The organism is bacterium, assembly GCA_021108215.1.
Lineage (GTDB): Bacteria > Oederibacteriota > JAAXVQ01 > JAAXVQ01 > JAUVAV01 > JAIORK01.
Window position 1 is genome coordinate 57,672 of sequence record JAIORK010000018.1, and the last position, 84,791, is coordinate 142,462.

At 46.0% G+C, this 84,791-nt stretch carries 82 protein-coding genes and 6 tRNA genes (1 of these 88 only partly in view); 63 read left to right on the plus strand and 25 right to left on the minus strand.

Features of this window, described 5'->3' with window-relative positions:
• The 3 genes from K8S19_03460 to K8S19_03470 form a co-directional block, all read right to left on the minus strand.
• Nucleotides 1–1,320: the 5' portion of a T9SS type A sorting domain-containing protein gene (locus tag K8S19_03460; GenBank protein ID MCD4812735.1), read on the minus strand. Its footprint begins 546 nt before the window's first position; 1,320 of the gene's 1,866 nt are visible here — the first part of the coding sequence; the start codon lies at nucleotides 1,318–1,320; its stop codon lies beyond the left edge, outside the window.
• Nucleotides 1,321–1,392: 72 nt separating this feature from the next.
• Entirely contained in the window at nucleotides 1,393–2,043 is a 651-nt protein-coding gene (locus K8S19_03465; protein ID MCD4812736.1) for a hypothetical protein, read from the minus strand.
• Between the two features lie 150 nt (nucleotides 2,044–2,193).
• Entirely contained in the window at nucleotides 2,194–3,417 is a 1,224-nt protein-coding gene (locus K8S19_03470) for a hypothetical protein (protein MCD4812737.1), read from the minus strand.
• 48 nt (nucleotides 3,418–3,465) lie between these two features.
• Here K8S19_03470 and K8S19_03475 point away from each other — a divergent pair, with 48 nt between their 5' ends.
• Nucleotides 3,466–4,764 carry a CapA family protein gene (locus tag K8S19_03475; GenBank protein ID MCD4812738.1) on the plus strand — a complete coding sequence of 433 codons (1,299 nt, stop codon included), beginning with the start codon at nucleotides 3,466–3,468 and terminating at the stop codon, nucleotides 4,762–4,764.
• 17 nt (nucleotides 4,765–4,781) lie between these two features.
• On the opposite strand, the gene K8S19_03480 is transcribed toward K8S19_03475, so the two are convergent.
• From K8S19_03480 to dnaA, 4 genes are all read right to left on the minus strand, one after another.
• On the minus strand, nucleotides 4,782–7,187 hold the full coding sequence (locus K8S19_03480) for a hypothetical protein (GenBank protein MCD4812739.1): 2,406 nt from the start codon (nucleotides 7,185–7,187) through the stop codon (nucleotides 4,782–4,784).
• A 163-nt stretch (nucleotides 7,188–7,350) separates the two neighbouring features.
• Nucleotides 7,351–9,786, minus strand: a complete 2,436-nt coding sequence (gene gyrA, locus K8S19_03485; GenBank protein MCD4812740.1) for a DNA gyrase subunit A — start codon at nucleotides 9,784–9,786, stop codon at nucleotides 7,351–7,353.
• A gap of 36 nt (nucleotides 9,787–9,822) precedes the next feature.
• Complete coding sequence (gene dnaN / locus K8S19_03490; GenBank protein MCD4812741.1) at nucleotides 9,823–10,923, minus strand: DNA polymerase III subunit beta; 1,101 nt, start codon at nucleotides 10,921–10,923, stop codon at nucleotides 9,823–9,825.
• Nucleotides 10,924–11,162: 239 nt separating this feature from the next.
• On the minus strand, nucleotides 11,163–12,548 hold the full coding sequence (dnaA, locus tag K8S19_03495; GenBank protein MCD4812742.1) for a chromosomal replication initiator protein DnaA: 1,386 nt from the start codon (nucleotides 12,546–12,548) through the stop codon (nucleotides 11,163–11,165).
• A 339-nt stretch (nucleotides 12,549–12,887) separates the two neighbouring features.
• On the opposite strand from dnaA, the gene rpmH reads away from it, so the two are divergent.
• The 17 genes from rpmH to K8S19_03580 all read left to right on the plus strand — a co-directional run bounded on the left by rpmH (nucleotide 12,888) and on the right by K8S19_03580 (nucleotide 27,851).
• Nucleotides 12,888–13,025 carry a 50S ribosomal protein L34 gene (gene rpmH, locus K8S19_03500; GenBank protein ID MCD4812743.1) on the plus strand — a complete coding sequence of 46 codons (138 nt, stop codon included), beginning with the start codon at nucleotides 12,888–12,890 and terminating at the stop codon, nucleotides 13,023–13,025.
• Nucleotides 13,026–13,030: 5 nt separating this feature from the next.
• Nucleotides 13,031–13,378, plus strand: a complete 348-nt coding sequence (gene rnpA, locus K8S19_03505) for a ribonuclease P protein component (protein ID MCD4812744.1) — start codon at nucleotides 13,031–13,033, stop codon at nucleotides 13,376–13,378.
• Nucleotides 13,375–13,584 (plus strand): membrane protein insertion efficiency factor YidD, encoded by a 210-nt coding sequence (gene yidD, locus K8S19_03510; protein MCD4812745.1) that lies wholly within the window; start codon nucleotides 13,375–13,377, stop codon nucleotides 13,582–13,584. The genes rnpA and yidD overlap by 4 nt, the downstream gene beginning before the upstream one ends.
• Before the next feature lie 27 nt (nucleotides 13,585–13,611).
• Nucleotides 13,612–15,198 (plus strand): membrane protein insertase YidC, encoded by a 1,587-nt coding sequence (gene yidC, locus K8S19_03515; GenBank protein ID MCD4812746.1) that lies wholly within the window; start codon nucleotides 13,612–13,614, stop codon nucleotides 15,196–15,198.
• A 286-nt stretch (nucleotides 15,199–15,484) separates the two neighbouring features.
• Nucleotides 15,485–16,174, plus strand: coding sequence for a protein jag (locus tag K8S19_03520; protein MCD4812747.1), 690 nt, complete (start codon nucleotides 15,485–15,487; stop codon nucleotides 16,172–16,174).
• 23 nt (nucleotides 16,175–16,197) lie between these two features.
• A complete protein-coding gene (mnmE, locus tag K8S19_03525; protein ID MCD4812748.1) occupies nucleotides 16,198–17,571 on the plus strand; it encodes a tRNA uridine-5-carboxymethylaminomethyl(34) synthesis GTPase MnmE in 1,374 nt (457 codons plus the stop codon).
• A gap of 53 nt (nucleotides 17,572–17,624) precedes the next feature.
• A complete protein-coding gene (rsmG, locus tag K8S19_03530) occupies nucleotides 17,625–18,344 on the plus strand; it encodes a 16S rRNA (guanine(527)-N(7))-methyltransferase RsmG (protein MCD4812749.1) in 720 nt (239 codons plus the stop codon).
• A gap of 38 nt (nucleotides 18,345–18,382) precedes the next feature.
• Nucleotides 18,383–19,504, plus strand: coding sequence for a DNA replication/repair protein RecF (gene recF / locus K8S19_03535; protein ID MCD4812750.1), 1,122 nt, complete (start codon nucleotides 18,383–18,385; stop codon nucleotides 19,502–19,504).
• 52 nt (nucleotides 19,505–19,556) lie between these two features.
• Entirely contained in the window at nucleotides 19,557–19,817 is a 261-nt protein-coding gene (locus K8S19_03540; GenBank protein ID MCD4812751.1) for a DUF721 domain-containing protein, read from the plus strand.
• Nucleotides 19,818–19,845: 28 nt separating this feature from the next.
• Entirely contained in the window at nucleotides 19,846–20,187 is a 342-nt protein-coding gene (locus K8S19_03545; protein ID MCD4812752.1) for a hypothetical protein, read from the plus strand.
• A 112-nt stretch (nucleotides 20,188–20,299) separates the two neighbouring features.
• The gene (gyrB, locus tag K8S19_03550) at nucleotides 20,300–22,885 is read left to right on the plus strand and encodes a DNA topoisomerase (ATP-hydrolyzing) subunit B (GenBank protein ID MCD4812753.1); all 2,586 of its coding nucleotides are present in this window, start codon (nucleotides 20,300–20,302) and stop codon (nucleotides 22,883–22,885) included.
• 191 nt (nucleotides 22,886–23,076) lie between these two features.
• Nucleotides 23,077–24,363, plus strand: coding sequence for a serine--tRNA ligase (gene serS / locus K8S19_03555; GenBank protein MCD4812754.1), 1,287 nt, complete (start codon nucleotides 23,077–23,079; stop codon nucleotides 24,361–24,363).
• A 55-nt stretch (nucleotides 24,364–24,418) separates the two neighbouring features.
• A tRNA-Ser gene (locus tag K8S19_03560) sits at nucleotides 24,419–24,504 on the plus strand.
• 172 nt (nucleotides 24,505–24,676) lie between these two features.
• Nucleotides 24,677–24,768: transfer RNA gene (locus K8S19_03565), tRNA-Ser, on the plus strand.
• A 325-nt stretch (nucleotides 24,769–25,093) separates the two neighbouring features.
• Nucleotides 25,094–25,576, plus strand: a complete 483-nt coding sequence (locus tag K8S19_03570; GenBank protein MCD4812755.1) for a metallophosphatase family protein — start codon at nucleotides 25,094–25,096, stop codon at nucleotides 25,574–25,576.
• Nucleotides 25,573–27,447 carry a HAMP domain-containing protein gene (locus tag K8S19_03575; protein MCD4812756.1) on the plus strand — a complete coding sequence of 625 codons (1,875 nt, stop codon included), beginning with the start codon at nucleotides 25,573–25,575 and terminating at the stop codon, nucleotides 27,445–27,447. Before K8S19_03570 ends, K8S19_03575 begins: the two co-directional genes overlap by 4 nt.
• Nucleotides 27,444–27,851 (plus strand): response regulator, encoded by a 408-nt coding sequence (locus K8S19_03580; GenBank protein ID MCD4812757.1) that lies wholly within the window; start codon nucleotides 27,444–27,446, stop codon nucleotides 27,849–27,851. The genes K8S19_03575 and K8S19_03580 overlap by 4 nt, the downstream gene beginning before the upstream one ends.
• On the opposite strand, the gene K8S19_03585 is transcribed toward K8S19_03580, so the two are convergent.
• From K8S19_03585 to K8S19_03605, 5 genes are all read right to left on the minus strand, one after another.
• On the minus strand, nucleotides 27,796–28,395 hold the full coding sequence (locus K8S19_03585) for a 5-formyltetrahydrofolate cyclo-ligase (GenBank protein ID MCD4812758.1): 600 nt from the start codon (nucleotides 28,393–28,395) through the stop codon (nucleotides 27,796–27,798). The genes K8S19_03580 and K8S19_03585 overlap by 56 nt on opposite strands.
• Nucleotides 28,396–28,445: 50 nt before the next feature.
• Nucleotides 28,446–28,724 carry a 4Fe-4S dicluster domain-containing protein gene (locus K8S19_03590; protein MCD4812759.1) on the minus strand — a complete coding sequence of 93 codons (279 nt, stop codon included), beginning with the start codon at nucleotides 28,722–28,724 and terminating at the stop codon, nucleotides 28,446–28,448.
• On the minus strand, nucleotides 28,721–30,019 hold the full coding sequence (locus K8S19_03595; GenBank protein ID MCD4812760.1) for an FAD-dependent oxidoreductase: 1,299 nt from the start codon (nucleotides 30,017–30,019) through the stop codon (nucleotides 28,721–28,723). The genes K8S19_03590 and K8S19_03595 overlap by 4 nt, the downstream gene beginning before the upstream one ends.
• Before the next feature lie 227 nt (nucleotides 30,020–30,246).
• A complete protein-coding gene (locus K8S19_03600; GenBank protein ID MCD4812761.1) occupies nucleotides 30,247–30,564 on the minus strand; it encodes a cupin domain-containing protein in 318 nt (105 codons plus the stop codon).
• Nucleotides 30,565–30,583: 19 nt separating this feature from the next.
• The gene (locus tag K8S19_03605) at nucleotides 30,584–31,360 is read right to left on the minus strand and encodes a hypothetical protein (GenBank protein ID MCD4812762.1); all 777 of its coding nucleotides are present in this window, start codon (nucleotides 31,358–31,360) and stop codon (nucleotides 30,584–30,586) included.
• A gap of 396 nt (nucleotides 31,361–31,756) precedes the next feature.
• On the opposite strand from K8S19_03605, the gene K8S19_03610 reads away from it, so the two are divergent.
• The 8 genes from K8S19_03610 (at nucleotide 31,757) to typA (ending at nucleotide 38,915) form a co-directional block, all read left to right on the plus strand.
• Nucleotides 31,757–31,833 (plus strand) — tRNA-Arg (locus K8S19_03610).
• 64 nt (nucleotides 31,834–31,897) lie between these two features.
• Complete coding sequence (gene tadA, locus K8S19_03615; protein ID MCD4812763.1) at nucleotides 31,898–32,392, plus strand: tRNA adenosine(34) deaminase TadA; 495 nt, start codon at nucleotides 31,898–31,900, stop codon at nucleotides 32,390–32,392.
• 130 nt (nucleotides 32,393–32,522) lie between these two features.
• Nucleotides 32,523–32,786: a GIY-YIG nuclease family protein gene (locus K8S19_03620; protein MCD4812764.1), complete on the plus strand. Its 264-nt coding sequence runs from the start codon at nucleotides 32,523–32,525 to the stop codon at nucleotides 32,784–32,786.
• A 38-nt stretch (nucleotides 32,787–32,824) separates the two neighbouring features.
• Nucleotides 32,825–32,914 (plus strand) — tRNA-Ser (locus K8S19_03625).
• A gap of 182 nt (nucleotides 32,915–33,096) precedes the next feature.
• Nucleotides 33,097–33,173 (plus strand) — tRNA-Ala (locus tag K8S19_03630).
• An 80-nt stretch (nucleotides 33,174–33,253) separates the two neighbouring features.
• Nucleotides 33,254–33,345 (plus strand) — tRNA-Ser (locus K8S19_03635).
• Between the two features lie 279 nt (nucleotides 33,346–33,624).
• Nucleotides 33,625–36,858, plus strand: coding sequence for an efflux RND transporter permease subunit (locus K8S19_03640; protein ID MCD4812765.1), 3,234 nt, complete (start codon nucleotides 33,625–33,627; stop codon nucleotides 36,856–36,858).
• A gap of 185 nt (nucleotides 36,859–37,043) precedes the next feature.
• Nucleotides 37,044–38,915, plus strand: coding sequence for a translational GTPase TypA (typA, locus tag K8S19_03645; GenBank protein MCD4812766.1), 1,872 nt, complete (start codon nucleotides 37,044–37,046; stop codon nucleotides 38,913–38,915).
• 195 nt (nucleotides 38,916–39,110) lie between these two features.
• Here the strand turns inward: typA and K8S19_03650 are convergent, their stop codons facing one another.
• Entirely contained in the window at nucleotides 39,111–39,569 is a 459-nt protein-coding gene (locus K8S19_03650) for a hypothetical protein (protein ID MCD4812767.1), read from the minus strand.
• A gap of 311 nt (nucleotides 39,570–39,880) precedes the next feature.
• Between K8S19_03650 and K8S19_03655 the strand changes: the two genes are divergently transcribed.
• The 5 genes from K8S19_03655 (at nucleotide 39,881) to K8S19_03675 (ending at nucleotide 42,690) form a co-directional block, all read left to right on the plus strand.
• The gene (locus K8S19_03655; GenBank protein ID MCD4812768.1) at nucleotides 39,881–40,753 is read left to right on the plus strand and encodes a nitroreductase family protein; all 873 of its coding nucleotides are present in this window, start codon (nucleotides 39,881–39,883) and stop codon (nucleotides 40,751–40,753) included.
• Nucleotides 40,754–40,904: 151 nt separating this feature from the next.
• Complete coding sequence (locus K8S19_03660) at nucleotides 40,905–41,126, plus strand: cold shock domain-containing protein (GenBank protein MCD4812769.1); 222 nt, start codon at nucleotides 40,905–40,907, stop codon at nucleotides 41,124–41,126.
• 59 nt (nucleotides 41,127–41,185) lie between these two features.
• The gene (locus K8S19_03665; GenBank protein MCD4812770.1) at nucleotides 41,186–41,920 is read left to right on the plus strand and encodes an NAD-dependent deacylase; all 735 of its coding nucleotides are present in this window, start codon (nucleotides 41,186–41,188) and stop codon (nucleotides 41,918–41,920) included.
• 36 nt (nucleotides 41,921–41,956) lie between these two features.
• Entirely contained in the window at nucleotides 41,957–42,421 is a 465-nt protein-coding gene (locus tag K8S19_03670) for a DUF296 domain-containing protein (GenBank protein ID MCD4812771.1), read from the plus strand.
• Nucleotides 42,422–42,513: 92 nt separating this feature from the next.
• A complete protein-coding gene (locus K8S19_03675) occupies nucleotides 42,514–42,690 on the plus strand; it encodes a hypothetical protein (GenBank protein ID MCD4812772.1) in 177 nt (58 codons plus the stop codon).
• A gap of 75 nt (nucleotides 42,691–42,765) precedes the next feature.
• On the opposite strand, the gene K8S19_03680 is transcribed toward K8S19_03675, so the two are convergent.
• The 4 genes from K8S19_03680 to K8S19_03695 all read right to left on the minus strand — a co-directional run bounded on the left by K8S19_03680 (nucleotide 42,766) and on the right by K8S19_03695 (nucleotide 47,701).
• Nucleotides 42,766–43,125 (minus strand): DUF1667 domain-containing protein, encoded by a 360-nt coding sequence (locus tag K8S19_03680; GenBank protein MCD4812773.1) that lies wholly within the window; start codon nucleotides 43,123–43,125, stop codon nucleotides 42,766–42,768.
• Nucleotides 43,122–45,620 (minus strand): FAD-dependent oxidoreductase, encoded by a 2,499-nt coding sequence (locus K8S19_03685; protein MCD4812774.1) that lies wholly within the window; start codon nucleotides 45,618–45,620, stop codon nucleotides 43,122–43,124. Before K8S19_03685 ends, K8S19_03680 begins: the two co-directional genes overlap by 4 nt.
• Entirely contained in the window at nucleotides 45,617–47,101 is a 1,485-nt protein-coding gene (gene glpK, locus K8S19_03690) for a glycerol kinase GlpK (protein MCD4812775.1), read from the minus strand. The genes K8S19_03685 and glpK overlap by 4 nt, the downstream gene beginning before the upstream one ends.
• Before the next feature lie 213 nt (nucleotides 47,102–47,314).
• The gene (locus tag K8S19_03695) at nucleotides 47,315–47,701 is read right to left on the minus strand and encodes a PilZ domain-containing protein (GenBank protein ID MCD4812776.1); all 387 of its coding nucleotides are present in this window, start codon (nucleotides 47,699–47,701) and stop codon (nucleotides 47,315–47,317) included.
• Nucleotides 47,702–47,943: 242 nt separating this feature from the next.
• Here K8S19_03695 and K8S19_03700 point away from each other — a divergent pair, with 242 nt between their 5' ends.
• Entirely contained in the window at nucleotides 47,944–49,083 is a 1,140-nt protein-coding gene (locus K8S19_03700; protein MCD4812777.1) for an HD domain-containing protein, read from the plus strand.
• A 96-nt stretch (nucleotides 49,084–49,179) separates the two neighbouring features.
• On the opposite strand, the gene K8S19_03705 is transcribed toward K8S19_03700, so the two are convergent.
• The gene (locus K8S19_03705) at nucleotides 49,180–50,163 is read right to left on the minus strand and encodes a GGDEF domain-containing protein (GenBank protein ID MCD4812778.1); all 984 of its coding nucleotides are present in this window, start codon (nucleotides 50,161–50,163) and stop codon (nucleotides 49,180–49,182) included.
• A gap of 268 nt (nucleotides 50,164–50,431) precedes the next feature.
• On the opposite strand from K8S19_03705, the gene K8S19_03710 reads away from it, so the two are divergent.
• The 9 genes from K8S19_03710 (at nucleotide 50,432) to K8S19_03750 (ending at nucleotide 58,751) form a co-directional block, all read left to right on the plus strand.
• Complete coding sequence (locus K8S19_03710) at nucleotides 50,432–50,872, plus strand: hypothetical protein (protein ID MCD4812779.1); 441 nt, start codon at nucleotides 50,432–50,434, stop codon at nucleotides 50,870–50,872.
• A 489-nt stretch (nucleotides 50,873–51,361) separates the two neighbouring features.
• Nucleotides 51,362–52,087, plus strand: coding sequence for a TetR family transcriptional regulator (locus K8S19_03715; GenBank protein ID MCD4812780.1), 726 nt, complete (start codon nucleotides 51,362–51,364; stop codon nucleotides 52,085–52,087).
• A gap of 47 nt (nucleotides 52,088–52,134) precedes the next feature.
• Nucleotides 52,135–53,532, plus strand: coding sequence for a TolC family protein (locus K8S19_03720; protein ID MCD4812781.1), 1,398 nt, complete (start codon nucleotides 52,135–52,137; stop codon nucleotides 53,530–53,532).
• On the plus strand, nucleotides 53,516–54,256 hold the full coding sequence (locus tag K8S19_03725; GenBank protein ID MCD4812782.1) for an efflux RND transporter periplasmic adaptor subunit: 741 nt from the start codon (nucleotides 53,516–53,518) through the stop codon (nucleotides 54,254–54,256). Before K8S19_03720 ends, K8S19_03725 begins: the two co-directional genes overlap by 17 nt.
• 65 nt (nucleotides 54,257–54,321) lie before the next feature.
• Nucleotides 54,322–55,053 carry an ABC transporter ATP-binding protein gene (locus tag K8S19_03730; protein ID MCD4812783.1) on the plus strand — a complete coding sequence of 244 codons (732 nt, stop codon included), beginning with the start codon at nucleotides 54,322–54,324 and terminating at the stop codon, nucleotides 55,051–55,053.
• On the plus strand, nucleotides 55,053–55,985 hold the full coding sequence (locus K8S19_03735) for an ABC transporter ATP-binding protein (GenBank protein MCD4812784.1): 933 nt from the start codon (nucleotides 55,053–55,055) through the stop codon (nucleotides 55,983–55,985). Before K8S19_03730 ends, K8S19_03735 begins: the two co-directional genes overlap by 1 nt.
• Nucleotides 55,982–57,103, plus strand: coding sequence for an ABC transporter permease (locus tag K8S19_03740; GenBank protein MCD4812785.1), 1,122 nt, complete (start codon nucleotides 55,982–55,984; stop codon nucleotides 57,101–57,103). Before K8S19_03735 ends, K8S19_03740 begins: the two co-directional genes overlap by 4 nt.
• Nucleotides 57,104–57,162: 59 nt before the next feature.
• Nucleotides 57,163–58,197, plus strand: a complete 1,035-nt coding sequence (locus tag K8S19_03745; GenBank protein ID MCD4812786.1) for an ABC transporter permease — start codon at nucleotides 57,163–57,165, stop codon at nucleotides 58,195–58,197.
• Between the two features lie 347 nt (nucleotides 58,198–58,544).
• On the plus strand, nucleotides 58,545–58,751 hold the full coding sequence (locus K8S19_03750) for a cold-shock protein (protein ID MCD4812787.1): 207 nt from the start codon (nucleotides 58,545–58,547) through the stop codon (nucleotides 58,749–58,751).
• Nucleotides 58,752–58,902: 151 nt separating this feature from the next.
• On the opposite strand, the gene K8S19_03755 is transcribed toward K8S19_03750, so the two are convergent.
• Nucleotides 58,903–60,942: a DUF2341 domain-containing protein gene (locus K8S19_03755; GenBank protein ID MCD4812788.1), complete on the minus strand. Its 2,040-nt coding sequence runs from the start codon at nucleotides 60,940–60,942 to the stop codon at nucleotides 58,903–58,905.
• Nucleotides 60,943–60,996: 54 nt separating this feature from the next.
• Entirely contained in the window at nucleotides 60,997–62,700 is a 1,704-nt protein-coding gene (locus K8S19_03760; protein MCD4812789.1) for a DUF2341 domain-containing protein, read from the minus strand.
• 267 nt (nucleotides 62,701–62,967) lie between these two features.
• On the opposite strand from K8S19_03760, the gene K8S19_03765 reads away from it, so the two are divergent.
• The 12 genes from K8S19_03765 to hcp all read left to right on the plus strand — a co-directional run bounded on the left by K8S19_03765 (nucleotide 62,968) and on the right by hcp (nucleotide 73,397).
• Complete coding sequence (locus tag K8S19_03765) at nucleotides 62,968–63,300, plus strand: transcriptional repressor (protein MCD4812790.1); 333 nt, start codon at nucleotides 62,968–62,970, stop codon at nucleotides 63,298–63,300.
• A gap of 11 nt (nucleotides 63,301–63,311) precedes the next feature.
• The gene (locus K8S19_03770) at nucleotides 63,312–63,887 is read left to right on the plus strand and encodes a rubrerythrin family protein (GenBank protein MCD4812791.1); all 576 of its coding nucleotides are present in this window, start codon (nucleotides 63,312–63,314) and stop codon (nucleotides 63,885–63,887) included.
• Between the two features lie 41 nt (nucleotides 63,888–63,928).
• Nucleotides 63,929–64,309, plus strand: a complete 381-nt coding sequence (locus K8S19_03775) for a desulfoferrodoxin (protein MCD4812792.1) — start codon at nucleotides 63,929–63,931, stop codon at nucleotides 64,307–64,309.
• A 110-nt stretch (nucleotides 64,310–64,419) separates the two neighbouring features.
• Entirely contained in the window at nucleotides 64,420–65,592 is a 1,173-nt protein-coding gene (locus K8S19_03780) for an FprA family A-type flavoprotein (GenBank protein ID MCD4812793.1), read from the plus strand.
• Between the two features lie 22 nt (nucleotides 65,593–65,614).
• Nucleotides 65,615–66,130 (plus strand): ferritin, encoded by a 516-nt coding sequence (locus K8S19_03785; GenBank protein MCD4812794.1) that lies wholly within the window; start codon nucleotides 65,615–65,617, stop codon nucleotides 66,128–66,130.
• Nucleotides 66,131–66,145: 15 nt separating this feature from the next.
• Nucleotides 66,146–66,685, plus strand: coding sequence for a flavin reductase family protein (locus K8S19_03790; protein ID MCD4812795.1), 540 nt, complete (start codon nucleotides 66,146–66,148; stop codon nucleotides 66,683–66,685).
• A 306-nt stretch (nucleotides 66,686–66,991) separates the two neighbouring features.
• A complete protein-coding gene (locus tag K8S19_03795; protein MCD4812796.1) occupies nucleotides 66,992–67,153 on the plus strand; it encodes a rubredoxin in 162 nt (53 codons plus the stop codon).
• 295 nt (nucleotides 67,154–67,448) lie between these two features.
• Entirely contained in the window at nucleotides 67,449–68,402 is a 954-nt protein-coding gene (locus K8S19_03800) for an L-lactate dehydrogenase (protein MCD4812797.1), read from the plus strand.
• 13 nt (nucleotides 68,403–68,415) lie between these two features.
• Complete coding sequence (gene ptsP / locus K8S19_03805; protein MCD4812798.1) at nucleotides 68,416–70,152, plus strand: phosphoenolpyruvate--protein phosphotransferase; 1,737 nt, start codon at nucleotides 68,416–68,418, stop codon at nucleotides 70,150–70,152.
• 178 nt (nucleotides 70,153–70,330) lie between these two features.
• Nucleotides 70,331–70,750 (plus strand): Rrf2 family transcriptional regulator, encoded by a 420-nt coding sequence (locus tag K8S19_03810; GenBank protein ID MCD4812799.1) that lies wholly within the window; start codon nucleotides 70,331–70,333, stop codon nucleotides 70,748–70,750.
• 118 nt (nucleotides 70,751–70,868) lie between these two features.
• Nucleotides 70,869–71,720, plus strand: coding sequence for a 4Fe-4S binding protein (locus K8S19_03815; GenBank protein MCD4812800.1), 852 nt, complete (start codon nucleotides 70,869–70,871; stop codon nucleotides 71,718–71,720).
• A gap of 18 nt (nucleotides 71,721–71,738) precedes the next feature.
• Nucleotides 71,739–73,397, plus strand: coding sequence for a hydroxylamine reductase (gene hcp, locus K8S19_03820; GenBank protein MCD4812801.1), 1,659 nt, complete (start codon nucleotides 71,739–71,741; stop codon nucleotides 73,395–73,397).
• A 219-nt stretch (nucleotides 73,398–73,616) separates the two neighbouring features.
• Here hcp and K8S19_03825 read toward each other — a convergent pair whose 3' ends face one another.
• The gene (locus tag K8S19_03825) at nucleotides 73,617–74,306 is read right to left on the minus strand and encodes a DUF3592 domain-containing protein (protein MCD4812802.1); all 690 of its coding nucleotides are present in this window, start codon (nucleotides 74,304–74,306) and stop codon (nucleotides 73,617–73,619) included.
• A 459-nt stretch (nucleotides 74,307–74,765) separates the two neighbouring features.
• On the opposite strand from K8S19_03825, the gene K8S19_03830 reads away from it, so the two are divergent.
• Nucleotides 74,766–75,317, plus strand: coding sequence for a nucleotidyltransferase domain-containing protein (locus tag K8S19_03830; GenBank protein MCD4812803.1), 552 nt, complete (start codon nucleotides 74,766–74,768; stop codon nucleotides 75,315–75,317).
• A 23-nt stretch (nucleotides 75,318–75,340) separates the two neighbouring features.
• Here the strand turns inward: K8S19_03830 and K8S19_03835 are convergent, their stop codons facing one another.
• Nucleotides 75,341–75,676: a putative addiction module antidote protein gene (locus tag K8S19_03835; protein ID MCD4812804.1), complete on the minus strand. Its 336-nt coding sequence runs from the start codon at nucleotides 75,674–75,676 to the stop codon at nucleotides 75,341–75,343.
• A complete protein-coding gene (locus tag K8S19_03840) occupies nucleotides 75,669–75,983 on the minus strand; it encodes a type II toxin-antitoxin system RelE/ParE family toxin (protein MCD4812805.1) in 315 nt (104 codons plus the stop codon). Before K8S19_03840 ends, K8S19_03835 begins: the two co-directional genes overlap by 8 nt.
• Nucleotides 75,984–76,269: 286 nt before the next feature.
• On the opposite strand from K8S19_03840, the gene K8S19_03845 reads away from it, so the two are divergent.
• Nucleotides 76,270–77,433 (plus strand): hypothetical protein, encoded by a 1,164-nt coding sequence (locus K8S19_03845; GenBank protein ID MCD4812806.1) that lies wholly within the window; start codon nucleotides 76,270–76,272, stop codon nucleotides 77,431–77,433.
• A gap of 74 nt (nucleotides 77,434–77,507) precedes the next feature.
• Here K8S19_03845 and K8S19_03850 read toward each other — a convergent pair whose 3' ends face one another.
• Nucleotides 77,508–77,714 (minus strand): helix-turn-helix domain-containing protein, encoded by a 207-nt coding sequence (locus K8S19_03850; protein MCD4812807.1) that lies wholly within the window; start codon nucleotides 77,712–77,714, stop codon nucleotides 77,508–77,510.
• Nucleotides 77,715–77,803: 89 nt separating this feature from the next.
• On the opposite strand from K8S19_03850, the gene K8S19_03855 reads away from it, so the two are divergent.
• From K8S19_03855 to K8S19_03885, 7 genes are all read left to right on the plus strand, one after another.
• On the plus strand, nucleotides 77,804–78,262 hold the full coding sequence (locus K8S19_03855; GenBank protein ID MCD4812808.1) for a response regulator: 459 nt from the start codon (nucleotides 77,804–77,806) through the stop codon (nucleotides 78,260–78,262).
• Between the two features lie 333 nt (nucleotides 78,263–78,595).
• Nucleotides 78,596–78,802 carry a hypothetical protein gene (locus K8S19_03860; GenBank protein ID MCD4812809.1) on the plus strand — a complete coding sequence of 69 codons (207 nt, stop codon included), beginning with the start codon at nucleotides 78,596–78,598 and terminating at the stop codon, nucleotides 78,800–78,802.
• 158 nt (nucleotides 78,803–78,960) lie between these two features.
• The gene (locus K8S19_03865) at nucleotides 78,961–79,287 is read left to right on the plus strand and encodes a metalloregulator ArsR/SmtB family transcription factor (protein ID MCD4812810.1); all 327 of its coding nucleotides are present in this window, start codon (nucleotides 78,961–78,963) and stop codon (nucleotides 79,285–79,287) included.
• 2 nt (nucleotides 79,288–79,289) lie between these two features.
• The gene (gene trxA, locus K8S19_03870) at nucleotides 79,290–79,610 is read left to right on the plus strand and encodes a thioredoxin (GenBank protein MCD4812811.1); all 321 of its coding nucleotides are present in this window, start codon (nucleotides 79,290–79,292) and stop codon (nucleotides 79,608–79,610) included.
• A gap of 47 nt (nucleotides 79,611–79,657) precedes the next feature.
• Nucleotides 79,658–79,792 carry a DUF6132 family protein gene (locus K8S19_03875; protein ID MCD4812812.1) on the plus strand — a complete coding sequence of 45 codons (135 nt, stop codon included), beginning with the start codon at nucleotides 79,658–79,660 and terminating at the stop codon, nucleotides 79,790–79,792.
• A 35-nt stretch (nucleotides 79,793–79,827) separates the two neighbouring features.
• A complete protein-coding gene (locus K8S19_03880; protein MCD4812813.1) occupies nucleotides 79,828–80,394 on the plus strand; it encodes a TlpA family protein disulfide reductase in 567 nt (188 codons plus the stop codon).
• Complete coding sequence (locus K8S19_03885; protein ID MCD4812814.1) at nucleotides 80,387–80,812, plus strand: CoA-binding protein; 426 nt, start codon at nucleotides 80,387–80,389, stop codon at nucleotides 80,810–80,812. The genes K8S19_03880 and K8S19_03885 overlap by 8 nt, the downstream gene beginning before the upstream one ends.
• A gap of 265 nt (nucleotides 80,813–81,077) precedes the next feature.
• Here the strand turns inward: K8S19_03885 and K8S19_03890 are convergent, their stop codons facing one another.
• On the minus strand, nucleotides 81,078–81,509 hold the full coding sequence (locus tag K8S19_03890; GenBank protein MCD4812815.1) for an Hsp20/alpha crystallin family protein: 432 nt from the start codon (nucleotides 81,507–81,509) through the stop codon (nucleotides 81,078–81,080).
• Between the two features lie 343 nt (nucleotides 81,510–81,852).
• Here K8S19_03890 and K8S19_03895 point away from each other — a divergent pair, with 343 nt between their 5' ends.
• A complete protein-coding gene (locus tag K8S19_03895) occupies nucleotides 81,853–84,738 on the plus strand; it encodes a T9SS type A sorting domain-containing protein (protein MCD4812816.1) in 2,886 nt (961 codons plus the stop codon).
• The last annotated feature ends 53 nt before the right edge of the window (nucleotides 84,739–84,791 follow it).

The window sequence follows — 84,791 nt, forward strand, 5'->3', positions numbered from 1 at the left end:
CGGCTCCACCAACACGTTGATTGCAAACTCCGAGCTGTTGTTATCTGGGTCTGTGGAAATAGCGGTAATCACTTCCCCGCCCACCAAGCCCGAGGGCGTGAAACTCCAGGTGCCACTGCTCGCTGTGGCTGAACCGACATAGGACAAAGCGCCGCCTTGTTCGCCTACTCCCCGGTCGGAAATAAAAACCTCAATCGTGTCCAGAGTCAAATCCGTACCCTGAATCAGCCCGGGATTGGCTGAGGTAATCACCGGCGGGACTTGGCCGTCATTGGCCGTGGGCATGACCATAATCACTTCCGCGCCCGGGCCCGTGGCGGTCAGGGTATTGCCGTAGATGGCATTGTTGGCTGCTGTGTCGGAAATAGCAATATAAGCGCCATAAATAAAATTACCTGCAATACCCGAACTGCCTGACGTGCCTATAAAATTTCCGTTTGCTCCGTCCTCCACTAAAATGTCAATACCGAAATTGTTAGCCGGGGTTCCGTCCGCGTACAAGTTCATCCACACTGCATTAATGGAATTGCCGAAAGAATCAGCGCCTTCGATGCTGATGCCCCTAGTAGTGCCACAAATGAGATTTCGCGACCGAGGCCATGAACTCCCGCCGATCCTGGCCTGTACACTTCCATTTGACAGCCTAATCCCGGAGGTGCTCACCATCGTCGTATCACCGGCGCTGTTCAGGCCGATAATATTGCTCTGTATCCTCAATTGGTAGGTGTAGATGGCGTAAATCGCCAAACCGTTTCCACTGATGACGCAGCCTTCACCGTCTGATCCGAAACGATAGCCAATCCCTGCATAGCTGACCGGAGTCCCGGCGCTTCCATATACACCGATGCCTCTGGAAAAACCCACACCGGTTGTATCATCCCAATCGGTGCCAATGCGGCACTTGATTACTCTCACCGAATAGCCATTAATTTCAATTCCCGCACCTCCCATGGTCGGGGAGGTGCGGATAAACGCGAGATTTTGGACCACCACCGTACCGCCGTTTATAATCAAGGCCGTAAAGCTGGCGCCGTTCGTGTCGATGACGACTTTATCAGTATCTGTCGACTCGCCTAAAAATAAATTACTCCCGGTCACGACCAAGCTGCTTGAAATGGTAATGGCAGTGTAAGTATTACCGAGGTTGAAAGTGATATTGTCCGATCCCGGCGCATCAGCATCCAGGATGGCCTGGCGCAAAGAACCCGCCCCGCTGTCATTGGTATTCGTCACCGTGTAATAGAGCGCCCAGCCGGATAATGCCGTTGTTCCTATCAAAAACATCACGCTAAGTCCTATTTGTAACATACGCTTCACCATGATTATTCCTTCCGGATTCCATTTTTCTTCAACCAACCGGCCTTGCCTTTTCCAAAAAAATGCCGACCGCACTTAATAATAAGTTATATCATCAATATAGACGGTTCCTTGTGTACGAACAATAACTTCAACATACATGATTTCGGAAAGCGTGAGGAACGCCGCAGAGGACAGCGGCCAGGAAATTAACGTCCATTGGTTTGGGGTTGTGGTGGTATACACGCCATCATCGGTAGACTGCACCATAGCAGAACCTTCATTGTTATCCCAAATAAGCAAATTCACCGTGTTACTCCCTGTGGTATCATAAATCCAGGCATAGACTTTGTCGGCATTGGATAAATCGATATTCCCGACTGATTGCGGATTGACCGCCACTGCCCCACCGGCAGCTCCCGGCGGATTTATCTCGAGTCCGCGGGTTCCGGTATGGACAAACGGTAACCCGACAAAAGCCGGAGCAGATGAGGGCATTCCATCCCAAAAATAATCTCCGGGGGTTCCGTTGCTTATTTCAAAATTTTGATAATCAAACGGGGTCGGGGTCGGGGTAAACGTGGGTGTGGTGGGAGGCGGCGTGCCCGGCACGGGTGTGCTGGTCGCTGCAGCTTCCGCTGTAGCCGTAGGGACCGGGTCTTCCGGTTCAGTCGGATTTTCCGGGCAGCTGCTCCCCATCAGAGCGATACTGAAAATTGACAGAAACAGAATAATTTTTTTATTCATGTCCGCCCTCCTGTATTATTTAACTGTGTATGAAGTTGGTATAGAAAGAATAAAGTAGGTGATTAGCAGCGTTAAATATATTCTGCTTTTGCTATTAAAACAAGCCTGAAAATTCGTCCCGATTCATTCCGGCCCTTTTCGATTACAAACTTATTTAATCAGCTCCATTTTATCACGTACTTTATTAATTGATTCCTGGGCTTTGGCATACTTGGGATCAATATCCAGCACCAATTCCCAAGCTTGCAGCGCTGTTTGATAATCACCTTTGGCATAGGCTTTCACACCTTTGCGGTAGATCTCGTTAATGATGCCCTTGTTCTCCCGCTTGGTGCGCTCCCAGGTCTCCATGGCTTCAGCATTGTTGGGATCAATGTTGACAATATCGCGCAACGCGGTCAAGGCACCCATGGTATCGCCTTTGGACTTAGCCATTTCCGCCTTCCGTTTGGCGGTCTTAATCTCCAGTGCCTGCTTCTTCTTGGACTGGTTTAACTTGTACTGGGCATCCCGGTGCTGCGGGTCAAACTCAAGGATCAAATCAAATTCCTTGATCGCCAGTGCATAATCCCCCCGGTTCAATGCCTGCGCCCCGATAAGGTAATGCTTCCGGATTGCGCCACGGATTGATTTTTGCTCTTTGGTTCTACGCTTGGAACGCGGACTGGAAATTTTATAGGAAGCTGCCGCACGCGGTTTGGTAATGGTCTTCTTCTCGTCAGCACTCGGTCGGCGAAGTTGCGATGCTTTGGCCCGAATTTTCATATCCTTAAGTGTTCCCGTATTCGAACTCATATCCAACGGCATGTGTGCCTGCGGTGCTTTACCGCTCGCGGATGTCGCGGAATAAGGTAAGGGCGCCAGATTTCGTTGCGCCCGGGACTGGACGCGCCGCAGACCTTCTTTGGCTTCCGGATATCCGGGAATTAAACGAATGGCATCTTTGTAGGCGGCTGCCGCTTCTAAGGGTTTGTTTTCCCGCTCATACCGTCGGCCGCGTTTGTAATGACCCTTGGTTTCCCGGACCAGCGCATCCAAAGAATATTCGCTGGCTTCCTGAGATTCATTTTTCCGGCGCTGATCCCGCTTGGCCCACGCAAGCGCACGCCGGGCTTTGCTCAACTCCGGATCACGTTCCAGCGCTTTTTCATAAGCATTGATCGCATCGGGATAGCTCTGATCCATATGAAATTTCTTGCCCTGCGAAAAATATTTTTTTGCCGCCTTACGGTCTTCCTCGGTTACCGCAAAGGTCTCCTCATTGCTCAAGGTTTCCCAGTCTTCCTCCTGGGCCGTGACCGTACTGTGTATAAAAAAAGTGCCTGAAAAGACAATTATCAGAAGACTACAAACCAACAAATATCGTTTTTTCATCGCGTACTCCGGATCGTGATCATGCTGTCCTTTGACAGGCTTTCTTACATGAACCGCATTTCAAAGTTTAACACCCCCATTGCAAGGCGTCAATGTTCTATTCATCCCGTCCGGGATGAAGCCTTGCGGAGAGATTACTTTCTGCTTTGGTCGCGCTCCTTTTTGCGATACAATACCGCTATGTTTCGAGCAACCAAAACTTTTTTCATTTCTACCGGTTTTTTACCTGTTCTGCTGCTGCTAAGCCATTGCGCTTCTGTCAGTCCCAAAATCGAATCGCAATTTTCTTTGCCGATCCGAATCAAAATTGTGCGCTCCCAGACTATCTCGGTCCCCTGCCGGCATGTAACCATGATTGCCGGCGGAGATGTCCTGCCCGGCTGTTTTCTTGATCCCTATCTCAAGAAATCGGGATATGCTTATCCCTATGAAAAAATTGCCCCTCTTTTTAAGGCTGCTCAAATTGGGCTGGTCAATCTGGAATGTCCTCTGTCTAACCGTGGAAAACGGTATACCCCAAAAAAATTCACCTTTCGCGCGAATCCACAAAATGCCCCGGCCTTGCGTGATGCGGGTATTAATGCCGTCTGCTTGGGAAACAATCATATTATGGATTATGGTGCAGAGGCGCTGGAAGATACGCTGGCTGCCTTGGATGCTGCCGGCGTCGCCTATGCCGGTGCAGGTAAAACTCTGGCTGACGCGCGCAGACCGGCCATACTTACCTTGGCCAATCAGGTTCGGGTCGCTATTTTATCCTATTCCCTGACCTATCCCGCTGACTTCTGGGCATCGACCTCCCGCCCGGGAACTGCTTTTGCCCGTCTTCCGCAGGTTGCGAAGGATGTCCGGCTGGCTGCACATGCGGCAGATTGGGTGGTGGTCTGTTTTCACTGGGGGGGTGAGCTAAAACATTTTCCAAAAAGTTATCAGAAACAATTTGGCAGAGCTGCGATTGATGCCGGTGCCCATGTGGTTGTCGGCTCGCATCCCCATGTCCTGCAAGGTGTGGAGTGGTATCAACAGGGCTTGATTCTTTATTCCCTCGGCAACCTGGCCTTTGGCGGCGGACGCAGTAAGCGCGCGGTGGAAAGTGCCTTGATTAAAGTGGAAATGGATTTAGACTGCGGACGCCTTGCGGCATGGGCAATGCCTTTAAATGTGAACAATACCGCCACCGCTTTTATCCCCACGCCGCTACCCGGTAAGCAAGGAACAAAAATTTTCAATGCATTGCAGGAATACTCGAAAAAATGGGGAACCCGCGTTGAAGTGGATGCTTCCGGTTGGGGTCAATTACTCCCGCCGTTGCCCGAACCCGGGCCTATTGAAAAAACAATCGAGTAATACCGTTCACAGCAGCATCAGGTGTTCTCGTCAATACTTTCAATATCACTCAACAACTTATTTAAATCTTCGTCACCACCCGGTATTGAGGGTTCCGGAGCTGTTCCCGCCGTCTCAGCGGCAGGCTCCGCCGCCGGCTGAGAATCAAATTCATCCAATTTCCCCATAAACGAGGTTAAATCATACGGTGACTCTTCCGAGACTTCCTCCGTCTCCGGGGCGTTTGTGCCGCCGGTTTCTTCCGAATCGGGCTTAACCTCATGCTGATGATTTACAAACATCGTTGCATCCGCAGGTTCTGCGGGTGTTTCTTCCGCCATAAGCCCTTCCGTCTTTTTAAAAGATACAATAATTTCGTTGCCCTGATCCGGCAACCCCCGGTGTTCAATACTGCCGTCATGTGCATCCAGTATCTTTTTTATTATTGAAAAACGCAAACCGGTTCCGGAAATATCCAAACCCGCTTCAGAATCGCTCCCGTGGAAAATCCCAAACACCTGCTCGCTTTGTGCGTCGCTCAAAGATGTGCCGCCGTCACGAATCTTGACCACCATATCGCTTAGAGTCTCCAGTGCGGTTATTTGAATCTCACCGCCAACCGCAGTAATCTTGATGGCATGTTGCACCAGATTGATGAATACCTGGCCCAGGCGATCGCTATCGATCATAACCTGAGGAAGCGGTGACTGAATTTCCTGAATAATTTTAATCTGTTTGGTGTCTGCCTGCGGCTGGCTATTAAGCACCACATCCTGGAGCATGGAAACCAGATCCGTCTTGGAGGGATATAGCTGAGTCACACCACTCTCCATATGTGAGATGTCCAGCAAATCCGTAATCTGTCTTTCCAAACGTGCGCTTTTATTAATGACCACACCCAAAAACTCCTGTTGGGCATCTGTAATTTTTCCATCTTCCGAAGACAAGATTGAGGAAATATAATTTTTAATCACAGTCAACGTGGCCTTGAAGTCCTCAGACATACTGATAATTGCGTCAATACGCAGTGCGCCATCTGCTCTAATTTTTTCCAATAAGCCGTCTATTTGTGATGTGTCCGAGCCTGCCGAAGACACCTCGGCTTCCCCGGCCTGTTCACCGGCTGCGCTCAATTCTTGGTTGTGCTGCTGGAGCGATTCGATCTGCTGGCTGTAATCCTGATTCACCACCATGGTCTGATCGTATTGCTGGCGTAGTTCGTCCAGTTCAGAGCGTGCCTGCATCAGGGCCTGATTGATACGCTCTATTTCGGCCGTATCAGCGGTGTCTGTTTCCGGGGTTGGCGCGTGTACCGGTTGACCGGTCAACCGTTCAATCAGGTCATTGATCTGATCCGTTAATTTTTCCCATTCACCTTTTCCCGGAGAATCCACCGGTGTAAGCTGGCTGCCGGGCTCAAGAATTTCCATAAGTTGACGATTAATTTTCTTCGCACCTGCTGCTGCTGTTCCGCTCACCAGGGACATGAAAAAAAGCCCCAGCAACGCGATTAAACCCAATCCACCCAAAACAACCGGATCGCGAAACATAGATTCATTGGCAAAATTCGGGCCTACCACCCGATCCAATCCCGGCACTTCTAATAAAGTAACCGCATACACCTTTGGAATCACTGTAGGCAGATATGTCATCAAATAGCGGTTCTTTTTCCAATCCGCCTTAAGATAACCGGCGCTTGGCTTGCGCATCATATTCTTCATCGCCTTGGGTTCTTGCTTGAGCAGCTCGCCCAGCGTCTGAGGAAATTCAGCTCTCGGCCCGGGCGTCAGACGGCGCCCGCCCTCAGTGGTAAGCAGTACCGTAAAACCGTTTTTACCAACCAACTTACGCAAAACATTCAAACCAAGTGAAATTTCTACTTGTAAAACGCCCAAATAAGCTCCGCTCCCGTTTAAACACGGCGTTGTAATCTGCAAAACAGAAAAGGTCTTGTCTTTTGAAAGAATGCGAATCGCGGTCACTCTTTGTTTGGAAGCTTCTTGATAGGCGGGTGTCGGCGCGATTGATGTCGGCGGTTTTTCTTTGCCGGTCCAGGCCAACACCTTTCCGTTTTGATCGGTAATCAACGAGGCGTGCCAGCTTTTCTGCTTCAGCGCGGTTTGCTTAAAAATCTGTTTTTTCCGGCTGCGATCTCCCGGTCGGGTGTGCGGTCTGCGAAAACCCCGTGTATCCGCGATTTTTTCCAGCCCGGTACGATGGCGGTTAACCATGACATTAAAGCGTTCCACAGTCTGACGGCCGCTTTGTATCACCAAAGTGCCTTTCTCTTCCTCAAAGCGCTGCAATTCCATATGATTAAGACGGTCTTGCAGCATTTGAACTGACTGGACCTTCATCTGATCCCAATAGTGAAACAAGACCACGGTGCCTGAAAGCGCAAGCATCAACACCAGGCTGGAACCAAACCACGCCCTAAATTTCATGTTGCACGCTCCCCGGGCAAACCGTTGCCGATTTGCCCTGCTTCGTTGTTTTTTTTGTCCCCGCCTTATGCGGTTTCGAACAGATCAAAAAAGCTGCGCGGATCATCCTGTACTGCGTCATCCTGTGAGTGGTGTCAGCGACATGACTTCCACCCAACAACGTCTATGCTTCTTCTTTAATCGCAATTCTCGCCACAGCACTGACGTAATCATTTTGAGACATTTTGATGACACGCACACCCTGGGCATTGCGCCCCACCATGTTAATATGCTTTAACGGGGTGCGAATCAATGTTCCGTTGGAGGCAATCATCATCAATTCATCCTGATCGGAAACCGACATGATGGTCACCACCTGTCCATTTCGTTCTGTGGTCTTGATGTTGATCATACCCTGCCCGCCGCGACTCTGCGCGCGATAAGCATTTTGTTTTGTTCTTTTTCCAAAACCCTTGGTGGTCACCGTCAACAAACTTTGTTTTTCTGTTACGATCTGCATTCCCACCAAAATGTCCTTGGGTTTAAGCGAGATGCCGCGGACACCTTTACCCGTTCGTCCGATTTCACGAATCTTCGAAACATTAAACCGGATGGCTTTACCCAGACGGGTTGCCAGCACCACATCATTTTCATCTGATGTTTCTAAAACCTGAATAAGATTATCGCCTTCCGTGAGGGTTAGTGCAATGATTCCGCCGGCGCGTGGATTGGCGTACGCCGTAAGCCGGGTTTTTTTAATCAAGCCTTTTTCCGTCGCCATAACCAAAAAGCGATCTTCGCTGAACTCTTTTACCGGGATCATGGCCTCCACGGATTCTCCCTGTTGAAGGCGGACCAAATTAATAATCGCTTTGCCCCGCGAAGCACGCGCTGCTTCGGGAATTTCATAAACCTTAAGCCAATAGACCCTGCCTTGGTTCGTGAAAAATAAAATGTAATGGTGTGTGGATGCCACAAAAAGGTGCTCCACAAAATCGCCGTCTTTAGAACCCATGCCCATGACACCGCGTCCACCCCGCCGTTGGGCGCGGTAGGTTGATACCGGCAGTCGTTTAATATAGCCCTTGTGGGATATGGTGATAACCATATCCTCTTCTTCAATCAGGTCCTCCACCGAGAAATCCTGGAGTGCGCCAATTATTTCTGTGCGCCGATCATCACCATATTTTTTCTTAATTTCTGCAAGCTCTTCTACGACAATCCCGAGAACCCTTTTAATACTGGCAAGAATCGAGCGCAACCGTTCGATGGTTTTGAGGAGCTCGAGATATTCATCCTCTATTTTTTTGCTTTCCAGACTGGTCAGCTGATGAAGCCGCATATCTAAAATCGCCTGTGCCTGAACATCCGACAATTTAAAATTATGAATCAACGCTTCTTTGGCAATCGGAACCGTCGCGGAAGCGCGGATAATTTTAATTACCTTATCCAAAAATTTAAGCGCAATTTTCAGACCTTCCAAAATATGAGCGCGGCGCTCTGCTTTATCAAGTTCAAACCGGGTACGCCGAAAAATAACTTCTTTGCGGTGCTCAATAAAATGCTCTAATATTTCTTTTAAATTTAAATGCTGCGGACGACGATTCACCAGCGCAACGGTATTGACGCCAAAACTTGTACGTAATGAAGTATATTTAAAAAGATTGTTCAATACGATCTGGGAATTATCATTTCGCCCGACTTCAATAACAATCCGAATGCCGTCGCGGTCAGACTCATCACGCAGATCTGTAATACCATCTATTTTCTTACTTCGCACCAGGTTAGCAATATTTTCAATTAACATGGATTTATTTACCTGGTAAGGCAGTTCGGTGACAATTAAACGCTCCTTGCCGTTTTTCAACTGTTCAACCTTGACCTTGGCTTGCATTTTGATTGATCCCCGGCCGGTTTTAAAAGCACTTATAATTCCGTCACGTCCCAGGATATAGGCACCGGTCGGAAAATCCGGACCAAAAATATGTTTTTTAACCAACTGCTCAATTTTTATTTCCGGATCTTCAATGACGGCAATAATCGCATCAATCACTTCTCTCAAATTGTGCGGCGGAATATTTGTGGCCATGCCAACAGCGATGCCGGTGGTGCCATTGACGAGCAATGCGGGGATTTTTACCGGCAGCAAACCGGGTTCGGTCAACGAGTCATCATAGTTGGGTACAAAAGGAACCGTATCTTTATCAATATCCGCCAACATTTCCCCGGCAATTGATGCCAAGCGGGCTTCCGTATACCGCATGGCAGCTGCCGGATCTCCATCAACCGATCCAAAATTACCCTGCCCATCCACCAGCATATAACGCATATTAAAATTCTGTGCCATGCGTACCAAAGATTCATAAATTGCAGAATCGCCATGCGGATGGTAATTACCCATCACTTCACCAACGATCTTGGCGGATTTACGATAGGGCTTGCTGTGATGCAGTCCCATGTCATACATCCCGTACAAAATACGGCGATGAACAGGTTTAAGCCCATCACGGACATCCGGGAGCGCACGACCGACAATAACGCTCATGGAATAATCGAGATAAGAATTTTTCATTTCTTCTTCGATCAATATTGGATACTGCTTTTGACCTTCGTTCTCCATAGAAAAAAACTCCTATTAAAACAAATTCATTTTTATTTAAATACGCATGGGCATCACAACACAAAGATAACCCGCATCACTTTTTTCCGGTTTAAATATTCCCGGATTTAAACTGGTGGAAAGCTCCATACAACATTTTCCATCATCCAAATTTTTTAAAACATCTAAAACATATTTTGCATTAAATGCAACCGAAAGATTTTCACCCTGATAATCAATATCCATTTCTTCCTGAGCTTCCCCCACCTCAGGTGTATTGGCGGTAATCAATAGTTTATTATTACTAATTGTATATTTAACCGAACTGGATTTATCAGATGCCATCAAGGATACACGCCTGGTTGCTGCAAGCAATTCAGCTGTTTGACTTATAATATTTTTATCGGACTCTTTTGGAATAACTTGATTGTAATTTGGAAATTGTCCATCAATTAAACGCGACATCAAAACAACTTCTTTATCAGAAAAAATAATTTGATTATCATTTAATTGAATATTAATTTCACCTTCATCATCCATAATTTTACTTAATTCCTGCAGTGCTTTGGCTGGAACAATATAATTAAATTTTTGTGTCGGTGGTTTTTCCAGTTTTTCTTCTATAATGGCAAGACGGTGGCCGTCTGTGGATACCATGAGCATTTTATCCTTATCCACCATAAATAAAACACCATTTAAAACATAACGGGTTTCATCTGTGGAAACTGAAAAAATGGTTTTTCTTATTTTGGCATGTAACTCTTTTTTTGAAAGATTAAATCCTTTTTCAGTTTTAACTTTTGGCAATACAGGGTAATCATCTTTGGGCAGACCATTTAATTTAAAAAGTGATTTATCACATGAAAGAGTTATCATGGAATTATCACTGACTGACAAAGTCACATCACTATCAGGTAATTCTCTTACAATTTCCGATAACCGTTTGGCAGGTATGGTAATACTTCCGGGTGATGTTATTTGAGCACTTATTTGACATTTAATGGAAACTTCAAGGTCTGTTGTTGTAAGTAGTAGTGTGTTTTCATCTGCTTCAAAAAGAATATTGGAAAGGATGGGTAGGGTGTTCCGACTTGAAACGGCGTTGAGGACGGTTTGAACACCGTGAGAAAGATCTGTGCGTTTACATATGAATTTCATACTATAACCTCCTATTAGATAAGTAAGTAGTACTAGTAATAGAGCCTGTTAATTTGTTAGTAACTCTAAAAAGCATTATGAAAAAAACATAAAGCTTAAGAAAAAAATGTTTAAAAAAAAAAATAACCCAGGTAGAAATCAACACTATTAACAAAAAACACATAAAAAGAAAATAATTAACAAATAAAAAAAATTATTAACATAAATATCCAAGTATTCAACAAAAAATTATAAAATTATTAACTGCTATTGTCTTTTAATTGTGTCATTAACCGGTTAACTAAATTGCGAAGTTTCTCATCACTGACAAGTTTATCCTTAATTTTATCAAAACCATAAATAACAGTGGTATGGTCTTTGCCACCGAAAAAGCGGCCTATTTCAGGTAAAGAAAAATCAGTCATTTCTCTGGCAAGATACATCGCAATCTGTCGTGGATAAACAATGGTTGCGGTCCTTTTTTTAGCTTTAAGATCGGAAACTTTTAAATTAAATTCCTTGGCAACGTTTTCGGTAATGCGTTCAATTGTTATTGGACGATAATCATCTGAAAAAAGATCGCGTAAAACCTCTTTGGTTAAATCAAGGGAGATGTCACTTTTGGTTAAAGAAGAATAAGCCATAACCCGAATGAGCGATCCTTCTAATTCCCGGATATTGGATTTAACCTGATTGGCAATATACGCCAACACATCGTTGGGAATAAATACTTTTTCAGATGCAGCTTTTTTGCTTAAAATAGCGACCCGGGTTTCAAAATCGGGTAATTGGATATCGGAAACCAACCCCCACTCAAAACGTGAACGGAGCCTTTCTTCCAGTTTTATTTCCTTGGGATGAGAATCAGAGGTGGCGACAATCTGTTTATGAACATTATAAAGATCATTAAACGTATGAAAAAATTCTTCCTGCGTACTTTCTTTGCCAACCAAAAATTGAATATCATCAATCAACAAAACATCCACCGTTCTGAATTTGTCACGAAAATCCCGCATTTTTCCGGATCCGATTGAAGAAATCATTTCATTCATAAAGGTTTCAGAAGAAACATAGAGGACGCGTTTTTCGGAATTGGACTGTTTTATATAATTGCCAATAGCCTGCAGGAGGTGGGTTTTTCCCAGACCCACGCCGCCATAAATAAAAAGAGGATTATAAGATTTTGCGGGAGATTCGGCAACGGCCATGGAAGCGGCCTGGGCAAAACGGTTGCTGTTTCCAACAACAAAACTGTCAAAGGTATATTTTGTATTAAGCGGTGTACCCAAATTTGCAATATTTTGTGTTTCATGAGCATGGAAATAAGCAGAAGGATTCATTTGCGAGGAAGTTGCCTCGGAAGAGATGGCAGTGGATTGTTGTTGCGCTTGTAATTCAGTAGAAATATTGAATAAGACAGAAACATCCTGTTGCGCTATCTTGGAAGTAATTTCTTTGAGTAATGAAAGATAATGTTCATTGAGCCAATCACAAAAAAAACGGGAAGGAACTTCAATCACGAGTTTGTTTTCAGAAAAAAGAATGGCTCGTGTTGGTGTGAACCATGTTTCAAAACTTTGTTTATTTAAATTATTTTCAAGCTCGGATAAAACGCTTGACCACAATTCATCTGCCGAAAATGACATACAAAACCTCATGAAAAAATAAAAAATTTAATATGTGAAAGAAGATAGCATAAATACGAGATTATGGGAATACAAAAAAAAGTATTCCACAAAATTATTAACAATTGTGGAAAACCGCAAAAACAATTAAAAACTAAAGGTAAAAATGAATAACAAGAGGTAAGACTGGAGATATATGCTTGAAAAATCAATAAAAAAACGGAAAATAGTTTTTAGACTGTGGAAAAAAAAAATTGCGGTATATATTAATAATGTAGCCCCATTAAACTTGACAATAAAATAATGATTCAGTAATATGCCACATTGTAGAATTGTCTCAATAAAAGAAAGGAAATCATAATGTCGAAAAGAACGTTTCAGCCGAACAATGATAAAAAGAAAAAGGATTCCGGGTTCCGGGGAAGAATGAAGACCAAACCCGGCCAAAAGACGATCAACGCAAGAAGAAAAAAGGGAAGAAAGCGAGTGAGTGCATAAGGTGAATGCCTAAAGAAGCTTCTTTTTCAAAAGTCGAACGTATAACAACCAAGAAAGAATATCAGGCTGTTTTTGAGAAGGGACGAAGAATTAACGGACCCTTTATGAAAATCCTTTGTTCTTCGGGAGAAAAAGATAGAAAAATAGGCATTATTATCAGCCGGCGCATTAAGGGTTCGGTAAAGAGAGCTCGCTACAAACGGCTTTTACGCGAGGCCTATCGCAGAAATAAAAATATGATTCCATTTGATATGAAAATTGTTGTCGTGGTTTTTAAAGATATCCGGGATGATAATTATGCGTGTGTGACGCAAGCGTTGTTGGCGATGATTAAAAGAGCAGGCGTAGAATGAAAAAAATAGTCATAGGTCTGCTGGGAATTTATAAAAAATATTTTTCACCGATTTTACCACTCGGCTGTCGCTTCACACCAACGTGTTCAGAATATATGATGATCGCGGTAGAAAAATACGGTGTCATTAAGGGCATGACGCTTGGAACTAAAAGACTATTAAGATGCAATCCGTTTTTTAAGGGCGGCTATGATCCGGTTCCTTAAAGAACAGGATTACCATTGGAGATAATTATGGACAGAAAATTTGTTATATTTATTGTGATTTCGATTGGAATAATTGCGTTTTCTAACTATTTTATGATGAAAAATACTAAAAACCGTATAAAAAGCGCACAAATTGAATCAACCAAAGTGGTTAAAACGCCACAGGAAACGCGAAGAGATATTGTTGAAATCGCGCCTAAAGTAGAAAAAAGAGAAGAAAAAAGTATAGAAATACTTAAAAAAGAGGAATTAAACACAAAATATGTTCAAATAAGCGCTGTTTCAATGGGTGGTAGAATTTCTAACATTAGAATTGAGCGTCAAAAAAATAAAAAAGAGGTATCGGAACTAATTACCCAGCTTGACGAGCGCAATCATTTTGCAATGCGTGCAAAAGTAAATGGTACAGACCTGGAATTAGATCAAAAGAGTTGGGATATTAGGAAATCGGGGAGTACTCTGATTTTTTCCATTCAGCCGGCAGAGGGACTGCTTATGGAAAAGCGGCTGCAATGGGATGGTGATGCCTATACCGGCACAATGATTTTTTCTATTCAAAACAATACCGGCTATATGATTGATGTTGAGGAGATTGCTCTATTGTGGGGACCTGGCAAGACAATTGGCAAGGGACGCTATAACATACGGCAAGCAGTTGCGTTTAACGATGGCAAGATAACACGCATTAAACCTAAGAAAAAAGCGGAAGTTATTCCGGTTGAACTGAAAAATGGATGGATCGGCATGAGCGACCAATATTTTTGTGCGCTCTTTTATGGTGATCCAGGTACATTTAAAAACGCAGTGGTTAATCGCCGGGAGGATCAGTCGATTATCATGAGCGTTTTTTTACCAGAGAAAAAAATAGCACCGCAGGCAAAGACGGAGTATGTCGTCAAAGTCTATTTTGGGCCGCAAAACTATCAAGACATGAAAGCCGTGGGTTACCAAATTAATAAGATTGTCAATTTTGGTATGTTTACTTTTTTGAGTGTACCGATGTATTATCTGCTGAAATTTTTCTTCAAACTAACCAGTAATTACGGGTTGGCAATTATTCTATTAACCCTGCTTATCCGTATTATTCTGTGGTGGCCTACTCAGAAAAGCTATACCTCCATGAAAAAAATGCAGACATCAATGAATTCAATGCAACCTCGCGTAAAGACCTTAAAGGAAATTTATCGCGATAATCCTTCAAAGCTGAACGAAGAAACAATGAAACTGTATAAGGAGTACAAAATTAATCCAATGGGCGGATGTCTGCCAATGCTGCTGCAGATGCCGGTCTTTTTTGCATTGTTTGCTACATTGTCATCTGCCGTGGAATTGAAAGGTGCTGAATTTTTCTGGGTATGGACCGATCTTTCGGCAAAGGATCCGGTTTATATTCTTCCAATTCTGATGGGTCTTTCAATGTTTATACAGCAAAAAATATCAACACCGCCGGCGGCAACGCCTGAATCCGCCGCGCAACAAAAAATGATGCTTTATATGATGCCGGCCATGCTGACATTTTTCTCATTTATTTGGCCGTCCGGATTGCTGTTGTACTGGGTTATTTCAAATATCCTGTCAATTGGGCAGCAAGCATTTATTAATCGCAAGACGTAAAATTTATTTGAGCTTATCAGGACAAAAATACCACAGGCTGCGACGTGTCCCGGTGATATATTATTCATCAGGTTGGGGCAGCCTGCCCGGAGTACTGCGTCCGGCGGACCGTGTCCAGCGGACTTGCCCAGCTTGCCCTGCGTATGCGGGGGCGAATGCCGGGTGCCGGGAGCTATATGCCGGGTAAGTCCGTGAATTTTTATTGATCGTGATTGCCATAAGCTGCTAGGATTGTTAATGACGCGATAACATGGCTTATGGATTTTTATTGGGGAGGTATTCTATTATGGCGGAAAGTATTCAGGAAGCAAAAACAGTTGATGCTGCTATTGAGGCGGCAATTAAGGAGTTGGGTTGCTCGAAAGAGAGTGCACAGATCGAAATTATCCAGGAACCGACAAAAGGGATTTTTGGATTGGCTAAAATGGCGAAGGTGCGTGTTATTTATAATGATACCACTGAAAAAAGAGACAGCGACTTTCCTGAGGTAGACCAGGAAACATTGCGCGAGGCTACCTCTCAGAGCCAGGATATTTTAAAAAAGGTCCTAACCCTCATGGGAATTTCGAATGCAAAAATAAAGGCCAGTGAAGTTGAAAATTCAGTCTATTTAGACATCCATTGTGACGCTGAGGGCCTGCTCATCGGCCGGCATGGCCAAACACTCTCTTCTTTGCAATATTTGATCAATCGCATGGTACACAATCACGCGACCCATCGAGCCCGCGTGGTTGTTGATGTTGGTGGGTACAGAATTCGGCATAAAGTAATTCTTGAGAAGATGGCAAAGCGAATTGGCCAGAAGGTTGCCGAGACAAAAGAGGAAGAGGAACTTCAGGCGATGAGTCCCTATGACCGGCGCATTATCCATCTCTACATGAAAGAAAATCCAGAGGTAGTTACATACAGTACAGGTGAGGGTAATTATCGGCGCGTGGTGATTGCCCCAAGGAAAAATGAAGCAGCGAGTGAATAGCAAGTCACATAAAGAGAAAAATAATGGTTGATGGGCAGGACACAATTGCAGCGATTAGCTCTCCGCCCGGGAGAGGTGGGATCGGAATTATACGGATATCAGGTCCGGACGCCCTTACCATTGCAAGCCGGATCGTTTTTTCAAAAAAAGATATTCTTCAGATGGCATCCAGTCATACGCGAAGGTTTTTTCATGCAGTTCTCAAAAATTTAAATAAAGAAAAAATTGATGAAGTTTTAGTTGCATATCTACCGAAAAGCAAGTCTTATACTGGCGAATGTACCGTTGAATTGAATTGCCATGGTGGTAAGGCGATTATGGCATATGCGCTTGAAACAGTTATTCAGGCAGGTGCCAGAATGGCGGAGCCAGGCGAATTTACCAGAAGGGCCATGGAAAGCGGGCGCATAAACCTTATACAGGCAGAAGCGGTTAATGAAATTATCCATGCCAGGACCAAGAAGGCGGTCCATGCGTCCTGGCAGCAAATGGATGGCGCTTTGACAGATAAATGCAATGATTTGAAGTTAAAAATTACAGGTATTATATCGGAAATGCAGGCTGTAATTGATTTTGAGGTTGATTCAAAAGGGAAAGATTGGGAAAATAGAATCACACAGGTCATTAATATTATTATGGAAATGCTTAGCAGTGCGGAAAAAGGACGCTATCTTACACATGGTTGCTGGGTGGTATTGACCGGACCGCCAAATGCCGGTAAGTCAAGTTTATTTAACAGCATACTTAATATTGAAAGGGCCTTGGTTACTAATATTCCCGGAACAACGCGGGATCATATTTCAGAAGTAATAGAGATTGAAGGTATTGAGGTCCGCCTGTCGGATACTGCAGGAATACGCGATGTAGAGGATGTAATTGAGAAAATAGCGGTAGAAAGGAGCAAAACGCAGCTTAAGGCAGCGGATATTGTTGTCTATGTCCTTGACCAGAACACGATATTGGATAGTGTACAGGAGGAGATGGCGTCACAGATACTCAATACCGGCGGCTTTGTACTGCTCAATAAGTGTGACTTAGAGCGACACCCAACAGTGGATGGATTCTACCTACAGAACAAGGGAAAAAATGTCATCCCAGTATCCATGATTTCAAAGCAGGGTCTTGATGAGTTTCTTAACAGAATGGCAGAAGTTATTAATGATAAGGCATTTGGTCAGGGAAACCCTATCATTACCAGCTTGAGACAATCAAAATTGCTTAAGTCTGCCGGTATTAGCCTAGAACATGCGAGATTAAGTATTTTGAAGGATAAAGCATATGATATTTCTATGTTTGAAATACACAGCGCACTAAAAAGCCTGGCTGAAATTATTGGTGAAGTGTCAGATGAGGATATTTTAAATAGTATATTTTCGAAATTCTGTATTGGGAAGTAGCAGATGAAGGGAAGGTATGTTTCACGTGCAACATTTCCCTCAAGGATAATAAAATGAGAATTGAAAAATTGTTTTTAGAGAGCCTCAATAGTCTTGGAATTGAATTATCAAAGGACAAAGTAAAAAAATTCAATATCTATTACAACCAAATAATATTTTGGAATGAAAAAATAAATATTACTGCACTGAAGGACAAAGAAGACATCTATATTAAGCACTTTGTTGACTCCCTAAGTATTGTAAAGGCGATAAATTTTTCAAAGCAGAGTGTTGTAGACATTGGGACGGGTGCTGGATTGCCAGGACTACCACTTAGAATAGTATATCCTGAGTTAAGCGTTACATTCATTGATTCGTCAAAAAAAAAAATAATGGTATTGAACAGTATTCTGGAGGAGTTAGATATTAAGGATTGCTGCTTGATTGATAATAATGTTGAGAATGTGGGGAGAGACCCAAAGCATAGAGAAAGGTATGATATTGTCCTTTCAAGAGCTTTGGGAGAGTTCAATTTAGTCTCGGAGCTGGGAATTCCGCTTTTAAAGACATCAGGTATGCTGGTTCAGTATAAGGGACCAAATGTGGATAAAGAAGTGGAAAACTCTTTAAAAGCACTACATGTTTTAAGCTCAAAAATCAAGAATAGCATTGAGTTTAAACTGCCTTTCTCGAATATAAAGCGAGCAATTGTGGTTGTGGAAAAAACACAACAAACCGAGGATAAATATCCCAGAAAAGTTGGGATTCCTAAAAAAAAGCCACTACAGGGCTAATTATTGTTTGTGTTGCACGTGAAACACCGGGGATGTATATGAACATAACTCATTTAATTACAAACAATTTTAGAAACATAGAGAATGGATCAGTGTCATTTTCTGATGGTATCAATGTGCTGTATGGGAGCAATGCCCAGGGAAAAACCAATATTATCGAGGCAATCTATCTTGTGGGTACCACAAAATCCTTTAGAAAAGCAGAGGATGAACAGTTTATCCGGTTTTCTGAGGATGTGTCTAAAATAGAAGCGCGGATAAGTAAGCAGGGGATTGAAAAAGATGTAAAATATCTATTTGACAGGACTAAAAGTAAAAAACTTTTTGTAAATGATAAGCAAGTTTACAAGCATGCGGACTATCTTGGCAGCTTGAATGTTACGCTATTCTGTCCTGAAGATTTGATGCTGCTAAAAGGTGATGCTTCCTACCGAAGGCGCTTTATGGATATCCTATTTTGCCAGATCGATAAGTCATATTTGTTTGATTTAATGAATTATCAAAAAATTTTGAAGCACAGAAATAATGCGCTAAAGGAAATTCGTGACAATCAAGCCAATCCATCAATAAAAGAGCCATGGGATATACAAATTGCACAGTATGCAACCAAAATATCGCAAAAAAGAAGTAAAAACATATGTGAAATTAACAAAATAGCAGAGAAAAAGCACTTTTTTCTCAATAAAAGTGAACAATTAAAGGTTTCATACAGTGATTCAATATGTGGTAGTCATGAGATAAGCCCTGCGGATTACGAAAAAGCCTTTGTAGATAAGCAAAAGAGAGTACATCACGAAGAGCTACGGAAAGGGTGGACAATGATCGGGCCACATCGCGATGACCTGGAAATAAGTATTAACGGCATAAATACAAGGATTTTTGGGTCACAGGGGCAGAAAAGGTCGGTTGCGATCAGTATCCGCATGGCAGAAGTAGATTTTATTTATCAAGTCGCCGAGGAGTATCCGGTGCTGCTTTTGGATGACATTTTCTCGGAACTGGACGACTATCGAAAAAAAAAATTGATGGACATACTGGATAAAAGGATGCAAATATTTATCACAGGTACAGAGAAAACACAATTCCTTCCGCTGGAAAGCAGGGCTCGGAGTTTTAATATTTTGAATGGAAAGGCAGTAAACGAGGGACATGCATCATAATAAGAAAAGACCCAAAGTTAAGCCGAAAAAAATAGACGGCCTGGTAGGCGACTTGCTTGCCAAATGGGAGAATCAGTCAAAGAAGCAGGAAATTATTATGGGCGCAATTTGGAAAAAAATTGTTGGGGACAGGATTGCGAAAAACACCCGGGTTGACCAAATTCGTGGAAAAAGACTCATTGTTTTAACAAAAAGCGCCGCATGGATGAATGAGTTGACTTTTCTAAAGGAAAAGATTAAAATTGAAGCCAAAAATATATTTTCTACATATAATATAGAAGTAGAGGATATTATTTTCAAAATTGGGCAATAATCAGTATATTTAGGAAGCGGTTGATTCCATGTTCCTACATTTGGGCAATGATGTAACACTCTCCTATGGGGAACTGATGGGGATTATCGCGATTTCTAAAATAGAAAAAGGATCTTTGTTGGATGGGTTGCTGGAACGACTGATTAAAACCGAGAAGCCGTATTATATCGGTCAGGGTCCTTTTCGTTCATTTGTCATCGCCGTCGATAATAGAATTTATTGTTCGCCAATTGATGCCAAAACACTATCTAACCGCTTACAGTCCCAGGACAAGAATTTTTTTAATTTGACGGAGGCAAGAAATGGCAAAAAAGGCCGTAAAGTCTACAGAAAAAGTAAAAAAAGCTGCCAAACCAACAAAGCTGTCTAAAGTTGCATCATCAACCAAGGCTTCAAAAGCATTGGTTGATGATCAGGCTGTGCAGATAAAATCTCTGGCAGATGAGAAAATCACGAAAGAAGATCATGCATTGGCTTCAGAGATGGCGGATCAGCTGCTTAAACAAGCCAAGGATGATAAGCCGGTTATCCCGGATGATGGCGCGGGTACTTATGGGGCGGATAAAATAACCGTTTTAGAAGGGTTGGAAGCTGTACGGAAGCGGCCTGCCATGTACATTGGGAATACAGCAGCAGAAGGATTGCACCACTGTGTCTATGAGGTGGTTGACAATTCAATTGACGAAGCGCTGGCAGGTTATTGCACGGAAATCAACGTAATAATTCATGCGGATAATTCAATTACCATTACAGACAATGGCCGCGGGATTCCGGTGGAATTACACAAGCAACAAAAAAAATCTGCGCTGGAAGTGGTTATGACCACCCTACACGCAGGTGGGAAGTTCGATCACAACGCCTATAAAGTGTCCGGAGGTCTTCATGGTGTGGGTGTGTCATGCGTGAATGCCCTTTCGGAATGGCTTGAGGTCGAAGTGCGGAGGGGCGGCAAGGTTTTTACGCAAGCCTATAAACGCGGTGTCCCGAGCACCAAGGTACTCAGCAAGGGAGATACCAAAAAGACCGGGACCAAGACGATTTATAAAGCGGATTCGAAAATTTTTACTGTATTGGAATACTCCTTTGATACCCTGGCGCATCGGTTGCGCGAACTGGCTTTTCTCAACAAAGGGATTAAGATTCGTTTAAGTGATGAACGCGGGGATGAAGAAAAATCCGTAAACTTCCATTATGAGGGAGGGATTGTGGCGTTTGTGAAGTACCTCAATGCCGACCGCAATCTTATCCATCATTTTCCGATTTATTTTCAGAAAGAAAAAGAGGGTTTTGCAGTAGAGATTGCAATGCAGTATCACGATGGCTACAATGAAAATATTATTACGTTTGCAAATAATATTAGCACGGTGGAAGGCGGCATGCATCTCGTAGGTTATAAATCCGCATTAACCCGTTGTGCCAATAGTTACGCCAAGTCCCGTAATTTAATCAAGCACGAGAAGGTTTCAATCCAGGGGGAGGATATTCGCGAAGGTTTGACTGCCGTTATTTCAGTCAAGATTAGCGAACCGCAATTCGAGGGGCAGACCAAAACCAAATTGGGTAATAGCGAGGTGAAAGGCTGGGTGGAAGAAGCGGTAAATGAATCCTTGTCCGCCTATTTTGAGGAGAACCCGGGCGTAACCCGCCGGATTATTGATAAATCGGTGAATGCCGCCCAAGCCCGTGAGGCGGCGCGTAAAGCGCGTGAGATTACCCGGAGAAAAGGGGCCTTGGAAAGTGATAGTTTGCCGGGCAAGCTGGCCGATTGTTCGGAGAAAGATCCCGCCGGGTCAGAGATTTACCTGGTAGAGGGGGACTCGGCCGGCGGCTCAGCCAAGCAGGGACGGGACCGCCGTTTTCAGGCCATTTTACCGCTTAAAGGAAAAATTCTTAATGTTGAAAAATCCCGCATTGATAAAATTTTAAATAACGAAGAAATTCGAACAATTATTACTGCGCTGGGATGTGGGATTGGAGAACAAGAGTTTAATATTGAGAAGGCGCGTTATCATAAGGTGATTATCATGACGGATGCGGATGTTGATGGTGCGCACATCCGGACGCTCTTATTAACCTTGTTTTTTCGGCAGATGCGCCAGTTGATAGAGAAAGGCTATATCTACATTGCACAACCGCCGCTTTACCGTGTAAAACGAAATAAAAATGAGAAGTATTTGGACAACGAAGCTCAGTTGGATAAATTTTTGATTGCAGCCGGCGGGGCGGAGGCCAAGCTAACCCGGCTGCGGGATAAAAAGCAAAACCTGGTTTTACAAGGAGTGAAGCTGCTGGAATTCCTGGAAAGCGCGGAAGCGCTGAGTAATCTTCGACCCAAGTTAGTCAGAAGAGGACTTGCGTTGGAGGAATATCTGGAATTACGCCGGGGCAGTAAAAAACTTCCCATGTATGAAGTGATGACGCCCATAGGGCCGCAATATGTTTACAGTGATGAAGATCTGGAGAAGTTGATTGCTAAAATCAAAAAGACCGCGCTCAAAGAGGCGCGCGGAGACAGCGCTGTGAAAAAAACGACTAAGAAAAAAAGCGTTTCTGCGGGTAAGAGTAAAACGCAAGCCATGGCCAAGCCCGATTTGGAGGAAGCTGCCCCGGAAATTGAAGAACCCAAGTATATTGCGGTTAAGGATATCGGTGAGTTACGCTTGGCGGAGGAGTATCTTAAGAAAATTGAAAAAAACGGGATTGATATTGATAAAATTATTGCAGAAGAAAAAGCAAACGAAGACATAAAAAAACCCCGGGTTCTTTTTAATCTGGAAATTAACGAGGAACAGTTTGAGCTGTTTAATTTAGAGCAGGTTTCAAAAATTATCAAGCAGGCCGGGCGAAAAGGGTTGACCATTCAGCGCTACAAAGGCTTGGGTGAAATGAATCCGGATCAATTATGGTCCACGACCATGGATCCGGAATATCGCAAGCTTTTGCAGGTGAAGATTGAAGATGCCACCCGGGCGGATAAAATTTTTACGGTACTTATGGGAGACCAGGTTGAACCACGCCGCAATTTTATTCAGAAGCATGCACCGGAAGTAAAAAATCTGGATGTGTAGCGTATAATTGCAAGATAATTGTGATGTCGTCGGTTTTGACCAGGCGTACTTTGTTTTTTTGAAGTGCGTTATGTTTGAGCTTCGCGAAGCGGGCGGGTTACGCAACAAGAAAAAACAAAGTACGCCTGGTCAAAGCGCACCACACAATGAGTTCTTCAGTATTTATTAAATAGCGATAAAGGATAAAGATAATGTTAGACCGAAAATTATTTCGCGAACAACCGGAGATGATACAGCAGATGTTAAAAGACCGCTGTATGGAATTTGATTTAGACGCTTTATTGGCGCGGGATAAGCAATGGCGGGAAATGACAGCGCAAGTGGAAAAGCACAAGGCCCACCGCAATGAAGTCAGCGATCAAATTGCGCAAAAGAAAAAAAAGCAAGAAGATGCAACGGCTGATATTACAGCCATGCGCGCGGTTAGCGAGCAAATCAAAACGCAGACCCAGACGATTACAGATTTGGACGCCCAATTACGCGATGAGTATTTGCGTATTCCCAACATTCCGCATGCCTCGGTACCGCGCGGCGCAGACGAGAAGGCAAATGTAGAAATTCGAAAATGGGGAGAAACGCCGGCACTCTTTGAAACCGCCAAACCGCACTGGGAGTTGGGTGAGAGCTTGGGCATGCTCGATACCGCACGTGCTGCAAAAATCACAGGCGCGCGGTTTGTGATTTATCGCAATATTGGCGCACGTTTGGAACGCGCATTGATCCAGTTTATGCTGGACATGCAGACGGAGCAGGCGGGATATATAGAGATCATTCCGCCCTTACTGGCAAACCGTGACTCCATGACCGGTGTGGGACAACTCCCGAAATTTGAAAATGATATGTTCAAGACAGATGAAGAAGATTTTTTTTTAATTCCCACAGCAGAAGTTCCGCTGACCAACCTTCATCGACAGGAAATTCTTGCGGCAGATCAGTTGCCTATCAAGTATGCTGCATATACACCGTGTTTCCGGCGTGAAGCAGGATCCTATGGAAAAGACACCAAAGGGATTGTACGCCAGCACCAGTTTAATAAGGTGGAGCTGGTCAAAATCGTACATCCGGAGCAGTCGTATGAAGAGTTGGAAAAATTGGTAGCAGATGCGGAGGCGATTTTACAAAAACTTAATTTGCATTACCGCGTGGTTGTGCTTTCTACCGGCGACATGTCATTTGCCAGTGCCAAAGGGTATGACCTCGAAGTGTGGCATGGTGGTGTGAAACGCTATTGGGAAGTTTCCTCCTGCTCAAATTTCGAGGATTTTCAAGCACGGCGGGCAAGTATCCGCTTTAAAGATACGGATGGTAAAACCAAGTTTTGTCATACCTTAAACGGATCGGGTTTGGCAACCTCACGTTTGTTGCCTGCGATTATGGAAAATTATCAGACACCGGATGGCGGTATCACGATTCCAGAGGTACTGTGTCCGTATATGGGCGGGAAGAAGCGGATTACGCCGGAAGGAAATTTGGAATAAATATTAGGCTTGTTTTTCGGGGTATAAAATTATATTATGCTTTTCCTGTGTATCTGGAGGGCTAGTATAACTGGTAATGCAGCAGACTTGAAATCTGCCGTCCTTACGGACTTGGGGGTTCGACTCCCTCGCCCTCCGCCATAATTTTTTCGCAAAGCGAAAAAATTGGAGCAGCCGAAAGCAGACCAGCGGAACAGTAATAAAGGCGGCGATTTACGGTTCAGCTGATCAATTGTTCATGGTTTTATATACTGTTATGTAAGTGAATTAACATCAGAAAGCAGAGCAGCAGAGCTGTTTTGCTGCGCAAAACGGAGAGGTGGCCGAGTGGTTGAAGGCAGCTGACTGCTAATCAGTTGTGCCTCGCAAGGGGTACCCAGGGTTCGAATCCCTGCCTCTCCGCCATAATTTTTTCGCAAAGCGAAAAAATTGGAGCAGCCGAAAGCAGACCAGCGGAACAGTAATAAAGGCGGCGATCTACTGTTCTGCTGATCAATTGTTCATGATTTAAAAAGCTCACCGTAAAGGTGGGCTTTTTCTTTATCGTGCCGGCGTGAATGAAAAAACGGGGAGACGAGACGTGATTGTTGTGGGTGCGGAAGGTATCTGGCAGAACAGTTGCGACTTTACGCCAACGACAGTATCGTTTGCTTTTCACCGATAATAATTTAGGTATACGAAAAAACCAATTTAAATTAAGTGTTTTCCGATATAATGAAATGAGGAAAAAATGAAACGTTTAGGTGTTTTATCAGACACACATATACCGGTTCGGTCACCTATCCTGCCGCCCAAATTATTTTCACTTTTCAAGGGCGTGGATTATATACTGCATGCCGGTGACGTAGAAGTCCAGAAAGTACTGGATGAACTCGAAGGCATCGCGCCGGTCTTGGCAGTTGCCGGAAATATGGACAGCGCGTTGAACAGCCTGCCACTGAAACGGCAGATGGAGATAGACGGTATCCGGATTGGTTTAATCCACGGTTATGGAGGCCCGAGGAATCAGATCCGCGAACGTATTCGGAAACAATTTAATAAACCAGATGTGATTATTTATGGACATACTCATCTGCCTTTTTGGGGCGAAGAAGCCGGTATTTGGTATATGAATCCCGGAAGTCCGACGGATTCACTTTTTGCACCCTATCCCTCTGTGGGTATTTTGGAAATAGAGTACGGAAAAATAAACGGGGAGATCATTTCGCTGTGAAAAACAAGCAGGAAACGGATAAATTATTTTCCGAGCGACGGCAGGCAAAGGAAACTGATTTTCCAGAGTTTACCGAAAAGATTAAGACGGGATTACACCTTAAATTTACCATTGCCATCACGTTAGTGATTGTCGGTATTATTTCGGTGTTTTTTCTTTTTTTTCACCAAATCGCTGTTTTATCTGTGCAGTCGGAATCGGATCACTGGGGATTTGATCTGGCCAAGTCGCTTGCCCGGCAGCTGGAACAGGGGGTAAAGCCGGGGGCGCCGGCAATGGGATTATTGGGACAGGCTTTGTTGGGGCTTGAGGCGGTCGCTTATGTACAGGTGATTTATTCCGACGGCATCGCGAAAATGCATCTGGTCAAGCATGCTGAGCAAGAAGTCACGAACCTTTCAGCAGACGAGAGATTGCTGCAGACACCGCTTAAGGTTATTTATTCACAGGAGGCGGGTAAAAATATTCTGGAGTACAGGGTTCCCGCCAAAGTTAAGGGCACAGCGGACACTCTGACACAGCAGGAGGTGGCGCATCCTATTGTGCGGGTGGGTATTTTGAAGCAATCCCGGCACGAGACAAAGCAGCTGCGCAGTTTTACGATTGCCGGGCTTGTTGCTTTGTTTGTTATTTTGGGTGTGGGGATTGCCTGGCTTTTTTCACGTATTATTATTAAGCCCATCCAACGCTTGGCACGGGCCATGAAGTTGGTGGCGGATGAAACGTTTGAATTTGATGAAAATGGTTTGTCCCTGGGGAAACGTTTCCGGCGTGTCAATGATTTTGAACTGAACATTCATACACAGGATGAAATTGAGCAGCTTGCGGATGAATTTATGGTCATGCTGAAAAAACTCGAAAAATCCTATCAGCAATTGGAGGAGATTATCAAGGATAAGCATGTGATTGTTCAAGAAAAATCCAAACTGGCCGAAAATTTGAAAAAAATGAATTTCAAAAACGAAATTATCATCAAGGAACGAACGCGGGAAGTGGTGGAGAAAAATCTTCGGCTGTATGAAATTTTCGAGGAACTCCAGTTTCAAAAAGAAGAGCTGATCAGTATGAACGCCCAACTGGAAAGAATATCCAGAATGAAATCCGAATTTTTAGCAAATATGTCGCATGAGTTACGCACACCGATGAATTCCATTCTCGGGTTCACGGAGGTTTTGCGGGAAAAGATGTTCGGCGAGTTAAACGAGAAGCAGGAAAAATATTTATATAACATTCACACCTCGGGACGGCATTTATTGCAGCTGATTAACAATATTTTAGATATTTCAAAGGTAGAAGCCGGGAAAATGAAGTTGGTTATCGAACCTTATTCCATCAATCGGGTGATCGAAGAAGTTCAAAACACAATCCGAACATTGGCGTATAAAAAAAATATTCATCTGCATGCACAGCTGGCACCGGATGTTGTTATGCACGGTGACGCCTCGAAGTTCAAACAAATTTTATATAATCTATTGTCCAACGCGATTAAATTTACCGAAGAAAAAGGCGAAGTGGTTATTGGCACCAAAGAAATTAAACCGAACACCTATTTTGAAGGCGGGCCGGGGGCGGAGTCTTTCAAGGTGGCGGTTGAGTCGGTTTACCTTACGGTTCGTGACAACGGCATCGGGATTAAGCAGGAGGACCAAGAACGAATTTTTATTGAGTTCGAACAAGCCGATCAGACGCCTAAACGCAGATATGAAGGCACGGGCCTGGGATTGGCGCTTACGCGCAAACTGATCGGATTGCACAAAGGCGCTATTTGGTTGCAAAGCACGGTGGACCAGGGAACCACTTTGTCGGTGGTTTTACCGGTAAAAACCAAGCCGGAAGAAAATGAAAATTCCGAGGAGATAAATAAAGGATGATAAACACAGCTGTGGTCCTGATTGTTGAAGATAATTCGTTGAACATGGAGTTGTTTTGTGATGTGCTCGTAGCGGATGGGTTTTGTGTTCTCAAGGCGGAGGATGCCGGGGAATGTTACAAAGTGCTTCAGACCCATATGCCGGATATCATTCTCATGGATTTGCAATTACCGGGCAAGGACGGCTATACTCTGATTAGGGAGCTCCTTGAGAATATCGCGTACAAAGCCATTCCGATTGTCGCGCTTACCGCTTATGCGATGCCGGAGGACCAGGAAAAAATTTTGGCAACCGGCTGCCAGGGGATTATTACTAAGCCCATCAATGTCCGCGACTTCCCAAAACAAATTAAGCAGGCAATTCGCCGGGATGGTGCTGAGAAGAAGGATGCAAAGAGTGCATAATCCGTTTTTCTGTAACAAGCATATCCACGGGGATATCATACGGCGCGGAAGGTAGCTGTGAAACAAGTTGGATATCAAAGGCGATGCCACAGCGATGCGCAAGACAGTCGGGAAGATAACGGTCATAAAATCCTTTGCCCATACCGATTCGGTTGCCATGGGTATCAAAGGCGACACCGGGAATCAGTAGTAGATCCTGCCGGCCAAAGCGGACTTTGGACGCAGGAACACGCGGTTGTAAAATACCCAGTGGTCCGGGTGCTAATTGATCAAGAGAATCAAGCTGTTGAAAATGCATTTGCCGACGGTCCGGGGAAACGACCGGCACGGCCACCTGTTTTCCAACTTGCCAGGCCTGCTCAAGGATAAGCTGTGTGGGGACTTCCTCCGGCATGGCCAGATAGCATCCAACCCGGATAGACGTTTTCCAGCGCTTGTCAGACAGGAGTTTTTCCAAAATCAATTCAGCAGCGTGTGCCCGAAACGCAGAGGATAAGGCACGGCGTTTTATCAGCGCAGGTCGGCGCAACCGGGATTTATCCATGTGTCATCCAGTCGAGAAGGTAGGTGCGGTGGGCAACAAGAAAATTACGATCACCCAAAACGGTACTTGACCCCAAAACCACCACGCGGGTATTTCCAATCAACATTGTCATGAGGACAGATGATTCGGCATGTCCCGCATTCCAGGCATCCCTCAAAAGCAACCATGACCTCGTTTTTTTCATGCTCTAATTCCCAACAGGCGGCAGGACAACCATTGATACAGGGTTTGTCCCGGCATTTTTCACAGACAGCCTGATCCTTGATCGAAAGATGCGATTCTGTATCCGCGTTGAAGGTGACCAGAAAGAGTTTATCTTCGAGTTTCATTTGAGTGTGAGTCCTCCTTTGATGGCATCCAGAGCAGCTTTGATAATCCCCCGTCTTTTTTTCACCATCGTAAGAATGCGTTTTTGCATTTCCCACTTGGTTTCGCCGTTGACCGTGAAAAATGCCGCTCCGGCATCATTGATAAGGTCGGGATAAACATCGAAGAAGTGGGGGTTGCTTTCCAGATAATGGGAGAGTCCTTTATATTTTTTTAAATCCTGCATAACAAAACTGGCATCAAGTGACTTGCGGTAATCCGCCAGAGTTGTCTCGGAAAAGTCATTTTTTTCCTTAGCCTGGATAATGGTTTGGGCGGCCAGCATGCCTGATTTGATTGCCAGGTTGGAGCCTTCACGATGGATGCTGTCTACCAGCATGGCGGCATCTCCAACGGCAACCCACCCATTGCCATGGACTTTGGGGACGGCATGATAACCGCCTTCAGGAATGAGATGGGCCAAATATTCTTCGGTTTTACCCCCGGCAATGAGCGGCTTGATGCTGGGGTGGTTTTTGACCCCCTCTAAAATATCGTTTGGTGTCACACGCATCTTTGCCAGATCGGAAGTCAGAACACCCACCCCCAAAGAGATGCTGTCCTGATTGGAATAGAGAAACCCCAGACCCACCCCGCCTTGGGTGATGGAACCGAAAAGTTCGATGGAGACACCTTGGCCGGGTTCGACATTGAAGCGATCTTCTATTTTTTCAGCAGGCAGGGAAATAATTTCTTTGACCGCGGTTGCGACCTGGTTGGGTTTAATTTCAGCGTGCACACCCAGGTCGCGCAGCAAAAGCGAGTTTACACCGTCAGCGATGACCACGACATCACCGCGAAGATCACCATCCTCAAGGTTTGTGTGTACCCCCACGACCTTGCCGTTTTCCTGGAGAAGTGATTCCACGGTTGCCTCGGTTAGCATCATCACGCCGGCTTCTTCCGCCTTTTCTGCCAACCAGCGATCGAATTTTGCCCGGCAGACGGACCAACAGTTGGGCTTATCACCGGCAAAGGTCTGGCTTCTTACGCCGCCGCCGGTATGTCCCTGCGATCCAAGCATCCAGAAACGCTGCTCAATAATTGTGCGTTCTAAAGGTGCGTTTTTCCAAAAATCAGGAATTAATTCTTCCAGGGGGTGACGGTAGAAAATTCCGCCCATAACATTTTTAGATCCGGCAAACGCGCCGCGCTCTAAAAGAGCTACTTCGAGACCAGCCTTGGCCATCGCCATTGCAGCGGCCAGCCCGGAAGGACCGGCGCCTACAACGATTGCATCAAATTTATCTTCAGCCATAAATACCTCCGTGGTTGTTGGGTGGGATCGGTTTAACCATCTCACATGAAAGTGCAGGAAAGAGAAGCTGTATCGAGGAAACTGATTTGTATCGTCGTTTGCTAGTGTAAAAACATTCCCGACATAAGGCCTGCGAATTCACGGCTATTATAGTAAGCAAAGGAGGTCATAACGTCAAGAAAGAAGCCTAAAAAATGAGGGTGCCGCCAAGCAGGTGGTTGACAGCATCAAGGTTTGGGTGACATGAAGCTGGAAACCAGTAACGGCTTCTTGGTGTTGTTTTGAATGGAATGGATTGTTTCCCGCGGGACAAATACAACCTGGTGCGGTTTTACTTCCACCGTTTCAACACCGACAGAGATGACGGCATCGCCTTCAATAACAGTAAGATATTCATTTGAAAAAGGATGGGTATGGTCGGTCATGGTCTGTCCCGGTTTAAAGCTATAAAGAAAAAGCGCCGCGTTATCTGAGCTCATGACCACAGAGCGTCCGAAACGGTCTTTTTGAAAGTTGATATGGTTTTTTAATTTTTCAATACGCATTGTAAAACCTCCTGGAAAACTAGGTCGCCGCGTTTCGTTTTAAAAGATAAGAGATCGGCACAAAAATAAGGTTGGCCAGAGCAACAATCTCTATGGTTTGCAGCAGTGTTGCCAATAAGGGATAGGCAGATAAAATTAACACGCTATAAAATAAAAACAGAAAAATAATATTCACGATAAGCAGCTGGACCAATTGCAGTGATGGATTGGAAAGCAGCGCCATTGCGAAAAGCCAAAAAATCGTGAACACAAAGACGGCCAAAAGCAGTCCCTGGGCAAACAAGGTGGTTTTCCAGTTTTCTGAAGAGTGATAAAGCATATCAAAAAGCGCATCCTTGGTTTTTGCCAGAGCAAAAAGATTGAGTCCGGAGTCCCCCCGGCGCCAACCGATGAAATGGAGGGGTTCATTAAAAACATACTCTTTATACTTATCCGCGGTTTTCGGTAAACCGTGGGACAGAATTTCTACCGCGCCGGTTTCGTCATAAAAAAGAGCAGTGTCCAGTACCGGAGGATGATTGGTTTGGAACATGTTTTTGGTGGATTTTTCATCCGCCGCTGAGACGATTGGACCCTGCAAATAAAGATATTTGTTTATATTCATGATTTGGAGGTCATCCAGATTCCGTGCTTTGCCCGGTCCTTTTTCCACAACAATACAGGCATTAATATAACGGCTGGGTTGTGATAGTGTTTTCATAAGTTTAAATGATAGGGCGATAAGAATTATTGCCAGAATGGTCATTAAAATTCGTACAATAATAGGAAAGGGTTTTATGCTTGCGTTTGCGCTCATAGGATTCCTGCCTGTTATTAGAATGAAAACAGCCCATTATAGCGAGGATAAGCGTATACAGCAAGCCATTTATCGTGATACACGAACACGATGGGAGGCATAGCGTCCCAGAATGATTACCCTTTAGGACGGAGCGCCAGGTATGGATATGAAAGGTTGGATTATATAGCATGCATATTAAGCCCCGACCAGTAAAGATATTGAAAACTTGGGACGCTGGCGCAGCCCGTTGATGAAGCGAGTGGATATCGTTGAGTAAAAACGGAGCACTGAATTGATATTTTTATTATAGGCATGGACGAGAGGTACTATTGGATGGGCAAGGCAAAAAAACAATATTTTTTCTTGTGTGAAAAAGCCTGGTTGCGTATAATTCTAAATCTCTTAACGGATTATGCGCCCATAGCTCAATTGGATAGAGCGTTTGACTACGGATCAGAAGGCTAGGGGTTCGACTCCTCTTGGGCGCACCATTTTTTAAAATATGTAGGGGCGAACCTGAGTGTTCGCCCGCCAGGCCAATTGCCGGGAGCTTTTATGAAACAAGATGAAGCCTACATGGCATTGGCGTTGCGGGAAGCTCGCAAAGCTTTTAAGCAGGATGAGGTTCCGGTGGGTGCAGTGATTGTCCATCAAGGGAAAATTATCGGGCGGGGATATAACCGGGTAGAGCAGAAACAGGATGTGTCTTATCATGCAGAAATGATTGCCTTGCGGCAGGCGGCACGCCGTTTGAAAAGCTGGCGTTTGGAACAATGTCGGCTTTTTGTGACTTTGGAACCTTGCGCGATGTGTGCCGGTGCTATTGTCTGGTCTCGAATAGAGCAGGTGGTGTATGCGGCTTCTGATTCAAAAGCCGGTGCATGTGGATCTGTTGTAAGGGTTTTGGGAAACAAAAAATTAAATCATAGTCCAAAAGTGGTTTCCGGGATTTTAGCATCGGAAGCTGCGTTGTTGCTAAAAAGATTTTTTAAAAATTTGCGACAAAAGACAAAGAAAAAAATTAAACGGAGAGATGTCCGAGTGGTTTAAGGAGCACGCCTGGAAACCCGGCATGCGCCGGGCAAGGCTGATAAGAAAACGCGTCTCCAGGGTTCGCCCCGCATTCGCAGGGCGCCCGGCGCATGCCGGGAGAATCCTAAATAGGTGATACAGAAGAATGATGTACGTAGTTTATATATTGCAGAGTAAAAAAGACAAAAATTTTTATATTGGAATGACAGGAAATATTGAGCGTAGAATAAAAGAACATGAAGAAGGAAAAGTTGAGTCAACAAGATATCGCAAACCATTGAAGCTGCTTGCGTATGAAGTGTATATGACCAAACAAGAGGCGATGAGGCGAGAAAAGTATTTAAAAAGTAGTGATGGAAAAAAAGATAAAAAAAAACGAATTAAGGAAAGTTTAATAGAATTAGAAAGATGAAGGTAAAAGCAATATAACAAATTTTTCAGTAATGTTTTGGAGAGATGTCCGAGTGGTTTAAGGAGCACGCCTGGAAAGCGTGTGGGCGTTAACGCGTCTCCAGGGTTCGAATCCCTGTCTCTCCGCCATAATTTTTTGCTTTGCGAAAAAACTGGAGCAGCCGAAAGCAGACCAGTGGAACAGTAATAAAGGCGGCGGTCTACTGTTCTGCTGATCAATTGTTCATGACTTTATATTAATGTTGTGCAAGTGAAGTGACATCAGAAAGCAGAGCAGCCGACCAGCAGAGTCGGCTCTTTACGTTTGTCGTGGGGCAGTAGCTCAGTTTGGGAGAGCGCCGCGTTCGCATCGCGGAGGTCGACGGTTCGATCCCGTTCTGCTCCACCAAGTAAATTTTGTGAAACAAAATTTACAGAACAGCTGAAAAAGAAACAGCAGAGCAGCAGAGCTGTTTTGCTGCGCAAAACGGAGAGGTGTCCGAGTCCGGTTTAAGGTGACAGACTCGAAATCTGTTGTGCTCGCAAGAGCACCCAGGGTTCGAATCCCTGCCTCTCCGCCAGGAATAAAACAACCCCGCCAATAAGGCGGGGTTGTTTTTCTTATCAGTATAATTTGGATTTTGATGATACAGATACAGATTTGCAGTGACTACCAATGTGTACCATTGAAAAACACCGACTAAAAGCATTGTAACAAAAAGGTATTATTCAACAAGCACGAGTTGCAGATGCATTTTGCGGAAATTGCGATTATTTACAATATTTCCTGCATCAAGCCGTGGTATAAGTATGAAGCTAATAGTTAGCATTATTTTATTTTTTAATCGAGGAATTATACCATGGAACATATCATCCGGTTTTTTATTAATCGAAAGCTCTTGGTTTATCTGGTATCCATTTTAGTTGTTGCAGCAGGAATTATGGCCATGACCAGCTTGAGCCGCCAGGTTCTTCCCAACGTGGATATGCAGCAGGTTAATGTGGAAACTGTTTATCCGGCAGCCTCTGCCCGGGACGTGGAACTTAACGTGACCACGCCGCTGGAAGAAAAAATTATTGAGGTTGAAGGTATTGATAAAGTCCGCTCTATTTCGATGGAAAATTTTTCATCCATTGCCATCACACTTGATCCGGACGCAGAAAATCTCGAAGCGGTTAAAGCAGATATCCGTCGCGCGGTGGATCAGGTGACTGATTTACCGACCGAGATCCGCGAGCGGCCAAATGTCTATGATATTGAAACATCCTGGATTCCAGTGATCATGCTTGGTCTTGCCGGCCAGACCATGTCGGAGATGGAGCTGCGGGGTATTGCCAAGCGCATGGAAACGGAGATTGAAGGGCTTCCCCATATTTCCCGGGTGGATAAAATCGGGTATCGGGACCAAGAGATCAAGGTTCAGGTTTCTCCAGAGAAACTTGATGATTTTTATCTCGCGCTGCAAGATATTGCCTACGCGATCCGAAGCCGGAATATCCGGCTGACCGGGGGCGCGCTGGAAACATTTACGAACGAAGCAACGGTACTGACAATGGCGGAATTTGTTCATCCGCAGGAAGTGGGCGAGGTAATTGTCCGGTCCAATTTTGAGGGACGCCGGATCCAAATTAATGATATTGCCGAGATCATTGATGGTTTTGAGGAAACACATATGCAGTACCGGGTAAACGGCATTGATAGTATCGGTCTGCGGATTCACAAAAAAGCCTCCGCAGATTCCCTTAAAGTCATGAAACATTTGAATAAGTATTTGGCAGAGGCGGAAAAAAATCTTCCGTTGAATATGACGATTCAAAAGGTTAGAGATAACACCGCAGTTACCAAACGGCGGCTCGCTATTTTACGCAACAATGCCATCATCGGGTTTGTCCTGCTGCTGGCAATTTTGATTATGTTTTTAAATCTGCGGGTGGCATTTTGGACCGCGCTGGGGATTCCGATTTCGCTGGGGGTTGGTATGATGCTGCACGCCTGGACCGGCGGAACCATTGATGCTATTTCCCTGATGGTATTTATTCTTGTGCTGGGGATGCTGGTGGATGATGCCATTGTGGTGGCGGAGAATATTTATCGTTATCAAGAAGAGGGGCTGTCGTTGGCCAAGGCGGCAATCAAGGGGACGATGGAGGTTGCGGCCCCGATTACTGCAACCGTGAGTACTACGATTGTGGCCTTTTTGCCTTTGCTTGCCCTGGGGGGAATGCTGGGGCTGTTTGTTAAAATGATTCCGGTTATCATCATTGGCACTTTGTTGGGATCATTGTTGGAATCATTTTTTATTTTGCCCATTCATTTGGCAGCCGGTGGTCAGAAAGCCGGGAACGGGAAAAACCGGGGCGCTATCATTGATTCCCTATTTAAACCGGCGAAGAGGATTTACCGCCGATTGCTGGAAAAAGTATTGCAGCATCGATATTGGGTTGTGCTTTCCGGATTGTTGTTTTTAACCGGGATTGCCTATGTGGCCGGGAATCATATGCGTTTTATTCTGTTTCCGGCTGACGGAGCAGAGGAATTTTTAATACATATCGAAGCTGAGGTGGGAACAGCCTTTCAATCCAGTTTGGAGAAAGTTAAGCAAGTTGAAAAAATTGTCAGGGCGCTGCCGAAGCATGAATTAAATTCATTTGAAACCTGGGTGGGAATGGATTCTACTGGTATGGCCAATGACAGCTGGGGAGACAATCTGGCTTTGATTTATGTCGTGCTCCGTCCCTACGGGCGCCAGCGCCCGCGAAAAGCCACCGAGATTATTGAGCACTTGCGAAACGAAACCGCCCGGCTGGAGGGATTTGTAAATATTGGATTTGAGTTGGACTCGGGCGGACCGCCGGTGGGCCGTCCGGTGGAACTGAATGTCATCGGGGATAATGAAAAACTGCAACGCCAGGCCACAACAGAGGTGCTGGCCTACTTAAAGACCGTGCCCGGTGTTTTGGACCCGGGGACCGATTTGAAGTACACCAAGGATGAAGAAGTGATCCAGATGGATTATAGCGAGTTGGCCCGGCTGGGGCTTACTGTGGCGGATGTGGCCACCACGGTGCGCATGGCTTTTGAAGGAGAGATTGTAACCAGTGTGCGCTTCAAACAAGAAGAGGTGGACATTCGGGTCCAGCTGACAAAGCAGAGCCGCAAAACCAAGGAAACCCTCAAGGAGCTGGTGGTGCGCAACCAGTCAGGCAAGATGATTCCTTTGAAACGGTTTATCAGTTTGAAAAGACGGCCGGCACTTCAGTCTATCCGGCACTACCAGGGTCAACGGGTGATTACAATTACAGCAGATATTGATAATAGTATTTCCTCTGCCAGTGAGGTGAAACAAAAGGTGGAGAAGAAATTTTCCGGATTTTCCAAGCGTTATCCGGGAACCCACTTAGAGGCGACAGGTGAATCCGCAGAATCGGACGAGGTGGTACAGAATATGGCCAAAGCAGGTTTTTTGGCGGTTTTGGCGGTTTATTTTATATTGGTGGTTTTACTTAATTCGATTTCTCAACCGTTGATTATTATGCTTTCGATTCCTTTTGGTGTGATCGGGGTGCTCATCGCTTTCGGCGCGCAGGGTATGACCATTGGCTTCATGGCTTTATTGGGCATGTTGGGCATGAGCGGCGTGGTGGTCAATGACTCGCTGATTATTCTCAGCTTTATCAATCATCTTTCCCGCGAGCGTGATGAGGCGGCCGGCACGCATCTGGAGACAGTATTGGATGCCTCGCAGACCCGGCTCCGCCCGGTCGTCCTGACCACGCTCACGACCACTGCGGCGCTGATTCCCACTGCGTACGGCTTGGGCGGCGAAGATCCTTTTGTTGTTCCCATGGTTATGGCCATGCTTTGGGGAATTGTTTTCGCCACCACACTGACGCTTTTTTGGGTACCTACCTTGTATACCATTGGACAGGATATTAAAGGGAGGCTGCATTTAAAATCAAGGCCCCTACTATCGGAAGTGGCTGTGCTTCCCAGGGTTTCCCGTGTAGTTTCCTTGCGTACAAAAACTTCCCGCCGCTCGCAGAAGGCAGTCAAACCTAAAGCAACTGGTAAACGCATCCCTGGTAAGGGGTAATCACTTTGCACATCACTGTTTTCGATAAAAATTTACAGGTTTACCCGGTATATGGCACCCGGCACCCGGCATTCGCCCCCGCATACGCGGGGCAAGCTGGGCAAGTCCGCCGGGCAGATTGCCTATCGTGTTCGCGCTCACAGGATAAAAAATTCCTTGCATGATTGTCTCTGGCTGTGTACACTATGCGCTCACTTTTTTTTGAAAGGAAAACCGCAGTGCCTATTCGTAAAAATATTAGAAATATTGCCATTGTTGCCCATGTTGATCATGGCAAAACAACCCTCATTGATGCCATGCTCCAGCAGAGCGGGGTTTTCAAAAGTTATGAAGCGGTCCAGGAACGCGTCATGGATAACAACCCCCTGGAAAGGGAGCGGGGTATTACTATTTTTTCCAAACATGCCTCTATTGAGTATAAGGATATTAAAATTAATATTATCGATACGCCCGGTCATGCTGATTTTGGCGGTGAGGTTGAGCGGATTCTTCAGATGGTGGATGGCGTCTTGCTTCTGGTTGATGCAGCCGAAGGCCCTTTACCCCAGACAAAATTCGTTTTACGCAAGGCGCTGGAACGCGGTTTAAATGCAGTGGTGGTGATTAATAAGATTGACCGTCCCGATGCCCAGCCGCATGATACCCTGGATAAAATTTTTGATTTATTTGTTTCGCTTAATGCAACGGACAGCCAGTTGGATTTTCCGGTATTGTATGCCAGCTCCCGCGATGGGTATGCCCAAACAGAGATGGATGATACCAAGCGGGATTTATCCCCGCTTTTTGAAGCAATTATTAATGACCTTCCCGGGCCTGAGGTTGAACCGGATAAACCGCTGCAACTGTTGGTCACCAATACAGATCACTCGGATTATCTCGGGCGGCTCACCATTGGAAAAATTAGCCGCGGGAAAATACAAAAAGGCCAGAGCGTTACGGCGATACATCAAAAGGACGGCTCACAAACACGTTTTAAATTGTCAGCGCTCTATGAGTATGTTGGCGTGAAGCGGGCAGACGCAGAAATGGCTGAAGCGGGCGATATCATCGTGACCGCCGGTTTGGATGACATCATGATCGGGGATACCATTGCTGATGGTGACCAGCCCGAGGCACTGCCCGGTCTTACAGTGGATGATCCCACGTTGACCATGGTTTTTTGCGTCAACAACAGTCCCTTTGCCGGCAAGGAAGGAAAGTATGTCACCACCCGGCATCTTAGGGACCGTCTTTATCGGGAAGCCTTGACCAATTTAAGTCTGCGGGTGGAAGATACCGACACCCCGGATGCAATCAAGGTTTCCGGCCGGGGTGAATTGCATTTGGCGATTTTGATTGAGACCATGCGGCGTGAGGGGTATGAATTTCAGGTGAGCAAACCGGAAGTTATCCTGCATGAGGAAAACGGTAAAGTTCTTGAACCCTACGAAGAATTGATTCTTGAAGTTGATAGTACTGCGGTGGGGGCTTGTATCGAACGACTGGGTCAGCGAAAAGCCGAGATGGTTACGATGCAGGCATCACTTGAAAATAAAACCCGGATTGTGTTTAATATTCCTTCGCGCTGTTTGATGGGATTTCGGACCGAGTATTTGACCATCACACGCGGCGAAGGCATCATGCATCATATGGTTTCCGGCTACCAGGAATTCAAGGGCGGCGCAGTGGGCAGGACACGGGGCGTGTTGGTGGCATCTCATCCCGGGCAGACAACCGCCTATGCGCTTTTTCAACTCTCAGACCGCGGGGATTATTTTGTTCCGGCAGGGCACGAAGTCTATGTCGGCATGGTGGTGGGCGAACATACGCGGGAAAGCGATTTGACTATCAATGTTTGCAAGCTCAAGCAATTAAGTAACATGCGCAGCAAGTCATCGGATGAGGCCTTGACGATTGCACCGCCGCGGATAATGAGCTTGGAACAGCTGTTAGAGTATTTAAATGAGGATGAACTTCTGGAAATCACACCGAAATCTTTGCGTTTGCGGAAAAAGCTGCTGGATGCATTGGACCGCAAACGGGATGATCGGGCGCGGGAAAGAGGTCAGGTGTTGTAAGCGATTGATGCATTGTTCGCATCGCGTCTGCGCCGCAACCGCTTAGGAGTCTGAGCATTTAGTCTGTTTTTGGTATTGTTCGTCACCCCGGTGAAAACCAGGGTCCAAAAAAAGCTTTAAAATTCAGATTCCTGGATACCGGCTTCCGCCGGTATGACGGCAAAATATAAATAATCCGACTAAATGATCACACTCCTAGTCTTTTTCCGCATACAGCTTGCGCATTTTAACAATATAGGCTTCGCTGTAGGATTTTGGATATCCCTGGATTTTTTGCCGGGCAAGAGTGAATGCCACAAAGAGCGGTAGGTTTTGATTCTTTTTATTTTGATAAAATAAATCAATTTGGCGTTTAATTTCTGTGTTGGTAAATTGATCAGGAAATTTCAGCAGGGTGATGAAGGCCGCCAAATCTTTTTGCGAATAGGGCTGTTTTTGTAAGGCTGCCAATACCTGGGACAAAGCATAGTCATAGCCACTGACATAACCAGAGGTATAAAGAAGTAACGAACCCTCACTTGTTCGCGTGGAGAGGGTTTCCCAATAGGTTCCGTTTACAGCGTTTGTTTCCACCGGCCCTTTCACAGGGACCTCAGAGCGCCCGCCTCCGGAAAAGAGCAGCAGCATTCCCATGGCAAATATTATTGTTTTCATCCCCGCCTCCGGCTCACATAGTGAGTGTCTTTTTGTGACATGATTATGATATAGAAGCCGGGAGAAAGAAACTGTAAAAATTTAAAAACCATACAATTCGGCATGAAAAAGTTAGGCGGGATGCAGCTCCGACGGAAGCAATTATTGAAAAGCAAGGACGCTACGCAGCCCATTGTGTTCGCGCCGGCAGGATAAAGCACGAAGACTTTTTTGCGGTCTCGGCGGAAAGGATATATTTGTCAGAACAATCCACTTGGGTTATTCTGTGTGAAGTGCTATAAATAACAAAACGCAAAGGAGCCGACCTAATCATGGTATCCGATGATTCGATTATTGAGGTGATACGCAAGCGCCGTTCCTGGCGGACATACATCCCGGAAGCGATGGAGGAGCAGGTCAGAGAAAAACTTGAAATACGACTGGCGGAGAAACATCTTGGTCCTTTTCCAGGTCAGGTACGCTTTCGTTTGATTGAACTGCAAAATGATCCGGTGCAGGCAAAACAGAAAATAGGGACTTATGGCATGATCAAAGATGCCCGCTATTATATTGTCGGTGCAGTCACCCGGGGGGAAAAGGCGCTGGAAAATTATGGCTACCTGTTTGAGAAAATTATCCTGGCAGCCACGGAGATGGGTTTGGGAACCTGCTGGGTTGGGGGTGCGCTGCATCGCAATGATATTGCCCGGCGTATTGAAGCAACAAAAGAAGAATATATTCCGGCCATTTCTCCGGTCGGGAAGGTGGTTGAAAAACGCGCACTGCGCGATCAGATGGTAAGCTTGGCCGCCGGTTCAAAAAATCGCAAAAAGTGGCAGGAGCTTTTTTTTTATAATCATTTTTCAACACCACTCAGAAAAGAGGATGTCCCGGAGTATGCCAATCCTTTGGAAATGGTGCGTTTGGGTCCTTCGGCATCCAATCGCCAACCATGGCGCATTGTCAAGGAAGGCGGGCGCCCGCGTTTTCATTTTTATTTACAAAAAAATCGTTTTTATGGGAAAATTGCGCACTCTGTTTTGGGTGCTGAGGATATTCAGTATTTGGACATGGGTATTGCCATGTGCCATTTTGCCATGGCAGCCAAAGAGCAGGGATTGCAGGGACGCTGGCTGGTCGCGCCGCCGACATACTTTGAACCGCCCGAGGGTGTGGAATATAGCGTGAGTTGGATTGAAAACTAGATGGTTTGGCAATCCTTGAAAAAAATGACACGGTTCGGAACAGCCCTCAAAAAGAGCGAAAGAATATTTGACAAGTTCAGCAAACGGATGCTAAAGTCCGAATAATAAGCCGAAACCGGCAAGGATCTAATAGAGAAGGAGATTGAGATTCATGTCAGTACAAGGAAAAGTCAAATGGTTTAACAACGCAAAAGGGTACGGTTTTTTGGAACAGGAGGGCAGTGATAAGGATATTTTCGTTCATTTTTCTTCTATTCAGTCGGAAGGATTCAAAACGCTTAAAGAGGGCGAGGTGGTTGAATTTGAAATCACGGAAGGACCCAAAGGCGCACAAGCCGCAAATGTAAAAAAGATTGGCGGCGAAGAGGCTTAATCGAAACTAAAAAAACTAACGGCCCCAAGGGGTCGTTTTTTTTTTGGTAGGATTGAACCGTGGAGAGACAGTTACAGACAGCAGCAGCCATTTTAAGAAATGCTCGCCGGGTCACCGCGTTTACCGGCGCGGGGGTTTCTGTGGAAAGCGGCATCCCGCCTTTTCGCGGAGCCGGTGGACTCTGGGAAAAAGTCGATCCGATTTTTTTAGATTTGCAATATTTTATAAAAAATCCGCTCACATCCTGGCAGATGATCAATAAAATTTTTTATGATTTTTTTGGTCAGGCAAAACCCAACGCAGCGCACAAAGTGCTCGCCCGGTTGGAACAATCAGGCCGGCTTGCCGGTGTGATCACCCAAAATATTGATCACCTGCATCAGCGGGCCGGCAGCCGGCAGGTGATTGCATTTCATGGAACCGCCCAGGAGCTGGCCTGCCTAAGCTGCGGTAAAAAGCATGCGTTGGCGGCGGTCTCCCTAAAAAATCTTCCACCGGTTTGTCTTGTTTGTGAGGGGATTTTAAAACCAGGCTTCATTTTTTTTGGGGAAGCAATTCCCGAACCTGCACAGTCTGATGCTTTTGCCGAGGCTGAGGCTTCGGATGGTTTTTTAGTCATTGGAACGACCGGGGAGGTTATGCCGGCCTGTATGCTCCCCCGGGTCGCCAAGGAGCACGGTGCGAAAATTATTGAGGTGAATACAGTTCCGTCACTCTATACGCGTGACATCACGGATATTTTTTTGGAGGGGACTGCGGCTGCCGTGCTGCCCCGGTTGGAAGCGCTCTGGTAGGCAGATCACCTGTAATCAGGATAGGTGAGGAGCAACATGGAATATACGCAAGGTTTATTGGGCAGGGTTTTTATTTTAAAATTTTTTCATGATGACGACATACTTGAATGTCTCAAACCGTTTATAAAAAAGGAAAAAATAAAGACAGCTGTGATCCAATTAATGGGTGCGGTTCAATACGCTACGCTGGTGACTGGTCCAAAGCAACCCAAGATCCCACCGGACCCGCAATGGGAAACCATCACCGGTGGCTGGGAAACCATCGGCATGGGCACGGTTTTTTCCGACAAACAGGGGCCGCATATTCATATTCATGCAACTTTTGGGAGCGGGAAAAAAACCCGAACCGGGTGTCTGCGAAAAACCGGTAAAGTTTTTCTGGTGGTGGAAGCGATCGTGACGGAAATAAAAAATACCCGGGCGGAAAAACAGCTGGATCAGGCCAGTGGTTTGGAACTGCTGCATATAGCGACCCAACCGAAAAAACGCAAACACGAATAGCATTTGACAAACCAGGAGCTTGAGGCGTAAAAAAGTACCAGTGAAATAGGTGTTTGGTGGATGAAAAACATCAGCGAAACAGGAGGCACAAAATGCACACCGTGGGTGAATATAAAGGCAATGCAGTGATTACACTAAAACGTACAGAGGAAGACAATTATGGATTTACCTTCGGGCTGGCCAAGGCAAAACTTATTATTGACCATCTGGAAGCCATTCAAAAATTTTATGAAGAAAATAAGGACAAAGCCAAGAAAAAAAGTGAATAAAATTTATCGTGCTAGTGCGAACACGATGGACAGCCTGCCCGGCGAATGCCGGGTGCCGGGTAAACCCGTGGATTTTTATCGCTCAATGGTACGCGTGGCGATGAGATCGACATTGAAAGACATGAAATTTTTTCTTAGCACTTGATTTGCCTTCACAGGTTGGGTAATGACGATTTGTTTAATAAGCTGCATGGCTTCGCGTAAAGCCGGTTTGGGAATGGGGCCTGTTGTTCTAACCGGTATCATCGCGACGGTCAGCTGTTGTGCCGCGACGGTTGTCGTAAGCGTTCTCAGCGGATGTTCGATTTCCTGTTTGGCATACACCTCGCCCTTGGGGCATTGATTTCCCAGTACTTCCCGGACAATCTCATTTTCCACCCGGACAGTGAGTTGACAACCTTTAGGACATTCAATACAAGTGAAGTTTTTTTTCATGATATGGTCTCCAGATAGTCGGCAGCTTGTTGTCCCGCCAGAGCGCTGTCGTGTGTGACTGAATCCGCCAAGTCATAAATTTTAAAGGCATTGCCACAGACAAACAATCCCGGGATTGAGGTGCGGTTCAATTCGGCGGACACAGGCGTGTGGGTCGATTTTTCCATGGCAACACCGGCCATTTCGATCAATTCATTTTCCGGGATCAGTCCGACAGAGAGCAAGACCGTATCGCAGTCAATTTCAAAATTTGATCCCGGTTTTTCGCTGAAATCATCATGGACGGCCGCGACACGGATTTTTTCTACACGCGTAAGACCGAGAATTTCAGTTACTTTGTGTTGATAATAAATTGGAATATCAAAGTCATCCAAACATTGTGCAATGTTGCGTGTGAGCCCGCGGGAGGTTTTTTCAATTTCAATAACCGCTTTGACATGGGCGCCTTCCAGCGTAAAGCGCCGCGCCATAATCAACCCGATATCACCGGAACCGATTACCACAACCTTTTTTCCCGGGAGCCAGCCTTCGATATTCATCATTTTTTGGGCCAATCCGGCCGGAAAAACACCGGCCGGGCGTGTGCCGGGAATCGAGATCATTTCCCGAGTCCTTTCCCGGCAGCCGGTGCACATAATCAAAGCCTTGGCCGCAATGGTTTCAAAAGCGCCGGGTTTCAAACAGGTTAATACTTTATCGGTGGTTAGATTGACCACAAAGGTTTGTAAGCTAACTTGAATGGCCGGGTGTGTTTGGATTTGCCGGATGTAGTGATCAGCAAACTGGGGACCGGTTAAGTCCTGTTTAAATTGACGAAGGCCAAAGCCAGGATGAATACACTGGTTTAAAATGCCGCCGAGAAATTGGTCGCGTTCAATCAGCAGGATGTCCGAGACACCGGCATCGTATGCGGAGAGCGCAGCGGCCATACCGGCCGGCCCCCCGCCTACGATGACGAGATCATGTTCTTGGAGAGTCACCGTTTTTTGGTTCTTTTTTTGCAGACGTGATTCACCCTGATGGGAAGCGAGCGTGTGTTTGGGGACTTCCACGGGTCGTGAATCTCCCCGACCCGCCTTGATTAATTCTGAACCTGGACCGCGTTTGGAGATTTGTGAATAGCGCAAACCGCGTTCTTCGTTGAGAATTTTCATAATCCGGGTGGTGCAAAAACCGCCGTGACAGCGGCCGGCTTGTGCACGGGTGCGGAATTTAATGCCATCCATGGTTTTGGCACCCCGTGCAATTGCGTCGCGAATTTCGCGGGCAGAAACCATCTCGCAGCGGCAGACAATATCACCGTATGCCGGATCCTGTTGTACCAGTTTTTTGGCTTCTTCCAAAGGGAGTGCAAAAAGATGGGTGGAAGCCGGACGGTGTGCGAGAAACGCCGCTTTGGGTTTCAGCTGCAGTCCGTGGGTTTGCAGCAGGTCACAGACATACCGTGCAATAGCAGGTGCTGCGGTTAATCCGGGAGACTGGATGCCTGCCACCTGGATAAACCCGGGAACCGCAGCTTCATGTCGGATAATAAAATCATTTCCAGCCACCGGTCGCAGCCCGGCAAAGTAGGCAATCAGGTCATGGGGAGAAACCGCAGGGAGCATTTTTTGGACTTGAGACAAAACCCGTGCCAGCCCTTCATCGGTTGTACTGAGGTCCTCTTTATCTGAGACGGATTCTGCGGTAGGTCCGATCATGGGATTGCCGTCTGAGGTTTTAATCATAAGCGTGCCTTTGGATGTCGGTGTGGGCAGCGGAAAGATCAAATGGTTGGCCAACGGCTCGCTTTTTTTATCCAGGAGATATTCCTCGCCTTTGCGGGGATGGATGACGATATCCGTGATACCCACCATACCGGCGATGGTATCCGCATAAAGACCTGCCGCATTGACCACATAACGTGAATGAAACATGGCGCCGGACTGGGTTTGAATGGCGAAGCCTGCATTTGTCCGGGAAATCGCAGTAACCAGCCGGCTGGTAAAAATTTCCACGCCGTTTGCTTGTGCATTTTCAGCCAAGTCATAGACCAGGCGATAGGGACTGATAATCCCGGCAGTGGGAGCGTAGAGAGCGGCCACAACGGCCGGGCTTAGGTTGGGCTCATGCGCATCCAACCAGGGTCGGTCCACGATCTGTAAATCAGGCACACCCAATTTTTCTGCATTCGTTTGGATGGCTTCCAGCCTAATACGATCCGTTTCATCAAAAATGACAATCAACTCACCGACCTCGACAAAATGGACGCCCAGATCTTGCGCAAGTTTTCGCATGAGGTGATTGCCCTGGACGCAGAGTTTGGCTTTGAGGGTGTGGGGTGGATTTTGGGTTCCAGGATGAACAATACCGCTGTTGGACTTGGAAACACCGAATGCCAATTCAATTTCTTTTTCCAGCAGACATACCGTCAAGTTGTATTGGGAAAGTTCCCGTGCCAGCGCGGTTCCGCTCACGCCACCGCCAATAATTAAAACATCATAAATTTTTTTCATACATTAGACCGCGTACGGCGAATCGCGTCTTGCCAGCCCTGGTAATAGCGGGCGGCGGTACGTTTGGGCATGCGAGGTCGAGAGACCTTCTCCGGTATCCAGAATTTTTTTATGGCAGCGGCATTCGGCCAAATTTTGACAGCCAGGCCCGCCAGATAGGCGGCGCCCAATGCGGTGGATTCAAGGTTGCGGGGACGTATGACGGGTTTGCCCAGGATATCAGCTTGGAACTGACAAAGAAACGGATTGGCTGTCGCACCACCGTCCACCTGCAGGGAGGGGATTTTTAGATGGGATTCCTTCAACATGGTGTCCAGTACATCTTTGGTGGCATAGGCCATCGCTTCCAAGGCAGCTCGTACCAGATGGGACGGGCCGGAACCGCGGGTCAATCCGCAGATCATTCCCCGCGCGTCCTGGTCCCAATAGGGAGTACCCAGACCAACAAAAGCAGGGACCAGATAAACGCCCTCATTGGACGTGAGACGCTGCGCCATTTTTTCCGTCTCACGGGCATGGACAAAAAGTTTGAAATTATCGCGCAACCATTGGATCGCGGCTCCGGCAATAAAAATAGCACCTTCCAAAACATAAACCGGCTGGCCACGCCCATCACATCCCAAGGTGGTAATCAAACCGTGTTTGGAATGAATCCGTTTTTTTCCAGTATTGAGCAAGACGAAGCAACCAGTGCCATACGTATTTTTTATAGTACCGGGGGTAAAACAGGTTTGGCCGAAAAGAGCAGCCTGTTGATCGCCGGCAATACCGGCAATGGGGATGCCGGAAGGCAGCCGGCCATGACGGCGGGTATGTCCAAATAGACCGGAGGAGGGTCGTACCTGCGGGAGTAAAGAGAGCGGGATTTTGAATAATTTAAGGATATCTTTATCCCAAATACGTTTATCAATATTAAATAAAAGTGTACGCGCGGCATTGGTATAATCCGTCGCATGAACTTTACCGCCGGTGAGGTTCCAAAGCACCCAAGTGTCCGTGGTGCCGAAGCAAAGCCGGTCTTGTTTGGCCAGGTGTTTGGCCTGCAAATTATGTTTGAGCATCCATTCGATTTTGGTTCCGGAAAAATAAGCATCAATCGGAAGACCGGTGCGCTTGCGAAAAAAATCAGGCAGTCCTTTTTGGCGGCTCAATGCTTGACAGCGTGCTGCGGTGCGGCGGCACTGCCAGACGATGGCATTGCCGATAGGTTTTCCGGTTTTGCGATCCCACAAGACAGTGGTCTCACGCTGATTTGCGATGCCGATGGCGGCAATGTCGACCTGGGGTTTTTGGCTTAATACGGATTGGATGGTTTGCCGGACACTGGACCAGATTTCATCAGGGTTATGTTCGACCCATCCCGGGTGTGGAAAATATTGTGGAAATTCCTGATAGGCGTTGGCAATGGGCTTGCCAAAACGGTTGTATAAAATGGCCCGGCTGCCGGTAGTGCCTTGGTCAATGGCAAGAATCGCCTGCATGGCCCCCCCCTGTACAGTGTAAAGAAGCGTGGTGTTAAATCCGGTTTTTATTATAGCACAGCAGAAAACCATTTTACCAGCCGGTGTGGTTTGGATGAGCAAAAATATTCCTGCTTATCCAAACCTATATGTATTGTTTTTTATAACAGGAGACGGACACGAAATATTCCGTCGGTGAATAGGGCCGGCGGTGTTTCAAATGAATAGTAAAGATTAATTGGTGAGTGTGTTCATATAGAGCGCTTGCCGGTCTCCCGCGAGTTCAATGAGAAGATTTTCCAATTCTTCGGAGGGAGATGTCTCCATGGGCAGCAGCTCCAGACCCAGATGGGTTTGCCAGTTTTCTTCATCCCAATATCCCCAGCGGATAATACCATGGCCGTTGATTTCGGAAAAAGGATTCGGCAAATTCAAATCATAATCAATTAAACGCGCGGTTATTTTGATTAATCGAAACGGCAGGCTGATATGCATACCGCCCAAGCAGAGGTTGGCCACCTTGCCCGATGAGGAGATCACCAATTCATTGCGATGGTTACGGATTTTGCATTTGATGGGAATATCGACATCAAGACGAGTAAATTTTCTTCGCTGGATCATGGTGTGAAATTCCTCCCAAAGGTTGACGGTTTTTTTGCTTATTTAAAGTATCGGTTATGGGAGGAAAAGATTGATTTTTTTAGGATACTTTCACAGCAGCTTGGTTTTGTGTTTGCCGGTGCCCTGTCACGGATTATTCGCCTTGATTAAGGTTTCACGAGTCCGGCCCGATAATACAAGTGTGCATTTTAGCGGTTGCATCCGGAGCGTTGCGGCCTTTTATATTTTCAGGAGAACAACACATGGCATCCAATCCGCAAGAAGAACTGAAACGCATGAATAAGCGTAAATACAAACAGCTGCTTTCCGCCCATGATCCGGAAAAAATTTTAGGTATCCTGGGGTGCAAAATCCCCGGATTTTTGGATGAAAAAGAAATATTTCACGCCATCTTACGGCAAATGGTAAAAACCTCCCAGGCCCGGATCGGAATATTACTAACCATAGAAGAAGAACGCAGACAATTTGTCTTTTCTGGTGCTCAGGGGATCCATCTTTCGGAACAAACTGTGGAGAGTTTTGCCTGGTCGCTTAGGACCATGCAGGGGAAACTCAAAGAGGGATATGAAAAACCACAATTATTTACTAGTGCTGAGATTGCAAGACGAAACGACTTCATATTTGAGCGGTCCATGGGATTTCAATCGCTTTTTTATCAGCCGCTGGGCATTGAAGGGCATGTATTCGGTGCCGTCCTGCTGGGCAACCGGGAAGCGCGCGTAAATTTTTCCAGCGAGGATATGCGCCGGATCAAAGCATTGCTACCCATTGTTTGCACTGAGATGGAACGCATCTGGCTCTATCGCGAGTTACAAAGTATGGCCATTAATATGATTCATGCGTTTGCCAGTGCGATTGAGGCCAAGGACACCTTTACGCGCGGGCACTCGGAGCGGGTGACGAAATTTTCCGTAGAGATGGCCCGGCTTTTAGGGTGGAAGAAAAAAACCCGGGAAGTTTTGCGAATGTCTTCCATCATGCATGATATTGGCAAGATCGGGGTCCCGGAAAGTATTCTCACCAAACCAGGAAAACTCACGGCACAGGAATACGCGGTGATTAAGCGTCATCCTGAAAATGGCGCAGAAATTGTGGGTAAAATTCCACAGATGCTGCAAACCCTTCCGGGAATTTTATGTCACCACGAACGGTATGACGGCAAAGGATATCCGCAGGGGATTGGCGGTAAGGATATTCCTGAATTCGGACGTCTTATCGCGGTGGCCGATGCTTTTGATGCCATGACCGGTACCCGCCCTTATCGTAACGAGCTATCCATGAATACAGCACTGGAGGAGTTACGCCGTCATCGCGGAACTCAGTTTGATCCTGAGATGGTGGATGTTTTTCTGCAAGCCTATTACACCGGCATTATTCCCTGAAGGACAAGTTCAAGAATTGAAAAACAGTTTAATCCGGAGCGGGCAGACAAGGACTTGTCCGAATATTTTTTTGATATCAAGCGGGGTTGATTTGAATCAATGCTGTGGTTTGGATGCCCGAATACGCTTGCGGATGATTCTTTGTCCCTGGCAGATACAGTTACGCCCGCCGCGTTTAGCCCGGTACAGCGCCTGGTCGGCGGCATCAATCAGATCTTCAGCAAATTTTCCATCCCGGGGGAAATTTGCGACACCAATCGAGAGCGAGACCTCTTTTAAATGGATTCCCTGCCGGCCGGTAAAGGGACGATCACCAAAGGTATGGGTAAGGCGCGAGGCTAAGATCAAGGCTTCCTGATTTTTGGTTTCAGGTAAAATGATGGCGAATTCATCCCCGCCGTAGCGTGCCACTTCATCCGATTGCCGGCAGGAATACTTTAAAAATTCGGCAATTTCTTTGATGAGAATGTCACCCTTGAGATGACCGTAGGTATCATTGAATTTTTTGAACCGGTCAAGATCAATGAACAAAAGGGTAAACGTGTGCTTGTAACGCTTGCTCCGATCCAGTTCATAACGCAGTCTTTCCTGAAAATAGCGGTGATTTAAAAGCCCGGTCATACCATCACGGTTGGCAAAGAGCAGCAGCGTATCCAGGTCTTCCTCCGGCAATATTTGCAGGGGTTGAAATTGATCGGCATGCTGTTCCATATAATCCAACACTGCGGCTTTCATACCAATCTCGCGTCCGATTTTTTTCGTCAGGTCTTTTTTATGCGCCACCAGCAAGTCCCAGAGTCGGCGTGCATCTTTTGGGGGGAAATATTTATGGGTTAGTGCGTAAAGCAATTCAACAAAAAGAGCTTTGGATTTTTTAATACGCAGGGTTTCCAGAGTAATCCAGAGTTCGCGCGGAACGGTTTTGGGTTTGCCTGCAAAGTAATCCAGCACAGCAAGATCCTTGGATAACCAGCGGGCAAAATCGCGTTCCTCTTGGAGCATGGAGAAATCATGATCCAGCAAATTTCCCTTGGTCTTCATTCGGGATCGAGGGGTTGCTGATTTTTTTGTTTTTTTCATGGGCTGCCCAGCCTCTCGCAAGCAAGTGACACCATGGTGGCGCATCAACCGTGTTCATATTCTCTTTATTATAAGAAATAATACGGCGGGTGTAAAATTTTTTTTTAATATACCACCCCGAAATCACCGGCTTAAAAGCCGGAGATTTCGGTACAGCCGGGAATAGAAAAGAGAGAGCCCGAAGTCAGGGGTCCCTTGCACAAAAAAATGTAATATTATGTGTGCGCGAGCCATCTAATATAGATATAATGGGTTGGATTGGGGGCGTATGCTTTTAAAGAATCGTATAAAAAAAATCGCCATTACATTAACTTCAGAACAAAGCATTCATCTTTTTATACTGCTGTGTGCGGATGGAAGCATTCAGCGTATGGGTAGTGGAAAACTGGATACCGTGGAGAGCGAGATGTATTCAGATACTATGGAGGTAGATGTTTTTTATCGTGTGATGTCTCTGATTCCGGAGAAAATGACAAAGCAGGGAGGGGTTTTTGAGACGCCCAAACGGAGCGGCAGGTTGTGTGAGATGGATATTGTATTAGCGGACCGAATGGAGAAAGAAATTATTGGTTATCGGTTCCTCTATGGCTCTAAGTCTCTAGGGTTGCCCAAGGAGATTAGCAAATTACTGGAGGGAATTCTTTTGTACACAGACACGTGGTATCAAGCCAAAAAAGCGGAAAGTAGAAAAAAGAAAAAAACACACTGATGTTATACTTATGAGAATATTCCGGAGATAGAGCGAATTACTAGTTTAAAAAAGATTACTCCTTACAGTATAGCGGCTAGTATATAAGTGTTTGTCTTGTGAAGCGTTTTGTGAAGGGGATACATGTGTTCATCTACAAATAAACACCTTAAAAATAGGGGTTATTCAGGTTTCGTCCGGTGACACATAGAAAACCAGTCTGAAAAATAAGCAGATACAATGATATCGATAAAACAACACATCATTTTCTTTTATTTGCACAGCAAAATCAAAGAACCGGTGAAACGTGTTCATCTGGTAGACTCCTGAAAATGACATGTATTAAGCTGCGGTTGACGAACAGTACACATTGAACCGGAAAAAGCTGTTTGTAAAAAAATCAGGGAAAATAGTTTGACGCGATACTATACATAGTGTATAGTATTTAAACTTATACAAGTTGTATAACTAACCTCGCAGCAATCGTTGCGCGACAAGGAGTTGTTTACCATGACCAGGCCTTCACGAAAAACCGATGACAAACTCGTTGCAGCTGCGATAGCAATGCTTCCGAAAACCGGTTTTTCCGGGTTGAAAATGCGGGCGGTTGCCGGGAAAGCCAAAGTTAATCTCGGAATGTTTCATTACCATTTTAAAAATAAGGAAGCTTTTATTGAGCGGGTGGCAGCTGAATTATATGAACGGTTTTTCCAAACATTTACGCTGGAAGTCGAGACCGGTGCGGACTCCGGGGAGCGATTACAAAATGCCATTAAAAATTTGGCCCGGTTCGCCCGGGATAACCGAAGCCTGCTACTGGCACTGATGCGGGATGTCATGGACGGTAATCAGCAACTTGTACGCTTGTTGGAGTCCTTTATTCCGCGTCACGGGATTGTAATTCTTAAGCTTTTACGGGAATGTCAGAAACAGGGCACCATCAGCAACCTGCCTTTGCCGGTTATCATTCCTTATATGATAGGGAGTATGATAGGGCCGGTATTCCTGACAGCGCTACTCGAACAAGTCCGGCTGCGCCAACCGTATGATTTTCTCAAAAAATTTGCAGTTCCATTGATTCTTTCGGACACCAGTCTGGATAAGCGGCTTACGTTTGCATTCCGCGGAATAGCGTCCCAAGTCACACAGGAACTGGTGGATAAAAAGTGGGAGCAGCAGGTGGACCGGTTTGTCAAAGACTTGGAGCGTGAGCAAAAAAGGATGGGCCAAAGATAAAAAGCGAAGACAGTTCAAGGGCAAAAGAAAAAAAGGACAAGGAGTGCATGATGAAGAAATTTTTTTTGGTGAGCAGCCTGCTAGTTGTCCTGGCAACAAGGGTAGCGGCACAACCTCCGATTTTTACGTTGCAACTGGATGACGCGGAAGCGCAGGCACAGGTTTTTTCACCGGCCCTCAAGGCAGCGCAGCAGGAAACAACTGCGGCCTTGGCCAAAGCGGCAAGTCAGTCCGCCCTCTTATGGCCTCGCTTAAGTCTGGAGGGGAGTGCACGCTATATAACGGAAATTCCTGAATTTGAGCTGGCGCTGCCGGTACCCAATGCAACTCCCATGGTGATTACCATGGGAGATCATATGAACTATTCAATCGGCGTTCAACTGGGATGGAAGCTATGGGATTCTTTTGCGATCCAAGGCATGGTCGCGGCACTGGGAAAGAGCGCAGAAGCCAAAGCGCTGGAAATCCAGGCGATTCGGCGGAATGTTTTATTGAAAACACGGCTGGCATATTTTCAGACGCAATTAGCAGTGGAACAGGTTGGAGTATTGGCAGAAGCCCTGTATTTGGCCCAGGCACAAAACCACGATATCCGTGTCAAGTCAAACGCCGGGGCTTCTTCACGGATTGACAGCCTCGCAAGCCGGATGGATGTGAATGAACGGAAAAAACAATTACGTGAGGCCAGGACAACCCTGGCAGAGACACTGCATCAATTGTTGCGTCTTACCGGGCAGACGTATGACCTGGATATCCAGCTGCCCCTGGGCAGCGAGGTTAAACCGCATCTGTTAAAAATAATTTCCCAGCCAACCGTTTTATTGCAGCTTGATTCCATGGCAAAGACAAAGAAAAAATTAGCCACACTACCGGCCAAAGCGGTAATCAGACAGCATCCCAATATTCAGGCGGTGTTGAAAAAGGTTGAAGCGGCAAATCAGATGGCACGCAGCGCAGCGGCAGGTTATTGGCCCCAAATAGCGGTTTATGCCAAGAGCAGCCTGGACTATCCCAATCAGGCGGCGGTTGAGCAGGTCCGGCAAAATACTGCGGGTGCGTCTTTGAGTTGGACACTGTGGCAAAAAGGACATACCAATGCTCAAGTGCGTGAACAAAAGGCGCGGGCACGGGCGGGAGAAAATTTTCAGGTACAAATAGAAATGGATTTGGGATTGGCGTGGGATATGGCCAGGGACCGCGTTGCCCAGTTGACGGATGTCCAAAAATTGAATCAACAAATCGAGGCGGATGCCCGTGAATTGGTACGTCTGGTTTATGCGGCTTATCGTGCCGGACGTGTAAACTACCTTGAGGTACAGTCAGCCAATCTACGGGTTTTACAAGCCGGTACGCAAACGGCGGTGACAGAAGCGCAACTGCTTATTCAGCTTGCTTTGCTCAACAGTTTATACGAAGGGGAGACGGGAAATGAAAAACTCAAATAAAATCAGAACAGTCATGGTCCTGCTCGTGCTCACGGGGATCGGGATTACGCTTTGGTGGTTTACCCGGCCGGGACCTTTTTTATATGCCGGAACCGTAGAGGGGATTGAGGTTACGTTGTCAGCCAGAGTGGCGGGAGTGATTGAAGACATTGCGGTCATAGAAGGGAGTGCGGTCAAGGCAGGGCAAATCCTGATAACGTTGGCCGGAGAAGATCTAAAATTATCTGCAGATCTGGCTGCCAAAGAGTATCGCAGGGCACAGCGTCTTTTAAAAAGCGGCGCCTTGCCAAAAGCGGAGTATGACAAAATTCAATTTCACTATGAGAAAGCACAACTGGCAGTTACCTGGTGCACAATTCGTGCACCCCGGGCCGGCCGGGTTGAGAATATTTATAAAGAATCCGGTGAGTTGGTTGGACCGGGGGTACAACTTTTATCACTCACCAATAGTGAAACAATCTGGGTGTTCGTGTATGTAGCGCAGCCGAAACTGGCAGGACTCTCCCAGGGGAGGGAAGTACACGGGTTTCTGCCGGAAATGCCGGGAAAAATTTTCAAAGGTAAAATAGCCATGGTACGGGACCAAGCTGAGTTCACACCGAAAAATGTACAGACGCGTAATGAGCGGACACGTCTGGTCTACGGCGTGAAGATTATGTTTGATAACCCGGAGAGGCTATTGAAGCCGGGGATGACACTTGAGGTGATCCTGCCGGAAAAATGAAATGGTGGTAAGCAGGGGCACGGCTTGCCGTGTTCCTATAACTATAGATACAGGATGTAGTAGAAATGACTCAGATCAGTATTCACGTTAAAGACGTACATAAAAACATGGGTGCCACACCGGCCTTGCAGGGTGTTTCCACTGTGTTTGCACCGGCCAAACTGCACGGACTTATCGGACCGGATGGTGCCGGTAAAACGACGCTGCTTCGAATTTTGGTCGGGCTGCTTTCGCCGAACCAGGGTGCAATCAATTTCTTCAAAAAAAAACAGCTGATCGCCTTTGACCGGATTCGCCCCAAAATTGCTTATATGCCGCAACAACAAAGCTTATATGCGGATCTTTCGGTAGGAGAGCATCTGGAATTTTTCAAAGATTTATATGTGATCCCTCAAGAGGCGTATAGGCTGCGTCGCGCTGAGCTGCTGCACATGACCCGGATGGAACCTTTTCAGAATCGGCAGGCCGGGAAATTATCCGGTGGCATGTACAAAAAACTTGGATTGATGTGCGCCCTTTTACAGTCACCGGATATTCTTTTTTTAGATGAGCCGACAAATGGTGTTGATCCGATCAGCCGGCGTGAATTTTGGGAAATGCTTTATCAATTGCTAAAGAAAAACATTCTCATTATTGTTTCCACCGCCTATATGGATGAAGCGGAGAGGTGCAGCCGGGTCCATGTCTTGGAGGAAGGGAAAATACTTGCCGCCGGGGAACCGCGGAGCATCCTGGAACATGCCGGAGTGAAAAATTTTGAGGCGCTATTTTTAAAGATCGCCGGGACGGGGAAGTAATGGGCAAGCCAAGACCGTTGGCGGTGATGGTCAACAATTTAACGATTCGCTTTGGGGACTTCACGGCCGTAAATCATATAAATTTTTCCGTACGGCAGGGAGAGGTTTTTGGATTTCTGGGTGCCAATGGCGCCGGTAAAACCACGACAATTCGCATGTTGTGCGGGCTGCTGGTTCCCGATGAGGGCGAGGCCGTGATTTCCGGGAGTAGTATTCATGATAATGTCCAAGACATTAAAAGCAAGGTTGGCTATATGTCGCAGCGCTTTACGCTCTACCCCGACCTTACCGTAGCGGAAAATCTTTCATTTATCGCCCAATTACGAAAACTGGAGACCCGTCATTTTGATGCGCGCCGGCAAGAACTATTTGCATTTATTGGTTTTAATCACCCGGAAAGCACTTTGGTGAAAAATTTGCCGGGCGGTGTCAAGCAACAGATGTCTTTGGCAGCGGCTATTTTGCATGATCCGGAAATTATTTTTCTGGATGAACCGACCGCCGGTGTTGCTCCGCAGATTAGGTCCCGGTTTTGGAAGTTGATAGGAAAACTCGCAAAAGGCGGGAAGACTATTTTTGTGACAACTCACTACTTGGACGAGGCTGAGCAGTGTGATCGGATTGCGCTGATGCGGGATGGGGAAATTATTGCGCTGGACACACCAAAAAAATTAAAGCAGAAAACATTTCCTGAGCCGCTCTTGGAAATTGAGCCCCCCGTGGGTGCTTCCCGGGCCTGGATGGAAAAATTGAAAGTAGATCCGGCCACAGCAACCATCCAACCCTATGGACGGCGATATCATGTTTTGGTTAAAAATGAACCGGCATGGAAAAAAATAATCCGGAAAATTCCGAAAGCCTATCGGGTACAGATAATTCAGCCGTCTTTGGAGGATGTGTTTATTCGTCAGGTGGAAGGAGACAGGCGATGAACAACGGGTTCCGCTGGGGGCGTGCATTCTCCATTGCACGCAAAGAAATACGGCATGTCATGCGTGACCCTTTTACCCTTGCCTGGTCACTCGGATTACCGCTGATTCTGGTGGTTTTTTTTGGCTATGCCATTGATTTTAATGTTCGTGATGTTCAACTTAATATCGCAGATGGGGATAAGTCCCGGGCATCGCGGGAGTTGCTCCAGCAATTTTCCAGCTCGCAATATTTTCGGCTTAAACAAGTCAATCCGGGACAAAACGTACGCCGGGATTTGGATCAAGAAAGAAGTAAAGGTGTCCTGGTTATTGAACCGGGTTTTGGCCGGGCGGTGGGCGAGGGCGTACCCGCGTCAATTCAGCTGTTGCTGGACGGGGCGGATAATTCCACGGTGGGAATTATCCTGAGCTATGTGACCGGCATTCAGCAGGCAACGCAAGAAAAATTGTTCGGCAGCAGCCGGTCACTGCCCATTAAATTGAAAAGCCGGTTTTTATTTAATCAGGAACAAAGCAGTCAATGGTTTGTGGTGCCCGGCCTGGTTGTGATCGTGGTGGGTTTGCTGTCTGTTTTGCTGACATCGCTTACCGTCGCGCGGGAATGGGAGACCGGGTCTATGGAATTGCTTTTGAGTACACCGGTCAAACCTCTGGAAATTATTTTGGGAAAATTGACGCCTTATTTAGTGCTGGTGTTAATTGGTGTCGGCATGGTTTATGTCATTGCCCGGGCACAATTTGCAATACCGTTTCGCGGCAGTCATACACTGTTTATTGTCGGGATTATTTTATTTTTAGCCCAATGCCTGGCGCAGGGCCTGCTTATCTCAGTGATAACACGCCAGCAGCAATCGGCCATGATGCTGGCGTTTATTACCGGGTTACTGCCTACGCTATTGCTATCCGGTTTTATTTTTCCGGTTGAAAGTATGCCTGTTTTTTTTCAGTATTTTACGTATAGTCTGGCACCCCGGTGGTTTATGGTGGTCAGCCGTGGTCTTTTTTTGAAGGGGGCAGGTATTTTTGAATTGGCAGAACCTATGATTATGCTTTTGGTGCTTACGATTATAACGATTGTAATTGCCCTGAAATATTTTAAAAAGGATTTGGAACCGTGAACGCCACGATTAAAGGTTTTATTAAAAAGGAATTTATTCATGTGCTGCGCGATAAACGTATGTGGGTTCTTTTATTTATCTCTCCGATTATTCAATTGACGCTTTTCGGTTATGCAATCTCCAATGAAGTGCATAATATCCGGCTGGCGGTACAGTTTGCCCCAGGGGATGTCATTGCGCAGAAGCTTACGCAGCGCTGTTTGGCATCCGGTTGGTTTATTCCAGCCAAGAGCGGGGGTGACCCGTATTTGTTGGTTCAATCCGGCCGGGCCGAGGCCGTGTTGGTGGCTCCGCCCGGCGGCGTGACCAAGTCCTTGCGTAGCGGTCAAGGTGAAATCCAGGTATTGTTGGATGCGACCAATATGATACGGGCACGCAGTATTGAGCAATATATCCAGGCGATTGTTCTCGAGGTTCTCTTGGAGGAGTTTCCACGGCAGACCATGCAGCCCTTTTTAAATGTTGACATACGTGTGCTTTACAATCCAGCCATGAAAACCGCTTATTTTCTTGTCCCAGGTGTCATGGTGGTGCTGTTGTGTCTTCTTACCATCATCATGACCAGCATGTCAATTGTGCGTGAGCGGGAAATGGGGACCTTTGAAACTCTGGTCACAGCACCGATTCATAATTGGGAAATTCTTTTTGGGAAAACACTTCCTTTTGTTATTTTAGCTTTGGCGCAAGTCACCTTGATCCTGATTGCCGCAGTGCTGATTTTTGGATTACCCATGCAGGGTCCGCTGTGGAAATTTTACCTGGCTGCCTTAATGTTTATCTGCACCACGGTAGCGGTTGGGACCATGATTTCCACCATTTCCCGCACACAGCAACAAGCCATGATGGGAAGTTTTCTTTTTATGTTTCCCGGAATCCTGCTCTCCGGCATGATGTTTCCTCTGGAAAATATGCCTAAGGTAATTATTGGAATTTCATACCTAAATCCGTTAAGATATTTTTTGACCTTGTTGCGAAATATTTTACTTAAAGGCGGAGATAACTGGGTTTTTTGGACAAATTTGAGTGTTATGGCAATCCTGGCGGTCATTGCCATAGCCTTTTCTTTCTACCGTTTCCGCCAGACATTGGATTAATAAATTGCGTAAATTCCTTTAAAAGTGCACATTTTTTTGATTAGTACGTGATACTGGGAAATAAAATAATGGAAATTTTGAAAAGTAGACAGATAAAAAAAGTGTTCAATAAATTATGCAAACACGAGCAGTGGTGATGAGGGTAAAATAGGATGATTAAAAAAAAACACGGAAAGTAAAGCATTATTTTGCCCAAAAAAATTCTATCAGGTGCATAAAATAAAATACAAAAACACGGAAACAATATTTGACAAGGGATTATCCAGGTGATAAAGTGCGAATCACGGGGTTGATTTTAGTTTTTTAACAGGATCACACGTTATTCAAACCAGGAGGGGTACATTTCCATGTCTGTTCAAGGAAAAGTAAAATGGTTTAATGCAGCAAAGGGCTATGGTTTTTTAGAGCAAGAAGACGGTAAGGATGTATTTGTGCATTTTTCAGCAATTGAGTCTGATGGGTTCCGCACACTGAACGAAGGTGATGCTGTTCAGTTTGAGGTTGTTGAGGGTCCTAAAGGCGCTCAAGCAGCCAATGTAAAAAAAGCAGACTAAAGTATAATTGAAGTATTGAGTGTGAATTATCGGTCCCAAAAAATTGGGGCCGATTTTTTTTTGCAAAGAGCCCATCTTCTGCATACTGCGCTTGCGAGATCCCAGCCAATCCGGGCTCTATGAATCATTTGGACGGCACTATATCATCCGTTTAACGCAAAATGACGAGCTTGCCTTTACGCGATCCCGAAACAGAGCGAATGACATATAAATAGACACCTGAAACGACAGAGTGTTTTTTACTGTTGGCCAGATTCCAAACGACCCGGTTTCCGGGATCATCCTTCACAATTTTTTTTACCAAACGTCCGTCCAAAGTATAAAACCGAATAACTGCTTTTTCCGGAAGGTTCATGAGTGTGACGGTATGGCTCACACTGAGGTCAGCGCGGAAAGGATTGGGATAAACAATGACCGCATTCAAATCCGGGGCCGCTAATACGGGGGTGGACGTCAGGGTAATGGTAGGCGACAAGGTGGCGGTTCGCGTGATGGTGACAGTCGGGGAAATGGTCGAGGTTCTTGTGATGGTACATGTCGGGGTGATGGTGCGTGTCAGGGTGACGGTTGCGGTCAGGGTAATGGTATGGGTGACAGTATAAGTCGGTGTGACTGTCGGGGTATGGACAGGAGAATTGGTTGAAGTCAAGGTGACAGTCGGTGTTGCCGTATAGGTGGCAGAGTTGGTCAAAGTGGGTGTGGCAGTAAAGGTCGGCGTGTAGGTCGGTGTCACAGTCAGGGTCGGTGTATGGGTCGAAGTGGGTGTGGCAGTAAAGGTCGGCGTGTAGGTCGGTGTCACAGTCAGGGTCGGTGTATGGGTCAGTGTGGGTGTGGCGGTATAAGTCGGTGTATGGGTCGGTGAGGGTGTCAAGGTGGCGGAATGGGTCAGCGTGGGTGTGGGTGTAAAAGTTGGTGTCTGTGTTGGTGTTGTTGTTAGCGTGGCGGACTGTGTCGCAGAAGGGGTGATGGTATAAGTCGGTGTATGTGTGCCTGATGCTGTCAGGGTTGCGGTTGGCGTGACAGTCGGCGTTATTGTCGACGAGGGTGTTATGGACGGGGTGACAGTCAAGGTGGATGAAGGCGTGGCGGTGGGTGTAATGGTTGGTGTGCCGACAAAGATCTCGGTACCGGCAGAAGAAAAACCGCCCGGGCTATTTTGATTGCTGTACTCGGTTTGGATCCAATCTGAACTTTTGGTGCTGCTGAGAATGCGGACCTCATCCAGCTGTCCATTGAAAAATTGTGCTTGGCTGGCGGTACGGTTGCCAATATAGAGATCCGTGGTGACACTGGCGAGGGTATCGATCGTGCTGTCATCCATGGACAACGCTGTGCCGTCTACAAAAAAACTTACAGTGGTGCCATTGACCACACTCACCACATAGTGCCAATTGGTATCTAAAGTATGATCTTCATAAGCGTAATTTCCGTTGGCATCACCGTAAAAAAGAAAATAATCCGAACCCGGTCGGAACGTGATCCCATAGCCGGTGTTGTCGTAAATAGAATTTTTGTGGAAGACAAGGCCGGTATTGGAATCTGGAGAATTTACATTGTCCAAATTCATCCAGAGACTGAGGGTAATATTTCCGGTTAAATCAAGCGAACTGTCATTGCCGCAATTAATGAATTCACTGCTGGTATAATCAAAGTTTAGACAATCACCAATTTGACCTGCCACGAGGTCGGATATTTCCATATTCTGTGAAGAGCCGTGGTTGCCGTGGGAAGTACTTTCGCTTACATCATCGGCAGATCCGGTGGGTATATCCTGCATGTGCCAGACGCCGCAGAATTCGCTCGGCCATGTTCCTGAATTATTGGCAACGCCCGATGCCGCGCCATAGTAAATATAAATCATGGTATTCGCGCTTCCTGACAGGGAGGGAATCCGGACCCAGGCCTCAAGTTCCTGATTACCGGAATCAAAGTGAACAATCTCGCGGTCAAGCGTGGTGGTTTCAGTTGAATCCATAAAGATGATATCCATACTGGCAGGGTTGGATTGTGTGCAGTGAGAGAAAAAGGCGGAATCCAGATTGGCTTCTGTGATAAGGACAGGAAAATTGGTATGGCCGGTCCCGGAGACCTGGCTGCTTTGGATCGTTATTAACTGTTTATAGCTGTAGGCAGCCTGGATAGAGACGGAAAGGAGCAGTAAAAATAATGTAGAAAGAAACAGTGTCTTCATAAAATTTTTACTCCGGAAGTCATTAACTTGATTCAAGCAAATTTTTGAATATTGCTATCGCAATATCACAATTTTGCCTTTGCGTGATCCGGAAACAGATTTAATGATATACAGATAGATTCCAGAGGCCACATCCGTTTCCTGTTCATTGGTCAGGTTCCAGACCAGACGGTTGCCCGGGGTATTTTTATTCAATTCCCGTATGAGATGTCCGTCCAGACTATAGAGCCGGATGATCGCTTGCGCCGGCAAGTTTATGAAGGTGACCATCTCCCGGGAATGAAGATCTGCCCGGTAGGGATTGGGATAGGTAATGACATTTACCAGGTTGGGCGCAGCCAGGTTGGGTGTCGGGGTCACTGTAACGGTCGGTGAATGCGAGGGTGTCGGCGAGACAGTTAAGGTCGCGGAAATCGTGGGTGTCGGTGATACGGTGGAGGTTATGGTGATTGTACGTGTAGACGTAATGGTGAATGTCGACGTTGGCGAAAAAATTGGAGAAGGCGTTGAGGTCAGTGTAATGGTCGAGGTATGTGTGATGGTCGAGGTATGCGTGATGGTGGCGGAAGGTGTTGCAGTGGGAGTCGGTGTGGGTGTGCTGGTCCGGGTCCCGGTCAGGGTAGGCGTTGCGGTAGGTGTGATTGTGGATGTGGGTGTGACAGACGGCGTATAGGTGGGTGTCCCTAAAAAAATTTCCGTGCCAACCGTATAAAAAGATCCCGGATCACTCTGGTTATTATATTCAGTTGTCAGCCAGTCATGATCACGGACACCATTGATTACGCGGATTTCGTCCAGGCTGCCGTCCCAGTAGTCGCTGTCACTTGTACTCCGGTCTGCGATGAGGAAGTTGGCAGTACTCGCGGTAATGGCGGTGAGTCCGCTATTGGACATAAACTGGTTTACACCATTAATATTCATGTCAGCGGTCGTGCCATTGATTGTAAAAACCACTAGAGTCCAGCTGGTGCTGGCACTGTAAAATTCATAGGCACGGTCGGAAGTATTTCCGTAAATGTAAAAATAATTGGAATTTGTGTTATAGGTCATGCTATACCCTTGTGCAGTTGTAAGGTCAACTTTACGCGAGACAATCCCCATATATGAATTGGGACTACTGGTACTATCCAGTTTGATCCAGGCGGAAATGGTAATCGTACTGGTGAGGTCCAGGGTACTGCTGTTTCCGCACGTAATATATTCATTTGATCCGTCAAATACCAGTGCATGTCCAATCTGGCCGGTAACATGATCACTAGCTTCCATATTTTGCGAGGAGCCGGCATTGTTATTTGTGGTGCTTTCATTAATATCCCCGACTGTGGCATTGGGTGTGTCTTGAAGATGCCAGACACCGCGAAATTCACTGGACCATGTCGCCGTATTATTAGCAACTCCGGAGGATGCACCGTAATATATATATATGATAGTATTCGCACTGGCATTGAGTGTGGGAATTCGGACCCAGGCCTCAAACTCCTCGTTGGCCTGATCAAAATGAACTATTTCACGGTCCAGGACCGTTGTCTCCGTTGAATCCATGAAAATAATGTCCATACTGGCTGGATTAGATTGGAGACAGTGTGTGAAAAAAGCAGTATCCAAATTAGCTTGTGTAATAAGCACTGGAAAACTGAATTTATTAGAACCGGGAATTTCACTGCTTTGTATTGTTAGTGCGCGTTTGTAGGTATAGGCAGCCTCAAGTCCGTTGGCTAGCAGAAAAACAATTGAAATACTTATCAAAAAACACTTCATAATGAGTTCTTTATTCTCCTGTTTAGTTATAGTTAGTGTAACTATTATTAAGTATAGCAAAAGGATTGCTATTTTGAAAGGTGTGACCAAAAATCTAGTAGAAAAAGAAGAACGCGCTGTATAAAAATAAAGCAGCAACAAAGTAAAAATTTAGTTGACAAAGAAAGAAAAAACTAATACTATTTGCAAATGATTATCAATTGCAAGCAAGAGAACAAAATAGAGCCTTACCGGCTCACAAAACAGCGCAAAGTGATTCTGGGAGAGATGAAAAAGATGCACGATCATCCGACAGCAGAAGAGTTCTATGACAGAATCAAGGGAAAATTACCAGGAATAGGGCTATGTACGATTTATCGTAATTTGGAGAAATTTCAGGAACTCGGGCTTATTCAGAGAATCAAAAGTATTCCTGTCCGGTATGATAGCAATATTCAGCCGCATAATCATATTAAATGTATTCGCTGCGGCAAGGTTGAGGATGTGCCGGAAGTGATTCAGTTGGATGTAGCCATGATTGAAAAAACAGGGTACAAGCTCCATGCTTTTAATCTGGAGATCAATGGCATCTGCAAAGCCTGCCAAGACCATAACCACTAAGGAGGAAGAGAATGGCGGAATTGAAAGGAAGTAAAACCGAGAAAAATCTTTTAACCGCATTTGCAGGAGAATCACAAGCAAGAAACCGTTATACCTATGCAGCGTCGAAAGCTAAAAAAGAAGGGCTGGTCCAAATTTCAGCTATTTTTGAAGAAATTGCAAACCAAGAGAAAGAGCATGCCAAACGACTCTTTAAATTTTTGGAAGGCGGAGAGGTGGAAATCAGTGCTGCATTTCCGGCAGGTGTGATTGGTGATACAGCTGCCAACCTGGCCTCGGCAGCTGCCGGTGAGCACTATGAGACAACCGAGATGTATCCTGCTTTTGCCAAGATTGCCCGCGAAGAAGGTTTTGAAAATATTGCCAAGGTCTTTGATGCCATTGCCATTGCGGAAAAAAATCACGAAGACCGCTACAATGCACTGGCAAAAAATTTGCAGGATGGAGCAGTATTTAAAAAATCAAAAAAAGTAACCTGGGTATGTAGAAATTGTGGTTATGTGCACGAAGGCGAGGTTGCACCGGAAGGCTGCCCGGCGTGTGCGCATCCGCAAGCACATTTTGAAGTATTGGCGTGGAATTTTTAAAATAGTCATCTTACCTGTGAGGGTTTTAAAAGGAGAAAAAAATGGGAACCAAAAGTTTGGAAGTCTATAAGTGCGGGGAATGCGGCGGGATTGTTGAGGTGCTGCACGGCGGCGCCACACCGGTTTGTTGCGGAACACCGATGAAAAAGATTGAGGCGGGGGTTGTGGATGCTGCCAAGGAAAAACATGTTCCGGTAGTTGAAAAAAACGGGGACGTTGTACGGGTGGTATTGGGCAGTGTGCCCCATCCCATGGAAGAGAAACATTATATTGAGTGGATTGAGCTGGTTGCCGATAGTGTTAGTTATACCCGGTTTCTCAAGCCCGGGGATGAACCGAGGGTTGAATTTACGGTGAAGGCTGAGAAAATAACTGCCCGGGCTTATTGTAACCTGCATGGTTTGTGGGAAGCTGCGGTTTAAATAGATCAGCAGGCATATTTGAATTTTTGATTTCCGGAGCAGGGGAGTTGAATTGGTAGTGCAGGGATCTCGGGATTTTGTGTAAGGTTTTGAATGGAGGGTGGATTAGCATGAAAGCTGTTGAAATTAAACCGGGGATTTATTGGGTGGGTGTTAAGGATTGGAATCTGCGTGATTTTCACGGTTACAAGACCCAGCGCGGCTCCACCTACAATGCATATTTGATCATAGATGAAAAAATTGTTCTGGTCGATACGGTCAAAGCGCATCTTGCGGACGAAATGTTTGCCAGGATTGCGAGCATTGTTGATCCGGTGAAGATAGATATTGTGGTGTCCAATCACGTAGAGATGGACCACTCAGGGTGTCTTGGCGAAGTGGTCAAACGGGCGCCCAATGTGGAAGTGCTGACGTCGACCAATGGTGAGAAGGGATTAAAACTCCATTTTGACACTTCTGCCTGGAATATGCGGGCTGTGAAAACCAACGAAGAATTATCCATTGGCAAGCATACGCTTAAGTTTGTACATATGCCTTTGGTTCATTGGCCTGACTCCATGGCAACCTACGTCCCGGAGGCCAAACTGCTTATGCCCAATGATGCGTTTGGCCAGCACATTGCCACTGAGGGCATATTTGAAGATGAGACGGCCAAAGATGTTGTGATGGAAGAAGCGGCTAAGTATTATGCCAATATTATTCTGCCGTATGGTGCACAGGTGGACAAAGCCTTGACAGCGCTTTCCGGCCTGGAGTTTGACATGATCGCCACCAGCCACGGATTGATTTGGCGGAAGTATTTTACGGAAATTATTGAGAAGTATAAATTTTGGACTCAGTATAAAACAGTCGAAAAGGCGGTTGTGATTTATGACACCATGTGGGGCGCGACGGAGACCATGGCGCATACGGTCAAGTCGGCGTTTGAAAACATGGATATTCCAGTTGTCATGCGCAGCCTCAAGCATATGCATATTTCTGATCTGGTTGCCGATGTTTTGGAAGCGCGGTATATTGCACTGGGATCCCCAACATTGAATAATATGATGCTCCCCACCATGGGAGCATTTATGACATATATTCGGGGATTGAAGCCGCAGAATAAAAAAGCCATGATTTTCGGTTCTTATGGATGGAATCCCAATACCATGAAAGAGCTGGAAACCTGGGTCCGCGAGATGGGCTGGGAATTACCCGGCTCGGTGGTGAACGCCAAGTATCGCCCCACATCGGAACTCCTTGCGCACTTGCGTCAGACAGTAGGGCAGCTAAAGGATTCGTGAGATTACAAAGGAGGCAGGAGGCATGAATAAAAATTTGGAAAAAGCGCTTAATGATCAGATTAATGCCGAGTTTTACTCCGGTTATCTTTACCTGGCCATGTCCGCATATTTTGAGGAACAGAATATGACCGGGTTTGCCGGCTGGATGTATGTCCAGTATCAGGAAGAAATCACCCATGCGGTTAAGTTTTTCCGCTATGTTTTGGAGCGGGGCGGAAGTGTCACACTGGATACAATTGCCAAGCCGGCGACCGACTGGAAGAATGCGGAAGAAGTTTTTGCCGAAGTCGTGAAGCACGAACACTATGTAACCGGTTTAATCAATAAGTTGGTGGATCTGGCTATTGCGGAGAAGGACCATGCCACCAATAATATGCTGCAATGGTTTGTTGCCGAGCAGGTTGAAGAGGAGGCCAATGTCGCGCAGATTTTCGGCCAAATTAAGATGGTTCAGGAATCCAAACAGGGATTGTATATGTTAAATAAAGAGCTGGGCCTGCGCGTCTTTGTGGATGCGACAGCCAAACCCACGGCATAAGCCGCTCAAATGGGAATGAAACCGACGCCGCAAGAATTAATCAAACACGAGCAGGCATTGGGTCTGCTTAATTACGGCATGTATATCGTTTCGTCACACGCGCAGGATAAGAAGAATGGTCAGATTATCAATGTGGCCTCTCAGGTGACGGCCGAACCCATGCAGGTGGTTATTTGTCTGAATAAACAGAATTTGACCCATGATTATATTACGCAAAGCGGTGTTTTTGGTCTTTCAATTTTGGAGCAGTCGACACCGTTTAAAGTTATCGGAACTTGGGGATTTAAATCAGGTCGTGATGTGGATAAATTTAAGGAGGCCGGTCATCGCGAAGGCAAAACCGGTGTACCGCTTCTTATCGATCATACACTGGCAACCCTGGAGTGTGAGGTGGTTTCATGCTGTGATGCCAACACGCATAGCCTTTTCTTGGGGCGGGTGGTCGGCGGAGAAGTTTTACGTGAAGGGGTTGCCCTAACCTATGATTACTATCGTCACGTGATTAAAGGTAAGGCATCTAAAAACGCACCAACCTTCCGGACGCAGGGGCACTAATGTCGTGTCTCACGCTGTTTGTACTGCATAAAAGTCATTGCGAGGAGCGGCGTACTGAGCCGATCCCTGAACTTTTCGGGAATGGTTTCCGGTATGCCGGAGGACGAGTGCACAATCTTCCAGGAAGCGTTTTCAGCATTGCACAACGAAAAAGCCAGGGAATGAATAGTGGGGCTGCTTGGAATACAGTTGGCTGGTTGAGTGAAAATTTCTTGTGCAGTACTGAAAACGCTCCCTGGAGAATTTAGACAGTACGGTCATCATTGGTGATGGCAGGTTGTTTATTAAACCATATGAGGTGACAAGATGCAAAAATATGTATGCGAAGTTTGTGGGTATGTTTACGATCCTGAAAAAGGCGATCCGGATGGCAACATAGCACCTGGAACACCTTTCGATCAGATCCCGGATGAATGGGTCTGCCCGGAATGCGGTGTGGGGAAGGATTCTTTCTCGCCGGCAGAGTAAGCTGATTTAGCAGTCACTTTTGTAGCAGGGCGGGACATCCGTCCTGCTGCATCTTTTTCTCACACCCTGGAAACCAGCCGGTATGGGAGAAGGTGGTTGAAGCAACCAGGTTCATCAGACGTCAATCCACGATATAGTTCCCATCTTCATTATTATTCATAGTTAGCGGTGTCAAAAAAAAACAGAGAGAAAATAATTTATATCCAAAGGCAGTAAAATTTTATAAAATGGCCAAACTGTCGGGGCTGCGAAACGTCCCAAATTTTCAAAATCTTTTCCGGTCGGGGAGGGTGTTATGAATCAGAAAGTGGTTATTATTGGAGCCGGTTCAGTGGGTGCGACCTTTGCTTATGCATTGATGCAGAGCCATTTGGCCCGCGAGATTGTGCTGATTGATTTAAATAAAGAAAAAGCCCAGGGGGAGGTTATGGACCTTCAGCAGGGGATCGCTTTTACACGTCCGGTAAATATTCGGCTGGGCGATTACAGCGACTGCCAAGATGCTGCTGCAATTGTAGTAACGGCCGGGGCCAAACAAAATCCAGGCGAAGACCGTCTCGCGTTGGCAGGACGCAATGCCGGAATCTTAAATACGATGATTCCGGAAATTATCAAGGACGGGTTTGCCGGTGTTTTAATTATGACCTCGAATCCCGTGGATGTCTTGACCCAGATGGCTTGGGACATATCCGGACTACCCCGGGAGCGTGTCATCGGGTCGGGCACGGTATTGGATAGCTCCCGGTTGCGGGCCTTGCTCTCGGAGCATTGTCAGGTTGATGCTGCCAATATTCATGCCATGATTATCGGAGAACACGGTGATTCTGAGGTGGCCGCATGGAGCGCAGCGACCATTGGCGGTGTACCGATCCAGCAATACTGTGAGGCGTGTGGTAGATGTGCTCCGGTGGATAAATACCCGCAACTTTTAGAGCAGGTGAAAAATGCGGCGTATGATATTATTCAACGTAAAGGCGCGACCTATTATGCGATTGGATTGGCCTTGGTTCAGATCGTGGGTGCGGTCTTGCGGGATGAGCACCGCGTTTTGCCGGTCTCCTATGTCATGCCTGCATTTGAAGGCATTGAGGATGTGGCGCTTTCCCTGCCGGCTTTAGTGGGCCGTAAGGGCGTGGAAAAAATTTTGAAGTTACCGTTGGCAGAGGCAGAGCAGGCGGCATTGCGCAAGTCCGCGTTTATTATTAAACAGAGTTATGAAAATATTCGCAGCCGGATTGCGAAAGTTTAGGAGATTGTTATCTATGGAACAGCCGTTGATGGAATTAAAAGGTGTTGCCGCATCGTCGGGACTGGCGGTCGGTCGGGTTTGTTTTTGGAGTGATCCGGAGGGAATCCCCCGGTATCCAATCAGTCCGGATCAAGTCAAAGCGGAGCTCCAACGCTTTGACGAAGCATTGGAGCTCTCGCGGCACCAAATTGAGAAGATGCGGCAGCGGGTGGAGCAGGAATTAGGGCAGGAAGAGGCGGCTATTTTTTCATCGCACAACCTGCTGCTGAATGATCCCTCACTTTATGCCAAGGTGGAGAAACGGCTGATCAATTTAGGCGTTAATCTGGAATCCGCGCTTGAGGAGACTATTGAAGAAATGGCCCAAATCTTTCTTAAAATTTCCGATGCCTATCTGCGGGAGCGGGTCAATGATTATCGGGACATCGGCCGCCGGGTCATGGATAATTTACTTTCTTATCAGCGGCAGTGCACAGTGGAGGAAGGTGAGCTGGTGGTGATGGTGGCACGCGAGCTGATGCCTTCGGACACAGTCCATTTTCACCGGCAGCATGTTGGTGCTTTTGTAACTGAGTACGGCGGGGTTTCCTCGCATGCGGCAATTCTGGCACGCTCGTTTCATTTGCCGGCAGTGGTGAGTGTTCCCGGGGCGCTTAAGCAAATTCGGAGTGGGGCCCAGGTACTGGTTGACGGCAATCGCGGAGTGATTGTGCTGGAGCCGTCAATGGCGCAGATTGAAGCTGCCCGGGAGGATGCGGCCCGCCGCTCCCAGGCGGTTTTACAGGTCCGCGAAGCAAAGCCGGCTGAAACGCTTGATAAAATCCTGGTCCGATTTTCCGCTAATCTGACGCGCGAGGATGAGGCGGAGGCGGCTCTGCGGGTCGGTGCGATGGGGGTGGGTTTATTACGTACAGAGTTTCTTTTTATGGACCGCAGAGAATTTTTGAGTGAGGAAGAGCAATACCTGGCCTACCGTCACGTTGTGGAAAAGATGGCACCTCATACCGTGATTATCCGGACACTCGATTTAGGAGAGGACAAGCATTTTGATTTCAACAATCCGGTTGACGAGGAAAAGGCAAGCCGTATTTTAGGCTGGCGCTCGATCCGTCTCTCGCTGGCGCATGAGCGTATCTTTATGGCGCAGCTTAAAGCGATTATGCGGGCTGCGGTACACGGCAAAGCGAAAATTCTGCTGCCTATGGTCAACGGGGTTGAGGAAGTTCGCCTTGTGCGGGAGATTATCGCCCGGGCAGCTGCAGAAATGTCCCGACAGCAGATTTCCCATCAGCCGGATGTTTCTTTGGGGGTGATGGTTGAGACCCCGGCCTCGGCATTTGCACCTGAGATCCTCTTGCGGGAAATTGATTTCATTTCCATCGGGACCAATGATTTGATTCAGTACGTGATGGTGGCTGACCGGACCTCGGATAAAATGCAGAAGTATTATCGGGCCGCATCCCCAATTATAGTAAAACTTTTACAGGATATTGCCCAGGTGAGCGCCGCGTTGGACAAAGATGTAAGCATTTGCGGCGAACTGGCCGGTGATCCGCTTTATTTACCCCTGTTGTTGGGCATGGGATTTACCAATTTTTCCGTTGCGCCGGTTTTGCTGCCGGATTTGGTGGACTCGGTCGGACACCTCCGGCATTCGGAGTGTAAAGGGCTGGTGCAAAAAGCACTTGCGCTTTCCACAGCAGATGAGGTTGAGGATCTTTTGCACCAATTCCGGGAGACGGCATCTTGAGGGATTGATTTTTATCCTACCTCATTTTTATCCAAATAAAAAAAAACGGCAGCTGACAGGACAAATAGAAAACAGTGTGTTTTATCGTGCCACGATAATAATTTGGCGGAATAAAAAACAGCTTGACATTAATCAGGTATTTAGGTACGATAATACCTAAATAAACCAGGAGACAGATATGGCGGGTTTTTTCCATGTATCAGATGCAGCATCCTTGGCATTGCATGCCTTGGCATTATTGGCCAAGGACAAAGATCAGACAATTTCAGCCAAGGTGTTGGCACAGACCATGGGCGTATCGTTGACTCATCTGGCCAAAGTGATGCAGCGGCTGGAGCATGCCGGTTATGTTCAGAGCAAGCGGGGTCCGGCCGGCGGGTTTGTACTGAAAAAAAAAGCAGCCGTGATATCGCTTCGGGAAATCTACGAGACCATTGCCGGCAGTATTAAAACGACACGCTGTCCTTTGGGAATACCGCAGTGTAAAGCGGAATGTCCACTGAGACGGACGCTGTATCGGGCGGAGGCGGATATTGTGCGTGAACTGGCGCGAACCACCCTGGCGGATTTTGCCGGGACCCTTAAAATTAAAAGTTAAAGATCACGACTGCCGCAATTAATAAAATCGCCTATTGTCAAGCGTCCGGATCGGTTACATCATGGGCGGTTACTTAATTTGTACAAAAACGCTAAAAGACCACAAGAAAGGAATTTGCATGGGAAACCAACGTAAAATTATCAAAATTAATGAGGCACTCTGCAATGGATGCGGTCTATGTATTCCCAATTGCCCGGAAGGGGCCTTGCAGATTATAGACAACAAAGCCAGATTGGTCAGTGATTTGTTCTGTGACGGATTGGGTGCTTGTATCGGACATTGCCCGGAAGGCGCCATTACGATTGAGGAACGCGAGGCGGAGCCCTATGATGAAAAAAAAGTTATGAATAATATTGTGCCGCAAGGGGTCAACACGATCAAGGCGCATTTAAAACACTTAAAAGATCATGGTGCAGACGATTTATACAGTCAGGCAGTGGCGTATCTGAAGGAGAACAATATTCCGGTCCCGGAGGATACCCCGGCGGCAACAGAGGTACCCGGCGGCGGATGTCCGGGGTCGCGTGCCGTGGACCTCAAGCAAGCGGCACCCCAGCCCGATGTCAGCCAGGCCGGCCCGCGCGCAGTGTCGCAGCTTCAGAATTGGCCGGTCCAGCTCATGTTGGTGCCGCAGAGTGCACCCTACTTAAAGAATGCCGACCTGTTGATTGCCGCAGACTGTGTTGCGTTTGCCTATGCCGAGTTTCATCGGGATTTTATAAAGGATAAGGTTGTTATTATTGCCTGCCCCAAACTGGATGATGCCGCTTACTATACTGAGAAATTGACCTCACTATTCCAGGCCAATGAGATTAAGTCCGTCCAGGTGGCGCACATGCAGGTGCCTTGTTGTTCCGGGTTGGTTGAAATTATCAAGCGGGCGCGTACCGAATCCGGTAAAAATATTCCTATAAGCAGGGTCAATATAAGCTTGCAGGGCGACATACTCGAAGAAGTAGCGACAGTATAAAAAAGGAGGAAGAGAACGATGTATTGTAATCAATGCCAGGAAACATTAAAAAACACGGCCTGTACAATTCGCGGAGTTTGTGGAAAGGCAGGAGAAACATCCGATTTGCAGGATCTTTTAATCTACACACTCCAGGGCATGGCGCTGTATGCGGAAAGCACGGATCGGGAATTGGACAACCGCTACGGGGCATTTGCCTGCAAAGCATTGTTTGCCACCATCACCAATGCGAATTTCGATGATGCACGCATCAGCGCGCTCATCAGGGAAGCGCTCACACTGCGTCATGAACTCAAAGCACAGACAAAGCTGTCCGGCGCATTGCATGATGCGGCAGTATGGCAGGGAGCAAGTGATGCGGATTTTGCCGCGCAGTCTGCTCGGGTCGGTATTCAAGGGTATGATGCGGATGAGGATGCCCGCTCTTTGAAATTGTTGATGCTTTACGGACTCAAAGGGATCGCGGCGTATGCGGAGCATGCTGAAATATTGGGAAAACAAAATTTCGATATTTACCGGTTTGTGTTTAAAGCGCTGGCCGCTTTGACCAAGCCGCTTCCCGCCGACACCCTGACGGCCATGGTTTTAGAGACAGGCAGTATTGCGGTCACGACCATGGCGTTGCTCGATGAGGCGAATACATCTGCTTACGGACATCCGGAAATGACCGAGGTCAATATTGGTGTGCAGAACCGTCCGGGTATTTTAATTTCCGGACATGATCTCAAAGATATGGAAGCATTACTTCATCAGACCGAAGGGACCGGGGTGGATGTGTACACGCACAGCGAGATGCTGCCGGCAAATTACTATCCGAGGTTCAAAAAGTATCAGCATTTTGTAGGAAATTATGGTAATGCCTGGTGGAAGCAGGGAAGTGAATTTGAGTCATTCAACGGGCCGGTCATTATGACGACCAACTGCATTACGCCGGTTAGGGAAAGTTACCGTGACCGGATATTTACCACCGGGATGGCTGGTTTTCCAGGTGTGCGGCATATTGCTGAATCCAAGTCAGGAGAAGAGAAGGATTTCAGCGAGGTCATTGCTCTGGCAAAAACCTGCGTTTCACCCCAGGAAATAGAGACCGGCACTCTTATAGGCGGATTTGCCCATCAACAGGTTATGGCATTGTCCGACAAAATCGTGGCGGCAGTTAAGTCCGGCGCCATCAAGCGTTTTGTTGTTATGGCCGGATGTGACGGTCGTCAGCCGGGCCGAAATTATTTTACAGAGGTCGCTGAGGCATTGCCCCAGGAAGCTGTGATCCTGACAGCCGGGTGTGCCAAGTATCGCTATAATAAACTTAATTTGGGTGATATTGGAGGCATTCCGCGCGTATTGGATGCCGGTCAATGCAATGATTCTTATTCATTGGCAGTGATTGCACTGAAGTTAAAAGAGATCATGGGCGCGGCGGATATCAATGATCTGCCGATTTCTTTTGATATTGCCTGGTACGAGCAAAAAGCGGTTACCGTGCTTTTGGCTTTGCTCCATTTGGGATTCAAGGGAATCCGGTTGGGTCCGACATTGCCGGCCTTCCTTTCCCCCGGCGTGGTCAAGGTGCTGGTGGAGAATTTTAATATCAAACCGATCGGGGATGTGGCCAAGGATGTGGCCGATATGATGGGCATCAAGGATGGCGACACGGATAAAGAAACGGCCGGAGTCTAAGAATACAAAAAAATCGGTTTATTTTTGTAGCAGCCATGGGAGCGCCGGTGTCAGTCATTTAGCTGACACCGGCGCTCTTTAAATATTTGGGCCTGAAAAAGTCAAACCGGAACTCATTTCTTGATGAAGCCTGGTCAAACGATTGAGCAAGTACGCTGCCGGGCATTGCCCGGCGCACTCGCCCGGCGAATGCCGGGTGCCGGGTAAGCCAGTGACGTTCTATGACAAAGTCTCTAAATAGCGCTGGAACTTTCGGATAGCAGCCAGGCTGCCGACAACCATGAGTAAAACGCCAATGAGCGGCTGTAGAAAATTGCCTTTGCGTTTACCCGGTTCCAGTACAGCCTCGCCGGGATTGTCCGGGTTGTAATAGGCACGAAATTGTTTGTAGATGGGATACTTTGTAAGCAGCCGGGCGGCATCGCCGCGCTGTTGAGGGGCCAGCGCAATTTGACTGGAGGCATAATTGGTGTCGCCGACCGAGTAATTATATTCTATGATCGCAACTTGATAACTAATAATATTTTCATCCTTGCCCACTTTTTCTGTGGTGGTATAGCTTTCCGCATCTGAGCGGATAATGGTTGCCGGTGCTGTGGGCCAGTGGATGCTGGCCGGGGTTTTTTCAAAAGTACCCAGTCCGACCAGTAATAAACCGATTCCTGCCAGAACCAGACCGGCACCTCCGATAGCAGACCATGCCGGCCCAAAACGCGGACCCAGTCCAAAGCCGAGACCAAAGAGTCCCGCGCCGAGCAGTATCATGGCGATGAGTTTGGCATCTGAAAAAAGATATCCCAGACCCGCGAGAAGACTCCCGCAGCCAAGTATGAGAAGAGCGGAACTTAAAGCTGACAGAGATATTTTTGATGGTTGGGGTTCTTCCGGTAGAGCATGGTTTTCAGACATATTTTATCCCTCCAGGTTGTGTACACACAACAAGCTACATTTATTTATACGCGCAATATTATGAAAAGCAAGATGTAAATAGTGGTGCTAGCGGCCATTTTTTTACAGCCACCGGACTCCGGGTTTGAACAGCGGTAATTTCAAAAAACAAATAAAAAGTGATGAAGGAAATGAAAGAAGTGAAATATAGCAATGTATTATTATCCGTCAAAGTACCAGATAATACGGATGTTCTGTGTAAAAAGGGGTAAAGATACAAAGTGGACGGCACCAAAAGCGGAAAGCCAACCAGGCACAGAAAAAAATGATGAAAAAATGCACGGCGGTGGCGGACTGAAACGAATATTCCCAAAGATGGTTTATAAATATGCTGCGGGGAAAATGACCACCAACGTGCCAAGTGTGCATAAAAATAGCCCTAAAGGACAGTGTTATATAATATGTAAGGAGAAAGGTACTATGAATATGAAAAAATGTTTATTAGCAGGTCATGCGGGGAAAAAATGCCCGGATTGCAAGACGGGAGAGAAATGTCAGGCTTGTCAGGAAAAAGCAGCTCAAGCAGGCAAGGATAGGGTGACCTGTTCGGTGATGGGATCGACCATTGCCAAGGACAAAGTAGTTGCCACCCGTGAGTATAAGAGTAAGAATATTATTTATACTGCAAAGGCTGCATCAGTAAATTTGATAAAAATCCCGGGAAATACGCGAATTAATAAAATGATGTTATGTACAGGGTCGGACATCCGGCATTCGCCGGGTGTCCGACCCTACAGCATTTCGGGTATTGAAGCGCGGGTTTTTGGATCGCGCATACTTGGCACCCATCAGCGTTTTTCCGATATTGATATCGCCCTCAAGGGCAAAGAAAAAATTTCCCTACAAGTCCAGGCCGCATTGAAACAAGCCCTTTCAGAATCCGATCTGCCCATTCTGGTGGATATCGTAGACTGGCATGCCATCTCAGATGAATTCAAATCCATTATTGAAAAAAAATTCGAGATATTATAAATTAATCCTTGGATTGGTACACATTAAATAGGCTTGAAGCTGTGGGTAAATCCCAGTGCATGCAGCAGGGTATCCAGTGTTTTTAATGTGGGATTGCCATGTTCGGACAGTGCTTTATAAATGCTTTGCCGGGAGAGTCCGGCTTTTTTAGCTAAGTTTGCGACACCCACAGCCTCAGCCATTCTCCGTAGAGCCAGCAAGAGCAATTTTTCATTACCGTCTTTTTCATAGTTTTTTAGAGCAGCAGTCAAATAAGCATAGGCTTCTTCCGGATTTCTTTTGAAGTCATCTTTGATAATATCCGACCAGTGCGAATAACCTTTTAGCTTCTGTTTTTGTTTGCTCGTCAGTTTATTCATGAAACCATCTCCAATAATCTTTGGCTTTTTTTATATCCTTTTGCTGTGTTTTTTTATCACCGCCGTGCAATAGCAGCACAACAATGTTCCCAATCTGCCCAAAATAAATTCTTACTCCAAAATTGAATTTTAATTCAAAAACACCTTCGCCCAGCGCTTTGTAATCTCTTAAATTGCCCAATGCCACGCGATCCAAACGGGTACGGATTCGCGTCCGCACTGAAAGGTCTTTTAATGAGCGAAACCAAGTTAAAAAAGGCTCTTTTCCTGCCGGAGTTTTGAAGATTTTTATTTTTTTATGCTGCATCAACGCTCCCTTCTAAATGTAAACTATAATAGATATTATGTCAACTATAATAGACAAGATGTAGTGCGATCCGCCTGACTGAAATTGATCGACCGGTATTATTAGTTAGACTGAAAAATCAGGAGATTGTTGCACGGGTGGGGAAAAAATATTTAGTGTAGCGATATTCCCAATGCCGGCTCATAGGAAGTCAGCATATGAAAATCAATATAGACCAGTTAGACAGTAAATTATACAATTAAAAGTGATAGCGGATATTTTATTGATGCTAAAGGAGAGCATGGTAATGGAAACCATCGATTCAAAAATAATGAAAGAACTTATTTTATCAAAATACCAATATAAAGAAGCAGAAAAAAATATTCAGTCCAATAATTATTTAAAAATGGCATTTGGAATTAACTTATTACATGATTGTTTGGATATGTTTCAGATTGCAATTATAGATCATTTAAAACTTCGTTCCAAGAAAGATGATTCGTTAATTGGAAGATGTAAAAAAATCGAGGAGGAATTGAGTCAAAACAAAATAGAAATTGAATCATATAATTTTATAGCTGATTTAAATACAATAAGGAATAAATTTAAGCATTCCGGTATTTTTCCGGCAGAGATTGACTGTAATCACTACTTGGGGATGACCTACGAATATATTAACACGGCGTGTGAAAAAATATTCTATAAAAAATATTTGGAGATTTTTTTGAGTGGTATTTTGGCCGATGGCAAACCAAAAGAATATATTAAAATTGCCGAGAAAGATTTCGAGAAGGGGAATTATAAATCTTGTCTAATAAATTGCAGAAAATCAATTTACAAAATATTTGAATATCAATTTGATATTAGAAAAGAATCTTTTCTAAGTAAGGTGTTTGGTACCCCGGCGGATGAAATCCCGGCAGGTATTTCTGATTACTCTCAACTTACAAATCTTTCGCTGCACGAAATTGATTTAGAATTACTTAAGTACGGATTGAATACAAAATACTATTGGAATATTCACAGACTTACACCAAAGGTTGTTTATGCAAATGATAAAATCGGCTGGATAGTTAGAGAGGATTTTAGGGTGCTAAATGATCCGGATATAAGACAAAACTGTGAATATGTATTAAATGCGGCTATTGACATTATTGATGCAATTCAAAATAAAATACGATCAACAAAGGATACAAAAAACAGTATTTTAAAAATTAAGTTAAAAAAAGACAATGTGCCGATATACTACTCCGCTAATAAAAACACGGCTGAAATATGCAAGTCTAAAAGCAAAAATGTTATTGTCGATTTTAAAATTCAGGGGACTGACAAAAATAATTATTGGCATGTTATTGGAATATTTAAAATGGGGAAACATCAACCCGGATATATAAAAGGAAGCGATGTTGAGGCGTCGAGCGCTGAAATGATTGATGAACAAGAAGCGGGGAAATATTTTGAGAACCATTAGTAATGCGCGCAGAAAATATGTTTACCTAACCACAAACTGTGCAAGATATCAATATCAGCTTCAAACTTAGTCAATTATTCAAAAAAGTTTTTTATATCGATATCCAGCCCTTCGGCGATTCTTTCGAGACTCTCCAGGGTAATCCCTTTTTTACCAGCCATAAAGGCATATAGATAGCTCTTACTCATATCGATTTCAAAGGCAAGTTTTTCGGCTGAGATGCCGCGTTGGGTTAAAAGTTTGCGAATATTTTTGACCACTTTGGTTTGGGTTTTTGTCATAATATGTGTATAGTAGCTCATTTTTTTTGATCTCGAGGTGCTCCAAAGAGCACTTTTGAGAGTATCGACAAAATTGGAGGACTCTCTTTATGCCCAAGCTCCTGATTATCGAAGATCAACCTGCGCTCCGTGAAACACTGTGCATGGCATTAGAGCAGCCGGACGTGAAAATTCGCTGTGCCAAAGATGCGGAAGGGGGATTTTTGCATGCCCTGAAATGGCGGCCGGATGTGGTGATTACAGATTACGCATTGCCGGGGATGGATGGGATTGAATTGATAAAAAAAATTGTAATGAGAAAAGATAAGCCTCTCACCCCGACCCCTTGTGTCCGTAGTTCGGGGATCTCTCCAGGGGCGAGAGGGAGTGTTGGTCGGAGAAAGCCCCGCATCATTATGCTATCAGCGCGGATGGATGACGTATTGGAACAAAAGGCCTTGGAGCTCGGCGCAGACCGGTGCATGGGCAAGCCGTTTGATTTGTTGATACTTAGGATGTTGGTTGCGGAATTGATGAGGAAAAATCGGACAGTTGACAAGACAGGTTAGACGAAAATTTAATCGTTTCCCGTCAGATTTTATGATTGATTCTGCTGCAAAACCATCGGTTACTATCATTATGAGGAGCGATAGCGACGAAGTAATTTCTGTTTTATAAGGATAAAATCAGATTGCCGCGCGTCCTCCGGTCCCGACACCCGGCATTTGCCCCCGCATACGCAGGGCAAGCTGCCCGCAATGATTTTTTAGGGGGTTTTGCATCAGAGTTTATGATTCAACTTGATTTAAATGAATTCCCAGACTTGAAATGCCATTTTGGCGTTTCAAGTCTGGGACGGAACAAGAAAACTTCTCTTTGCCTTTTCTGAGAAGGGTGTTGCTATGCTTTCGACAGTTTTGCATAGCAAGCATGCCATAGCAGTCAATATTCAAATCATGCGGACATTTACCAAACTGCGTGAATTGATGAGTAGTTTGAACAAAGATTTGTTTCAGCGCATGAATCGGTACGTTGCGCAACTGGCCAAGCATGATAAGGAGATTTTTAGTGTTTTGGAGCGATTCAGTGCATTATGGATTTTTCGGTAACGTTAAAACGCAAATCAAAACCGATTGGATTTAAACCGCAGAAGTAGGGGCGGATCGGCTTTGTGACAGGATGTTTTGTTAAGTGGGAAACTACGATTAAAAAATTATATTAAATATTAGTTGACAATTATATAAATAAAATATAATATGTCCGAACCATGATAAATAAGATAAGTGATAAAAATAATTATTTGGAAATGTCGCAGATTCTCAGGTCAATTGGTCATCCGATTCGGTTACAGATGCTTATGGGGCTATGCGGCAGCGAATGCAATGTCAACAAGGTTTGGCGGCAATTAGGGATTAGTCAACCGCTGGCATCCCAGCATTTGATTAAAATGCGCAAAGCAGGATTGGTGGCGTCAACCCGTAAGGGCAAGCAGATCTGCTACAGCGTGACGGACGAACGTGTCCGGTCGATTCTGACATATATGTGCGATTTATTTGGTGTCACCGAACAAAAAAAAACAACAAAGGAGAAATGACGATGGCCATTCAGGTAAGCTCACAGGCATTTGCAGAGGAAGTAGAGAAGTCGGACAAACCGGTGGTTGCAGATTTTTATGCGGACTGGTGCGGTCCCTGCAAAATGATTACGCCGATCATGGAGGAAATTTTACAGGAACGCAGTGATTTGAAAATTGTAAAAATCAATGTTGATGAGGCACAGGATCTGGCGCAGCGTTTTGGCGTGATGAGTATTCCGACGATTTCATTGTTTAAAGACGGAAAAGTGATTGCCAACTGGGTTGGATTGCGTCCCAAACCGGTATTGCTAAAAGAAATTGATGAAGCACTGGCAAAATAATCAAGGGAGTCGAAACAGTGCATATCGTTTTTAAAATTATTCTCGGTATGGTTGTTGGAGCCGGCATTGGCTACGGGCTGCACCGTCTGATCGGATGTTCAAGCGGCGCTTGCCCAATATGGAGTTCCCCGGTTTATGCCATGCTTTATGGTGCAGGTTTGGGTGCGCTGATCGCCGGCTGAAGTGCAAGTATGGGACGCAGTAAAAAGGAGAGATTATGATGAGAAAAATATCAGCAGGAATTGGAATTATTTTAGCGACCGTATTGATTGCCGGTTGTCAAGGCGCGGCGGAAAATGCCAAGGCCGGTGGGAAAATAGGTGCGTCGGCAAAAGACTCGGTCGTGATGACGACCGATAAGACGGTTTTTCCTGATTTTTCAGTTAAAAATTTTGCGGGCAATGACATAGCACTTAAAGATTATCGCGGTAAAATTGTGATTCTTGATTTATTTGCCACCTGGTGCCCGCCCTGTCGCAAGGAGATTCCTCATTTTATAGAGTTGCAAAATGAGTACAAAGATGATCTGGCGGTCATCGGGCTATCGTATGATCAAGCCCCGTTAAAAAAGGTACAGGCATTTGCAGACGAGATGAAAATTAATTATGATCTTTTTTGGGGGAGTCAGGAAATTGCCGCTTATGTCGGTCTGCGTGGGATTCCCCATACCCTGGTGATTGATCAGACTGGGAAGATCATTCAATCCTATGTCGGGTACCGGGATAAAAGTGTTTTTGAGAATGATATCAAATCATTGCTGGCTGAAAAAACCGGCAATGAGTAATCTACAATGCAGCCTGCCAACGCCTGCACCGGAAGCGGCGCGGGCGTTGGCGGGCATCCAGACGATTGCCATTGTCGGGCTTTCACCCAAACCCACACGACCTTCGCATCAAATTGGTGTCTACTTAAAAGCCAAGGGATATACGATTATCCCGATCCGTCCGGCAATTCAGAAATTGCTGGAGGAACCGGTCTATCCTTCTTTAGCAGCGTATGGCAAGCCGGTTGATGTGGTGAATATTTTTCGGCGTGCGGAGGCGGTCCCGGAGCTGGTGGATGAGGCCATCCGGATTGGGTGCAAGGTGATTTGGATGCAAGAAGGTATCTGCCATGAACACGCTGCGGAAAAAGCCAGACAAGCTGGTATCGCGGTAGTCCAGAATAAGTGCATCATGAAAGTCATGGAAAGCCTGGCCTAAAAAAGCATCCTCACGCCAAGGCGCTAAGCTGCAAAGAACTTCAAAAATAATAAATCAATCTTTTAGGGTTTAATGCCTTTAACCTATTTTCATGCTATGTAATCCGTGGACAGAGATTTTGTATTTTTTTGTGCCCTTTGCGCCTTAGCGTGATAGGGCTTTATGAATTTTTTGTGATCATTCGTGGAAAGCGATTTGTCCGGAAAGAATTCATCTGTGCTTGACAAAGGGGGACGCTGGGAGGAAACGTCCCCCTTTGTTCCAATTATTGAATTTTGATATTCTTTGGTTGTGCCTGTTCAGCCTTGGGAATGGTGATGCTCAGGATTCCGTTGTTAAAAGCAGCTTGGATTCCTGTTGGGTCAGCTGTTTTGGGCAGGGTGAAGCTGCGGGCAAAGCTGCCGAATTGCCTTTCGCAGATATCATATTTCTCCTGCTCAGCCGGTTTTTCAGATTTTTTTTCACCCTGAATAGTTAATACATCTCCTTTCAGGTTAATCGTGACATCCTCTTTGTTCACACCGGGAAGCTCAAGCGCCACGTCAAAAGCATTTTTCTTCTCAACGATTTGGGTTGACGGCTGCCAATCGGATTTGTTTTCGTGGTTAAAACTACCGGTGTAGTCACCCAAGAAGTGGTTAAGCTCCTTTTCCAAATTATTTAATGTTCTGTACGGATTCCATTTGACGAGTGTCATAGTACTCATCTCCTTTCGAGTGTTTTTTAAATTCACCTTTATATAAAGCAGGTATCGTGCCGGTTTTGTCGACACGGACAGACAAAGGAAAAAGCTTGGATTTAAGGGAAAGTTGAAATATGTGAGACAGAGATAAGCACGCAAACTGTTTCAGGGGATTGCAAAATGAGGCACTCGGCTGACTTGAAATAAAACACAGTCAATGGGGGCCGGCATTCATCTGTTACGCTGGAGATGGGTTTCCAGGAAAATATTTTTCAAAAGAAGCACTTTTCTAAACAAAAAAATCAGGAATCAGGTAGTATTTTAAAGTAATAATTTATTTAGTTATTAGGAGGAAAGTATGCGACGTTATTTGAAACAAATTATTTTGGTAATTGCTATGGTTGTTGCTTTTTGTACGACAGTAACTGCCGGTTGGTGGGAAGAAGCAACCCTGACCACCCGGGCCGAAGGGACCACTCAAGAAAACATCAATGATTCTTTGGCCACAGCATCAGAGGATGTGTTGCTGGATACAGTGCCTAATTCAGGCACAGGTACGATTGCGATGGATACGGATGATGATTGGTATAAGCTGAGCGGTTATTCGTCCGGCACTGATCAATTTTTGAAAATTAGTACAGACAATACCCGCGTGAATTTGAGTTTGCGAAATGCCGGATACAGCTATTTGGCGCAAGGAAATGAATCGGCGCCGCTTTATTTTATGCTTACGGATACGCCGACTGATTATTATTTGGAAGTCAACCGGGGCGGTGACAGCACCTACCGTATTGTCATGGAGCTGGTTGATTCAGCGACAATCAGCGGGCAGGTCCGGTTGCTCGGACTTGCCGGATCGACTTCCAACTCGCTGACCGTGTATGCATATAGTGCGAATCGTAAGATTGTATCCAGCACAAATGTGACTGATCCTAATGGCAATTATACACTCCTTGTGCCGGCAAATACTACAGTGGGCGGACTGGGCGCTGAGCGCAATGAATATCATTATTTTGGTATCCTGCCTTATCCGGAAGATTGGTTTTACGGCGAGACCCTGCACATTCTGCAGGTGCTGATTCAACTTTCCGGCGGCGGGAGCGTTAGCGGGATTGATTTTAATGTTTATCCGGAAGCGCAAGTCACAGGGACCATCACCAGCGGGGTCAATGTAACCATCCAGTTGACGGAAATCTATACAGACGACAATGTTGCCTATGAGAGTAATACGCAAAATGCCTTTATTTTCCATAATGTTCTTCCCGGAACGTATGATTTAATTGTCAAACCCCAGGCCGGTTCGGGATATGCTCCGCTTCGGTTGACCAATGTACGGCCGGTAGACGGTCAGACGCTGATTGCCAATATTAATCTCACATCCGGCTATACGGTTTCGGGCAACATCACACCATCGGTTCCTTATGACATGGAGTTGCGTCTGGAATGGCATGGAAACGGCCAACTGGGAGGAGATGGTGCCTACGATGACTACTTTCGCCGGACCATTACGCCGCTTGACACTAATTATTCATTTACCAATGTACCCAATGATAATTACGAACTGGTGCTGGGAAATGACGGACCCTCATCCTATCCCGTTGTACCGGCAACGGTCAATAACGGCAATGTGACCAATGCGCATTTTACCACTAATTTTAATGGAGCGATCAGCGGAATTTTGACCGATAATACCGGATTGTTTCCCGATCTTACCCAATTGATGGTGGTCGGTGTGGCCCGGGGACAGACTGCGGTGGGCTATACATCTATGTATTACGCGCCGGTGCTTAATGCCGGGGGTGCTTTTGCAATTAATGTTCCTGACACCGCCCTTTATTATGATCTGTTTGCCGCCGACTTCAGCAGCGATGCAGCTATTCTGGCACACAGCTATGATTGCATGACCGGCACGGCGGGTGTTTCCCTTGTTATTGAGACCAATGGTAATTCCATCTCCGGCAGGTTTGCCCATAGCAGCGGCAAGGCGCTTAATGCTTTTCTGGATGATAGTCCAGTGATTACATTCACACGCCAGGTAAATAGTTATGCACGCTTAGCTGATCTTGAGATGGATGCCGTAGATGTTTATTCCAGCGGACCCTTTCTGGACGGCATTCCCAACACACCCTATGCCATTTCAGTTAATGGTTATACAGAGTTTATGCTGGACAACAGCCAGTCTTTGCTTATGACCGGCAGTAATCAGACGGTGGATATTTCATTTAGTACAGATTTTTCAGCAGACCGGAGCAGTCCGGCAATCTTTAATCTTGAGCCGGTTTCCCGGAGCGTGACCACCAGCGCCCGGCCGGTTATTAACGCTTTGTTGTGGGACAATTTTTTAGGTGCCGGTGTGGATACAGGCAGTCTGAGTGTTTCGCTCAACGGTTCGCCGGTCACGGCATCGACTGTTCCAATGTTGGAAGGACAATATGCTGTTAGCTTCCAACCTGCGAGCGATCTTTTGCCGGGGGATAATCCACATGAGGTTTTGATAACATTGGGGGACCGCTCGACAAATCCACAAGGCGTACCGACGGCTGTGGTTACCTGGTCATTTGATATTGCCACTTATACAGCCACAGTTTCGCCGACGGTTACTCCGACAGAGACCCCGACCACGACACAGACGCCGGTCTATTCACCCACAGCATCGCCGACCGTCAGTCTGACTCCGACAATCACGCTGACCTCAACAATATCAGCAACAGCCACCCCGACCGCGAGTGTGACACCGACAATGACCCAGTCCGCGACCTATACGGCCACGCCGACGGCAACGGTGACCCGAACCGCCAGCCTGACAGCCACAGCATCGCCGACCGCAACCCAGACATTGACAGCGACATTGACCGCAACAATTACACCGAGTTCGACCATTACACCGACCGCCACGATATCGCCTACGAATACACCCACGCCGACCATGACTCCGAGCATGACTGCCAGCGCAACCAATGCCTTGTCCGGTGTTGCTTTGGAGGCGAATGATGTGCTGCCGTATCCCAATCCGGGAAGAAATCAGATCCGATTTCTCATGCATTTTACGGAGCCGTCTGATGTCCGCATTGAGCTGTATAATACAAACGGTGAACAGGTGGCTGATATTAATCAATCTTTTAACGCAGGACGCGGCCAGTATATCCTGTGGGATTGCCGGGAGGTGGCTGCCGGAATTTATTTTGCCAGGGTTTTGGTTAACGGCAGTGAACGCAAGGTTAAGAAAATCGCGATTGTGAAATAGTGACTAATGTCACCCAGGGTCCTGGGGTAAAATAAGCATCCAGGGGGTGACGT

What these genes read in the sequence shown, in the direction of transcription:
- K8S19_03465 (MCD4812736.1), bottom strand. Translation starts at nt 2,043, where the DNA reads ATGAATAAAAAAATTATTCTGTTTCTGTCAATTTTCAGTATCGCTCTG.
- K8S19_03470 (MCD4812737.1), bottom strand. Translation starts at nt 3,417, where the DNA reads ATGAAAAAACGATATTTGTTGGTTTGTAGTCTTCTGATAATTGTCTTT.
- K8S19_03475 (MCD4812738.1), top strand. Translation starts at nt 3,466, where the DNA reads ATGAACCGCATTTCAAAGTTTAACACCCCCATTGCAAGGCGTCAATGT.
- K8S19_03480 (MCD4812739.1), bottom strand. Translation starts at nt 7,187, where the DNA reads ATGAAATTTAGGGCGTGGTTTGGTTCCAGCCTGGTGTTGATGCTTGCG.
- gyrA (MCD4812740.1), bottom strand. Translation starts at nt 9,786, where the DNA reads ATGGAGAACGAAGGTCAAAAGCAGTATCCAATATTGATCGAAGAAGAA.
- dnaN (MCD4812741.1), bottom strand. Translation starts at nt 10,923, where the DNA reads ATGAAATTCATATGTAAACGCACAGATCTTTCTCACGGTGTTCAAACC.
- dnaA (MCD4812742.1), bottom strand. Translation starts at nt 12,548, where the DNA reads ATGTCATTTTCGGCAGATGAATTGTGGTCAAGCGTTTTATCCGAGCTT.
- rpmH (MCD4812743.1), top strand. Translation starts at nt 12,888, where the DNA reads ATGTCGAAAAGAACGTTTCAGCCGAACAATGATAAAAAGAAAAAGGAT.
- rnpA (MCD4812744.1), top strand. Translation starts at nt 13,031, where the DNA reads ATGCCTAAAGAAGCTTCTTTTTCAAAAGTCGAACGTATAACAACCAAG.
- yidD (MCD4812745.1), top strand. Translation starts at nt 13,375, where the DNA reads ATGAAAAAAATAGTCATAGGTCTGCTGGGAATTTATAAAAAATATTTT.
- yidC (MCD4812746.1), top strand. Translation starts at nt 13,612, where the DNA reads ATGGACAGAAAATTTGTTATATTTATTGTGATTTCGATTGGAATAATT.
- K8S19_03520 (MCD4812747.1), top strand. Translation starts at nt 15,485, where the DNA reads ATGGCGGAAAGTATTCAGGAAGCAAAAACAGTTGATGCTGCTATTGAG.
- mnmE (MCD4812748.1), top strand. Translation starts at nt 16,198, where the DNA reads ATGGTTGATGGGCAGGACACAATTGCAGCGATTAGCTCTCCGCCCGGG.
- rsmG (MCD4812749.1), top strand. Translation starts at nt 17,625, where the DNA reads ATGAGAATTGAAAAATTGTTTTTAGAGAGCCTCAATAGTCTTGGAATT.
- recF (MCD4812750.1), top strand. Translation starts at nt 18,383, where the DNA reads ATGAACATAACTCATTTAATTACAAACAATTTTAGAAACATAGAGAAT.
- K8S19_03545 (MCD4812752.1), top strand. Translation starts at nt 19,846, where the DNA reads ATGTTCCTACATTTGGGCAATGATGTAACACTCTCCTATGGGGAACTG.
- gyrB (MCD4812753.1), top strand. Translation starts at nt 20,300, where the DNA reads ATGGCGGATCAGCTGCTTAAACAAGCCAAGGATGATAAGCCGGTTATC.
- serS (MCD4812754.1), top strand. Translation starts at nt 23,077, where the DNA reads ATGTTAGACCGAAAATTATTTCGCGAACAACCGGAGATGATACAGCAG.
- K8S19_03570 (MCD4812755.1), top strand. Translation starts at nt 25,094, where the DNA reads ATGAAACGTTTAGGTGTTTTATCAGACACACATATACCGGTTCGGTCA.
- K8S19_03580 (MCD4812757.1), top strand. Translation starts at nt 27,444, where the DNA reads ATGATAAACACAGCTGTGGTCCTGATTGTTGAAGATAATTCGTTGAAC.
- K8S19_03585 (MCD4812758.1), bottom strand. Translation starts at nt 28,395, where the DNA reads ATGGATAAATCCCGGTTGCGCCGACCTGCGCTGATAAAACGCCGTGCC.
- K8S19_03590 (MCD4812759.1), bottom strand. Translation starts at nt 28,724, where the DNA reads ATGAAACTCGAAGATAAACTCTTTCTGGTCACCTTCAACGCGGATACA.
- K8S19_03595 (MCD4812760.1), bottom strand. Translation starts at nt 30,019, where the DNA reads ATGGCTGAAGATAAATTTGATGCAATCGTTGTAGGCGCCGGTCCTTCC.
- K8S19_03600 (MCD4812761.1), bottom strand. Translation starts at nt 30,564, where the DNA reads ATGCGTATTGAAAAATTAAAAAACCATATCAACTTTCAAAAAGACCGT.
- K8S19_03605 (MCD4812762.1), bottom strand. Translation starts at nt 31,360, where the DNA reads ATGAGCGCAAACGCAAGCATAAAACCCTTTCCTATTATTGTACGAATT.
- tadA (MCD4812763.1), top strand. Translation starts at nt 31,898, where the DNA reads ATGAAACAAGATGAAGCCTACATGGCATTGGCGTTGCGGGAAGCTCGC.
- K8S19_03620 (MCD4812764.1), top strand. Translation starts at nt 32,523, where the DNA reads ATGTACGTAGTTTATATATTGCAGAGTAAAAAAGACAAAAATTTTTAT.
- K8S19_03640 (MCD4812765.1), top strand. Translation starts at nt 33,625, where the DNA reads ATGGAACATATCATCCGGTTTTTTATTAATCGAAAGCTCTTGGTTTAT.
- typA (MCD4812766.1), top strand. Translation starts at nt 37,044, where the DNA reads ATGCGCTCACTTTTTTTTGAAAGGAAAACCGCAGTGCCTATTCGTAAA.
- K8S19_03650 (MCD4812767.1), bottom strand. Translation starts at nt 39,569, where the DNA reads ATGAAAACAATAATATTTGCCATGGGAATGCTGCTGCTCTTTTCCGGA.
- K8S19_03655 (MCD4812768.1), top strand. Translation starts at nt 39,881, where the DNA reads ATGGTATCCGATGATTCGATTATTGAGGTGATACGCAAGCGCCGTTCC.
- K8S19_03660 (MCD4812769.1), top strand. Translation starts at nt 40,905, where the DNA reads ATGTCAGTACAAGGAAAAGTCAAATGGTTTAACAACGCAAAAGGGTAC.
- K8S19_03670 (MCD4812771.1), top strand. Translation starts at nt 41,957, where the DNA reads ATGGAATATACGCAAGGTTTATTGGGCAGGGTTTTTATTTTAAAATTT.
- K8S19_03675 (MCD4812772.1), top strand. Translation starts at nt 42,514, where the DNA reads ATGCACACCGTGGGTGAATATAAAGGCAATGCAGTGATTACACTAAAA.
- K8S19_03680 (MCD4812773.1), bottom strand. Translation starts at nt 43,125, where the DNA reads ATGAAAAAAAACTTCACTTGTATTGAATGTCCTAAAGGTTGTCAACTC.
- K8S19_03685 (MCD4812774.1), bottom strand. Translation starts at nt 45,620, where the DNA reads ATGAAAAAAATTTATGATGTTTTAATTATTGGCGGTGGCGTGAGCGGA.
- glpK (MCD4812775.1), bottom strand. Translation starts at nt 47,101, where the DNA reads ATGCAGGCGATTCTTGCCATTGACCAAGGCACTACCGGCAGCCGGGCC.
- K8S19_03695 (MCD4812776.1), bottom strand. Translation starts at nt 47,701, where the DNA reads ATGATCCAGCGAAGAAAATTTACTCGTCTTGATGTCGATATTCCCATC.
- K8S19_03700 (MCD4812777.1), top strand. Translation starts at nt 47,944, where the DNA reads ATGGCATCCAATCCGCAAGAAGAACTGAAACGCATGAATAAGCGTAAA.
- K8S19_03705 (MCD4812778.1), bottom strand. Translation starts at nt 50,163, where the DNA reads ATGAAAAAAACAAAAAAATCAGCAACCCCTCGATCCCGAATGAAGACC.
- K8S19_03710 (MCD4812779.1), top strand. Translation starts at nt 50,432, where the DNA reads ATGCTTTTAAAGAATCGTATAAAAAAAATCGCCATTACATTAACTTCA.
- K8S19_03715 (MCD4812780.1), top strand. Translation starts at nt 51,362, where the DNA reads ATGACCAGGCCTTCACGAAAAACCGATGACAAACTCGTTGCAGCTGCG.
- K8S19_03720 (MCD4812781.1), top strand. Translation starts at nt 52,135, where the DNA reads ATGATGAAGAAATTTTTTTTGGTGAGCAGCCTGCTAGTTGTCCTGGCA.
- K8S19_03725 (MCD4812782.1), top strand. Translation starts at nt 53,516, where the DNA reads ATGAAAAACTCAAATAAAATCAGAACAGTCATGGTCCTGCTCGTGCTC.
- K8S19_03730 (MCD4812783.1), top strand. Translation starts at nt 54,322, where the DNA reads ATGACTCAGATCAGTATTCACGTTAAAGACGTACATAAAAACATGGGT.
- K8S19_03735 (MCD4812784.1), top strand. Translation starts at nt 55,053, where the DNA reads ATGGGCAAGCCAAGACCGTTGGCGGTGATGGTCAACAATTTAACGATT.
- K8S19_03740 (MCD4812785.1), top strand. Translation starts at nt 55,982, where the DNA reads ATGAACAACGGGTTCCGCTGGGGGCGTGCATTCTCCATTGCACGCAAA.
- K8S19_03745 (MCD4812786.1), top strand. Translation starts at nt 57,163, where the DNA reads ATGTGGGTTCTTTTATTTATCTCTCCGATTATTCAATTGACGCTTTTC.
- K8S19_03750 (MCD4812787.1), top strand. Translation starts at nt 58,545, where the DNA reads ATGTCTGTTCAAGGAAAAGTAAAATGGTTTAATGCAGCAAAGGGCTAT.
- K8S19_03755 (MCD4812788.1), bottom strand. Translation starts at nt 60,942, where the DNA reads ATGAAGACACTGTTTCTTTCTACATTATTTTTACTGCTCCTTTCCGTC.
- K8S19_03760 (MCD4812789.1), bottom strand. Translation starts at nt 62,700, where the DNA reads ATGAAGTGTTTTTTGATAAGTATTTCAATTGTTTTTCTGCTAGCCAAC.
- K8S19_03765 (MCD4812790.1), top strand. Translation starts at nt 62,968, where the DNA reads ATGAAAAAGATGCACGATCATCCGACAGCAGAAGAGTTCTATGACAGA.
- K8S19_03770 (MCD4812791.1), top strand. Translation starts at nt 63,312, where the DNA reads ATGGCGGAATTGAAAGGAAGTAAAACCGAGAAAAATCTTTTAACCGCA.
- K8S19_03775 (MCD4812792.1), top strand. Translation starts at nt 63,929, where the DNA reads ATGGGAACCAAAAGTTTGGAAGTCTATAAGTGCGGGGAATGCGGCGGG.
- K8S19_03780 (MCD4812793.1), top strand. Translation starts at nt 64,420, where the DNA reads ATGAAAGCTGTTGAAATTAAACCGGGGATTTATTGGGTGGGTGTTAAG.
- K8S19_03785 (MCD4812794.1), top strand. Translation starts at nt 65,615, where the DNA reads ATGAATAAAAATTTGGAAAAAGCGCTTAATGATCAGATTAATGCCGAG.
- K8S19_03790 (MCD4812795.1), top strand. Translation starts at nt 66,146, where the DNA reads ATGAAACCGACGCCGCAAGAATTAATCAAACACGAGCAGGCATTGGGT.
- K8S19_03795 (MCD4812796.1), top strand. Translation starts at nt 66,992, where the DNA reads ATGCAAAAATATGTATGCGAAGTTTGTGGGTATGTTTACGATCCTGAA.
- K8S19_03800 (MCD4812797.1), top strand. Translation starts at nt 67,449, where the DNA reads ATGAATCAGAAAGTGGTTATTATTGGAGCCGGTTCAGTGGGTGCGACC.
- ptsP (MCD4812798.1), top strand. Translation starts at nt 68,416, where the DNA reads ATGGAACAGCCGTTGATGGAATTAAAAGGTGTTGCCGCATCGTCGGGA.
- K8S19_03810 (MCD4812799.1), top strand. Translation starts at nt 70,331, where the DNA reads ATGGCGGGTTTTTTCCATGTATCAGATGCAGCATCCTTGGCATTGCAT.
- K8S19_03815 (MCD4812800.1), top strand. Translation starts at nt 70,869, where the DNA reads ATGGGAAACCAACGTAAAATTATCAAAATTAATGAGGCACTCTGCAAT.
- hcp (MCD4812801.1), top strand. Translation starts at nt 71,739, where the DNA reads ATGTATTGTAATCAATGCCAGGAAACATTAAAAAACACGGCCTGTACA.
- K8S19_03825 (MCD4812802.1), bottom strand. Translation starts at nt 74,306, where the DNA reads ATGTCTGAAAACCATGCTCTACCGGAAGAACCCCAACCATCAAAAATA.
- K8S19_03830 (MCD4812803.1), top strand. Translation starts at nt 74,766, where the DNA reads ATGAATATGAAAAAATGTTTATTAGCAGGTCATGCGGGGAAAAAATGC.
- K8S19_03835 (MCD4812804.1), bottom strand. Translation starts at nt 75,676, where the DNA reads ATGAATAAACTGACGAGCAAACAAAAACAGAAGCTAAAAGGTTATTCG.
- K8S19_03840 (MCD4812805.1), bottom strand. Translation starts at nt 75,983, where the DNA reads ATGCAGCATAAAAAAATAAAAATCTTCAAAACTCCGGCAGGAAAAGAG.
- K8S19_03845 (MCD4812806.1), top strand. Translation starts at nt 76,270, where the DNA reads ATGGAAACCATCGATTCAAAAATAATGAAAGAACTTATTTTATCAAAA.
- K8S19_03850 (MCD4812807.1), bottom strand. Translation starts at nt 77,714, where the DNA reads ATGACAAAAACCCAAACCAAAGTGGTCAAAAATATTCGCAAACTTTTA.
- K8S19_03855 (MCD4812808.1), top strand. Translation starts at nt 77,804, where the DNA reads ATGCCCAAGCTCCTGATTATCGAAGATCAACCTGCGCTCCGTGAAACA.
- K8S19_03860 (MCD4812809.1), top strand. Translation starts at nt 78,596, where the DNA reads ATGCTTTCGACAGTTTTGCATAGCAAGCATGCCATAGCAGTCAATATT.
- K8S19_03865 (MCD4812810.1), top strand. Translation starts at nt 78,961, where the DNA reads ATGATAAATAAGATAAGTGATAAAAATAATTATTTGGAAATGTCGCAG.
- trxA (MCD4812811.1), top strand. Translation starts at nt 79,290, where the DNA reads ATGGCCATTCAGGTAAGCTCACAGGCATTTGCAGAGGAAGTAGAGAAG.
- K8S19_03875 (MCD4812812.1), top strand. Translation starts at nt 79,658, where the DNA reads ATGGTTGTTGGAGCCGGCATTGGCTACGGGCTGCACCGTCTGATCGGA.
- K8S19_03880 (MCD4812813.1), top strand. Translation starts at nt 79,828, where the DNA reads ATGATGAGAAAAATATCAGCAGGAATTGGAATTATTTTAGCGACCGTA.
- K8S19_03885 (MCD4812814.1), top strand. Translation starts at nt 80,387, where the DNA reads ATGAGTAATCTACAATGCAGCCTGCCAACGCCTGCACCGGAAGCGGCG.
- K8S19_03890 (MCD4812815.1), bottom strand. Translation starts at nt 81,509, where the DNA reads ATGACACTCGTCAAATGGAATCCGTACAGAACATTAAATAATTTGGAA.
- K8S19_03895 (MCD4812816.1), top strand. Translation starts at nt 81,853, where the DNA reads ATGCGACGTTATTTGAAACAAATTATTTTGGTAATTGCTATGGTTGTT.